Origin of the sequence: Streptomyces sp. NPDC048644, from assembly GCF_043199105.1 — a bacterium.
Classification (GTDB): domain Bacteria; phylum Actinomycetota; class Actinomycetes; order Streptomycetales; family Streptomycetaceae; genus Streptomyces.
On the sequence record NZ_JBICVO010000014.1, the window covers coordinates 114,433 to 209,895 of the forward strand.

Annotated in this window: 82 protein-coding genes and 3 pseudogenes (1 of these 85 only partly in view); 41 read left to right on the plus strand and 44 right to left on the minus strand. The window is 72.4% G+C overall.

What is annotated here, in order from left to right; genetic code table 11:
* The 8 genes from ACGFNI_RS27305 to ACGFNI_RS27340 form a co-directional block, all read left to right on the plus strand.
* Positions 1–353, plus strand: partial view of a carbohydrate ABC transporter permease gene (locus ACGFNI_RS27305; protein WP_393687310.1) — the final stretch only. It extends 568 nt beyond the left edge of the window; 353 of the gene's 921 nt are visible here — the last part of the coding sequence; its start codon lies off the left edge, out of view; it ends in the stop codon at positions 351–353.
* Positions 353–1,312 carry a carbohydrate ABC transporter permease gene (locus tag ACGFNI_RS27310; protein ID WP_393687311.1) on the plus strand — a complete coding sequence of 320 codons (960 nt, stop codon included), beginning with the start codon at positions 353–355 and terminating at the stop codon, positions 1,310–1,312. The genes ACGFNI_RS27305 and ACGFNI_RS27310 overlap by 1 nt, the downstream gene beginning before the upstream one ends.
* Positions 1,313–1,567: 255 nt before the next feature.
* Positions 1,568–2,767 carry an ROK family protein gene (locus ACGFNI_RS27315; protein WP_393687312.1) on the plus strand — a complete coding sequence of 400 codons (1,200 nt, stop codon included), beginning with the start codon at positions 1,568–1,570 and terminating at the stop codon, positions 2,765–2,767.
* Between the two features lie 140 nt (positions 2,768–2,907).
* Complete coding sequence (locus tag ACGFNI_RS27320) at positions 2,908–4,002, plus strand: substrate-binding domain-containing protein (RefSeq protein WP_393687313.1); 1,095 nt, start codon at positions 2,908–2,910, stop codon at positions 4,000–4,002.
* Positions 4,003–4,139: 137 nt separating this feature from the next.
* On the plus strand, positions 4,140–4,940 hold the full coding sequence (locus ACGFNI_RS27325; RefSeq protein WP_393687314.1) for an ATP-binding cassette domain-containing protein: 801 nt from the start codon (positions 4,140–4,142) through the stop codon (positions 4,938–4,940).
* A gap of 43 nt (positions 4,941–4,983) precedes the next feature.
* Complete coding sequence (locus tag ACGFNI_RS27330) at positions 4,984–6,282, plus strand: sugar ABC transporter permease (RefSeq protein ID WP_393687315.1); 1,299 nt, start codon at positions 4,984–4,986, stop codon at positions 6,280–6,282.
* Positions 6,283–6,623: 341 nt separating this feature from the next.
* The gene (dxs, locus tag ACGFNI_RS27335; protein WP_393687316.1) at positions 6,624–8,630 is read left to right on the plus strand and encodes a 1-deoxy-D-xylulose-5-phosphate synthase; all 2,007 of its coding nucleotides are present in this window, start codon (positions 6,624–6,626) and stop codon (positions 8,628–8,630) included.
* 196 nt (positions 8,631–8,826) lie between these two features.
* Complete coding sequence (locus tag ACGFNI_RS27340; protein ID WP_393687317.1) at positions 8,827–10,353, plus strand: amino acid permease; 1,527 nt, start codon at positions 8,827–8,829, stop codon at positions 10,351–10,353.
* Positions 10,354–10,396: 43 nt separating this feature from the next.
* Here the strand turns inward: ACGFNI_RS27340 and ACGFNI_RS27345 are convergent, their stop codons facing one another.
* From ACGFNI_RS27345 to ACGFNI_RS27355, 3 genes are all read right to left on the minus strand, one after another.
* Positions 10,397–10,789, minus strand: a complete 393-nt coding sequence (locus ACGFNI_RS27345; RefSeq protein WP_393687318.1) for an NTP pyrophosphohydrolase — start codon at positions 10,787–10,789, stop codon at positions 10,397–10,399.
* A gap of 115 nt (positions 10,790–10,904) precedes the next feature.
* Complete coding sequence (locus tag ACGFNI_RS27350; RefSeq protein WP_393687319.1) at positions 10,905–13,034, minus strand: 3-hydroxyacyl-CoA dehydrogenase NAD-binding domain-containing protein; 2,130 nt, start codon at positions 13,032–13,034, stop codon at positions 10,905–10,907.
* A complete protein-coding gene (locus ACGFNI_RS27355; RefSeq protein ID WP_393687320.1) occupies positions 13,031–14,248 on the minus strand; it encodes a thiolase family protein in 1,218 nt (405 codons plus the stop codon). The genes ACGFNI_RS27350 and ACGFNI_RS27355 overlap by 4 nt, the downstream gene beginning before the upstream one ends.
* A 186-nt stretch (positions 14,249–14,434) precedes the next feature.
* Here ACGFNI_RS27355 and ACGFNI_RS27360 point away from each other — a divergent pair, with 186 nt between their 5' ends.
* Positions 14,435–15,166: a PepSY domain-containing protein gene (locus ACGFNI_RS27360; protein WP_393687321.1), complete on the plus strand. Its 732-nt coding sequence runs from the start codon at positions 14,435–14,437 to the stop codon at positions 15,164–15,166.
* A gap of 79 nt (positions 15,167–15,245) precedes the next feature.
* Here the strand turns inward: ACGFNI_RS27360 and ACGFNI_RS27365 are convergent, their stop codons facing one another.
* The 3 genes from ACGFNI_RS27365 to ACGFNI_RS27375 all read right to left on the minus strand — a co-directional run bounded on the left by ACGFNI_RS27365 (position 15,246) and on the right by ACGFNI_RS27375 (position 18,176).
* Positions 15,246–16,520: a ribonuclease D gene (locus ACGFNI_RS27365; RefSeq protein WP_393687322.1), complete on the minus strand. Its 1,275-nt coding sequence runs from the start codon at positions 16,518–16,520 to the stop codon at positions 15,246–15,248.
* A 77-nt stretch (positions 16,521–16,597) separates the two neighbouring features.
* Entirely contained in the window at positions 16,598–17,260 is a 663-nt protein-coding gene (locus ACGFNI_RS27370) for a response regulator transcription factor (protein ID WP_030279967.1), read from the minus strand.
* 259 nt (positions 17,261–17,519) lie between these two features.
* The gene (locus tag ACGFNI_RS27375; RefSeq protein ID WP_393687323.1) at positions 17,520–18,176 is read right to left on the minus strand and encodes a DUF3000 domain-containing protein; all 657 of its coding nucleotides are present in this window, start codon (positions 18,174–18,176) and stop codon (positions 17,520–17,522) included.
* A gap of 102 nt (positions 18,177–18,278) precedes the next feature.
* Here ACGFNI_RS27375 and hemE point away from each other — a divergent pair, with 102 nt between their 5' ends.
* A complete protein-coding gene (hemE, locus tag ACGFNI_RS27380) occupies positions 18,279–19,346 on the plus strand; it encodes a uroporphyrinogen decarboxylase (RefSeq protein ID WP_393687324.1) in 1,068 nt (355 codons plus the stop codon).
* 4 nt (positions 19,347–19,350) lie between these two features.
* On the opposite strand, the gene ACGFNI_RS27385 is transcribed toward hemE, so the two are convergent.
* Both ACGFNI_RS27385 and ACGFNI_RS27390 read right to left on the minus strand, forming a co-directional pair.
* The gene (locus ACGFNI_RS27385; RefSeq protein ID WP_393687325.1) at positions 19,351–20,733 is read right to left on the minus strand and encodes an FAD-dependent oxidoreductase; all 1,383 of its coding nucleotides are present in this window, start codon (positions 20,731–20,733) and stop codon (positions 19,351–19,353) included.
* 169 nt (positions 20,734–20,902) lie between these two features.
* Positions 20,903–22,099, minus strand: a complete 1,197-nt coding sequence (locus tag ACGFNI_RS27390) for a thiolase family protein (protein ID WP_393687326.1) — start codon at positions 22,097–22,099, stop codon at positions 20,903–20,905.
* 285 nt (positions 22,100–22,384) lie between these two features.
* On the opposite strand from ACGFNI_RS27390, the gene hemG reads away from it, so the two are divergent.
* Together hemG and hemQ are read left to right on the plus strand one after the other, a co-directional pair.
* Positions 22,385–23,839: a protoporphyrinogen oxidase gene (gene hemG / locus ACGFNI_RS27395; protein ID WP_393687327.1), complete on the plus strand. Its 1,455-nt coding sequence runs from the start codon at positions 22,385–22,387 to the stop codon at positions 23,837–23,839.
* Positions 23,840–23,850: 11 nt separating this feature from the next.
* Positions 23,851–24,588: a hydrogen peroxide-dependent heme synthase gene (hemQ, locus tag ACGFNI_RS27400; protein ID WP_393687328.1), complete on the plus strand. Its 738-nt coding sequence runs from the start codon at positions 23,851–23,853 to the stop codon at positions 24,586–24,588.
* A 66-nt stretch (positions 24,589–24,654) separates the two neighbouring features.
* Here hemQ and ACGFNI_RS27405 read toward each other — a convergent pair whose 3' ends face one another.
* The 7 genes and pseudogenes from ACGFNI_RS27405 to ACGFNI_RS27435 all read right to left on the minus strand — a co-directional run bounded on the left by ACGFNI_RS27405 (position 24,655) and on the right by ACGFNI_RS27435 (position 33,361).
* Positions 24,655–26,391, minus strand: coding sequence for an alpha/beta hydrolase (locus ACGFNI_RS27405; protein ID WP_393687329.1), 1,737 nt, complete (start codon positions 26,389–26,391; stop codon positions 24,655–24,657).
* 128 nt (positions 26,392–26,519) lie between these two features.
* A complete protein-coding gene (locus tag ACGFNI_RS27410) occupies positions 26,520–27,308 on the minus strand; it encodes a TIGR04222 domain-containing membrane protein (RefSeq protein WP_393687330.1) in 789 nt (262 codons plus the stop codon).
* A gap of 159 nt (positions 27,309–27,467) precedes the next feature.
* A complete protein-coding gene (locus ACGFNI_RS27415) occupies positions 27,468–28,523 on the minus strand; it encodes a TIGR04222 domain-containing membrane protein (RefSeq protein WP_393687331.1) in 1,056 nt (351 codons plus the stop codon).
* Between the two features lie 5 nt (positions 28,524–28,528).
* Positions 28,529–29,873 (minus strand): annotated as a pseudogene (locus ACGFNI_RS27420) (DUF692 domain-containing protein).
* A gap of 156 nt (positions 29,874–30,029) precedes the next feature.
* Positions 30,030–30,737 (minus strand): LysE family translocator, encoded by a 708-nt coding sequence (locus ACGFNI_RS27425; RefSeq protein ID WP_393687332.1) that lies wholly within the window; start codon positions 30,735–30,737, stop codon positions 30,030–30,032.
* Positions 30,738–31,170: 433 nt separating this feature from the next.
* Positions 31,171–32,271, minus strand: coding sequence for a serine hydrolase domain-containing protein (locus tag ACGFNI_RS27430; protein ID WP_393687333.1), 1,101 nt, complete (start codon positions 32,269–32,271; stop codon positions 31,171–31,173).
* A 319-nt stretch (positions 32,272–32,590) separates the two neighbouring features.
* Positions 32,591–33,361 carry an aminoacyl-tRNA hydrolase gene (locus ACGFNI_RS27435; RefSeq protein ID WP_393687334.1) on the minus strand — a complete coding sequence of 257 codons (771 nt, stop codon included), beginning with the start codon at positions 33,359–33,361 and terminating at the stop codon, positions 32,591–32,593.
* Positions 33,362–33,508: 147 nt separating this feature from the next.
* On the opposite strand from ACGFNI_RS27435, the gene ACGFNI_RS27440 reads away from it, so the two are divergent.
* The 3 genes from ACGFNI_RS27440 to ACGFNI_RS27450 are packed head-to-tail and all read left to right on the plus strand — an operon-like array spanning position 33,509 to position 35,451.
* Positions 33,509–34,489: an ATP-binding cassette domain-containing protein gene (locus ACGFNI_RS27440; protein ID WP_393687335.1), complete on the plus strand. Its 981-nt coding sequence runs from the start codon at positions 33,509–33,511 to the stop codon at positions 34,487–34,489.
* Positions 34,486–35,154, plus strand: coding sequence for an ABC transporter (locus ACGFNI_RS27445; RefSeq protein WP_393687336.1), 669 nt, complete (start codon positions 34,486–34,488; stop codon positions 35,152–35,154). Before ACGFNI_RS27440 ends, ACGFNI_RS27445 begins: the two co-directional genes overlap by 4 nt.
* A 42-nt stretch (positions 35,155–35,196) precedes the next feature.
* Positions 35,197–35,451 carry a hypothetical protein gene (locus ACGFNI_RS27450; RefSeq protein WP_393687337.1) on the plus strand — a complete coding sequence of 85 codons (255 nt, stop codon included), beginning with the start codon at positions 35,197–35,199 and terminating at the stop codon, positions 35,449–35,451.
* Between the two features lie 49 nt (positions 35,452–35,500).
* Here the strand turns inward: ACGFNI_RS27450 and ACGFNI_RS27455 are convergent, their stop codons facing one another.
* Positions 35,501–36,877, minus strand: a complete 1,377-nt coding sequence (locus ACGFNI_RS27455) for an alkaline phosphatase PhoX (RefSeq protein WP_393687338.1) — start codon at positions 36,875–36,877, stop codon at positions 35,501–35,503.
* Between the two features lie 123 nt (positions 36,878–37,000).
* Positions 37,001–38,077 carry a cell division protein ZapE gene (zapE, locus tag ACGFNI_RS27460; RefSeq protein WP_393687391.1) on the minus strand — a complete coding sequence of 359 codons (1,077 nt, stop codon included), beginning with the start codon at positions 38,075–38,077 and terminating at the stop codon, positions 37,001–37,003.
* A gap of 119 nt (positions 38,078–38,196) precedes the next feature.
* On the opposite strand from zapE, the gene ACGFNI_RS27465 reads away from it, so the two are divergent.
* Positions 38,197–38,997: a dihydrofolate reductase family protein gene (locus ACGFNI_RS27465; RefSeq protein ID WP_393687339.1), complete on the plus strand. Its 801-nt coding sequence runs from the start codon at positions 38,197–38,199 to the stop codon at positions 38,995–38,997.
* 160 nt (positions 38,998–39,157) lie between these two features.
* The gene (locus ACGFNI_RS27470) at positions 39,158–39,634 is read left to right on the plus strand and encodes an indole-3-glycerol phosphate synthase (RefSeq protein ID WP_393687340.1); all 477 of its coding nucleotides are present in this window, start codon (positions 39,158–39,160) and stop codon (positions 39,632–39,634) included.
* A gap of 26 nt (positions 39,635–39,660) precedes the next feature.
* On the opposite strand, the gene ACGFNI_RS27475 is transcribed toward ACGFNI_RS27470, so the two are convergent.
* Both ACGFNI_RS27475 and ACGFNI_RS27480 read right to left on the minus strand, forming a co-directional pair.
* Positions 39,661–40,332, minus strand: coding sequence for an ABC transporter ATP-binding protein (locus tag ACGFNI_RS27475; RefSeq protein WP_393687341.1), 672 nt, complete (start codon positions 40,330–40,332; stop codon positions 39,661–39,663).
* Positions 40,329–41,399, minus strand: coding sequence for an ABC transporter permease (locus ACGFNI_RS27480; protein WP_393687342.1), 1,071 nt, complete (start codon positions 41,397–41,399; stop codon positions 40,329–40,331). Before ACGFNI_RS27480 ends, ACGFNI_RS27475 begins: the two co-directional genes overlap by 4 nt.
* Before the next feature lie 240 nt (positions 41,400–41,639).
* Here ACGFNI_RS27480 and ACGFNI_RS27485 point away from each other — a divergent pair, with 240 nt between their 5' ends.
* The 4 genes from ACGFNI_RS27485 (at position 41,640) to msrB (ending at position 45,346) form a co-directional block, all read left to right on the plus strand.
* Positions 41,640–42,827, plus strand: a complete 1,188-nt coding sequence (locus ACGFNI_RS27485; protein ID WP_393687392.1) for a sensor histidine kinase — start codon at positions 41,640–41,642, stop codon at positions 42,825–42,827.
* Positions 42,824–43,462 (plus strand): response regulator, encoded by a 639-nt coding sequence (locus tag ACGFNI_RS27490; protein ID WP_393687343.1) that lies wholly within the window; start codon positions 42,824–42,826, stop codon positions 43,460–43,462. Before ACGFNI_RS27485 ends, ACGFNI_RS27490 begins: the two co-directional genes overlap by 4 nt.
* 62 nt (positions 43,463–43,524) lie before the next feature.
* Positions 43,525–44,922 carry a UDP-N-acetylmuramate--L-alanine ligase gene (gene murC / locus ACGFNI_RS27495; RefSeq protein ID WP_393687344.1) on the plus strand — a complete coding sequence of 466 codons (1,398 nt, stop codon included), beginning with the start codon at positions 43,525–43,527 and terminating at the stop codon, positions 44,920–44,922.
* Between the two features lie 16 nt (positions 44,923–44,938).
* Complete coding sequence (gene msrB, locus ACGFNI_RS27500) at positions 44,939–45,346, plus strand: peptide-methionine (R)-S-oxide reductase MsrB (RefSeq protein ID WP_393687345.1); 408 nt, start codon at positions 44,939–44,941, stop codon at positions 45,344–45,346.
* 76 nt (positions 45,347–45,422) lie between these two features.
* Here msrB and ACGFNI_RS27505 read toward each other — a convergent pair whose 3' ends face one another.
* Positions 45,423–46,082, minus strand: coding sequence for a 4'-phosphopantetheinyl transferase (locus ACGFNI_RS27505; RefSeq protein ID WP_393687346.1), 660 nt, complete (start codon positions 46,080–46,082; stop codon positions 45,423–45,425).
* Positions 46,079–46,999, minus strand: coding sequence for a metallophosphoesterase family protein (locus ACGFNI_RS27510; RefSeq protein ID WP_393687347.1), 921 nt, complete (start codon positions 46,997–46,999; stop codon positions 46,079–46,081). Before ACGFNI_RS27510 ends, ACGFNI_RS27505 begins: the two co-directional genes overlap by 4 nt.
* A gap of 405 nt (positions 47,000–47,404) precedes the next feature.
* Between ACGFNI_RS27510 and ACGFNI_RS27515 the strand changes: the two genes are divergently transcribed.
* A complete protein-coding gene (locus tag ACGFNI_RS27515) occupies positions 47,405–47,770 on the plus strand; it encodes a hypothetical protein (RefSeq protein WP_393687348.1) in 366 nt (121 codons plus the stop codon).
* 56 nt (positions 47,771–47,826) lie between these two features.
* Here the strand turns inward: ACGFNI_RS27515 and ACGFNI_RS27520 are convergent, their stop codons facing one another.
* Entirely contained in the window at positions 47,827–49,395 is a 1,569-nt protein-coding gene (locus ACGFNI_RS27520; RefSeq protein WP_393687349.1) for a PucR family transcriptional regulator, read from the minus strand.
* A gap of 175 nt (positions 49,396–49,570) precedes the next feature.
* Between ACGFNI_RS27520 and ACGFNI_RS27525 the strand changes: the two genes are divergently transcribed.
* The gene (locus ACGFNI_RS27525) at positions 49,571–50,116 is read left to right on the plus strand and encodes an FHA domain-containing protein (RefSeq protein ID WP_393687350.1); all 546 of its coding nucleotides are present in this window, start codon (positions 49,571–49,573) and stop codon (positions 50,114–50,116) included.
* Between the two features lie 35 nt (positions 50,117–50,151).
* Here ACGFNI_RS27525 and otr(A) read toward each other — a convergent pair whose 3' ends face one another.
* Both otr(A) and glgX read right to left on the minus strand, forming a co-directional pair.
* Positions 50,152–52,161: a tetracycline resistance ribosomal protection protein Otr(A) gene (otr(A), locus tag ACGFNI_RS27530; protein ID WP_393687351.1), complete on the minus strand. Its 2,010-nt coding sequence runs from the start codon at positions 52,159–52,161 to the stop codon at positions 50,152–50,154.
* Between the two features lie 324 nt (positions 52,162–52,485).
* On the minus strand, positions 52,486–54,675 hold the full coding sequence (gene glgX, locus ACGFNI_RS27535) for a glycogen debranching protein GlgX (RefSeq protein ID WP_393687352.1): 2,190 nt from the start codon (positions 54,673–54,675) through the stop codon (positions 52,486–52,488).
* 622 nt (positions 54,676–55,297) lie between these two features.
* Here glgX and ACGFNI_RS27540 point away from each other — a divergent pair.
* The 3 genes from ACGFNI_RS27540 (at position 55,298) to ACGFNI_RS27550 (ending at position 57,932) form a co-directional block, all read left to right on the plus strand.
* Entirely contained in the window at positions 55,298–56,551 is a 1,254-nt protein-coding gene (locus ACGFNI_RS27540) for an SAV2148 family HEPN domain-containing protein (protein ID WP_393687353.1), read from the plus strand.
* Positions 56,552–56,652: 101 nt separating this feature from the next.
* Positions 56,653–57,375 carry an exonuclease domain-containing protein gene (locus tag ACGFNI_RS27545; protein WP_393687354.1) on the plus strand — a complete coding sequence of 241 codons (723 nt, stop codon included), beginning with the start codon at positions 56,653–56,655 and terminating at the stop codon, positions 57,373–57,375.
* A gap of 98 nt (positions 57,376–57,473) precedes the next feature.
* Positions 57,474–57,932: an NUDIX domain-containing protein gene (locus tag ACGFNI_RS27550; protein ID WP_393687355.1), complete on the plus strand. Its 459-nt coding sequence runs from the start codon at positions 57,474–57,476 to the stop codon at positions 57,930–57,932.
* A 54-nt stretch (positions 57,933–57,986) separates the two neighbouring features.
* Here the strand turns inward: ACGFNI_RS27550 and ACGFNI_RS27555 are convergent, their stop codons facing one another.
* Positions 57,987–58,877 (minus strand): aminoglycoside phosphotransferase family protein, encoded by an 891-nt coding sequence (locus ACGFNI_RS27555; protein ID WP_393687356.1) that lies wholly within the window; start codon positions 58,875–58,877, stop codon positions 57,987–57,989.
* A 401-nt stretch (positions 58,878–59,278) separates the two neighbouring features.
* Between ACGFNI_RS27555 and ACGFNI_RS27560 the strand changes: the two genes are divergently transcribed.
* The 5 genes from ACGFNI_RS27560 to ACGFNI_RS27580 all read left to right on the plus strand — a co-directional run bounded on the left by ACGFNI_RS27560 (position 59,279) and on the right by ACGFNI_RS27580 (position 65,447).
* The gene (locus ACGFNI_RS27560) at positions 59,279–60,220 is read left to right on the plus strand and encodes a carbohydrate ABC transporter permease (protein WP_393687357.1); all 942 of its coding nucleotides are present in this window, start codon (positions 59,279–59,281) and stop codon (positions 60,218–60,220) included.
* On the plus strand, positions 60,217–61,107 hold the full coding sequence (locus ACGFNI_RS27565; RefSeq protein ID WP_393687358.1) for a carbohydrate ABC transporter permease: 891 nt from the start codon (positions 60,217–60,219) through the stop codon (positions 61,105–61,107). The genes ACGFNI_RS27560 and ACGFNI_RS27565 overlap by 4 nt, the downstream gene beginning before the upstream one ends.
* Positions 61,107–62,441 carry an ABC transporter substrate-binding protein gene (locus ACGFNI_RS27570; protein ID WP_393687359.1) on the plus strand — a complete coding sequence of 445 codons (1,335 nt, stop codon included), beginning with the start codon at positions 61,107–61,109 and terminating at the stop codon, positions 62,439–62,441. Before ACGFNI_RS27565 ends, ACGFNI_RS27570 begins: the two co-directional genes overlap by 1 nt.
* A gap of 404 nt (positions 62,442–62,845) precedes the next feature.
* Complete coding sequence (locus tag ACGFNI_RS27575; RefSeq protein WP_393687360.1) at positions 62,846–64,066, plus strand: S8 family peptidase; 1,221 nt, start codon at positions 62,846–62,848, stop codon at positions 64,064–64,066.
* A 271-nt stretch (positions 64,067–64,337) separates the two neighbouring features.
* Entirely contained in the window at positions 64,338–65,447 is a 1,110-nt protein-coding gene (locus ACGFNI_RS27580) for a glycosyltransferase family 2 protein (RefSeq protein ID WP_393687361.1), read from the plus strand.
* A gap of 86 nt (positions 65,448–65,533) precedes the next feature.
* On the opposite strand, the gene ACGFNI_RS27585 is transcribed toward ACGFNI_RS27580, so the two are convergent.
* The 14 genes from ACGFNI_RS27585 to ACGFNI_RS27650 all read right to left on the minus strand — a co-directional run bounded on the left by ACGFNI_RS27585 (position 65,534) and on the right by ACGFNI_RS27650 (position 78,389).
* Complete coding sequence (locus ACGFNI_RS27585; RefSeq protein WP_393687362.1) at positions 65,534–66,307, minus strand: sirohydrochlorin chelatase; 774 nt, start codon at positions 66,305–66,307, stop codon at positions 65,534–65,536.
* A 3-nt stretch (positions 66,308–66,310) separates the two neighbouring features.
* Complete coding sequence (locus tag ACGFNI_RS27590; RefSeq protein WP_393687363.1) at positions 66,311–67,312, minus strand: ABC transporter permease; 1,002 nt, start codon at positions 67,310–67,312, stop codon at positions 66,311–66,313.
* On the minus strand, positions 67,299–68,129 hold the full coding sequence (locus tag ACGFNI_RS27595) for an ABC transporter ATP-binding protein (protein WP_393687364.1): 831 nt from the start codon (positions 68,127–68,129) through the stop codon (positions 67,299–67,301). Before ACGFNI_RS27595 ends, ACGFNI_RS27590 begins: the two co-directional genes overlap by 14 nt.
* 40 nt (positions 68,130–68,169) lie before the next feature.
* On the minus strand, positions 68,170–69,279 hold the full coding sequence (locus ACGFNI_RS27600) for an aliphatic sulfonate ABC transporter substrate-binding protein (protein ID WP_393687365.1): 1,110 nt from the start codon (positions 69,277–69,279) through the stop codon (positions 68,170–68,172).
* Between the two features lie 211 nt (positions 69,280–69,490).
* The gene (locus ACGFNI_RS27605; RefSeq protein ID WP_393687366.1) at positions 69,491–70,834 is read right to left on the minus strand and encodes a sulfate adenylyltransferase subunit 1; all 1,344 of its coding nucleotides are present in this window, start codon (positions 70,832–70,834) and stop codon (positions 69,491–69,493) included.
* A 2-nt stretch (positions 70,835–70,836) separates the two neighbouring features.
* Positions 70,837–71,787, minus strand: coding sequence for a sulfate adenylyltransferase subunit CysD (cysD, locus tag ACGFNI_RS27610; protein WP_393687367.1), 951 nt, complete (start codon positions 71,785–71,787; stop codon positions 70,837–70,839).
* An 88-nt stretch (positions 71,788–71,875) separates the two neighbouring features.
* Positions 71,876–72,409, minus strand: a complete 534-nt coding sequence (gene cysC / locus ACGFNI_RS27615) for an adenylyl-sulfate kinase (protein ID WP_393687368.1) — start codon at positions 72,407–72,409, stop codon at positions 71,876–71,878.
* A gap of 50 nt (positions 72,410–72,459) precedes the next feature.
* Positions 72,460–73,149 (minus strand): phosphoadenylyl-sulfate reductase, encoded by a 690-nt coding sequence (locus ACGFNI_RS27620; RefSeq protein WP_393687369.1) that lies wholly within the window; start codon positions 73,147–73,149, stop codon positions 72,460–72,462.
* Positions 73,146–73,346 (minus strand): hypothetical protein, encoded by a 201-nt coding sequence (locus tag ACGFNI_RS27625; protein WP_393687370.1) that lies wholly within the window; start codon positions 73,344–73,346, stop codon positions 73,146–73,148. The genes ACGFNI_RS27620 and ACGFNI_RS27625 overlap by 4 nt, the downstream gene beginning before the upstream one ends.
* Complete coding sequence (locus ACGFNI_RS27630) at positions 73,343–75,040, minus strand: nitrite/sulfite reductase (protein ID WP_393687371.1); 1,698 nt, start codon at positions 75,038–75,040, stop codon at positions 73,343–73,345. The genes ACGFNI_RS27625 and ACGFNI_RS27630 overlap by 4 nt, the downstream gene beginning before the upstream one ends.
* 215 nt (positions 75,041–75,255) lie before the next feature.
* Positions 75,256–75,339, minus strand: a complete 84-nt coding sequence (locus ACGFNI_RS27635) for a putative leader peptide (protein ID WP_393687393.1) — start codon at positions 75,337–75,339, stop codon at positions 75,256–75,258.
* Positions 75,340–75,437: 98 nt separating this feature from the next.
* A complete protein-coding gene (locus tag ACGFNI_RS27640; RefSeq protein ID WP_393687372.1) occupies positions 75,438–76,079 on the minus strand; it encodes a GNAT family N-acetyltransferase in 642 nt (213 codons plus the stop codon).
* A gap of 12 nt (positions 76,080–76,091) precedes the next feature.
* Positions 76,092–76,823, minus strand: a complete 732-nt coding sequence (locus ACGFNI_RS27645) for a class F sortase (RefSeq protein ID WP_393687373.1) — start codon at positions 76,821–76,823, stop codon at positions 76,092–76,094.
* Between the two features lie 291 nt (positions 76,824–77,114).
* Positions 77,115–78,389, minus strand: coding sequence for a GAF domain-containing protein (locus ACGFNI_RS27650; RefSeq protein ID WP_393687374.1), 1,275 nt, complete (start codon positions 78,387–78,389; stop codon positions 77,115–77,117).
* Between the two features lie 289 nt (positions 78,390–78,678).
* Between ACGFNI_RS27650 and ACGFNI_RS27655 the strand changes: the two genes are divergently transcribed.
* A complete protein-coding gene (locus tag ACGFNI_RS27655; protein WP_393687375.1) occupies positions 78,679–79,095 on the plus strand; it encodes a hypothetical protein in 417 nt (138 codons plus the stop codon).
* A gap of 185 nt (positions 79,096–79,280) precedes the next feature.
* Here the strand turns inward: ACGFNI_RS27655 and ACGFNI_RS27660 are convergent, their stop codons facing one another.
* On the minus strand, positions 79,281–80,924 hold the full coding sequence (locus ACGFNI_RS27660; protein WP_393687376.1) for an acyl-CoA dehydrogenase family protein: 1,644 nt from the start codon (positions 80,922–80,924) through the stop codon (positions 79,281–79,283).
* 18 nt (positions 80,925–80,942) lie between these two features.
* Here ACGFNI_RS27660 and ACGFNI_RS27665 point away from each other — a divergent pair, with 18 nt between their 5' ends.
* The gene (locus ACGFNI_RS27665) at positions 80,943–82,100 is read left to right on the plus strand and encodes a YihY/virulence factor BrkB family protein (RefSeq protein WP_393687377.1); all 1,158 of its coding nucleotides are present in this window, start codon (positions 80,943–80,945) and stop codon (positions 82,098–82,100) included.
* Between the two features lie 76 nt (positions 82,101–82,176).
* On the opposite strand, the gene ACGFNI_RS27670 is transcribed toward ACGFNI_RS27665, so the two are convergent.
* Positions 82,177–83,193: a PP2C family protein-serine/threonine phosphatase gene (locus tag ACGFNI_RS27670; protein WP_393687394.1), complete on the minus strand. Its 1,017-nt coding sequence runs from the start codon at positions 83,191–83,193 to the stop codon at positions 82,177–82,179.
* 317 nt (positions 83,194–83,510) lie between these two features.
* The gene (locus ACGFNI_RS27675; protein WP_393687378.1) at positions 83,511–84,329 is read right to left on the minus strand and encodes a lipase family protein; all 819 of its coding nucleotides are present in this window, start codon (positions 84,327–84,329) and stop codon (positions 83,511–83,513) included.
* Between the two features lie 322 nt (positions 84,330–84,651).
* Between ACGFNI_RS27675 and ACGFNI_RS27680 the strand changes: the two genes are divergently transcribed.
* The 7 genes from ACGFNI_RS27680 to hutC all read left to right on the plus strand — a co-directional run bounded on the left by ACGFNI_RS27680 (position 84,652) and on the right by hutC (position 92,816).
* Positions 84,652–84,990, plus strand: coding sequence for a hypothetical protein (locus tag ACGFNI_RS27680; protein ID WP_393687395.1), 339 nt, complete (start codon positions 84,652–84,654; stop codon positions 84,988–84,990).
* A 113-nt stretch (positions 84,991–85,103) separates the two neighbouring features.
* Positions 85,104–85,724, plus strand: coding sequence for a 2Fe-2S iron-sulfur cluster-binding protein (locus tag ACGFNI_RS27685; RefSeq protein WP_393687379.1), 621 nt, complete (start codon positions 85,104–85,106; stop codon positions 85,722–85,724).
* Positions 85,721–86,710 (plus strand): FAD binding domain-containing protein, encoded by a 990-nt coding sequence (locus ACGFNI_RS27690; protein WP_393687380.1) that lies wholly within the window; start codon positions 85,721–85,723, stop codon positions 86,708–86,710. Before ACGFNI_RS27685 ends, ACGFNI_RS27690 begins: the two co-directional genes overlap by 4 nt.
* A 105-nt stretch (positions 86,711–86,815) precedes the next feature.
* Positions 86,816–88,939, plus strand: a complete 2,124-nt coding sequence (locus tag ACGFNI_RS27695; protein WP_393687381.1) for a xanthine dehydrogenase family protein molybdopterin-binding subunit — start codon at positions 86,816–86,818, stop codon at positions 88,937–88,939.
* A gap of 137 nt (positions 88,940–89,076) precedes the next feature.
* Positions 89,077–89,601 (plus strand): ATP-binding protein, encoded by a 525-nt coding sequence (locus tag ACGFNI_RS27700; RefSeq protein ID WP_393687382.1) that lies wholly within the window; start codon positions 89,077–89,079, stop codon positions 89,599–89,601.
* A gap of 220 nt (positions 89,602–89,821) precedes the next feature.
* Entirely contained in the window at positions 89,822–91,873 is a 2,052-nt protein-coding gene (locus ACGFNI_RS27705) for a phosphocholine-specific phospholipase C (protein ID WP_393687383.1), read from the plus strand.
* 151 nt (positions 91,874–92,024) lie between these two features.
* Positions 92,025–92,816, plus strand: a complete 792-nt coding sequence (gene hutC / locus ACGFNI_RS27710) for a histidine utilization repressor (protein ID WP_393687384.1) — start codon at positions 92,025–92,027, stop codon at positions 92,814–92,816.
* A 192-nt stretch (positions 92,817–93,008) separates the two neighbouring features.
* Here hutC and ACGFNI_RS27715 read toward each other — a convergent pair.
* Positions 93,009–93,137: pseudogene (locus ACGFNI_RS27715) on the minus strand (hypothetical protein); the annotation flags it as partial.
* A gap of 151 nt (positions 93,138–93,288) precedes the next feature.
* Between ACGFNI_RS27715 and ACGFNI_RS27720 the strand changes: the two are divergent.
* Entirely contained in the window at positions 93,289–94,707 is a 1,419-nt protein-coding gene (locus ACGFNI_RS27720; RefSeq protein WP_393687385.1) for an amino acid permease, read from the plus strand.
* A gap of 166 nt (positions 94,708–94,873) precedes the next feature.
* Here ACGFNI_RS27720 and ACGFNI_RS27725 read toward each other — a convergent pair.
* Positions 94,874–95,463, minus strand: a pseudogene (locus ACGFNI_RS27725) (urocanate hydratase); the annotation flags it as partial.

Genomic DNA, 95,463 nt, shown 5'->3' on the forward strand with positions numbered 1-95,463 from the left:
GTTCCATTCCGAAGGACTTCTACGAAGCGGCGCTGCTGGACGGCGCCAACCGCATCAATACGTTCTTCCGTATCACCCTGCCGCTGCTGTGGGACACCGTGCAGACCGGCTGGATCTATATGGGCATTCTCGCTCTGGACGTCTCGGCCTTCGCTTTCGTGCAGATCATGAGCGTCGGTCCCGGCGGCCCCGACTATTCGACCGAGGTCCTGCCGCTGTACGTGTACCAGAAGACCTTCCGCGACGGTCAGGCCGGATATGCGACGGCCATCGGCGTTTCCCTGCTGATCGTGACCCTCATCTTCTCGGCCATCGTCATGCGGCTGGGACGACGCGAGCGACTGGAGTTCTGATGAGTGCGCAGACCGACCCCACGGGCCTTCCGGGCGCGGCGAACCCGGGTGTGACGAAGGGGAAGACGGCGGACGCGGGAGCGCCGGGACCGTCGAAGGGGGTGGCGGGCCGGCCGGACGGGAAGGGCCGCGAAAGCGGTGTGCTGAACGTCTTCTCGCACGGAGTCCTGGTGATCTGGGGCCTGTTGGTGGCCATGCCGCTGCTGTGGGCCGTGGTGAGTTCCTTCAAGGACGACACCGAGATCTTCGGCTCGCCCTGGGGACTGCCGTCCGTCCTGCATTTCGACAACTGGTCGCGCGCCTGGGATAAGGCGAACATGGGCCAGTACTTCCTCAACTCGCTGATCGTGGTGGGCGGTTCACTGATCGGTACGATGCTGCTGGGGGCGATGGCGGCGTATGTGCTGGCCCGCTTCGACTTCCCGGGGAACCGTTTCCTCTATTTCCTCTTCGTCGGCGGCATGGGCTTCCCGGTCATCCTGGCGCTGGTTCCGCTGTTCTTCGTCATGAAGAACATGGCCCTGCTGGACACTTACCATGGCCTGATCCTCGTCTACATCGCGTATTCGCTGCCGTTCACCGTCTTCTTCCTCAGCGGATTCTTCAAAACGCTGCCGACCTCGGTGGCCGAGGCCGCCCTCATCGACGGCGCCTCGCACACCCGCACCTTCTTCCAGGTCATGCTGCCGATGGCCAAGCCGGGCCTGATCAGCGTCGGCATCTTCAATTTCCTCGGGCAGTGGAACCAGTACCTGCTGCCGACGGTGCTCAACGTCGGCGATCCGCACAAGAAGATGCTCACCCAGGGTCTTGTGGCCCTCGCCGTCAGCCAGGGCTACAAGGGCGACTGGTCGGGCCTCTTCGCGGGGCTGACCATCGCGATGCTGCCGGTGCTCGCCGCGTACATCATCTTCCAGCGGCAGGTGGTCGCGGGGCTCACCGCCGGCGCGCTCAAGTAGTTCGTGCAGCCGGCCCGGCGTCCCGTGCACCCGGGCCGGCACCGCGGGCACGGCCCGCCCGGCCATGGCTCCCGCCGCTCCTGTGGCGGGAGCCGCGTTCGGGCGGGCCGTAGCCGCTCAAGGACTTGACGGGAGGTGGCCGAGGCGCGTCAGCTTAGATTCACATGTTGGAGACAAGCTGGGACCACACTGTTGTGGCCCGGCCCGGCGGGCGGTCGTCGTGCCACCCGCCCCAAGGCGGGAGTGGATGAGTCGATGGAGACTCCGGGGTCGCAGTCCTCGCTGCACCGGGCCAATCTGGAGCGGGTCGTACGCGCGGTGCGCATGGCGGGCTCACTCACGCAGGCGGAGATCGCCCGGAGCACGGGGCTGTCCGCGGCCACCGTCTCCAATATCGTTCGTGAGTTGAAGGACGGCGGGACCGTCGAGGTGACCCCCACTTCCGCGGGCGGACGCAGAGCGCGCAGCGTGTCCCTGTCCGGCGACGCCGGCATCGTCGTCGGCGTCGACTTCGGCCACTCCCATCTGCGGGTCGCCGTCGGGAACCTCGCCCATCAGGTCCTGGCCGAGCAGGCCGAGCCGATCGATGTGGACGCCTCCGCGGCGGAGGGCTTCGACAGGGCGGAACGGCTGGTCAGCAGGCTGGTCGAGGCGACGGGCATCGAGGCGGGCAAGGTCATCGGCGTCGGCCTCGGCGTGCCGGGCCCGATCGACGTGGAGTCGGGCACGCTCGGCTCCACCGCGATCCTGCCCGGCTGGTCGGGCACCAACCCGGCCGACGAGCTGACCGGCCGCCTGGGGGTGCCCGTCTACGTCGACAACGACGCCAACCTCGGCGCGCTGGGCGAGCTGGTGTGGGGCAGCGGCCGGGGCGCCGCCGACCTCGCGTACATCAAGGTGGCCAGCGGCGTCGGCGCCGGCCTGGTGATCAGCGGGCAGATCTACCGCGGGCCGGGCGGCACGGCGGGCGAGATCGGGCACATCACGCTGGACGAGGCAGGTCCCGTCTGCCGCTGCGGCAACCGCGGCTGCCTGGAGACGTTCACCGCGGCCCGCTACGTGCTGCCGCTGCTCCAGCCGAGCCACGGCCCGGATCTCACCATGGCGCGTGTCGTACAGCTGGCCCGCGAGGGCGATCCGGGCTGCCGGCGGGTCATCGCGGATGTAGGACGCCATATCGGCAGTGGTGTGGCAAACCTGTGCAATCTGCTCAATCCGAGCCGGGTGGTGCTCGGCGGGGACCTGGCCGAGGCCGGCGAGCTGGTGCTCGGGCCGATCAGGGAATCCGTGTCGCGGTACGCGATCCCCAGTGCGGCACGGCAGTTGGGCCTGGTCCCCGGCACGCTCGGCGGTCGGGCCGAGGTGCTCGGCGCGCTCGCGCTGGTGCTCAGCGAGATGGGCGATTCGACCCTCCTCGACGGCGCGCAGGGTGTCGAGAGCGCCGCCATCGCCTGAGGCAGCTGACTTCAGGCACCTAACGCATGGCACCGTTGTCATCTCGTTAAGGATTTACTCCTTGACGGTGCGCTGGCGGCCGAGTTGACTTCCAGCCACCTCGGCCGCAACGACGCGGCCACGTCAGGGAGGCAAGCTCAATGAATGTCTGGACGCGTCGCGCCGTCATAGGTACCGCAGCCGTATCGCTGGCCCTCTCGGTGGCCGCCTGCGGCAAGGCCGGTGACGGCGGAAAGGCCGCAGGCGGGGACGGCAAGACCATCGGCCTGCTGCTGCCGGAGAACAAGACCACCCGTTACGAGACCTTCGACCGGCCCCTCATGGAGGCGAAGATCCATGAGCTGTGCAGCGACTGCAAGGTCAAGTACAACAACGCGGCGCAGGAGACCGAGACCCAGAAGAAGCAGTTCGACGCGCTGATCACCCAGGGCGTCAAGGTGATCATCCTGGACTCGGTCGACTACAAGGCCACCAAGTCGTGGGTCAACCAGGCCGCCAAGAAGGGCGTCAAGGTCGTCGCGTACGACCGGCTGGCCGAGGGCGACATCTCCGCCTACGTGTCCTACGACAACGAGAAGATCGGCCGCCTCCAGGGGCAGGCGCTGGTCAAGGCGCTCGGCAGCGACGCCAAGGACAGCAACGTTGTCATGATCAACGGCTCGCCGACCGACCCCAACGCACCGCTCTTCAAGAAGGGCGCCCACACCGTCCTCGACAAGCAGGTCAAGAAGATCGCCTACGAGCAGGACATCCCCGACTGGTCGTCGGACGAGGCCAACAAGAAGATGAGCGCGGCCATCGACTCGCTCGGCAAGGACGGCTTCCAGGGCGTCTACGCCGCCAACGACGGCGAGGCGGGCGGCGTCATCACCGCGCTCAAGCAGCAGGGCGTCAAGGTCCCGGTCGGCGGCCAGGACTCCGAACTGGCGGGCCTGCAGCGGGTACTCAAGGGCGACCAGGCGTTCACGATCTACAAGCAGATCAAGCCGCAGGCCGACGCGACCGCCGAGATCGCGGTCAAGCTGCTCAAGGGCGAGAAGATCGGTTCCCTGGCGCCCACCAAGGTCGACAGCCTCAGCGGCGACGTCAAGGGCATCCCGGCCAAGCTGTTCGACGCGCAGGTCGTGACCAAGGACAACGTCGCGGACACGATCATCAAGGACAAGGTCTACAAGGCGAGCCAGATCTGCACCGCTGACGTGAAGGCGGCCTGCGAGGCGGCCGGCATCAAGTAGCCCGCCGGGCCCGGCCGCCGCATCCCCCGCGGCGGCCCCGCCCCGCCGGCCCGCCCGCGCGCCGGGCCCGGCCGTACCTCGCGAAGCCCCGTGCTCCCTGCACCACCATCCCCGCCGGTGTGAAGGCGGCGAAGGAGATGATTCACGTGTCCGCTACGCCTGTGCTGGCGTTGCGCAAGATCTCCAAGCGGTTCGGCGCCGTCCAGGCGCTCACGGACGTCACGCTGGAGATCCACCCCGGTGAGGTGGTCGCCCTGGTCGGCGACAACGGCGCCGGCAAGTCCACCCTGGTCAAGACCATTTCGGGTGTCCACCCGGTCGACGAAGGCACCATCGAGTGGGAGGGCAGGCCGGTCCGCGTCACGAAGCCGCACGACGCCCAGGAGTTGGGCGTCGCCACCGTGTACCAGGACCTCGCGCTCTGCGACAACCTCGACGTGGTCGCCAACCTCTACCTCGGCAGCGAGATCCGCACCGCCGGAGTCCTGGACGAGATCGCGATGGAGAGGCGCGCCAAGGAACTGCTGGACACCCTGTCCATCCGGATCCCCAGCGTCCGGATCCCCGTCGCTTCGCTCTCCGGCGGTCAGCGTCAAGTCGTCGCCATCGCCCGTGCGTTGATCGGCGACCCGAAGGTCGTCATCCTCGACGAGCCGACCGCGGCACTCGGCGTCGAGCAGACCGCCCAGGTCCTCGACCTCGTCGAGCGGCTGCGCGAACGGAACCTCGGCACCATCCTCATCAGCCACAACATGGCCGATGTCCAGGCCGTCGCGGACCGCGTCGCGGTCCTGCGACTGGGCCGCAACAACGGTGTCTTCGACGTCGAAAGCACCTCCCACGAAGAGATCATCGCGGCCATCACCGGCGCGTCGGACAACGCCGTCACCCGCCGCAAGGCACGCACGGACCAGGTGAAGAAGGAGGACGTGCGGTGAGTGAGCGAACCGTCAAGAGGCGCACGCGAAGCGAGGCCGGCGCATGAGCGACCTGACCAAGCGGCCGGCCGAGGAGAAGGACCGGACCGCGGAAAGCGCGCCGCAGGCCACGGCCGCCGCCGTCGATCCCCGCCTGCTCGTCCGCGAGCAGGGCTTCGCCGGCTACGTGAGCGACTTCAAACGCCGAATACGCGGCGGCGAGCTGGGCTCCCTCCCGGTCGTCATCGGCCTGATCGTCATCGCCGTCGTCTTCCAGCTCAAGAACAGCAGCTTCCTGTCCGCCGACAGCCTCGCCAACATCGGCGTCTACACCTCCGGCCTCGGCATCATGGCCGTCGGCATCGTCTTCGTCCTGCTGCTCGGCGAGATCGACCTCTCCGTCGGCTCGGTGGCCGGCGTCGGCGCGGCCGTCTGGGCCGTGCTGAGCGTCACCCACGGCGTCAACGACGTGCTCGCCGTCCTCATCGCCGTCGCCGCGGGCGCCGTCATCGGCACGCTCCACGGCTTCTTCTTCGCCAAGGTCGGCGTCCCGGCGTTCGTCGTCACCCTCGCCGGCTTCCTCGGCTGGAGCGGCCTGCAGATCTGGATGATGGGCAAGGAAGGCTCCATCAACACCCCCAGCGGCAGCATCGTCGAGAACCTCACCGGCTACTACTTCGAGGACAAGGCCGCCGCCTACGGGCTCGCCCTGATCGCGGTACTCGCCTACGCGGGCTCGCTCCTCCTGGACGCCAAGCGCCGCAAGGCGGCGGCCCTGCCGTCCCGGCCGCTGAGCGAGATCCTGCTGCGCACCGCCGTGGTCGCGGTACTCGCCGTCGCCGTCGCCTTCGTCCTCAACGAGCCGGCCGGCGCCCGCGGCCTCCCGCTGGCCCTGGTCCTCTTCCTCGCCGTGCTGGTCATCGCCGACTTCGTGGTGCGCCGTACGACCTACGGGCGGCAGATCTTCGCGGTCGGCGGCAACGCGGAGGCGGCCCGCAGGGCGGGCATCAACGTCAACAAGATCCGCATCACGGTGTTCGCCATCTCCGGCATGCTGGCCGCCTTCGGCGGACTGTTCATCGCCAGCCTCTCCGGCGGCGCCACGAAGAACCTCGGCTCCGGCAACACCCTGATGAACGTCATCGCCGCCGCGGTCATCGGCGGCACCAGCCTCTTCGGCGGTCGCGGCAAGATCTGGTCCGCGCTGCTGGGCATGCTCGTCATCCAGTCGATCCAGCAGGGCCTGAACCTGCTCGGCATGGCCAGCGAGATCCAGTACATGATCACCGGCGCGGTGCTGCTCGCCGCCGTCGTCATCGACTCGGTGTCGCGGCGGACCCAGAAGACCGCGGGGCGCACATAGGGCGCGGGTGGTCTTTCGTCCGTCGCTGCGCGTCCGGCGCACATAGGGCGCGGGTGGTCTTTCGTCCGTCGCTGCGCGTCCGGCGCACATAGGGCGCGGGTGGTCCTTCGTCTTCTCTGCGCGTCCGGCGCACATAATGCGCGGTCAGCCGTCCGCCCGTCCCGGCCCCCACCAGGCACGTTCCGGTGGGGGCCGGTCCGCGTGCGGGGGCCTGGCCGGATCCGGCCGGTCACCCGAGTGACATACATCGCAAGGCCCGGGGACCGCCGTAGCCGACGGAACATTAGACTCGGCTGATCGGCAACCTCGACCAGTTCGAAGCTCGACAGCAAGGAGGCACAGTGCAGAAGGTGCCGCGCGAAGCGCGCCAGGCCGGGTCGGTCGCTGGAGACGGGCGGGAGTTGCTGACCCGTATCGAAGGGCCACGCGACCTGGACCGGCTCACCTCGGAACAGCTCGTACAGCTCGCGGGTGAGGTCCGCGGCTTCCTCGTCGACGCGGTCTCCAAGACCGGTGGACACCTCGGGCCGAACCTGGGTGTGGTCGAGCTGACCATCGCCCTGCACCGCGTCTTCCACTCCCCGAAGGACCGGGTCCTCTTCGACACCGGCCACCAGTCCTACGTCCACAAGCTGCTCACCGGACGCCAGGACTTCGCGGGACTGCGCACCAAGGGCGGCCTGTCCGGCTACCCCTCGCGGGCCGAGTCCGAGCACGACGTCATCGAGAACAGCCACGCGTCGACGGTGCTGGGCTGGGCCGACGGCCTCGCCAAGGCGAACCAGGTGCGCGGCAAGGACGACCACGTCGTCGCGGTGATCGGCGACGGCGCGCTGACCGGCGGCATGGCCTGGGAGGCGCTGAACAACATCGCCGTGGCCAAGGACCGCCCGCTCGTCATCGTCGTCAACGACAACGAGCGCTCCTACGCGCCCACCATCGGCGGCCTCGCCGACCACCTCGCCACCCTGCGCACCACCGACGGCTACGAGCGCTTCCTGGCCCGAGGCAAGGACCTCCTGGAGCGCACCCCGGTACTCGGCAAGCCGCTCTACGAGACGCTGCACGGCGCCAAGAAGGGCCTGAAGGACTTCATCGCGCCGCAGGGCATGTTCGAGGACCTCGGCCTGAAGTACGTCGGCCCGATCGACGGCCACGACCTGGAGGCCCTGGAGTCCGCGCTGCAGCGCGCCAAGCGCTTCGGCGGCCCGGTCATCGTGCACTGCCTGACGGAGAAGGGCCGCGGCTACAAGCCCGCCGAGCAGGACGAGGCGGACCGCTTCCACGGCATCGGCGTCATCCACCCCGACACCGGCCTCCCGGTCGCCGCGTCCGGCGCCGACTGGACCTCCGTCTTCGGCGAGGAAATGGTCAAGCTCGGCCGCGAGCGCGGGGACATCGTGGCGATCACCGCCGCCATGCTCCAGCCGGTCGGCCTCCAGAAGTTCGCCAAGGCGTTCCCCGACCGGGTCTACGACGTCGGCATCGCCGAGCAGCACGGCGCGGTCTCCGCCGCCGGCCTGGCCACCGGCGGGCTGCACCCCGTCTTCGCGCTGTACGCGACGTTCCTCAACCGCGCCTTCGACCAGGTCCTGATGGACGTCGCCCTGCACAAGTGCGGGGTCACCTTCGTCCTGGACCGCTCGGGCGTCACCGGCACCGACGGCGCCTCGCACAACGGCATGTGGGACATGTCGCTCCTCCAGGTCGTGCCCGGCCTGCGGATCGCCGCGCCGCGCGACGCCGACCAGGTCCGCGCCCAGCTGCGCGAAGCCGTCGAGGTGGATGACGCCCCGACCGTCGTGCGGTACTCCAAGGGCGCGGTCGGCCCGGCCGTCGAGGCGGTCGGACGGGTCGGCGGCATGGACGTGCTGCGCGAGCCCGCCGCCTCGGTCAAGCGTCCCGACGTCCTGCTGGTGTCGGTGGGCGCGCTGGCCCCCATGTGCCTGGAGATCGCCGGCCTCCTCGACAAGCAGGGCATCTCGACGACCGTGGTCGACCCGCGCTGGGTCAAGCCGGTCGACGCCGCGCTGCCCGGCCTCGCAGCCAAGCACCGCGTCGTCGTCACCGTCGAGGACAACATCCGCACCGGCGGCGTCGGCTCGGCCGTCGCGCAGGCGCTGCGGGACGCCGGGGTGGACATCCCGCTGCGCGACTTCGGCATCCCCGAGCGCTTCCTCGACCACGCCTCGCGCAAGGAGGTCATGGCCGAGATCGGGCTCACAGCTCCGGACATCGCACGCCAGGTCACCGGCCTCGTCGCCAGGATCGACGGCCGTTACGAGGACGCCGGCGCGGCGGAGGAGACCGCGGGCGCCCCGCGCCCGGCCGAGGTCTCCGGCGACTGACCTCATAGCCGCAGCCCATGGGCCGACCGGACACCCGTGCGGGTGCTTCGGTCGGCCCATGGGCATGTCCGCCGACGCGTTCCATCGGGTGAATCCCCGCTGCCCGGAGGCCCGCCGCCCCTGACGGCCGCTCAGCATTTCGGAGACTCGGTCAGTTCAGGAGAGTGTCGACGGTCGTCCAGGCGGAGGTTCGCCCATGAGCAGGCAGCAGGGCCCAGGCAGCGACACACGCCGCGACCGCGGCATGTTCCGCACGAAAACGGTCGAACAGTCCATTCAGGACACCGAAGAGCCGGAACACGCGCTCAAGAAATCCCTGTCGGCGCTCGATCTGACCGTCTTCGGCGTCGGTGTCGTCATCGGCACCGGCATTTTCGTTCTCACCGGCAAGATCGCCAAGGAGCAGGCGGGCCCCGCCGTCGCCCTGTCCTTCGTCCTGGCCGGCGTGGTCTGCGCGCTGGCGGCCCTGTGCTACGCGGAGTTCGCCTCCACGGTGCCGGTCGCCGGCTCCGCCTACACCTTCTCCTACGCCTCGCTCGGCGAGCTGCCCGCCTGGATCATCGGCTGGGACCTCATCCTCGAACTGGCGCTTGGCTGCGCGGTGGTCGCCGTCGGCTGGTCGGGCTACCTGCGGTCGCTGCTCGACACCGCGGGCTGGCACCTGCCCGCCGGGCTCTCCGGCACCCACGAAGGCACCTTCGGATTCGACCTGCTCGCCTGCGTCCTCGTCCTGGTCCTGACCGCCGTCCTCGTCCTCGGCATGAAGCTCTCCTCGCGGGTGACCTCGGTGATCGTCGGCATCAAGGTGACCATCGTCCTGCTCGTCGTCATCGCCGGCTCCTTCCTCGTCAGCGGCGCCAACTACCGGCCGTTCCTGCCGCCCAGCCGGCCCACCGAGGGCGCCGGCGGCTACGCCGCCCCGCTCTCCCAGCTGATCTTCGGCTTCACCCCGTCCGACTTCGGCGTGATGGGCGTCTTCGCCGCGGCTGCCGTCGTCTTCTTCGCCTTCATCGGCTTCGACATCGTCGCCACCGCCGCCGAGGAGACCCGCAGCCCGCAGCGCGACGTGCCGCGCGGCATCCTCGGCTCGCTCGCCATCTGCACCGTCCTCTACGTCGCGGTGTCCATCGTCGTCACCGGCATGCAGAAGTACAGCCAACTGTCGACCGACGCCCCCCTCGCCGACGCCTTCAAAGCCGTCGGCTACCCCTTCTACGCCGGCGTCATCAGCTTCGGCGCCGCCGTCGGCCTCACCTCGGTCTGCATGATCCTGCTGCTCGGCCAGAGCCGGGTGTTCTTCGCGATGAGCCGCGACGGACTGCTGCCGCAGTTCTTCTCCCGCGTGCACCCGCGCTTCGGCACGCCCTACCGGTCGACCGTCCTGCTGGGCGTCGTCGTCGCCGTCGTCGCCGGATTCACCTCGATCGACGAACTCGCCGAACTGGTCAACATCGGCACGCTGTTCGCCTTCGTCGTGGTCGCCATCGGCGTCGTCCTCCTCCGCCGCTCCCGCCCTGACCTGCCGCGGGCCTTCCGCACGCCGCTCGTCCCGCTGGTCCCCACCCTGTCCGTGCTCTCCTCGCTGTGGCTGATGCTCAACCTGCCGGCCGAGACCTGGCTGCGATTCGCGGTGTGGATGGCGATCGGCTTCGTCGTCTACTTCGTGTACGGGCGCGGACACAGCCGACTGGGACTGCGCAACAAGGCCACCGGCAAGGGGTGAGCGCCGCCGTCGCGGCCCGCAGCGGTGGCACCACGGGACGTCCCTACGCGCTCCCGCCCCGTGCGCCGCGGACCGCGCGAGGGCCCGCCACCCGGGCGCCCAGCGCCTCGACGCGGGCCCGCAGCTCCCGGTCCGCGGTCACCACCAGACAGTCCCGCCCCACACCCTCATCGGCCACCAGCTCCACCATCCGGTCGTCCCCGCTGCCCGGCGCGGACTCCACCCGCACCCCGTCGACCGACGCCACCGCCCGCGCCGCGCCCTCCACCACCAGCACGATCTCCAAGGGCGGCTCGACGAACCCCGGCACCCCGCCCGCCGCGTAGCCGGCCAGCGCGTCCCGCAGCCGCTCCGCCGCGCCACGCCGGTCCCGCCACCAGCCGTCCGGTACCGAACCGACGACATTCGCGGCATCGACGATCACCAAGGAATCCATGGCCCCAGCGTGCCACGGGGGAGGGGAGAGGAAGCCCCGCCCGCAGGAACACCCCACACGCACCGCGGACCGGCTCCGAAGAGCCGGTCCGCGCTGTACCTCAGGAGCCGCTTGCCTACGCGGGCACGCTCGCCACACCCGGAGCCAGGAACTTCTTGCCCGTCACCCGCTCGGAGACACCCTCGCGGTCCAGGTACGGCGTGATGCCGCCCAGGTGGAAGGGCCAGCCGGCGCCGGTGATCAGGCACAGGTCGATGTCCTGCGCCTCGGCGACGACACCCTCGTCCAGCATCAGGCCGATCTCCTGCGCGACGGCGTCCAGGACGCGGTCACGCACCTGCTCATCGGTCAGGACGGCATCGCCCTGCTCCAGGAGCGCGACGACCTCCGGGTCCAGCTCCGGCTTGCCGGAGTCGTAGACGTAGAAGCCGCGCTTGCCTGCCTTGACCACGGCGGCGAGGTTCGGCGAGACCTTGAAGCGGTCGGGGAAGGCGCCGTTCAGCGTCTCCGAGACGTGCAGACCGATCGCCGGGCCGACCAGCTCCAGCAGCACCAGCGGCGACATCGGCAGACCGAGCGGCTCGACGGCCTTCTCGGCGACGGCGATCGGGGTGCCCTCGTCGATGACGTTCTGGATCTCGCCCATGAAGCGGGTCAGGATGCGGTTGACGACGAACGCCGGGGCGTCCTTCACCAGCACGGCCGTCTTCTTCAGCGACTTGGCGACGGAGAAGGCGGTGGCCAGCGACGCGTCGTCGGTCTGCTCCGCCCGCACGATCTCCAAAAGCGGCAGGATCGCGACCGGGTTGAAGAAGTGGAAGCCCACGACCCGCTCGGGGTTCTTCAGCTTCGACGCCATCTCGGTGACCGACAGAGAGGAGGTGTTGGTGGCGAGGATGGCGTGCTCCGGCACGACCGCCTCGACCTCCGCGAACACCTTCTGCTTGACACCCATCTCCTCGAAGACGGCCTCGATGACGAAGTCCGCGTCGCCGAACGCCGCCGCCTTGTCGAGGTCACCGGAGACCAGGCCCTTGAGGCGGTTCGCCTTGTCCTGGTTGACCCGGCCCTTGAGCAGCAGCTTGTCGATCTCGCCGTGGACGTACTCGACGCCCTTGTCGACCCGGGCCTGGTCGATGTCGGTGAGGACGACCGGCACCTCCAGGCGACGGGCGAAGAGCAGCGCCAGCTGCGAGGCCATCAGACCGGCACCGACCACACCCACCTTGGTGACCGGGCGGGCCAGCTTCTTGTCCGGCGCACCGGCCGGACGCTTGGCGCGCTTCTGCACGAGGTTGAACGCGTAGATGCCGGACCGGAGTTCGCCACCCATGATCAGGTCGGCGAGTGCCTGGTCCTCGGCGTCGAAGCCCTGCTGGCGGTCGCCGCTCTTGGCGGCGGCGATGATCTCCAGCGCGCGGTAGGCGGCGGGAGCCGCGCCGTGCACCTTGCCGTCGGCGATGGCCTTGCCGCGCGCCACGGCCTCGTCCCAGGCCGCACCGCGGTCGATCTCGGCCCGTACGACCTCGGTGTCGCCCTTCAGCACCGAAGCGGTCCAGATCAGCGACTGCTCCAGGAAGTCCGCGCCCTCGAAGAGCGCGTCCGCGATCCCGAGTTCGAAGACCTGCTTGCCCTTGAGCTGCTTGTTCTGGTTGAGCGAGTTCTCGATGACGACGGAGACCGCGCGGTCCGCACCGATGAGGTTCGGCAGCAGCACACAGCCGCCCCACCCGGGGACGAGGCCGAGGAAGACCTCGGGCAGCGAGAACGCCGGCAGCGCCTTGGAGACGGTGCGGTAGGTGCAGTGCAGCCCGACCTCGACGCCACCGCCCATCGCCGCGCCGTTGTAGTACGCGAAGGTCGGCACGGCCAGGCCCGAAAGACGCTTGAAGACGTCGTGGCCGCCCTTGCCGATGGCCAGCGCGTCCTCGTGCCGCTTCAGCAGCTCGACGCCCTTGAGGTCGGCGCCGACCGCGAAGATGAACGGCTTGCCGGTGATGCCGACACCGACGATGTCACCGGCCGCGGCCTCCTTCTCCACCTGGTCGACGGCGGTGTTGAGGTTCGCCAGCGACTGGGGCCCGAAGGTGGTCGGCTTGGTGTGGTCCAGGCCGTTGTCCAGCGTGATGAGCGCGAACTTCCCCGCGCCCAGGGGCAGGTCGATGTGGCGTACGTGCGCCGCGGTCACGACCTCGTCGGGGAACAGCTCTGCCGCACCCTTCAACAGCTCAGCGGTAGTACTCACTTGTTCCCCTCGAAGTGCGGGTTCTCCCAGATGACCGTTCCACCCATGCCGAAGCCCACGCACATGGTGGTGATGCCGTAGCGGACCTGCGGCTGCTCCTCGAACTGCCGGGCCAGCTGCGTCATCAGGCGCACGCCGGACGAGGCGAGCGGGTGGCCGAACGCGATGGCGCCGCCGTACTGGTTGACGCGCGGGTCGTCGTCCGCGATGCCGTAGTGGTCCAGCAGCGAGAGCACCTGCACCGCGAAGGCTTCGTTGATCTCGAACAGGCCGATGTCATCGATCGTCAGACCGGCCTTGGCCAGCGCCTTTTCGGTCGCCGGGACCGGGCCGATGCCCATGACCTCGGGCTCCACACCGGCGAACGCGAAGTCCACCAGACGCATCTTGACCGGCAGGTCCAGCTCGCGCGCCACGTCCTCGGCGGCGATCAGCGAAGCGGTCGCGCCGTCGTTGAGCCCGGCGGCGTTGCCCGCGGTCACCCGGCCGTGCGGACGGAACGGGGTCTTGAGCCCGGCGAGGTTCTCCAGGGTCGTCCCCGGGCGCATCGGCTCGTCGGCGGTGGCCAGGCCCCAACCGGTCTCCCCGGCCTCCGCGTTGGTGCGCCGCACGGAGACCGGCACCAGGTCGGCCTGGATCTGCCCGTTGGCGTACGCCTTCGCGGCCTTCTCCTGGCTGCGCACCGCGTACTCGTCGGCGCGCTGCTTGGTCAGGTGCGGCAGCCGGTCGTGCAGGTTCTCCGCCGTCATGCCCATGAACAGGGCGGACTGGTCGACCAGCTTCTCCGACACGAAGCGCGGGTTGGGGTCGACACCCTCACCCATGGGGTGGCGTCCCATGTGCTCGACGCCGCCGGCCACCGCGATGTCGTACGCGCCGAAGGAGACGCCGCCCGCGATGCTCGTCACGGCGGTCATCGCGCCGGCGCACATGCGGTCGATCGAGAAGCCGGGCACGGACTGCGGCAGGCCCGCCAGGATGCCGGCCGTACGGCCCAGGGTCAGGCCCTGGTCGCCGATCTGGGTGGTCGCCGCGAGGGCGACCTCGTCGATCCTGGCCGGATCGAGATCCGGGTTGCGGCGCAGCAGCTCCCGGATGCACTTGACGACCATGTCGTCGGCGCGGGTCTCGTGATAAATGCCCTTCGGGCCCGCCTTGCCGAACGGGGTGCGGACGCCGTCGACGAAGACGACGTCCCTAGCGGTACGAGGCACGTTGGCTCTCCTCCAGGTGCGGGATGGCACTGCTGCGGGGCGCCCCGGGGGACGCGTCACACCCCTCATGCTACTTACGGGTAACCAAGCTGCACAGCCCCCTCGCCCGGAGCGGTGAACGTCACACCCGGCGGATGCCGTCCGGGTGGAGGTGTGATCCGCCCCCGGCCCGCTTAAAGTGCCCTCATGGACACGAAGAGCAAGTGTGTGGTGACACACAGTATGCATTCGACGGGGCCTCGTGCGATCGGCCTCGTGTGCGCCGTCGCCGCCGCGGGCGCGCTGCTCGCGGGCTGCGGAAGCGGGACGGACAAGGGCGCGGGCAACGTGAGGAGCGGTCCCGGCAGCCCGGCGGCGGCTTCCGGGGCGGCCGATCCGGCAGCCGCCACACCGAGCGGTTCGCCCAGCGGTTCGCCGAGCGGTTCGTTCACCGAGGACCAGGCCCAGCGCAAGGCCCTGATCCCGAAGGCCAAGGTCAGCTACGACAAGGCGCTGGACACCGCGCTCGCCGCCGTACCGAAGTCGAAGGCGGTGGCCGTCGAACTCGACGGCAACGACGGCGGCCGGCCCACCTGGGACACGGAGGTGGCCACCGCCGACGGGACCGTCCACACCGTCCGCGTCGACGCGGCCTCCGGGAAGGCGGACAAGCCGAGCGTCAAGGAGGACCAGGACAAGGACGACAAGACCCAGCTGGCCGACCAGCTGCGCAAGGCCACCGTCACGGCGCAGCAGGCCGCGCAGACGGCGACCGGCAAGACGAAGGGCACCGTCAGCTCCGTCGAGCTGGACGACACGGACAACGGCACGCCCAAGTGGTCGGTGGACGTCGTGACGACGTCCGACTGGAACAAGACGACCTTCGACGTCGACGCCACGAACCGCAAGATCCTGCGCGAGCACGTCGACAAGGACTGAACACGTCGACAAGGACTGAGGACGCCCCACGCACGCACCCCGGCGCCCCGTGAGGGGACCGCCGGGGTGCTGTCGCGTGTCAGCCGCCGTTCGCCTCCAGCGCCGCCGTGAGGACCGGCGCGACCTGCTCGATCTGCCAGGCGCGGGCGCCGTGGCCCGCGAGGACGGCGGCGACCGCCTCCTCGGTGGGCTCGGCGGGCGGCTCCCAGCACAGCCGACGCACCGTGTCGGGCGTGATGAGGTTCTCCTGAGGGAGATTCAGCGAATCGGCCAGCGCGGTCACGGCGGTACGGGCCGCCGAGAGCCGGGCCGCGGCCACCGGGTCCTTGTCGGCCCAGGAGCGGGGCGGCGGCGGCCCGTTGAGCGGCGCCCCCGGCTGCGGCAGCTCGCTGTCGGGCAGCGCCCTGGCGCGGTCGACGGCGGCCTGCCACTGCTCCAGCTGACGGCGGCCCATGCGGTGCCCGAAGCCGGGCAGCGCGGCCAGCGCGTGCGTGTTCGGCGGCAGATTCAGCGCCGCCTCCACGATCGCGCCGTCGCCGAGCACCTTGCCCGGCGACACGTCGCGCTTCTGGGCGACCTGGTCGCGCGCCGTCCACAGTTCCCGTACGACGGCCATCTGGCGGCGTCTGCGCACCTTGTGCATGCCGGAGGTGCGGCGCCAGGGGTCCTTGCGGGGCGGCGCGGGCGGCGCCGCGGCGATGGCCGCGAACTCCTGCCTGGCCCACTCCAGCTTGCCCTGTTCCGCCAGTTCCTCCTCCAGGGCGTCCCGCAGGTCCACCAGCAGCTCGACGTCGAGCGCGGCGTAGCGGAGCCAGGGGTCGGGCAGCGGGCGGGTGGACCAGTCGACGGCCGAGTGCCCCTTCTCCAGCGCGTATCCGAGGACGTTCTCGACCATCGCGCCCAGGCCGACCCGGGCGAAACCGGCCAGCCGTCCGGCCAGCTCGGTGTCGAACAGCCGGGCCGGGACCATCCCTATGTCGCGCAGACAGGGCAGGTCCTGGGTGGCGGCGTGCAGGACCCATTCGGCGTCGGCGATGGCCTCGCCCAGGGCCGAGAGGTCGGGACAGCCGACCGGGTCGATCAGTACGCTGCCGGCGCCTTCGCGGCGCAGTTGGACGAGGTAGGCGCGCTGGCCGTAGCGGTAGCCGGAGGCGCGTTCGGCGTCCACGGCCACGGGGCCGCGGCCGGCCGCGAAGGCGGCGACGACCTCGGCGAGCGCTTCGTCGGTCTCGGTCACCGGAGGGATGCCCTCGCGGGGCTCCAACAGGGGTTCCGGCGCCGGTCGGGAATCCGGAGGCGAGTCTCCGGCTGCTCGCAGTGTCGTGTCTGCTGCGGTCTTTTGGGCGTCGGTCACCAGTCAAGGGTATCTGTGTATGCGCATCGCCCGTCGAGGGAACGTTCCCTCGACGGGCGATGCGGTCGTGTGACGGGTCAGTGGATGATGCCGGTGCGCAGGGCGACGGCCACCATTCCCGCCCGGTCGCCGGTGCCGAGCTTGCGGGCGATGCGGGCGAGGTGACTCTTGACGGTCAGTGCGGACAGGCCCATCGAGACGCCGATGGCCTTGTTGGACTGGCCCTCCGCCACCAGCCGCAGCACCTCGACCTCGCGGCCCGACAGTTCGCGGTAGCCGCCGGGGTGGCCCGGGGCACCAGGTGGGCGGCGCTGCATGCGGGCGGCATGGGCGCCGATGGGCGCGGCGCCGGGGCGTCCCGGCAGTCCGAGGTTGGTGCGGGTGCCGGTGACGACGTAGCCCTTGACGCCGCCGGCGAGTGCGTTGCGTACCGCGCCGATGTCGTCGGCCGCCGACAGCGCCAAGCCGTTGGGCCAGCCGGCGGCCCGGGTCTCGGACAGCAGGGTCAGGCCGGAGCCGTCGGGAAGATGGACGTCGGCAACGCAGATGTCGCGCGGGTTACCGACGCGGGGACGGGCCTCCGCGATGGACGACGCCTCGATCACGTCACGCACGCCGAGCGCCCACAGATGGCGGGTGACGGTGGAGCGGACGCGAGGGTCGGCCACGACGACCATGGCCGTCGGCTTGTTCGGGCGGTAGGCGACCAGGCTCGAAGGTTGCTCGAGGAGAACAGACACCGGGCCTCCTGGGGGAGTGGCGAGGGGGGAAGAAATCCGGCTACAGGGGGCGAGCCGGAATGTTCCGTGATTGAAGGGTCACTGACCTCTTCGGCAGCAATACGGCGGGACTTTAGACTTTGATCACGATTTAGTTGGGTGCAATTCGGGCAAATCGGATACGTGATCGATCATACGTGAGCATCGACATGATCAGAGGCGTACGCATGACGAAAGGGCGCCGCACCGGTTCGGTGCGACGCCCTCGTGGTCCGTGTACTCAGCGCGGCTGCGGGCCGCGGCGCTGCGGCAGCGGGACCACCCCACCGCGCGGCGCCGCGTCGAGCGGGACCGGCGGCAGCCCGGCGACCTGGCACAGCAGGTCGCACCACGCCGCCAGGTGCGCCGCCAGATCCGGCACGCCGCCCGGCCCCTCCGCCGGCGTCCAGGAGGCGCGGATCTCGATCTGGGTGGCGGGTTCACGTGCCGCGAGCCCGCCGAAGTAGTGCGAACCGGCCCGCGTCACCGTGCCGCTGGGCTCGCCGTACCGCACCGCGCGGGCGTCGAGCGCGCCCGTCAGCCACGACCAGGAGACCTCGGGCAGCAGCGGATCGGTGCCCATCTCCGGCTCCAGTTCGGCGCGTGCCAGGGTCACCACCCGGAAGGTGCCGGCCCATGCCTCCTGGCCTGCCGGGTTGTACAGCAGCACCAGTCTGCCGTCCGCCAGGTCGGTGTCCTCCCCGTCGGCACCCGAGCCCCGTTCGACGACCGCAGCCTCCAGCGCGTACGCGAACGGGGCGAGCCGTTTCGGCGCGGGTGTCGGGTCGATCTCCATCTCGGGCCGCAGTCGTGCCGCGCGGAGCGACTCGACCGCCTGACGGAAGGGGATCGGGGTCTCGTCCGCGCTGTCCGCGAGGTGTTCGTGAGCCGCAGCCATGCCCGGAAGGTTAGGCGGAACCCGGCCCGCATATGGGGAGGACACCCGGTGCGCGCGTCGCCCATTCGGAGGTGTCGTTGCCTGCATGCGAAGATTTGGGGCGTGAGCGCCAACCACAGCCCCGCGGGCCAGCAGCAGACCGGTACGTACGACTCGGCTTTCCTCAAGGCGTGCAGGCGCGAACCGGTGCCGCACACGCCCGTGTGGTTCATGCGCCAGGCGGGGCGCTCGCTCCCCGAGTACCACAAGGTCCGCAAGGGCATCGCGATGCTCGACTCCTGCACGCGGCCCGAGCTCGTCACCGAGATCACCCTCCAGCCGGTCCGCCGGCACGGCGTCGACGCCGCCATCTACTTCAGCGACATCGTGGTCCCGCTCAAGGCCATCGGCATCGACCTCGACATCAAGCCCGGCGTCGGCCCGGTCGTCGAGAAGCCGATCCGCAGCCGCGCCGACCTGGAGCGGCTGCGTCCGCTGGAGCCCGACGACGTCGCGTACGTCACCGAGGCCGTCCGGGCGCTCGTCGGCGAACTGGGCGCCACGCCGCTCATCGGCTTCGCCGGTGCGCCGTTCACGCTCGCCAGCTACCTCATCGAGGGCGGTCCTTCCCGCAACCACGAGCACACCAAGGCGCTCATGTACGGCGACCCGCAGCTGTGGGCCGACCTGCTCGACCGCCTCGCCGACATCACCTCCGCCTTCCTCACGGTGCAGATCGAGGCCGGGGCGAGCGCCGTCCAGCTCTTCGACTCCTGGGCCGGCGCGCTGTCCCCCGCCGACTACCGCAGCTCGGTCATGCCCGCGTCCGCCAAGGTCTTCGACGCGGTCGCGCACCACGGCGTGCCGCGCATCCACTTCGGCGTGGGCACCGGCGAACTCCTCGGCCTGATGGGCGAGGCGGGCGCGGATGTCGTCGGCGTCGACTGGCGGGTGCCGATGGACGAGGCGGCCCGCCGGGTCGGTCCCGGCAAGGCGCTCCAGGGCAACATCGACCCGGCCGTGCTGTTCGCGCCGCGCGAGGCGGTCGAGGCCAAGGCCCGCGAGGTTCTGGACGCGGCGGCGGGCCTGGAGGGGCACATCTTCAACCTCGGCCACGGCGTGCTGCCCGACACCGATCCGGAGGCGCTGACCCGCCTCGTCGAGTACGTCCACACGCAGACCGCGCGCTGACCCGTCAGACCCCGGCGGCCCGTACCGCCGCCGTGGCCTTCCGGGCCGCCACCAGCACCGGATCCCAGACCGGTGAGAACGGCGGCGCGTAGCCGAGATCGAGTGCGGTCATCTGCTCCACCGTCATCCCCGCGGTCAGTGCGACGGCCGCGATGTCCACCCGCTTGCCCGCGCCCTCGTGGCCGACGATCTGCACGCCGAGCAGCCGCCCCGTGCGGCGTTCGGCGAGCATCTTCACGTGCATCGGGCGGGCGCCCGGGTAGTAGCCGGCCTTGTCGGTCGACTCGATCGTCGCGGTGACGAACCGGAGCCCGGCCGCCTGCGCCTGGTGCTCCAGCAGTCCGGTGCGGGCGATCTCCAGATCGCAGACCTTGCTGACGGCGGTGCCCACGACACCGGGGAAGGTGGCATAGCCGCCGCCCACGTTGGCGCCGATGATCTGGCCGTGCTTGTTGGCGTGGGTGCCGAGCGCGATGTGGCGGGTGCGGCCCGACACCAGGTCCCAGACCTCGACGCAGTCGCCGCCCGCCCAGATGTGCTCCTGGCCGCGTACCCGCATCGACAGGTCGGTGAGCAGCCCGCCGGAGTCGCCGAGCGGCAGTCCCGCAGCGGCGGCCAGCGACGTCTCGGGCCGCACGCCCATGCCCAGCACGACCACGTCCGCCGGGTACTCGGCGTCCTCGGTGGCCACCGCGCGGGCCCGCCCCTCCGTGTCCGTCAGCACCTCGGTGACGTGCGCGCCGCGCACCGTCTCGATGCCCATCGCGCACATCGCCGAGTGCACCAGCGCGCCCATGTCGGGGTCGAGGGTGGACATCGGCTGCTCGCCGCGGTCCAGGACCGTCACCTCGTATCCGCGGCGGATCAGCGCCTCGGCCATCTCGACGCCGATGTAACCGGCGCCGACGACCACGGCGCGCCGGCCGGTGGCGGAGGTGAGCGTGTCCAGCAGCGCCCGGCCGTCGTCCAGGGTCTGGACGCCGTGCACGCCCCGCGCGTCGATGCCGGGCAGGGCGGGGCGCAGCGGCCTGGCGCCGGTGGCGAGCACCAGTTTGTCGAAGCCGGTCCAGGACTCGCCGCCGCCGTCCAGCGTGCGGGTGCGCACCCGGCCGCGGTCCAGGTCGAGTTCGGTGACCTCGGTGCGCATCCGCAGGTCGATGGCGCGGGCCCGGTGCTCCTCGGGCGTACGGGCGATCAGGCCGGCGGGACCGTCGACCTCGCCGCCCACCCAGTACGGGATGCCGCAGGCCGAGTACGAGGTGAAATGGCCGCGCTCGAAGGCGGTGATGGCCAGTTCGCCGGGTTCCCGCAGGCGCCGGGCCTGCGAGGCGGCTGCCATTCCGGCCGCGTCACCGCCGACCACCACCAGTCGCTCCGCAGCCGCCATGTCCTGTGCCCTTTCGCCGGGTTCGCCTGTTCCGCGGTGTCCGCCGGCCGTCCGGGACGGGCCCAGGCGCCGGGTCAGGACCGCACCGCGCCGCCAGGCTACGGTGCGCGGCCGGCCGGCGCGGAGTGCGCAACGGGTACGCGGGCCGTGCCGGTACGACCGCCGCCCCCTACCGTTCCAGTACGAGCGCCAGCCCCTGCCCCACGCCGATGCACAGCGCCGCCAGGCCCGTTCCCGAGCCCAGCGCGGCGAGTTGGTGGGCGACCGAGCCGGCCAGCCGGGCGCCGGACGCGCCCAGCGGGTGGCCGATCGCGAGGGCGCCGCCGCGCGGATTGACCACCGAAGGGTCCAGATCGGGCCACTGCCCGATGCAGCCCAGCGCCTGTGCCGCGAACGCCTCGTTCAGCTCGAACGCCGCCACCTCGCCGAAGCCGCGCCCCGACCGGTCGAGCGCCCGGCGCACCGCCTCCACCGGGCCGAGCCCGAACAGCTGCGGCTCCACACCCGTCACCGCGCTGGCCCGGATCCGGGCCAGCGGCTCCCGGCCGGTGGCCCGCAGGCCCTCCTCGTCGGCCAGCAGCAGGGCGGCGGCGCCGTCGCTGAGGGGCGAGGAGTTCCCCGCGGTGACCGTGCCGCCCGCCGTGCGGAACACCGGCTTCAGCTTGGACAGCGACTCCAGGGATGAGCCCTCGCGGATCGGCTCGTCCCGTGCGAGCGCCACCTCGGGCAGCGCCACCACCTCCGCGTCGTAGGCGCCGTCCCGCCAGGCGCGCACCGCCTTCTGGTGGCTGGCCAGCGCGAACACGTCCTGCTGTTCGCGGGTGATGCCGTGCAGGTCGGCGATCAGTTCGGCGCCCTCGCCGAGCGAGACCGTCCACTCGGGCCGCATCCGCGGATTGACCATCCGCCAGCCCAGGGTCGTGGAGGACAGCTCCTGATGGCCCGCAGGGTAGGCGCTCTCGGACTTGCGCAGGACGTACGGTGCGCGGCTCATCGACTCGACGCCGCCCGCCACCGCGAGGTGCGCGTCGCCGAGCGCGAGGGCACGGGCCATCTGGACGACCGCCTCCAGGCCCGAGCCGCACAGCCGGTTGACGGTCACGCCTGGCACCGTGACCGGCAGCCCGGCCAGCAGCACGGCCATCCGCGCGACATTGCGGTTGTCCTCGCCCGCGCCGTTCGCGTCGCCGAAACACACGTCGTCGATCCGCGCCGGATCCAGCGCGGGGGTGCGGTCCACCAGCGCCCTGAGCACCTTCGCGGCGAGGTCGTCGGGCCGGAGCCCGGCCAGTGCCCCGCCGTACTTGCCGACGGGGGTCCGCACGGCGTCGACGATGTAGACATCCCGTACGCGGTGGTCGGTCATCAGGCGGCGTCCTCGCTGTCCTCGCGCGGTGCGCGCGCTCCCGGCCCGGCGGTGGGCGGACGGCACGAAGATCGTCGCCGTCCGCACCGAGTCTTCGCCCGGTGCAGCCCGGTGTCAACGGGGCCGTCGGCCACCTTCCGGGGGCCGGAAGCGCCGGGCGGGACGGCGCCAAGTGGCCTGCGGGGACTGCCCGTTGCACGGCATCGCGGCGGTACGGGAACGGTGGCGGCGGGCTCAGGAGCGGCCCCGGCGAGGGCGCCGTAAGGACTCTGAGAGAGTGGGGGCATGAGCGCAGCGCACACCAGGACGGGCCGGGCGGCCGGCGGCACCGGTCACGTCATCGTCATCGGAGGCGGCATCTCCGGACTCGCCGCGGCGCACCGCCTGCTCGAAGGCGGTGCCAAGGTCACCGTCCTGGAGGCGTCGGGCCGGCTCGGCGGCAAGCTGCGCGCCGGGGAGATCGCCGGTGTCCCGGTCGACCTGGGTGCCGAATCGATGCTGGCCAGGCGGCCGGAAGCGGTGGCGCTCGCCCGCGCGGTGGGGCTCGGCGACCGGCTCCAGCCGCCCACCACCGCGTCGGCCTCCCTGTGGACCCGCGGCGCGCTCCGCCCGATGCCCAAGGGACACGTCATGGGCGTCCCCGGTGACCTCGGCCCACTGGCGGCCTCCGGGGTGCTCTCCCCGGAAGGGCTCGACCGCATCGGCCGGGACGCGACGCTGGAGCGCACCGAAGCGGGCGAGGACGTCGCGGTCGGCGCGTACGTCGCCGCCAGGCTCGGCCGCGAGGTTGTCGACCGGCTGGTGGAACCGCTGCTCGGCGGGGTCTACGCCGGTGACGCCTACCGCATCTCGATGCGCGCCGCGGTACCCCAGCTCTTCGACGCCGCCCGCTCCCAGCGGTCCCTGCTCGACGGCGTCCGCGCGCTCCAGGCCCGCACCGCCGCCGCGGCGCAGCCCGGCGGCCCGGTCTTCATGGGCATCGACGGCGGCATCGGGACGCTGCCGGGCGCCGTCGCCGACGCGGTCCGCGCGTCCGGCGGGGAGATCCTGCTCCACACCCGCGTCCAGGACCTGCGGTGGCGGGGCGAGAGCGGCTGGGAGGTGCGGGTCGGTGACCGTGCCCTGGCGGCCGACGCGGTCGTCATGGCCGCGCCCGCCGGCGAAGCCGCCCGCCTCGTCGGGCAGGACTGCCCGGCCGCTGCCACCGAACTGGCCGCCGTCGACTACGCGTCGATGGCCCTGATCACCATGGCCTTCCGCCGCGCCGACCTGGACCGGGTGCCCGCGGGCAGTGGCTTCCTCGTCCCGCCGGTCGACGGCCACCGGATCAAGGCGTCGACGTTCGCCAGCCACAAGTGGGGCTGGATCGCGGACGCCGACCCCGAACTGTTCGTGCTGCGCACCTCCGTCGGGCGGTTCGGTGACGACGCCGACCTCAAGCGCGAGGACGCCGAGCTGGTGGACCTCTCGCTCGGCGATCTCGGCGAGGCGGTGGGCCTCGCCGCGCGGCCGGTGGCGTCCACCGTCACCCGCTGGGACGGCGGCCTGCCGCAGTACGCCGTCGGCCATCTGGAGCGGGTCGCGCGGATCCGGGCGGCGGTCGGCGCGCTGCCCGGGGCCCTGCGGGTGTGCGGCGCGGTCTACGACGGTGTGGGCGTCCCGGCCTGTGTCGGCTCGGCCCACAGGGCCGCCGACGAGGTACTCGGCACCCTGGCGCCGGGTTCATCCGGTGACGAGTGAGAATGGTCGGTATGACTGACGCTTCCGCCCCTGAACAGACCAGCCCGGAGAAGGCCCCGAACGCCGGCAAGAAGGCGAAGGACCTCAACGAGACCATCCGCTACACCCTGTGGTCGGTCTTCCGGCTGCGCGAGATCCTCCCCGAGGACCGCAGCGGCTTCGCCGACGAGGTGGAGGAGCTGTTCGAGCAGCTCGCCGCCAAGGACGTCGTGGTGCGCGGCACCTACGACGTGTCCGGCCTGCGCGCCGACGCCGACGTCATGATCTGGTGGCACTCGGAGAGCTCCGACGCGCTCCAGGAGGCGTTCAACCTCTTCCGCCGTACCCGGCTCGGCCGCGCCCTCGACCCGGTGTGGTCGAACATGGCGCTGCACCGCCCCGCCGAGTTCAACAAGTCGCACATCCCGGCGTTCCTCGCCGACGAGAAGGCCCGCGACTACGTGAGCGTCTACCCGTTCGTGCGCTCCTACGACTGGTACCTGCTCCCCGACGAGGACCGCCGCAAGATGCTCGCCGACCACGGCAAGATGGCGCGCGGCTTCCCGGACGTCCGCGCCAACACCGTGCCGTCGTTCTCGCTCGGCGACTACGAGTGGATCCTCGCGTTCGAGGCCGACGAGCTGTACCGCATCGTCGACCTGATGCGTCACCTGCGCGGCTCCGAGGCGCGCCGCCACGTCCGCGAGGAGGTCCCGTTCTACACGGGCCGCCGCAAGCCGGTCGCCGAGCTGGTCGCCGGCCTGGCCTGACCCGGACAGCACAGCGGGCCGCCCGGGGAAGGGCGGCCCGCAGCCGCGTCCGGAGTGCCGTTCCGCTTACGGGTGGACCGCCACGTGCGGCTTCAGCGCCCGCAGGGACCTCTCGGACTGTGCGTCGGGGCGCGGCTCGGCCCGCGGGCCGCAGTAGGCCCGGTGCGCGGGCATCTTCCCGTCCAGCAGGTACGCCTCGGTGTACTTGTTCACGCAGGCGTTGTCGCCGAGCGCGATGCCGTGCGTGCCGGACCCCTGCTCGGTGACCAACGAGGAGCCGGGCAGCCTGCGTTGCAGCTCCAGCGCGCCCGGATACGGCGTCGCCCCGTCCCGCTCGGCCGCCAGCAGCAGCACCGGCGGCAGCGCGCCGGGCGCCGTACGGATGTCGACCGGGCCGTGCCGCCGGTGCAGCGCGCCGTCCGCCTCGGTGGCCGCCACCTGGCGCGCGGCCTCGGCGATGGCGTCCCCGCCCGGTGCCGGTGCGCCGCCGCGCGCATCCTTGGACGGGCCGCCCGCCGCCTTGCCGACCGCCGCCGTCAGGCCGTCGGCCGCCGAGTCCGCCGGCTGGGGCCAGAACGCGCACGGCAGGTTCATCCAGGCGTTGTCCCAGGTCGCGAACGGTGCCACCCGTGCGACGTCGGTGTTGTCCCGGTCCCAGGTGCGCAGATCGCGCGGCCAGGAGGCGTCGTTGCACTCGACGGCGGTGTACACGGCGTTGCTGTTCTCCGCGTCGGCCGCGTCCTCCCGGTGCGATGCCGCCTGGGTGGTCAGCGGCTTCGGGTTGCCCCGCACGTACTCGGCCAGCGCCTTGGCGCGCAGCGGCCAATAGGCGTCGTTGTAGCCGACGTTGAGGAACGACGCCTGCAACTGGGCGGGCCCGACCTTGCCGCCCGCCGGATGCTTGCGTACCTGCTGGAGCACCGTGTCGTAGGCGCGCTGGACGGCCTGCGCTGACGTGCCGAGGTGGTAGACGTCGTGGTGCTTGGCGACCCAGCGGCGCCAGTCGTTCCAGCGGCCCTCGAAGGAGACGTTCTGGTCGAGGTTGTTGCGGTACCAGATCTGCCGGGGGTCGGGGTCGACGATGCTGTCGAAGATCATCCGGCGGACGTGGCCGGGGAAGAGCGTGGCGTAGACGGCCCCGAAGTAGGTGCCGTACGACGCGCCCATGAACGTCAGCTTCCGCTCGCCGAGGCCGGCCCGCAGCATGTCCAGGTCGCGGGCGTTGTTCACGGAGTTGTAGAAGGGCAGGTCGCCGCCCGCACGCCGGGCGCAGCCCTGCGCGTACGCCTTGGCCTGCGCGGTCTTGTGCCGTTTGAACGCCTCGGTGGGATGCGCCTGGCTGTCCGACGGCGCCTTCGCGAACTTCTCCGGGTCCTGGCAGGACAGCGGCGCCGACCGGCCGACGCCGCGCGGCGCGTAGCCGACGAAGTCGTAGGCGCGGGCGGTCCTGCGCCACTCGGGCAGCGACCCGTAGAGCGGGAATTCCATGCTGGAGCCGCCGGGCCCGCCGGGGTTGAAGATCAGCGCGCCCTGCCGTTCCTTGGGCGCGGTGGCGCGGATCCGGCTGACCGTGAGGTTGATCTTCTTGCCTCCGGGGCGCGCGTAGTCGAGGGGGACGGTGAGGGTGCCGCATTCCACGGTCGACGGCAGATGCTCCACGGGCGCGCAGCGGCCGAAGGAGATGGGGTGCACAACGGGCGCGGGCGGCGCGGCCGATGCCCCTGTGGCGCCGTCCGCGGGTGCGGTGGCGAGGGCGCTCAAAACCAGCGACCCGATGGTCCCGTACAACGCGAGTGCTCTCACGAGCCGTCCCTTCGTATGGTGTGTGGCGCACGGCGCGACCCTCCTCGTTCGGCCGCACTGCGTGCATACAAAAGGGATAGTTCGGGTGGGGGTTGTCGAAGTAAAGCACCGGGCACCGGTGTCGGGCGCTATGCCCCGGAAGAGTGGAGCGCGGCCCGCAGCGTGGGGTCGGCGAGGGTGCGGGGGCCGTGCAGGGCGAGCGCGGTGAGGGGGTCGCGGCCCCCCGCGCGGTGCCCGCCGCCGTCGGGTGTGACGCGCGCGGCGGCCCGGCGCAGCAGGTGTTCGCCCGCGGTGGTCGCCCAGCGCACGGAGGGGCGGGCCTCGATGCGTGCCATCGCCCAGGTGCCCGTCGTCAGGACCAGGGGCAGCGCGAACCACGCGAGCAGCAGCCCGGTGCCGAGGCCCTGCGGGCCCGACCACACGGCAGCGGCGGCGGCCAGCAGGATCAGCAGGGTGGCGGCACGGACCTGGCGGACCGCGGCGTCGACACCGCTGCGGCCGGTCGCCGACGGGGTGAGGCCCGTGGCGACCAGACCGTCCGCCAGGGAGCGGAGCGTCGCGGTCCTGGCGAGCCCCTCGCGCACCGCCGGTATCCGGTGCTGCCCGCCGGGACCGATGGCGGCGAGCACGGCGCACTCGACGGCGTCCCGGCCGACCGGGTCGACGACGGTGGCCCAGCCGGTGTGGGCGAGCAGCAGCCGGCGCTGCCTGGCCATCGACACCAGCGTGACATCGGCGACCCGGTCGGGACCGCCGGCCAGGAACGCCGTCTCGTACAGGGTCGCCCCGTCCGGCTCGCGGGGGCCGGGCGGGTGTGACGCGGCGTCACCGGGCAGGGGGACGGCCGCCGCACGGCACACCCGGACGCAGGAGATGACGGCGGCGGCCACGGCGACCGCGAGGAAGAGGAGCCACATGGCGGTGGTTCTACGGGAACGGCGCCCGTGCCGCCACGCCATTTCTCAGTATGCGGAAACCCTCCCGACAGGGCGGGCCGGGTCGCTGGTGGGGGAGGGGGCGCGCCCGCGGGGACGGGGTGCGCGCCGGCGGGCGGGTGTGCGCCCTCTCGTGGTGGCTCAACTGCCGCAGCTGGAGCCGCAGCTGGAGCTGCTGCCACCGCCGCACGAGGATCCGCCACCGCACGACGAGTGGCTTCCGCACGACGAATGACTTCCGCATGACGAGTGGCTTCCGTCCCCGGAGTGACTGCCTCCGGAGTGGCCGCCTCCGCCGCCGCAGCTCGAACCCCCGCATCCCGAACCGCCGTCGGAGCCGGCGCACCAGGCGGTGCCCGGCACGTCGCCCGGCGAAGTCCAGCCGCTGTCACCCGGTGAGGACCCGGTGGAGCCGCCGGGCGCGGCCGTGGCCATCGCGAGCTGAGCATCCGTCAGATGCTGGCGGAGCATCTCGTCGCCGAGCAGGGCCGCGCCGCCCACCGCCACCAGGAGCGCAGCGGGCAGCATCTCCCCGCTGATGGACCGAGCACCGTAGGTGGCCTGCGCGGCGCGCAGGGCGAGGGCGCCGGGCGCGGTGAGCCGCCGGGGCGAGGACCCGCAGAACGCGCCGATGAGAATCCCGACGATCGCCGCGGGGATGATGGCGACGACGGTGGGAACCCCGTGATCGTTGTCCCCGAAGTCGCCGGTCAGCGTCAGCAGCACGGTGACCAGGAACAGCACCGCGCACGCGGCGATCTGGAGCCGGGCCCACAGCCGCCAGCCCCGGCCGCGTTTCGGGTGCCGCAGCAGCCCGCGGTCCGCCAGCCGGTCGCCGATCTCCTGGACGGCGGGGCTCGCCATCGCCCGTGCCCGTACGGCGACCAGCGAGCCGCCTGGGGTTTTGGCGATCACGTCCAGCACGGCCGCCTCGACGGCGTCCCTGGCCGTCGCCTCGCGTACGGTCACCACGCCGGGCCCGCCGACCGCCAGCCTGCCGTCCTCGTGCAGGGCGGCGACGGCGGCGTCCACCACGCGTGCCGGACCGCCGTTGAGGAACGCGATCTCCGCCACGTCGTGGGTCGGCGCGTCGACGAGCCGGATCTTCTGTTTCGGCCGGCGCGCGACGAGCGTGCCGACGACGAGTACCAGCGAGGAAAGGCCCGTCGCCAGATACACCCAGGCTGGGTAGGACACCGCGGTCACCTCCGCTGCAAGGCGAGCCGTACGGCCCGCACGAATCGGGACATCGGGCCGGAGCGGGGCGGCCTCGGCCCCGCGCGGTCCTGCCACCACCGGGTCAGCCGCTGCCGAGCCGCGGGGTCGGACGGCCGCTCCTGGGCCAGCAGATGGGCGGCGAAGTCGAGTGCGTCCTGCCGGTGGCCGCCGGTCAGCGGGCGGCCCTGCGCGTACGCGAGGAACGCGGGCCGGTAGCCGGCGCCGAGGATGCCGGGCAGCTCGGGTGCGACCTTCGCGACCACCGACGCCCGCTTGGCCGACAGCGCCCGGCTCTGCACCCGCAGCCGCTCGTGGTCGAAGCCGTCCGGGACCGGCGCCCCGGCCACCAGGGCCGACAGCAGCGCCGTCTGCGCGAGCGCGAGCCGCTGCCTGGCGGCGTCGGCGCCGGATATCTCTGTGATGCCCGTCGTCGCGGGGGGATCCGGTGCCGTCCCGTCCTGCCCCGCGCCGGGCCCGTTCGCCGTCTCAGGCCGCTTCGGCACCACGGGCCTCCTCCACGACGGCGCGTATCGCCCCGAGTTCGCCGGCCAGCTCCCCGGCCCCGGGGAAGTCCTCGTCGCGCTCCAGCAGCACACCGGGCGGCGTGGTCCTGGCGCAGAGCGCGGCCAGTACGTCGAGCACCGGCCGGGTCACCGGGTGCGCGTGACTGTCGTGCCACACCCCGTCGCGCTCCACCCCGCCCGCGACGTGCACATACGCGAGGGCGTCCAGCGGCATCCCGTCCAGCGCCACCGCCGGGTCCTCGCCCCGGTTGACGTGGTTGGTGTGCAGGTTGGCGACGTCGATCAGCAGGCGCACGCCGGTGCGTTCGACGAGCCCGGTGAGGAACTGGCCCTCCGTCATCTCCTCGCCCGGCCAGTTGACCAGCGCCGCGATGTTCTCCAGGGCCAGCGGCACGGGCAGTGCGTCCTGGGCGATCCGGACGTTCTCGCACAGCACGTCGAGGGCGTCCCGGGTGCGGGGGACCGGCAGCAGGTGTCCCGCCTCCAGCGGCGGCGAGCCGGTGGGCAGCCCGCCCGCGCGGACGAACGCGATGTGCTCGGTGACCAGCGGCGCGTCCAGGGCCACCGCGCGCTCGGCGAGCGCCGACAGGCGGCCGGGGTCGGGGCGTTCGGCGCCGCCGAGCCCCAGCGAGACACCGTGCGGCACGACCGTCATGCCCCGGCCGCGCAACTCCTCAAGGGCGGGCGGCAGATGACCGGGACAGAGGTTCTCGGCCACCACCTCCACCCAGTCCACCCCGGACAGCCCCGCGATGTCCGCGGCGATTTCCGGCCGCCATCCGATACCCGTACCGAGGCGCTCCATACGTCCCCCTCCCCGCTCCGTGCGGTGCGGTATTCCTCGCCCCGGTACGCCCCGCCGAATCCTGTGGACGCGGGTTTCAGAGCTGAATTTGAGCTTCTACGTGCGGCGATGCCGCGCAGCGAGGGGCCGGGTCACCGGCGCCCCGTGGCCGCAGGCTCAGCGTGCGGCTTCCCACCCGACGGCCGCCCCCAGCGCGAGCAGCACACCACCGGTGGCCTGATCCAGCCGCTGCCGCACTCGGGGACGCTGGAGAACGGCGCGCGCCCGGTGGACGGCCAGCGCGACGGCGCCCAGCCACAGGACACCCAGCGCCGCGTGCACGGCCACCAGCAGCAGGGTCGTCGTCACGACCGGGGCGCCGTGCGGGATGAACTGCGGCAGCAGCGACATGTAGACCACCCCGACCTTGGGGTTGAGCACATTGGTGAGCAGCCCGGTACGGAACGCGCGCCGCGGCGTCTCCGGAGGCCCGGCCGCGCCGTCCCGCTCCGCTCCCTGGCCGTCGTCCCCATGGGCCGCCGCCGTGCCGGGCCGCCCGGTACCGGCGGTCCGCTGCGCCGCCCCCGGGGCCCGCCGTATCCGCCGGGCGCCGCGCAGCGCCCGGAAGCCCAGCCACATCAGGTACAGCGCACCGGCCGCCCGCAGGACGTCGTACGCCAGCTGGGACGCGGACAGCATCGCCGTCAGGCCGACCGCACCGGCAAGGCCCCAGACGAAGCAGCCGGCGGCGATGCCCAGCGCGCTGCACAGCGCGGCGCGCCGCCCGGAGCCGAGCGCCGTCCGCAGCACCACGGCGAAGTCGGGGCCGGGCGAGATCGTCAGCAGTCCGGCCACCACCGTGAAGCCGAGGAGAGAGGTCAGCATGAGCCGTACGGTACGGGCCGGGCGCCGCGGCCTTTCCGCGGGCCCCATGTCCGCCCGCACCTGCGTCCGCTCCGTCCGGTGACAACGGAGAGAACGAACGGCATGAAAGAAGCCTCGGCCCTTGCCCTCTCGGTGATTCTTTTCGCATGGCTGCCGTGGAACCTGCGGAACCTTTTCCGCCTCGCCACCGGCCTGCGGAACGGAGCATGGCGACGCCCTTTGTGGTGGACGCGCCTGTGCTCCGTCTCGCTCTTCACCGGTCTCGCATGCGGGATCAGGGGAGCGTTCGCCGGAGCTCTCAACGTCCGTAAAACGTGCCTGTTCACCCACCATGAGCGCTACGACGAGACGTACCGGGACGCGCATGCCGGGGAATCCCGGAAACTCTTGGAAAGGCAAAGGAGAAGCCGGTGTGAAGCCGGCCGGGCGTGGTTCAGCGGCACAGGGCCGTGTCCACGACCTTCCCGACGTGCTCCATGGCGGCCTCGTCGATCGGCTGGAGGGTCACCGCGACGTTGGCGGCGCGGCCGTCGTCGGTGACGCCGCCCCGGGTCTCGTATCCCGGGATGCTGCCGCCGTGACCCCAGGAGACACCGCCGCACGACAGCGGCATGCTCACGAGGCCCAGTCCGTAGCGGGCGCCGGGGCCGAAGGTCCCTTCGGCGGGGACGGTGGTGCGCATCTGGTCGAGCTGGGCCGCCGGGAGGAGACGGCCGGCCAGCAGCGCGGTGAAGAACCTGTTGAGGTCGGAGTTGGTGGAGATCAGCTGGCCTGCCGCCCAGGCCCAGGAGGGGTCCATTTCCGTGACGTCGCGCAGCGGCGCGGTTGCGGAATCTTGGGTGTAGCCCTTGGGGTGGGGCTCTCGGACGGACGCGTCACCGGGGGCGGGGAAGTAGGTGTGGCGCAGCCCGATGCGCTGGATGATGCGCCGGTCCATCTCCTCGGCGACGGGGCGGCCGGTGACCTTCTGGACGATCAGCCCGGCCAGCACGTAATTCGTGTTGCTGTACTCCCACTTCGTCCCGGGGGCGAAGTGCGCCTTGTGCCGGAGAGCGATGTCGAGGAGCTCGCGGGGCTCGTAGTGCCGGAGCTGAAGGTCGTAGTCGGTGTAGTTGGGAAGTCCGCTGGTGTGCTGGAGGAGCTGACGGACGGTGATGCGGCGTCCGTCGATGCCCTCCCCGCGGACGAGGCCCGGCAGGTAGGTGTCGACCGGGGCGTCGAGGCGGATCTTCCCCTCACCGACCAGTTGCAGTACGACCACCGCGGTGAACGTCTTGGTGTTGCTGCCGATCCGCACCTGCCCGTCGTCGGGCACCTTCGCTCCGGTGGCCAGGTCGCCGACCCCCGCGGTGTAGGTGCGGGTGTGGCCTTCGCGGTCCTTGACGCTCGCCAGCGCGGCGGGCAGGCCGTCGGTGCGCACCAGCGCGTTCAGGCCCTGCTGGACGGTGTCGGGCCCGGCGGCGGCGAACGCTGTGGGCGGCGCCAGGGCGCCCATCATCAGGACGCCGACGGCCACCGCAGCCACGGCCGGCACGGCTGCGCACCGGCCGTTCCGCTGCTGCCGCCTGGAAGAACGAAGCCTCTGCCATGCCTGCTCACGCACGTGCCAACTCCTGTGGAATCGTTGGGAAACCAGCGGTATATGCCGGACCCAGCTTTTCCGGATGTGGCCGCCCGGAGCGATCCCGCTACCCTCCCGCTCCAGGTAGGGCTACCCCCCCCGCCGGAGAGAACCGGGACCAACGGGCCGCCCCTCCACGGCAATCGACGGCCGCGCCACGACAGAGGCCGGCCCGGGGCGATCCCACCCACTCCTGTGGAAGCTCATGCACGGAGATCGCGGGCGGTGCCGGTCACCGTGTGCGAAGGGCGGGGTGATCCGCGACGACCGTGGCCGAGCCCGGTCGGATCTCGGTGAATCCGGCGTCCCGGACCATCGGCAGCCCGCTGCGGGTCAGCTCTTCCCAGGCGTCAGGCGACGCGGTCCGCACGGCCAGGGGGAAACCGGCCGCGCGCCAGGCGGCGCGCTCCGGCTCGGACAGCTCCCACCAGGCCAGCTGCGCGCCGTGCCCGGTCTGGGCCATGGTCTTGCCCGCCGACATCTCCAGCTCAGGATTGCACCACAGCACCGGCACCCCGTCGGCCGGCGCGGCAGGCGGCTCCGGGTCGTCCAGGTCGGTGCCCGAGACCTGGAGGCGGGCCAGGTCCTTCGGCCAGCCGTCCAGCGGCACCGGAGGGTAGACCCGCACTTCGGCGCGCTCCCCGGTGACGGTGATGCCGGGCAGCGCCTGCGCGCGACGCCACTCCGCGCCGCGTGCCCGCCGCACCACCTTGCGGATCCTGGCGTCCTGCCAGTCCCGTACCGCCGCGGCCCAGTCGCCATCACCGGTGGCCCGCTCGTCGGTCAGCAGCACCAGTACCGCCCGCGCGGCCGTCACCAACGCGTCCGTACGCGCCGGGGGTCCGGCCCGCTCGATGTGGACGACGAGCGGCAGGACGAACTGCGGCGCGGCGTCCCGGTCGGTCTCCTCGTGGTGGAACGGGCTGCTGCCCGGGGAGCCGCCCGGCGCGGTGGATCCGGTGGGCTCGGCGGGGTCGGGTCCTGTGGTCTCGGTGCTGGTCACCCGCCCAGTCTGCCAGCCACCTGAACCGGGGCCCGCGGGCCGGTGCGACGGGCCGGCACGGAAACGGAAACGGGGCGAGGCCGACGGGAACCCAGCCGCGGCGGCCCGCGTTGACAGGTGCGGGAGACGGGATGTCGGGGGGATCTCATGAGGCTGGACGGAGTCGGCAGGCGGTACGGCGTACGCGGCCCCTGGGTGCTGCGGGACGTACGGCTCGACCTTCCCGGGCAGGCGCTGTTGCGGGTCGAAGGCACCAACGGCAGCGGGAAGTCCACCCTGTTGCGTCTGTGCGCGGGCATCGACCGGCCCACCACCGGGCGGATCACCGGCCGCCCGCGCACCGCGTACGTGCCCGAACGCTTCCCGGCCGCGATGCCGTTCACCGCCGCAGGCTACCTCACCCACCTCGGCCGGATACACGGCCTGAGCGGACCGGCAGCCGCCCGCGGCGCCGCCGAGTGGCTGGAGCGGTTCGGCGCCGCCGGGCACGCGAAGACGCCGCTCGCCGACCTGTCGAAAGGCACCAGCCAGAAGGTCGCGGTCGCCCAGGCGCTGCTCGCCGCCCCCGGACTGCTGGTGCTCGACGAGGCGTGGACGGGCCTGGACGCCGCTGCCCGCGAGGTCCTCGACCGCGCCGTCGCCGAGCGCGTGGCCGACGGCGGCACGGTCCTCTTCGTCGATCACGACCCGCGCCGCCTGGCGGGCGCCGCCGACGCCCGCTACCGCGTGGTGGACGGAGTACTGCGGGCCGAGGCGGAAGGGCCCGCGCCGGACGGCGGGCCCGCGACGGGACCGCAGGTGACCATCGAGGCCGACGGAGGTCCGGCGCGGCCCGCGGGACCGCCCGGCATCCTCGGTGCGGAACTGCCCGGCAGACCCCGTACCGCGACGGGCCCGGACGGCACGGTCCGGCTGACCGTCGCCGCCGCCCACTCCGACGCCCTGCTGCGGGCGCTGCTCACCGCGCGCCCGCCCTGGCACATCCGCTCGGTCACGGCCGCCGCCCACCCCGCAGACGCTCCGCCGGCCGACCACCCTGCAAGCTCCCCGCCGCCTTGCGACAGTCTCCGAAGCGGTCCGCCGGGCAGCGCCGGGAGCGTCCACTCCGAGGAAGCACCCCTGCCATGACCGCACTCCTGCGCTACCAGGCGGCCCTGCTGACCGGCTCGCACCGCTGGCTGCCGCCGGCCATCTGCTACGCCGCGTTCCTGGCCATCGGCGTGCAGACCGGCGGCCCGATCCTCGACGCCTACGGCTGGGCCGCGGCCCCGCTGCTGCCCCTCACGGTCTGGCTGACCCGGATCTGCCTCACCGACGAACCGCCCGCCGCCCGGCACTGCGCCGCCGCGGCGGCCGGGCCGGGCCGGGTGCACCTCGCCGCCGTACTGACCGCCACTTTCGCGTCCTGGCTGTTCGCCCTGGCCGGCACGGCGTTCGTCGCCCTGCTCTCCGACCCGCACTCATCCGACCACCGGGTGGCCGTGCCCGTCCTGCCCGCAACCCTCGCCGGGTTGCTGACGGCCCTGTCCTGCGTGCTGCTGGGCACGGCCGCCGGCGTGCTGTGCAACCGGCCGGTGCTGCGCGGTACCGCATCCGCGATACCGGCCGGACTGACCGCCGCGCTGCTGCTGCTCGTCCTGGGCGCGTCCCCCGCCAACGCCGCCGTGAGCGGCCTGGTCACCGGCTCCGCGCACGGCACGATCACCGTCCCGTGGCTGCCGCTGGCCGCCACCTTCCTGATAGCTGCCGCCGCCGTCACGGCCACCTGCGCCCTCAGTGCACGCCGCGGCTGACGCCGGACCAGGGCCCGCACCCAGGGGCGTAGGCTCGGCCGTATGGACGAGCGGGAGCGGCGGACGGACGGCGCGGCACCGATGAGCACGGAAGCGGGCGCCGCCGGTACGGGACGCACCGGCGGGCCCGGGACGGACGGCGCCCCGGGCCCCGCGCAGGAGACGCCCGCCCCGGCGCCGCCCGCCGCCTGCGTCCTGTGCGGCGAGCCCACCGAGTACCCCGAGACCTGCCCCGGCTTCGTGCTCTGCCCGGTCTGCGCATGGCAGGAGGCGGAGCGCTCGGCCTGCTCCGGCTAGCTCGCTTCTTCGGGCCGGCGCCCGTCCGGCCCGGCAGCCGGCCGCCGGGTCAGTGCGACCAGGGTCCGGTGACCGCGAAGGTGGTGCCTGGCGTGTAGCAATTCACGTACATGCTGCGGAAGTCGGGGGAGAAGGTGATGCCGGCGAACTCGCCCCACTCCGGCTTCTGCGGGGTGCCGATGTTCTGCCGGCCGCGGGCCATGGCGTACACCCGGCCGCGCCGGGTCAGCCCGAAGACGTGCTGGGCGCCGCCGCCGTCCTCGCACACCATCAGGCCGCCGCTCGGCGCGAGGCAGATGTTGTCGGGGGACTCACCGGGGAGCTGGAGGTCGCTGTCAGGACCGAAGACGACGACCAGCGTGAGCCGACGCCGCTTCGGGTCGTACTTCCACACCTGGCCGTAGTGGTCGGCGGCCGAGCCCTCCGCGCTGTGCGCGAAGCTGGAGACGAAGTAGACGCAACTGCCGCCCCAGTAGCAGCCCTCCAGCTTCTGGGCGTGGGTGATGCCGCCGGGCCCGAAGTCCTGGAAGCGGACGGGGGTGTGGCGGGCCAGCGGGTCGGGGACGTCCACCCAGGTCAGGTGGTCGAGGACGGTGCCGGGCTGCTGGACGGTGGACAGGTCGGGGACGCCGGGTACCCGCAGCGCCTGGAGCCGGCCGCCGGCCCGCAGCGAACCGCGTCCGCCGCGCGGCTTGTGGGGCAGGAAGCGGTAGAAGAGCCCGAACGGCTTCTCGAAGGCGTCCTCGGTCTCGTAGACCGTGCCCGTGCCCGGATCCACCGCGATCGCCTCGTGCTGGAAGCGGCCCATCGCGGTCAGCGGCACGGCTCCGGTGCGGCGCGGATCGTAGGGATCGACCTCGAAGATGAAGCCGTGGTCCCTGGTGTAGTTCTCCTCACCGGCCAGATGCTCGGTCTCTTCGCAGGTCAGCCAGGTGTTCCACGGGGTGTGGCCGCCCGCGCAGTTGGTGGACGTACCGGCGATGGCGACCCGTTCGGAGCGTACGGAGTTGTCCGCGTCCAGTTCCAGCGCGGTACAGCCGCCCTCGGCTCCCGGGTCGTACGTCAGGCCGGGGACGGTCGGCACCGGGGAGCGGGAGCCGGTGCGGTTCTCGTGGTTGCGCACCAGGTGGGTGCGCCCGCGGGCGGCGGGGAGGCCGGGGAACGCCGCCATGCCGTCGCAGTTGCTCGGCACCTTGCCCTCGCCGGAGACCAGTGGGTCGCCCTCGCGTGAGAGCACCCGGTAGCGGAAGCCTTCGGGCAGGTCGAGCAGGCCGTCGGGGTCGGGGACCAGCGGCCCGTAGCCGCGCTGTCCCATGCCGCGGGCGGTCGCGGTTCCGGCGAAGAGTTCCGAGAAGCTCCCGGTGAAGGCGATGCCGGCGCCCAGCGCACCGGTTCTGGAGAGGATCTGACGTCGTGTCGCGGACATGGGCAACTCCCTGCTGGCGGACAGGTGACGTGATGCGCATGTGTGTACCACGCCCTCCGGCCGCCGGGAACCAGCCGGGCCGGACGCCGCCTCCGGGTGCCCGAAGCGGTGGCCGGCCGTCCGCTACGGGGTGACCAGCGGGCCCGCGTCGCGCGCCAGCGCCGTCAGCCGGGAGATCGCGCGGAAGTACTTCTTGCGGTACCCGCCGCGCAGCATCTCGTCGCTGAACAGCTCGTCGAACGCCTTGCCCGAGGTCAGGACGGGTACCTCACGGTCGTAGAGCCGGTCGGCGAGTACCACCAGGCGCAGTGCGGTGGACTGGTCGGGCACGGCCTGGACGTCGGTGAGGCAGACCGCCCGGATGCCGTCGCACATCGCGCCGTAGCGGCTGGGGTGCACCTGGGACAGGTGGTCGAGCAGGGAGGGGAAGTCGTCGAGCGAGGCGCCCGGGGTGCGGTGGGCGGTGCGCGTGACGGTCTCGTCGTCGTACGGGGCGGGGGCCTGGGGCAGACCGCGGTGGCGGTAGTCGTCGCCGTCGATGCGCAGCGGCCGGAAGTGCGCGCTCAGGCCCTGGATCTCGCGCAGGAAGTCGGCGGCGGCGAACCGGCCCTCGCCGAGCTTGCCCGGCAGCGTGTTGGAGGTGGCGGCGAGCGCCACACCGGCTTCCACCAGCCGGGACAGCAGGCTGGAGACCAGCACCGTGTCGCCCGGGTCGTCCAGCTCGAACTCGTCGATGCACAGCAGGCGGTGCTCGCCGAGGGTACGGACGGTCTGCTGGAAGCCGAGCGCGCCGACGAGGTTGGTCAGCTCGACGAAGGTGCCGAACGCCTTGCGCTCGGGCGGCGCGTCGGTGGCGTGCCACAGGGAGGCGAGCAGGTGCGTCTTGCCGACGCCGTAGCCGCCGTCGAGGTAGACACCGCGGGGGCCCTTCGGCGCGGCCGGCTTCTTGGCGAACCAGCGGCGCTTGGCTGCGCCGGCGTCCGCTGAGCCGCCGATGCCCGCCGCGAACGTGCCGAGCACCTGGACGGCCTCGGCCTGGCTCGGCTGCTCGGTGTCGGGGATGTACGTGTCGAAGCGGGCGCCCTGGAAGCGCGGCGGCGGCACCATCTCGGCGACGAGCCGGTCCGCGGGGACGTGCGGGGCGCGGGAACTCAGCGCGACGGGGGCGCCCGCACTCCCGCTGCCCGGCGGCCCGGCTATCGGAGCGGACGGTGCGGAGGAGGACGACGACGAGTGCTGGGAAGACGACACAACGCTCCAGCTTAGTCGCTGAGCGGTGTGGCCAGGTGCGCAGGGCGAGGCATGTCACACTGCCGCCTATGCGACGCCTGTACCCGCTTCCCGACCCGGCCGTTCCGCCCGGGGACGCCGTGACCGCCGACCGCGAGTGGACGCTCGACGAACTGGCGGACTCCTACGCGTATCCGGCGGCCGACGATCCGGTGCGGGCCGGACGTGCCGGGTGGCTGCGCGCGAACATGGTGGCGTCGCTGGACGGCGCGGCTCATCACGACGGCCGTTCGCAGCCGCTGTCCGGGGCCGCCGACATGCGGATCTTCGGCGTGCTGCGGGGGCTGGCGGATGCTGTCGTGGTCGGCGCGGAAACGGTTCGTCAGGAGGGGTACAGGCCGGCCCGCGCCCGGGAGGCGTTCGCCGCGCGGCGGGCGGCTGCGGGGCAGGCTCAGGCCCCCGCCATCGTGATCGTGAGCGCCGGGCTCGGCCTGGACTTCACCCTGCCGCTGTTCACCGCGCCGCTGGTGCCGACGGTCGTGCTGACCGGGGCCGGGGCGCCCGCCGGCAAGGTGGCGGCGGCACAGGAGGCCGGGGCCGATGTGCTGTTCGCCGGCGAGGGGCTCGGCGTCGACCCCGCCCGGGTGGCAGGTGTGCTGAGCGGGAGGGGGTACCGTCGGCTGCTCACCGAGGGTGGCCCCGCCCTGCTGGGGCAGTTCGCCGCGGCCGGGGCGCTGGACGAGATGTGTCTCTCGCTGGCGCCGGTCGTGGCGGTGGGAGACGCGCCCCGGATCATGCGCGGCCCCGCCGTCCCGGTGCCCGAGCGATTCGGTCTGGTGTCCGTACTGGAAGAGGCCGGGTTCTTGTTCACCCACTACCGTCGAAGCTGACAATCAGCGGAATTACCCGTTCCGCTTCGCTTCCTTTGGGCAAACTGGATGTCAACAGGCCCCGGTGGCGACGGGGCAGGATGGTTTCTGTGGGGTGCCGTGCCATGCGGCGACCCGGAAGAAGAGAAGAAGGGCGCCCGTCGTGATCACGAGCGTATTGATGATCGAGAAGCCTCTGACGCCCGCCGATGTGGACTTCGTGACCACCCTGCACGGCGACGATCAGGTCTCCTTCGTCGTCCTCATGCAGCCGCGCGGAGCGCAGGACATCCTGCTGCGGGCGATCGACGACGTCGCACTCGGCGAGTTCGACGACGCCGTACGCGAGGGGGAGGAGCCGGAAGGCAGCCGTGCGGAGGCGTCGGCCGAGCAGGCGCTGGCCCACACTCTCGCCGCGCTGCGGGACGCCGGGGCCGAGGCCACCGGCAAGCTCGTCGAGCACCACCCGCTGGATCTGCTGCGGTCCATGGTCGAGGAGACGGGTGCGGACGAGGTGATCGTGCTGACCACCCCGCACTTCGTGGAGGAGTTCTTCCACCGCGACTGGGCCTCGCGGGCCCGGCACAAGGTGGGCGTACCGGTGCTCAAGCTGTTCTCCCACGCACCCGACGACCCGGCCCAGGCCACGGAGGGCTGAGCCGGGGTCTGCCGTGCGGCTCGGCCCTACGCCCCGGTGAGCCGCCCGTCGGTCACCTCCGCGACCGCGTCCACCGCGTCCAGGTGCGAGCGGTCGTGGGTGACCAGCACCGTCGCCGTGGCGCGCCGGTGGGTGAGCGTGGTCAGCAGGTCGAGGACCGCGGCGCCGCGCTCGTGGTCCAGGGCGCTGGTCGGCTCGTCCACCAGCAGCACCGCGGGGTCGTTCATCAGCGCCCGCGCGATGTTGATCCGCTGCCGCTGGCCGCCGGACAACTGGTGCGGACGCTTGCCCGCCTGATCGGCCAGGCCGACGGAGGCCAGCAGCTCCAGCGCCCGCGCCCTGGCCTTACGGGGTGAGCGGCCGTCCAGATGTGCCATCACCTGGAGCTGCTCGGCCGCGGTCAGCGAGGGCAGCAGGTTCGGCTGCTGGAAGACGGTCCCGATGGTGGTGCGGCGCAGCGCCGTCAGGCCGCCGCGGTCGAGCCCCGCGGTGTCCCGGCCCGCGATCTCCACCCGGCCGCTGTCCGGCGTGATCAGCGTCGCCGCCACCGCCAGCAGACTGGACTTGCCGGAACCCGACGGGCCGATCACGGCCGTCAGCGTGCCGGCCGGCACCGTGAGCGACACCTTGTCCAGGGCGGTCAGCCGCGCGCCGCCGTCGGGATAGGTGAGGGTGACGTCGGTCAGTTCGAGGCTCATCGGACACTTCCCAGGGCGGTCAGCGGGTCAACGGACGTGATGCGGCGGATGGACAGCGCGGCGCCCACGGCACCGAGCGCGATCATGATCAGCGCGGGGACCAGCACGGTCGACGGATCCAGGACGAACGGCACGGTCCCGCCGACCGCGGCGCCGAGTCCGGCCGCGAGCGCGGTGCCGACGCCGGTGCCGAGCACCAGCAGGACCACGGCCTGGCCGAGCGCGTCCTTCAGGAGATAGCCGGTCGAGGCGCCCAGCGCCTTGAGCACCGCCACGTCGCCGCTGCGCTGAATCGTCCAGACGGTGAAGAACGCCCCGATGACCAGCGCCGATATCGCGAACAGGAAGCCGCGCATCAGCTGGAGCGAGCCGTTCTCCGCGGTGTAGGAACCGATGCCGTCCAGCGCGGCGGCTGCGGTGACGGTACGGGTGCCGAGCTTCTCGTCGGCGGCGGCCAGGTCGGGCGACCCGGAGGTGGTCAGGGCCAGCACGGTCGCGCCGCCGGAGCCGCCGGGCAGCGCACGCCAGTCACCGAGCGACGTCCAGATCACCGGCGTGTGGCTGTACATCGCCGCGCCGGATACCGCCGCCACCCGCACCGTCCGGCCGCCCAGGGTGATCGCATCGCCGGCCCGCGCCCCCAGGTCGTCGGCGGCCTGCTGAGACAGCACCGCCCGGCCGTCGGCGATCTTGCCCGCCTCCGGTGCGAGCCGCGAGCCGGACCGGACGGCGAACGCCGACAGGGCGGCCGTCCTGCTGCCCGCCTCCGCCTTGGCGGTGGCGATGCCCAGCGGCTCGGCGCTCTCCACACCCGGCACCTGCGACCAGCCCCGCACGCTCTTGCCGGGCAGCCGGGAATCGGCGAAGGACACCGTGCCGCCGTCGGCCGGGGCGGAGAACACCAGGTGATCGGCGGGCAGCGAGGTGATCGCCGAGGTGTTCTCCCGGCCCAGGCCCGCGGTCAGCCCCGACAGCAGGCCGACCAGCACCGTGATCAGCACGATGACGGTGCCCATCAGGGCGAACCGGCCCCTGGCGAATCTCAGGTCTTTCCAGGCGACGAACACAGGTCCGGCCTTCCTTCCTCGCGGCGTCCGGACCCGGTGCCCGGCGACTGGCTCCACCGTCGCGCCCGGCAGGGGGCGCGGGCATCGCGCCGGGGAGTGCTTCACCGGAGTCGAAAGGGGGCTTGGGCGCTCCACCTTTCGATTGATGCCGCCCCCGGAGGCGGCCCTTAATCTGGAGGGGCCGTGACCGACCTTTCCCTCACCCCCGTCCTGCGCGTGCTGCGCGGCTGCCTCCACCTGATGGTGGCCGCACTGCTGGCGCTCGCCGCGGCCCGCGCGGTGGCGGAGCACGCCCCGCACGCCGCCGCCGTCACCGTCACGGCCGTCGTGCTGTTCGCCTGCTACGCCGCAGGGCCCGCGCTGCTCCGCGTCCGTCCGTCATCCGGCGCCGCCGCGCTGTGGCTGGGTGTCGTGGCCGTCGTGTGGATGGTGCTGCTGGCCCTCACCCAGGACGGCATCTGGCTGGCCTTCCCGTTCTTCTTCGTGCAGCTGCACCTGCTGCCGACGCGCTGGGCGCTGCCCGCCGTCGCCGGGACGACCGCGGTCGCCATCGCCGGATTCGCCCGGCACACCCACACCCTCAACGTCGGCACGGTCATCGGCCCGGTGCTCGGCGCGGCCGTCGCGGTCGCCGTCGTCCTCGGCTACCAGGCCCTCTACCGGGAGAGCGAGCAGCGCCGCCGGCTCATCGAGGAGCTGACCGCGGCCCGCAGCGACCTGGCCGCCGCCGAACACGCCGCCGGAGTGCTCGCCGAGCGCGAGCGGCTGGCCAGGGAGATCCACGACACCCTCGCGCAGGGCCTGTCCAGCATCCAGCTGCTGCTGCGGGCCGCCGAACGCGCCCTGCCCCAGCGGGCCGACACCGCCCTGGGACACGTCAGGCACGCCCGTACGACCGCCGTCGACAACCTCGCCGAGGCGCGCAGGTTCGTCCGCGAGCTGAGCCCGCCCGACCTGGAGGCGGGGTCGCTGCCCGCGGCGCTGGAGCGGCTGTGCGCCACCACCGCGCGCGCCTCGGGGCTCGCCGTGCACTGCCAGGTCTCCGGCGTGCCCACCGAGCTGCCGATCCCGCACGAGGTCGCCCTGCTGCGCATCGCGCAGTCGGCGCTCGCCAACACCGTCCGGCACGCCGGGGCCGGCCGCGCCGAGCTGACGCTGAGCTACATGGAGACCGAGGTGGCCCTGGACGTCGTCGACGACGGCACCGGATTCGCCCCGGGCGACGTCCCGCCGGCCGGCTCCGCCGCGGCCACCGGCGCCGGTTTCGGCCTCGCCGCGATGCGCGCCCGCGCCCGCGCGCTGCACGGCACCCTCGCCGTCGAGTCCGCCCCCGGCGAGGGCACCGCCGTCGCCGTCACCCTGCCGGTGCCGGGGCGGACCGGCGCACCGGCGCACACCGGGACGAGGGAGAGCGAGGCCACCCCGTGAAGGACGGCACCCCGATCCGGCTGCTGCTCGCCGACGACCACCCCGTCGTACGGGCCGGGCTGCGCGCCGTGCTGGAGACCGAGCCAGGCTTCGAGGTCGTCGCCGACGTCCCCACCGCCGAACAGGCCGTCACCCTCGCGGAGCGGTCCGGCGTCGACGTGGTCCTGATGGACCTCCAGTTCGGCGGCGAGATGCGCGGCTCCCAGGCCACCGCCGCCATCACCGCCCGCGAGGGCGCGCCCCGCGTCCTGGTCCTGACCACGTACGACACCGACGCGGACATCCTCGCGGCGATCGAGGCAGGAGCGACCGGCTACCTCCTCAAGGACGCGCCGCCCGAGGAACTGGCGGCTGCCGTCCGCACCGCGGCGGCGGGCAAATCGGCGCTGGCGCCGACCATCGCTCTGCGGCTGATGGACCGGATGCGGGCGCCCGCCACCGCGCTGACCCGCCGCGAGACGGAGGTCCTGCAACTCGTCGCCGACGGCCTGTCCAACGCGCAGCTCAGCAAAAAGCTCTTCCTCAGCCAGGCCACCGTCAAGTCCCACCTCGTGCACATCTACGCCAAGCTCGGTGTCGACTCCCGTACCTCGGCGGTCGCGGCGGGCACCGCGCAAGGTCTGATCCGGCGCTGACAGTGCGGGGTGCGAGAATCAACGGCAGCACGACCGCTCGCGACGATCAGGGAGACCCAGCCATGGCATCCGCCATCCCAGCCTCGATGGACCGGCCGCACTTCATCGGCATCGGCGGAGCCGGCATGTCGGGCATCGCCAAGATCCTCGCGCAGCGCGGCGCCGCGGTGGCGGGCAGCGACGCCAAGGAGTCCGCGACCGCCCAGGCCCTGCGCGAGCTGGGCGCCACGGTGCACATCGGCCACGCCGCAGGGCATCTGGCCGACGACGCCACCAGCGTCGTCGTCTCCTCCGCGATCCGCGACGACAACCCCGAGCTGGCCGCCGCCCGCGAACGCGGCATCCCGGTGGTGCACCGTTCCGACGCGCTCGCCTCCCTGATGGACGGCCGCCGCCCGATCGCCGTCGCCGGCACCCACGGCAAGACGACGACCACGTCCATGCTCGCCGTCTCGCTGACCTCGCTCGGCCTCAAGCCGTCGTACGCCATCGGCGGCGACCTCGACGCACCCGGCTCCAACGCCGAGCACGGCAGCGGCGAGATCTTCGTGGCCGAGGCCGACGAGAGCGACCGCAGCTTCCACAAGTACGCCCCCGAGGTCGCCATCGTCCTCAACGTCGAGCTCGACCACCACGCCAACTACGCCTCGATGGACGAGATCTACGAGTCGTTCGAGACCTTCATCGGCCGGGTGCGGCCCGGCGGCACCCTCGTCGTCTGCGCCGACCAGCCAGGCGCCCGCGAGCTGACCGAGAAGATCGCCGGCAGGTACGACATCGAGGTCGTCACCTACGGCGAGTCGCCGGACGCCGACGTCCGCATCCTCAAGATCAACCCGCGCGGTCTGACCAGCGACGTCAGCGTCTCCCTCGCCACCGGCCGGATCCTGACCTTCACCGTCTCCGTCCCCGGCAGGCACTACGCGCTCAACGCCGTCGCCGCGCTGGCCGCCGGCATCGCCCTGGGCCTGCCGCCGCACAACCTCGCCTCCGCGCTCGGCACCTACACCGGCGTCAAGCGCCGCCTCCAGCTCAAGGGCGAGGCGGCCGGCGTCCAGGTCATCGACTCTTACGCGCACCACCCCACGGAGATGACCGCCGACCTGGAGGCCATCCGCGGCGCCACCGACGACAGCCGCGTCCTGGTCGTCTTCCAGCCCCACCTCTTCTCCCGCACCCAGGAGCTGGGCACGGAAATGGGCCAGGCCCTCGCCCTCGCCGACGCCTGCGTGGTCCTGGACATCTACCCGGCGCGCGAGGACCCGATCCCCGGGATCACCAGCGCCCTGATCATCGAAGCGGCCCGCGCGGCGGGCGCCGACGTCACCGCCGAGAGCGACCGCGCCGCCGTCCCGGACGTGATCGCAGGAATGGCCAAGCCCGGTGACCTTGTTCTCACCATGGGCGCGGGCGATGTGACCGACCTCGGCCCCGCCATCCTGTCCCGCCTGGGCAGCTGAGCTGAGGAGACCCCAGATGCCGTACGAGATCGACAAGCCCGACGAGCAGTGGCGCGCGGAGCTGAGCCCCGCGGAGTACCAGGTGCTCCGCCAGGCCGGCACCGAGCCCGCCTTCGTCGGTGAGTACACCGACACCGAGACCGCCGGTGTCTACTCCTGCCGCGCCTGCGGCGCCGAACTCTTCCGCTCCGACACCAAGTTCGCGAGCCACTGCGGCTGGCCGTCCTTCTACGACCCGAAGGACACCGACGCCGTGGAGCTCATCGAGGACCGCTCGCACGGCATGCTGCGCACCGAGGTCCGCTGCGCCCGCTGCGGCTCCCACCTCGGCCATGTCTTCGCGGGCGAGGGCTACGCCACCCCCACCGACCAGCGGTACTGCATCAACTCCATCTCGCTGCGGCTGGCGGCCGACGAGGGCTGAGCCCCGCGGCCCGCGCGAGCGTACGGGTGCCGGCGGACCACTCCGCCGGCACCCGTACGCACACCCGCAAGGACCGTCAGCGCGGCACCGTGATCGCCGTGACCACCAGGCCCGACGCCACCAGCCAGCGGCCCTGGAAGGCGCTGATCCGGACGCCGTCGACCACGGGCCCCTCCACCAGAAGGCGGGCGGTGAAGGTGGCGTCCGTCGGGTCGAGGGTGAGATGGGCCTCCTCGAAGTCCAGCCAGCGGCCGGTGAGCGGGTACCACGCCTTGTAGACGCTCTCCTTGGCGCTGAAGATCAGCCGGTCCCAGTGGACGTCCGGCTGCGCGGCACGCAGCCGGGACAGCTGCTCGCGTTCCTCAGGGAGCGTGACGAGGTCGACCACCCCGGCGTCCCTGACCGGATGGTGGGGCTCCGCGTCCAGGCCGACGGAGGCGAAGTCCGAGGTGCGGGCGACCGCGGCGGCACGGTAGCCGGTGCAGTGGGTCATCGCGCCGACCAGCCCATCCGGCCAGCGCGGTGCCCGGTCGGGGCCAGGCAGCAGGGGCGCGGGCGCGATGCCGAACTCGGCGAGGGCGGCGCGGGCACAGGCGCGTACGGTGCCGAACTCGCGCTGACGGGCGGGGACCGCGCGGGCCACCGCCGCACGTTCCTCCGGGAACATGTCGGACAGCGGACGGTCGTCGAACGCCTCGGACACCACGATGGGCCGGGGCAGCAGCTTGTCGATCACGCCGTCGCTCCCACGGTCACCGGCGGCAGGATCTGCACCGGGCGGCCGGGTTCCTTCGCCCGCCCGCGCCATTCCCGCGGGTAGCCCAGCGACACTTCCTGGTGCGGGACACCGTCGCAGGTCAGCAGCCGCGGAATGTGCAGATGCCCGTAGACGACGGTCGCGGCACGGAAGCGGCGCGGCCAGTCGGCGGTCGCCTCGCTGCCGCACCACAGGGAGAACTCCGGGTACCGCAGCGGTCGCAGCGGCTCGCGTACCAGCGGGAAGTGGTTGACGAGGATGGTGGGCAGCTCATCGGGGATCTCGGCGAGCCGGGCCTCGGTGGCCGCCAGCCGCGCCCGGCACCAGGCGTCGCGGGTGGGGTACGGGTCAGGGTGCAGGAAGTACTCGTCGGTGCAGACCACTCCGGCCTCGTGGGCGACGGCGAGCGCCGCCTCCTTGGTGTCCGTGCCCGGGGGCCGGAACGAGTAGTCGTAGAGGACGAAGAGCGGCGCGATGACCGCGGGCCCGCCCTCGCCCTCCCACACCGGGTACGGGTCTTCGGGGGTCACCACACCCAACTCGCGGCAGATCTCCACCAGGTGCTCGTAGCGGGCCACGCCGCGCAGCTGCACCGGATCGTTGTTCGGCGTCCACAGTTCGTGGTTGCCGGGAACCCAGACGACCTTGGCGAAGCGTTCGCTGAGCCGGGTGAGCGCCCAGCGGATGTCGTCGACGTGTTCGCCGACGTCCCCGGCGACCAGTAGCCAGTCCTCGTCCGACTCCGGGGCCAGCCGTTCGACGATGTCGCGGTTGTCGGTGTACCTGACGTGCAGGTCGCTGACGGCGACCAGTTTGCCGCCCCGGGCGGCAGGGGAGGGCCGGGGCCGGTCGGTGGCGGTGGGCAGCGGGCCGGTCGCTCGGGTCTCGTAAGTCACATTCGCAGTAAAGACGGTGGGGGAGGGGCGACGAAAGGGGCGGGCGGGGTGACGGGGGTGATCGTACGGCCGGGTGATGGTGTCATGCGGGCCGCCGGGTTCGCCTGCCGGGGCGCCCCGGCAGGCACGCGGGAGCAACGGCCGCGTGCCCTCCGTGCCGATCGCGCGGGCCCGCGTACCGCGGCGCCGGCCCCTTCCCGGGCCAGGAGTCGATTCCCCGTTCGCCGAGGGAACTCCCATCGCGCCGATGCCGGAGGCGGGCTGCGGGGTTACGGGACAGAGGGTAATCCTTTCGAGTGGCGGGGGATCGATTCCGCTTGCGCTGAACGGGTGACACGCCGGGTCGGTGCGGATCCCGGGGGCATGCACAACTCCCAGCACCATCACGGCACTTGGAAGGTCGAGATGAGACGTCTTCGTATCCCGGTCCTGCTGTCCGTCGCGGTTCTGGCCGCAGGCGTGGCCACGGCGGCCGTGGCACACGACAGCGGCGCGGACCAGCAGACCCCGAAGCGCAATGCGGCACCGAAGGCCGCCCACCCACAGGTCTTCGGAGCCCCGGTGACCATCCCGTCAGGGGACAACCTCCTGGCCTCCGTAGCCTGTCCGGCCGGCACGGTGCCCACCGGGGGAGGTGGCGTGACCCAGGGCTTCAGAGTGTTCCTCACCGACTCGTTCGTCGCCAGCACGGGTCAGTGGAGTGTCCGGGGCACGAACACCGACCCCAACCCTCAGTTCCTGAGAGCCTTCGCGATCTGCACCACTCCCTAGGTACAGCGCCCTCTCCGCACCTGTACGGGCCCGGTCCTGGCGGTACAGGTGCGGCGTCATCGCGAGGCGTCGGTGACGGCGCCGCCCGCGGGTGGGGTGCCGCCGCGACGGATGCGGGTGGCGAGCCACAGGTCGAAGCGGTCGTCGGCGTCGTCGAGCCGCCGCCCGGTGAGGGCCATCACCTTGTCCAGACGGTTGCGGACGGTGTGCCGGTGGACACCGAGCCGCCGGCTGGTGGCGTCCCAGGCGCCGCCGGTCTCCAGCCAGGCCGCCAGGGTGGCCAGCAACTCCCCGCCGTTGTCCGCCAGATCGAGCGGTCCCAGCACGCTGTCCGCGTAGCCGAGCAGGGTGTGCCGGTCGCCCAGATCGAGCAGCAGCCGGCTGGTCTCGCTCTGCCGGGCCTCGGCCGGCTCGCCCGCCGCCCGGCTCACGCCGAGCAGCCCCGCGGCCTGCCGCAGCGACACCCGGACCGACTCGGGCGCCGTGGCGGGGCCGATACCGGCCGGGCGGTGCGGCGCGAACCTGCCGAGCACCTCACGGATGCCCGATTCCTCGCCCGCCACCGCCTCGATCGTCCCGCCCGCCACCCGGACCAGGCCGCCGGGCAGCGCCAGCGCCAGCGCCGCGGCCATCTCCTGCGCCGCCGCCTCCCGCGCCCCGTCGTTGGGACCGCCAGGCGCCTCGACCACGACACCCCGCACCCGGTCGGCGGCGAGCCCCGCCGACGCCAGCAGGTCACGGGCCCGCTCGGCGCCGGGACCTTCACCGGCCAGGAGTTCGGACAGCAGCGCCGACCTGCGGCGCCGTTCCGGCTCGTCGTGCAGATGACGGCGCTCCAGCTCCAGCGAGAGCAGCGAGACCAGGCCGGGTACCACCGAACGGGCCGCGGCGTCCGGGCGGCCGGTGAGCAGCAGCAGTCCGCGCAGCGTGCGGGCGCCGAGCGGCTGGACCTCCAGCTGCCGCCCGGCGACGGTGCTGGCGGCGCTGCCGCGGAGCCCGCGGGCGGCGACCCGCTCGATCAGGTCGCGGGCCTCGTCCGGCGGCGCCCCGTCCGTCCCCGTGCCGGGGTCGCCGCCCGCGGCGAGCAGCCGGCCCAGCGGGTCGAGCACCGCGGCCCCCACGCCGGTCGCTTCCGTCCACTCCTGGAGCATCGGCCGCAGCCCGTCGCCCGCCGCCGCCGCGGTCAGCCGGCGCTGGGTGGCGAACGCCCGCGCCAGTACCTCGCGCTGCTCGTGGGCCCGCGCGTCGAAGACCGCTTTGGTGACCGCGATGAACGGCACCTCGTCCGGCACGGTCAGCAGCGGCAGCCCGGCCACGCGCGCGGCGTCCACCAGCGGGCCGGGCGCCTCCTGGTACGGCAGTCCCTGCCCGAGCCCCAGCGCCAGGCAGGCCGCGCCGCCGTCGGCGACGTCCTGGACGTACGCCCGGCAGGCGGCGGGCTCCATCGGCAGCAACAGGCCGACGAACATCAGCAGTTCGCCGCCCTGCAGCCACTTGCCGGGTTGCAGCAGATCCGAGACGGTCGCCGCATCGACCGGCCGCGCGCGCAGTGGCTCCGGGACGTCGTAGGCGACCGACAGGGCGAGATCGGGCCTGGCCAGCAGGTCGGAGATACGCAGGGGCATGGACGTAGTGTCCACCACGGGGGCGCCGGGTGGACGGCCGGGCGAGCGGGGGAGCGGCGGTGCCGAGGCGGCTGCGGCAGACGGGCGCGGGCGCGGCGCCTGGACGGCAGCGCACCCGTGCGGGCAGGGGTACATCGCCTGGACAGCGGCTCGCGCGCCCCGGAGAATCACCGGCATGACTTCGCTCGAGTTCCCCGCGCGGCCGGCGCGCCCGTCGGACGCGGACCGGGAACGTGCGCTGCACCTGTTGCGGGAGGGCGCGGCGGAGGGGCGGCTTTCCCAGGACACCTTTCTGCGGCGGCTCGAACTGGTCCTCACCGCCCAGGAGTGTTCCGAACTCTCCCTGGCGACGGCCGACTTGGAGAGTCGCGGCAAGGTCCAGGGTGCGGTGCTGCGGATGGTGGGCCGGGCGTCGGCCTTCCACCTCAGGGTCCGCCGGGCGTGGCGCACGGAGCGGCTGCCCAAGCTGATGCTCCCGCCGCCTGGCCCCATCCCGCTGACGATCGGCCGGGCGCCAGGCGTCGGCCTGCGGCTCAACCACGAGACGGTGTCGCGGTCCCACGCCGAGCTGCGCAGCGAGGGCAAGGGCTGGATGCTCCGCGATCTCGGTTCGACCAACGGCACCTGCGTCAACGGCCGCCGGGTGGTGGGCGAGGTGCCCGTGGGGCCCGGCGACCACATCATGTTCGGACATGTGGATTACGTCCTGACGGAGCGCTGAGCGGGCCGCCCACGGCACCTCTGGGACGGCCCCGCTCAGCCGCCCGTGAACCCGCCCGGCAGGGACACCCCGGCCGGCAGCGGCCGGTCCCCCGACGGGTGCGAGGTCCACCGCCCCTCACCCCGGGTCAGCCCCGGCAGCAGTTCCTCGCAGGCGCGGACCCGGCGGGCCGGAAGGACCCCGGACACCAGCCAGCGGTCCCGGCCGCCGGACGTCTCGCGGATGTCCGCGCCCTGCGCCGCCAGCCGCGCGCAGACCGCCGCGAGCGCATCGGGCGGCACCTCCGCGTCGAACGCGTGATACGGCTCGTGGACGCGGGTGCCCGCCCGCCGCAGCGCGCTGCGCAGCACCTGCGCGGTGGCCGTACGGAAGTCTCCTGCGCAGCTCAGCGGGCCGACGAACCCCGAACGTGTCAGCACCACCCGGCAGTCGGTCACCGCCCAGCCGTGCGGCCCGCGGCGCAGGCCGTCCAGCACGCTGTCCTCGACGGCCTGGTGGAAGGCGTGCGGCAGGGCGCCCAGTTCGGTCTCGTAGGCGAAGACGGGGCCGGAGCCGGGGGCGCCGGGCTCGACCCGCAGGCCGACGGTGGCCCAGGGGCCGTCGTGGTCGCGCCGGGCGATCTCGTGGCAGGACTCGCCGGTCCCGGTGGGGCGTTCGGTGCACACCACCCGGCTCGGCGTGAAGTCGGCGGCGATGCCGTGCTCGTCGTGGAGCGTGGCGGCGATGATCTCCTTCTGCACCTCGCCGTGCAGCAGCAGCGAGGTCGCCCCGCCGTCGGCGGCGCGGATCTGGAGCAGCGGGTTCTGGTCGGCCAGCGCCAGCAGCGCGCCGCGCAGCGCCGCGGCGTCGGCCGGGCGGCGGGCCCTGACCAGGGTCTCCAGCGTCGGGGCGGGGAACAGCCGCCCCCCGTCGGCTCGTTGACCTCCGGTATCGGGTGCGTCAGCGGGGCCCAGCACATCGCCGGTACGGATCCCGGGCAGGCCGCGCAGCACCGCGATGTTGCCCGGGGTGAGCGGGCCGCGTGCGCCGGGCGGTGCGCCGACGACGTCGAGGGCGGTGATCCGGCCGGTCAGGGTGGTGCGGGTGCCGTCCGGGCCGGTGCGGTGCAGGGCGATCCGCTGGCGGGGCCGCAACTCGCCGTCGTAGAGCCGCACATGGGCGGTCCGTTCGCCGTGCGGCGGCTGCGTGACGGCGAACACCGTGCCGTGCGGCAGGCCCGTGCCGCCCACCGGGGCCGGCGGGATCAGCCTGGCCATGCCGTCGATGAGCGCGCCGACGCCCTGGCCGCCGAGCGCCGAACCGAAGTACACCGGGTGCACCGTGCCGTCGGCGGTCCTGGCGGCCAGCGCCGCCCGCACCTCCCGGACACCGGGCGGCGGGCCGTCGACGACCCGTGCCAGCAGCCCGTCGTCGGCCTCCGCGACCGTCTCGGCGAGGCGTTCGCATGCCGCCGGATCGTCCGGGCCGCAGGCCGTCACCCGGGCCCGCGGCGTCCCGGCACCCTCGACGGCGGCCATCGGGACCGGGACAGGGACGAGGGCGCGGCGGATGTCGGTGAGCAGCTCCGCGTCGCGCGCGCCCGCCCGGTCGATCTTGTTGACGAAGAGCAGGGTCGGCAGCCGCAGCCGCCGCAGGGTCCGCATCAGGACGCGGGTGCCGGCCTGTACGCCCTCGACGGCGGACAGCACCAGGACGGCGCCGTCGAGCACGCCGAGGGCGCGTTCGACCTCGGCGATGAAATCGGAGTGCCCCGGGGTGTCGATGAGGTTGATCCGGACGTCGCCGACGGTGAAGGAGGCGACGGCCGCGCGGATGGTGATGCCGCGCCGCCGCTCCAGCTCGCCGGTGTCGGTACGGGTGTCACCCGCGTCGACGCTGCCGAGGCGTGTCAGGACGCCGGTGTCGAAGAGCAGCCGCTCGGTGAGGCTGGTCTTGCCCGCGTCGACGTGCGCCAGAATCCCGATGTTCAGGGTGTGGCGGACGGGGCCGGAGGGGCCTGCGAGCGTGGTGTCACCGGAGCACGGGGTGGTCTTCCTGAGGTGCATGAGTGGTCGGGTCCTCGAAAACTGTCGTCAGGTCAGGGCGCTGAGAAGCTCCGAGGAATCCGCGCATGACGATGCTCCCGAGGTGTGACGAGACGACAGGTACCCGCGATGTTCGCCTGACGGCAGCGGTCGGCGCAACCGGATTTCCGCCGCCCGGCGCGCACCGCAACCCCCGCCTCCCGCTGACGACTTGTCGCTTCCTCCGACGCGGGGTGCCACCGGGCCGTCCGCCTTCGTACGTCCCGCCGCTGGGGCCCGGCGGCGGGGGACCGGAGGCCGGCCGACGCGGACCGGTCCCGTCCGTGAGCGGCGGCCGGCCGTGCGTCAGGTGGGGCGCTGCAACACCAGCAGGCTCCGGCCGCTGAGCGCCAGACGGTCGCCCGCCTTGACCCGGGCGCCCGAACCGTCGGCGACCGTCCTGGGCCTGGCGGTGTCGACCACGATCCGCCACTGCCGCCCGTGGTGCACGGGGACCGTGAACTCCTTCTCGTGCGCGTGGGCGTTGAACATCAGCAGGAACGAGTCGTCCACGATCTGCTCGCCCCGGGGTCCTGGCTCCGAGACCGAGCTGCCGTTGAGGAACACCGTCAGGGACTTGGCGTGCGCCGACTGCCAGTCGCGCGGTCCCATCTCCGCGCCGCTCGCGGTGAACCAGGCGATGTCGGACAGCGCGTCACGAGTGCCCTCCACCGGGCGCCCCTGGAAGAACCGCCGGCGCCGGAAGACGGGGTGGTCGCGGCGCAGCCGCACCAACTGCTGGACGAACGCCGCCAACTCCCGCTTCCCGTCGTCCTCCCCGTCACCCGCCGCATCGCAGGAACCGCCGGCATCCGACGCCTCCCCGCCCTCCCGCGTCCCTCCGTCACCACCGGGCCAGTGCACCCACGACACGTCGTTGTCCTGGCAGTACGCGTTGTTGTTGCCGCGCTGGGTGCGCCCGAACTCGTCGCCGTGGCTGAGCATCGGCACGCCCTGCGACAGCATCAGGGTGGCGATGAAGTTCCGCGTCTGGCGGGCCCGCAGCGCGCGGATGCCGGGATCGTCGGTCGGGCCCTCGGCGCCGCAGTTCCAGGACCTGTTGAAGCGTTCGCCGTCCCGGCTTTCCTCGCCGTTGTCCTCGTTGTGCTTGTCGTTGTACGCCACCAGGTCGTGCAGCGTGAACCCGTCGTGGCAGGTCACGAAGTTCACCGAGGCGATGGGCCGCCGGCCGTCGCCCTGGTAGAGGTCGGAGGAGCCGGTCAGCCGGGAGGCGAACTCGGCCAGCGTGCGCGGCTCGCCCCGCCACAGGTCCCGCACGGTGTCCCGGTACTTGCCGTTCCACTCCGTCCACAACGGAGGGAAGTTGCCCACCTGGTAGCCGCCCTCGCCGACGTCCCACGGCTCCGCGATCAGCTTCACCTGGCTGACGACCGGATCCTGCTGCACCAGGTCGAAGAAGGACGACAGCCGGTCCACCTCGTGGAACTGCCGGGCCAGCGTCGCCGCCAGGTCGAACCGGAAGCCGTCGACGTGCATCTCCTGCACCCAGTAGCGCAGCGAGTCCATCACCAGCTGGAGGACGTGCGGGCTGCGCATCAGCAGGGAGTTCCCGGTGCCCGTGGTGTCCGTGTAGTGGCGCCGGTCATCCGCGAGACGGTAGTACGAGGCGTTGTCAAGACCCCGGAAGCACAGCGTCGGGCCCAGGTGGTTGCCCTCCGCCGTGTGGTTGTAGACGACGTCGAGGATCACCTCGATCCCGGCGCGGTGCAGCGCCCGCACCGCCGTCTTGAACTCCAGCACCTGCTGCCCGCGGTCCCCCGATGAGGCGTAGGTGTTGTGCGGGGCGAAGAACCCGATGGTGTTGTAGCCCCAGTAATTGGTGAGCCCGGCGTCCACCAGCCGGTGGTCCTGGACGAACTGGTGCACCGGCATCAGCTCCAGGGCCGTGATCCCCAGCTCCGTCAGGTGGCCGATGACCGCGGGGTGCGCCAGCGCCGCGTAGGTGCCGCGCAGCTCGTCCGGGAGATCGGGGTGGCGCATCGTCAGGCCCTTGACGTGCGCCTCGTACAGCACCGTCTCGTGATACGCGGTGCGCGGCGGCCGGTCGTCGCCCCAGTCGAAGTACGGGTTGACGACCACGGATGCCATGGTGTGCGGCGCCGAGTCCAGGTCGTTGCGGGTATCGGGCTGCCCGAAGTGGTAGCCGTAGACCGCTTCGTCCCAGTCGGTCCGGCCGCTCATCGCCCGCGCGTACGGGTCCAGGAGCAGCTTCGCGGGGTTGCAGCGGTGCCCGCGGGACGGCTCGTAGGGGCCGTGCACCCGGAAGCCGTAGCGCGCTCCCGGCATCACCCCGGGAAGGTAGGCGTGCCGCACGAAGGCGTCGGTCTCCCGCAGTTCGACGGCGGTCTCCGAACCGTCGTCGTGCAGCAGACACAGCTCGATGCGCTGCGCGGCTTCGGAGAACACCGCGAAGTTGGTGCCGGCGCCGTCATAGGTGGCGCCCAGCGGATACGTCTGTCCCGGCCAGACCTGCATGCGTAGTCTCTTCCACCTTCGTCGGGGACTTCGGCCACTCCACGACACGCGTCCGCGGAACGCATCGGCATCCTTCCCCACCGTGCTGCTCGAAGGCGGCATGTCGCACAATCTTCGCCGAAAGGTGGGCAAACGCGGCGTCATATGGGGCCGTAGTCCGCGGCGTACCGGCCGTTTCGTGGAGGGTGCGTGCGTCTCCTGTGACGGATGTGGAACCGCATACCGCGTACGGGGGCATTCCACCAGTACCTCTCCGGCCAATCACAGACCGACGCACGGCCGACCGTGTCCCCTGGCCGGGTCAACGCCAGGCCGCGAAACCACTCCATCGCGTGGGCCGGACACGCACTCCCGGCACCTCGCGCACGGCGCCGACCAGCGGCGCTGCCGGACGGCGGCGCGGCTCCCGGCCTGGCGTCACACGGAGTCGCCGGGGCGGCGCCACGGCGTCATCGGGGTGAAACCGATATGAATCCGCTCACGCCCGCCGTGCCCGCCGGGTACAAGAGGCAGTCAGAATAAGGGGAGTTGGTGGACGACTCGACCCATCCTGCTGCACCGCCCCCCGTGCCGCAGTAGTCTGCCTTGATCGTTGGCACGGAGGTTCGGAAGGCGGTGGCAGGTGAGCGGCGGGCTGGAGTTGCCCCCTGGTGACGAGGGTCACGAGGGCCATGAGGGCGGCTCCGTCGACGTACCGCCCGGCACGGTGTCCCTGGCGCGGCCCCTGGAGATCGGCGCGGAACTGGACTGGGGCGCCGACGCCTGGACCGAGGTGCGCACCCGCGCCCGGCGGGCCGGTCGCGCCTACATCTGGCTGAATCTCGTCGAGCAGCGACTGCGAGCCGTCGTCGCTGCGGTGCTGCGCCCCATCTACGAGCCGGTGCACGGCGACGAGTGGGTGATCGCCGCGGCCGGGCCCGCAGGCCAGGAATGGGTCCAGCGCGCGGTGGCGGTCCGTGAGGTCAGCCGCCGCAAGGGCTATCTCCTCGACCCGGCCGACGACAACATCGTCAGCTTCCTGACCCTCCCGCAGCTGCGTGAGCTGATGGTGCAGCACTGGCCCTGCTTCGAGCCGTACTTCGACGACCGCCGCGAGGTCGAGCTGGCGCTGGACGAGTTGGAGGTCGCCCGCAACATCGTCTCCCGCAACCGCGCGCTCTCCGAGACCGTCCTCGCCCAGGCGGAGCGCGCGTCCGCCCGGCTGCTGGACATACTCGGCTCCGGAATCGGCACCCGCAGTTCGGGCCGGCTGCCCATCGACGCCGTCGAAGACCTGGTGGGCGACCGCTACGCCGACGTCGTCGGGGTGCACGCCGACCGGGTGCGGCTCCAGCGCCAGCTGCCCGCCGAGGACCTCTTCGGGGGCGCCCGCCGGCTCGACGCGGTGGGGATAGGTCTGAACCTCCTCGTCCAGAACTACTCGGGCCGGCGCCTGGTCAGGCTCGCCGAGTCGGGCTGCCGCATCCGCCTGCTCTTCCTCAACCCCGCCAGCAGCGCCGTCCGCCGCCGCGAGCGCGAAATAGGGCTGAAGAAGGGCGAGATGAGCCGCTCCATCGAGATGAACATCCTGCACATGCGGCGGGTACGGGCCCGCCTGCGCGACCCGGGCGCCTTCGAGATCCAGGTCTTCGACGAGACCCCGCGCTTCACCGCCTACCTGGTCGACGGCGACGGGCCCGACGGCCTGGCCGTCGTCCAGACCTACCTCCGCAGGAGCCGCGGCATGGAGTCCCCGGTCCTCGTGCTGCGCGGCGGCGGGCGCGAGGTGGTCAGGCAGGCCGCGGCCAGGGAGGGCGGCGACGGCGAGGCCGGGCTGTTCGAGACCTACCGCGAGGAATTCGAGAGCGAGTGGGCGGACTCCCGGCCGGTCTCCTGACCGGCGGCGCCGGCCCGTGGGCGGCGGGCGCCGGGCCGGTTGTCAGTGCCGCATGCGAGAGTGTGCGAGCAACGGGGGACGCACCACCGAAGGAGGCCGCCATGAGCTGGCATCAGGACGTATTGGTCAGTTTCGATCTGGAGACCACAGGCACCGACGTCGAGCGGGACCGCATCGTCACGGCGGCGCTCATCCGGCTGGAGGGCGACGGACGGGCGGCGGCCCAGCAGACCTGGCTGCTCGACCCCGGTGTGCCGGTACCGGACGAGGCGGCGGCCATTCACGGCATGTCGACCGCCTACGTCCAAGAGCACGGCGCACCTCCGGCGACGGCCATAGAGGAGATCACCGAATCCCTCGCGGACGCGCTGCGCGCCGGCATCCCGCTGGTGGTGATGAACGCCAGATACGACCTCTCGCTGCTGGACCGCGAATGCCGCCGGCACGGCCTGCGCACCCTGACCGAACGCCTCGGGCACACCCCCGCGCCGGTGATCGACCCGCTGATCCTCGACAAGCACGTCGACCGCTTCCGCAAGGGCAAGCGCGCCCTCCAGGCACTCTGCGGCCACTACGGCGTCCCGTTGAACGCCGCACACGAAGCGGGCGCGGACGCCGCGGCGGCGGCCGGAGTCGCGCGCCGGATCGGCGAGAAGTACCCCGCCGTCGCGGGCCCCTCGCCCCGCGCGCTGCACTCCCTCCAGGAGACCGCCGCCGCCGAACAGGCCGCCGACTTCCAGGCGTATCTGCGGCGCTCCGGCAATCCCGGGGCGATAGTCGAGGCGGCCTGGCCGCTGATTCCCTACCAGAGGACGCACGGCTGAACCGGCCCCAGGGGAGCGGAGGTACGGCCGTGGGCCGGATCCCTCCCGGCCGGCGTCCCGCCCCTCCCCGCAGGGCGTCGGTGACGGAAAATGCCGGGATGACCCGTCCCAGAATCCGTGTCGCCGCCTACGTGATCCGGCAGCGCGCCGTCCCCGCCCTTCTCGTGTTCGACCACGTCGGCATGCCGGAGGCCGGTACCCAGGTCCCCGCGGGGGGCGTCGCACCGGGCGAGGAGCAGGCGCAGGCCGTCCTGCGGGAGGTCGCCGAGGAGACGGGGCTGCTGACCGCCAGGGTGATCCGGCAGCTCGCCGTGGAGGACAAGCCGCACCCCGGCACGGGACAGCCGCGCAGGACCGCATTCTTCTTCCTGCAAGTGCCGGTCGATGCCCCCGATGCCTGGGAACACCGGGTCGGCGGCGAAGGAGACGATGCCGGGATGACGTTCGCCTGCCGCTTCAGGCCGCTCCCCCTGGAACAGCCGCTGGCCGACGCCCAGGGCGCCTGGCTGGGCCGCATCGACCCGCTCTGGACCACCGCCACCGGCGGCAACCGGTAGCCGGGCGCCGGGCGTTCACCACTGCCCGCCGTCGCGGCGCCGCCGCGCGCCGGATCAGAAGGGGTACCACCGCACGGTCGCGTCCTTCTCCCGCAGGGAGGCGATGCGGCGGGTGAACTCCTTACGGGCGGCCGGGTTGCCCGGCGCGTGCTGGGAGACCCAGGCACAACTCGCCGTCTCCCGGGAGCCGCGCAGCACCGCGCAGCCCTCCCAGTCCCGCACGTCCCAGCCGTAGACCGAGACGAAGGTGTCGTACGCATCGGCCGCCAGACCGTAGCGGTCGCGGCTCAGCGCCATCACGACGAGGTCGTGCTCCCGAAGGTCGGACGAGAAGGTTTCCAGGTCGACCAGGACCGGCCCGTCGGGGCCGACGTGGACGTTACGGGTCAGCGCGTCGCCGTGGATGGGGCCGCGGGGCAGGTGCGGCTCCAGCGCACTGGCGGCCGTGGCGAACGCGTCCCTGCGGCCCCGCAGATATTCCGCGTCCTGCGGGGAGACCGCGTCGCCCGCCAGCCGGAGCCAGCGCTCGACGCCGCCCAGGAGTTCGCGGCGCGGCAGCGGGAACGGCGGTTCCGGCAGGGCGTGCACCGCCCGCAACAGGGCGGCCAGATCGCCGGTGGCCGCGGGCCTGACGGCATCGGGCAGCCGCCGCCAGTACGTCACGGGATGCCCGTCGGACAGCTGCGCCACCGGCTCGGCGGCCCGGACGGCGGGTACCCCGGCGTCCTCCAGCCAGTGGGCCACGGCGAGTTCACGTTCGGCGCGCTCCAGGAGTTCGGCGCTGCGGCCCACCCGGATGACGGGGCCGCTGTCGCCGAGCGCGAAGACGGCGTTCTCGCCGAGCGAGAGCAGCCGGGCGTCCGCCGCGGCTTCCGGCCGCCCGGCGGCGGCCAGGACGGCACGGGCGCGCGCCTCGGTGAAGGCGCCGGGGCTCGGTTCGGTCATCGTGCTGCCTCCTGCGGTGCGTGATCGTGACCAGTCTCGCAGGTCCGGGCATCCACCCAGGTGGGGAGATCCTTCACGGAATCCGGCCGGACGCTTGACTGCGGGTGCGCCCCTCACGACGATGACGGCGGCTGCCTGCCCCCGAATCCCTTCCGTACGGCCGCGCCGCCGAAGGGAGACGCGGTACGCAGGACCGCACCGGGACTCCCGGTACGCGAGCGAGCAGCACACGGGCAGGGGCGCCGCCGCGCGAACGGGCAGGCGGCGGCCACCGGGGGAACGGGAGGGGGAGCCGTGACGGCAGCAGCGCTGACGGCCCGAAGGACCCGCGCGGCGGGCCCGGGGCGGCGCCCGGCGTCCCCGTGGCACCGGACCGCGACGCGTACCGAAGAGGCCCCGCCGTGACCTTCGTGACCGCGCCACGGCGGTCCACCGTAAGGGGCGCAGGCCGCAGCGGCGCGCGGCGCGCGGACCACGGCGCGTGGTTCCTCGTGCTGCCCGCGCTGCTCCCCATCCTGGTGCTGAGCGTCGGCCCGCTGCTCTACGGCATCGGGCTGGCGTTCACCGACGCGCAGTCGGGCCGTACCCGCTCCGCCCGGTGGACCGGGCTGCTCAACTTCTCCGACCTCCTCCACGACACGCTGTTCTGGGAGTCGTTCCGCATCGGGCTGCTGTGGGCCGTCGGCGTCACCGTCCCGCAGTTCTTCCTGGCGCTCGGCCTCGCGCTGCTGCTCAACCTCGAACTGCGGATGCGCTGGCTGGCCCGCGCGCTGGCGATCATCCCGTGGGCGATGCCCGAGGTGGTCGTGGGCATCGTGTGGCGGCTGGTGTACCACCCGGACGCCGGGATCCTCAACGAAACGCTGCGCAGTCTCGGGCTCTTGGGCGCCACCGGCGGCCGGGACTGGCTGAGCGGGCTGGCCACCGCGCTGCCCGCGGTCATCGTCGTCGGCGTCTGGGCCGGGATGCCGACGACCACGGTCTCCCTGCTGGCCGGGCTGCAGAACGTCCCCCAGGAACTGCACGAGGCCGCCGCGATGGACGGCGCGGGCGCCTGGCGCCGGTTCCGCACGGTCACCTGGCCCGCCCTGCGCCCCGTCGCGCTCGCGGTCACCGCCCTCAACTTCATCTGGAACTTCAACTCCTTCGCGCTGGTCTACGTCCTGACCGACGGCGGTCCCGGCGGCCGTACCCGGCTGCCGATGCTGTTCGCCTACGAAGAGGCGTTCCGCTACGGCCAGTTCGGGTACGCCGCGGCGATGGGGCTCGCGATGGTCGCGGTGATCTCGGTCCTGCTGGCCGTCTATCTGGCGGGCCGGCTCAAGGGGGAGGACGCGGCATGAGCCGGACGGCGGGAGCGCGTGACGCGGCCAGGGGCCGCCCTCGGCGCGCGACGAGCCGGGCCGTCCGGGGCGCTCGGGCCGCCCAGTACACAGCGCTCCTGGGCTACCTCCTCTTCCTGGCCTTCCCGTTCCTGTGGCTGGTCTCCACCGCCTTCAAGCCGCCGCGCGAGCTGGCCCGCGCCCATCCCGCCTGGATCCCGGACGCGCCCACTCTGGAGAACTTCCGGCGGGCTTTCGACGAGCAGCCGCTGCTGCCCGCAGCCGCCAACAGCCTGCTCGCCGCCGCGGTTTCGGCGGTGGTCGCGATCGTGCTCGCGACTCCGATGGCGTACGTGCTCGCGCGCTACCGCAACCGCTTCTCCCGGGCGGCCACAGGGTGGGTGGTGATCAGCCAGGCGTTCCCGCTGGTGCTGGTGATCATCCCGTTGTTCCTGATCCTCAAGTACCTCCAACTGGTGGACTCCCTGGGCGGTTTGATCCTGGTCTACGTCGTGTGGTCGCTGCCGTTCGCCCTGTGGATGCTCACCGGATACGTCCGGGCGGTGCCACCCGAACTGGAGGAGGCGGCGGCCGTGGACGGCGCGGGCCGGCTCCGTACGCTGGTGTCGGTCACCGCGCCGCTGCTCATCCCCGGCATCGTCGCCACGGCGCTGTTCGCCTTCGTCACCGCGTGGAACGAGTTCTTCTTCGCGCTGGTCCTGCTCAAATCCCCCGGGAAACAGACCCTCCCCGTGGTGCTCACCCACTTCATCGGGGCCGAGGGCGTCGCCGACCTCGGCCCGCTCGCCGCCGCCGCGCTCCTCGCCACCCTCCCCGGTCCGGTCCTCTTCGCCGCCATCCAGCGGCGGATCACCGGCGGGATGCTCGCCGGGGCGGTGAAGAGCTGATGCGCGGACAGCTTCCCGCCGTGGCCGCCGCACCCCGGCCCGGCATCGGCCGCAGAGGGCTGCTCACGGCCGCCGCCGCGCTGCCCGCCGCGGCCCTGACGGCCGGCTGTTCCGGTGGGGCGCCACCCGCGCGGGGCGGCCGGATCACCCTGCGCTTCCAGTCGCTCGCCTGGCAGCAGGACTCGGTCAGGACGAACAAGAAGCTGGTCGCGGACTGGAACGCCCGGCACCCCGACGTCCGCGTGGAGTACGTCCAGGGCTCCTGGCCGACCGTCCACGACCAGTTGCTGACCTCCTTCGAGGGCGGCGAGGCGCCGGACATCATCCACGACGCGTCCGACGACCTCGCGGACTTCGCCTACGGCGGCGACCTCGCCGACCTCACACCGCTGCTGCCCGACCGTCTCCGGCGTGACATCCCGCGGCACAGCTGGGCCGCCGGCACCTTCGACGGGCGGGTGTACGGCGTCCCGTTCCTCCAGGAGCCGCGGGTGCTGCTCGCCAACCGCGCCCTGCTGCGGCGCTCCGGGGTGCGCCTTCCCGACGCCCGACACCCCTGGACCTGGGACGAGTTCGCGGCGGCGGCCGGGCGGCTGACCCGAGGTGACACGTACGGCGTGGCCTGGCCGCTGAAGGAACCGGTCTCCGTGACCCTCAATCTCGCGCTGTCCACCGGGGGCCGGGTCTTCCACCGCCACCCCGGCGGCAAGGTGGAGATCCGGTTCGACGCCACCGACCGGGTGGTGCCCCGGCTCATCCACGACCAGCTGAACGTCGACTGCAGCGCGTCCCGTTCCACTCTGGGGATGGGCGGCGCGGACACCCTGCCCGGCTTCTTCGCGGGCCGTTACGCGATGGTGCCGCTCGGCTTCTCGTTCCGTCAGCAGATCGCCCAGCAGGCGCCGGGCGGCTTCGAGTGGACGGTCCTGCCCGCGCCCAGGGGCAGCACGACGGACCAGGGCGTCAGCCCGCAGACTCTGTCGGTGGCCGAGCGCTGTCCGCACAAGGAGGAGGCGATGGCCTTCATCGACTTCCTCCTCAGGCCGTCGAACACGGTGCGGCTGGCCCTGGGGGACTGGCTGCTGCCGACGGGGCGGAAGGCCCTCGCGGACCCGGCGCTGCGGGTCTCCCGTCACGACTGGGCGACCGGCACCGCGCTCGCCGGCTCGCTGCGCCCCGCCCCCGCGCAGTCCGTCCGCGGCTACCCGGAGTGGAAGGACAAGCTCGCGACGCCGGGCCTCCAGGAGTACTTCAGCGGCGGGATCGACGAGGACACCCTGTGGGGGCGGCTGGTCGATGACGGGAACCGGGTGCTGGCGCGCTATCAGCGGTGAACGCGGGCCCGGCGGGCGGCGGATGAACGGCGCCCGGTCCGTGCAGGTGTGACGGGGCGACGGCCCGGGGAATGCTTTCCATACGAACGGCACACATCTTGCAGTGCGCGAGCTTGTCACACCAACAGAGGCCAGAGGGAGGGGATTCCCGTTCCGTTGCCTTGTATTGCCGCAACGTAAACGGAGTTGAGCACTGAACATTCAACTACCCGCGCCTTATTGACCACTTCAGACCGTTTTCGCCTTTATGCAGGGTTGTTGCTTATCTCACACGGCCCGGCTGGCCTTGAATTGAACTCGTCAATCCGACATGGTTTCGAACCAGCCCGGTGCGGATGTTCCTGTCGAACCGGGCTGTTGCGCAACGCTTTCCCCCCACACCACGAACGAGGAGAACCCTCGCAATGGCTCACAAGCGTTCCAGCAAGAAGCGGCTCGTCACGGCAATAACCGCCGCGGTCGCCGCCACTGGTATCGCCGCCGTCACCGCGGTCACCGCCGGTGCCTCGCCCGCCGCCGAAGGCAAGATCTACGGCGCCGAGGCCAAGGGCGCCGTGAACGGCAGCTACATCGTCATGCTCAAGAAGTCGGTCAGCAGCGCCTCGGTCGGCGCCGCTGAGCACAAGGACCTCGCCTCCAAGTACGGCGGCAAGGTCAAGCGGAACTACACCGCGGCCCTCGACGGCTTCTCGGCGACCGGCCTGAGCGCCGACGAGGCCAAGCGCCTCGCCGCCGACCCGGCCGTCGACAAGGTCGTGCAGAACAAGAAGTTCCACATCGATGCCACCCAGGACAACCCCCCGTCGTGGGGCCTGGACCGCATCGACCAGGCGGACACCGAGGGCGACAAGAAGTACACCTACCCGGACAGCGCGGGTGAGGGTGCCACCGCCTACGTCATCGACACCGGCGTGCGCACCACCCACAAGGACTTCGAGGGCCGCGCCTCCTCCGGCTTCGATGCGGTGGACAACGACGACGACGCCACCGACGGCAACGGCCACGGCACGCACGTCGCCGGGACCATCGCCGGCAAGGCCCACGGCGTCGCCAAGAAGGCCAAGATCGTGGCCGTCCGCGTGCTGGACGACCAGGGTTCCGGCACCACCGAGCAGGTCGTCGCCGGTATTGACTGGGTGACCAAGAACCACAAGGGCCCCTCGGTGGCGAACATGTCGCTCGGCGGCGGCGCCGACGAGGCGCTCGACGCGGCCGTGCAGAAGGCCATCGCCTCCGGCGTGACCTTCGCCGTCGCGGCGGGCAACGAGTCGTCCGACGCCTCGCAGGGCTCGCCGGCGCGGGTGAAGGAGGCCATCACGGTCGCCTCCAGCACCAACAAGGACGAGCAGTCGGACTTCTCCAACTTCGGCAGCATCGTGGACCTTTACGCGCCCGGCTCCGACATCACGTCGGACTGGAACACCGACGACAACGCGACCAATACCATCTCCGGTACGTCCATGGCCACCCCGCACGTCGTGGGTGCCGCCGCGGTCTACCTGGGTGCCCACAAGGACGCCAAGCCGGACGAGGTCGCCAAGGCCCTGACCGACGGCGCCACGCCCGACAAGATCTCGAACCCGAGTGAGGGCACGCCCAACAAGCTGCTGAAGGTCGTCGAGTAATCGGCTCCACCCCCTCAGCGCCACACGCCGGCCGCCGCGCTCGCCCCCACGGGGCGCGGCGGCCGGCGCCGTGCTGTGCCACGACGATCCGCTGCCGCACCGGAGTTATCCACAGGAGGGTTCCTCCGGAAACGGCCAACGCGCAATCCGGCTACGGTCGGTGACATGCACGGAGGACTGCCGTTCATCGGCATCAGCACCATCGTCTACGGCCTGATCGGTCTGGCCACGCTCGTGGCCGGCTCGGTCCGCAGCACAGGGGGAGTTCGGCATGCACACCATCACCGTCATCGTTCCCGCTCACAACGAGGAGGAGGGACTGCCGGCCACGCTGGAATCGCTGGCCGGGCAAACCGTCCCGCCTGACCGCGTCCTCGTGGTGGACGACGCGTCCACGGACCGCACGGGAGAGGTGGCCGCGTCACACGGTGTCACCGTCCTGCGCCCGCCGCGGAATCTCGGCAGCAAGGCCAAGGCGCAGAACTTCGCGCTGCCGCACTGCACCACGGACCTCGTCCTGGCCGTCGACGCGGACACCGTCCTCGCGCCGGACTACATCGAGACCGTCGTACCCGCCTTCGACGACCCGGCCGTCGCCATCGCCGCCGGCACCGTCCGCACCCGCCACACCCGCACGATCTGGGAACGCGGCCGGTCCACCGAGTATCTCTTCGGCTTCCACTGGCACCGACCCATCCAGGCACGCGCCAACAGCCCCATGGTGTGCTCGGGTTGCTGCTCCGTCTTCCGCCGCGACGACCTCGCCGCGTTCGGCGGCTTCCCCGAACGCACCATCGTCGAGGACATGGATTTCACGTGGTCCCAGCAGATCGCGGGACGCAAGGCGGTCTACGTCGCCGACGCGGTGGCGCTGGCCGCCGACCCCGAGGATCTGACCTATCTGCGCAAGCAGGTCTGGCGCTGGATGGCCGGGTTCTGCCAGAACGTACGGCTGCATTTCGGCGGGCTCGTCCGGCACAAGCCGCTGCTGGCGGTCTGGGTGCTGCTCGCCCTGCTGGAGATCGTCACCGCCCCGCTGTGGTGGGCGGCGCCGTTCGTCGCCGCGGCGACGACGGACCGGCCGCTCGCCGTCACCTTCGGCTGGTGGGTGGGAGCGGACCTCCTTCTGACCGCGCCACCGCTCGTCTACGCCGCCCGCCGCCGCGAACTCCCGCTGTCCGGCGTGCTGGTGAACATCCCCTGCGTCTACGCGACGAAGGCCGTCAACCTCGTCTACGCCTGGAAGGCTCTGCTCGTGGAACTGCTGCTGGTCCCGCTCCATCTGGCCCGTGGCCTGACCGTCTACGAAAAGGGCAGGGCCGATACGCCGATGGCCGCCGCACGGGGCGGGGCCGCGGCCCTGGCGGGGGCGGCCGGGTGACGCGGATGCCGGGGAGCGAACGGCCGCCGAGCGGGAACGGCGGTTGTGCCGCGTCGGTACGGACCGGGAGGACGCCCCCGTGCGGTTCAGGCGATGAGCGCGGGCAGCCGCAGCAGGGCGTCTGGGGCGGGTGCCGCCTCGTCGTAACGGCGGAGCAGGAGCCTGGCCAGTTCGGGGGCCGGGCCGAGCACCGGCGCCAGGACGTCGGCACCTGCCTCCCGGGCACCGTGGGCGATGCGGTCGGGGAGGCGGCCGGGGGCGATGACGTACGGCGCGACGGCGACGCGGGCGGCGCCTTCGGCCCGCAGGGCCCGCACGGCGTCCGCCGTGCGGGGCAGAGATGCGGAGGCGAACGCAGGTCGCACGGCACACCAACCAGAGGTGCGCCGCCACTCCCGCGCGGTTTCAGCGATCACTGCGATCGCCTCCGGGTCACTGGAGCCCGCCGCGGCCAGGACGACCCCGGTCGAGCGGCGGTCGCCGGGCCGCAGCCCGGCTTCCTCCAACCGCCGCTCCAGCGCGGCGGTCAGGAGGACGGAAGGGCCGAGCACGTCGGCCTGGTGCACGGTCAGCTGCGGCAGCCGTGAGGTGGCCTCCCGCAACACCGCAGGGATATCGGACTTCGCGTGGAAGGCGCGGGTGAGGAGGAGAGGCAGCGCCACGACGTCCCGCACACCCTCGGCCGACAGCCGCTCCAGCACCCGGGGCACGGTGGGCGCGTTGAAGTCGAGGTAGCCGACCTCGACCCGCAGCCCGGGGCGCAGCGCCCGTACCCGCGCGCAGAGCGCGGAGACGGTCGCCGCGTGCCGCGGGTCGCGGCTGCCGTGGGCGATGACGAGGAGCGTGGGCGATGCGTCCATGGGTCAGCCCTTCACGAGGAGCCCGCGGCTGCGCAGCACCCGCCGCTCGATCGGGGCGAAGATCAGCAATTCGATGCCGATACCGACGATGAGGATCAGCAGGATCGCCGCCAGCACCCAGGACATGTCCTGGAACTCGCGTCCCTGCTCCAGGAGTTGGCCGAGTCCGGTGCCGAGATCGGGCGCGTTGACGATGAGTTCGGCGGCCATCAGGGAACGCCAGGAGAACGCCCAGCCCTGCTTCAGACCGGCGAGGTAGCCGGGCAGCGAGGCGGGCAGCAGAACGTGCCGTACCCCCGCGAGACCCGTCGCACCGAGGGTGCGGCCCGCCCGCAGGTAGAGAGGAGAGATCTGGTCGACTCCGGCCACCAGGCCGTTGGCGATGGACGGGACGGCGCCGAGCAGCACCACCGCGTAGATGGTGGCGTCGCTCAGCCCGAACCAGATGATCGCGGCCGGCACCCAGGCCACCGACGGCAGCGACTGCAGTCCGCTGAGGATCGGGCCGATGGCGGCGCGAACCGCCCTGACCCGGGCGACGACCAGGCCGAGTGCGGTGCCGATGACGACCGATGCCAGGAAGCCGAGCGCGCCGCGCGAGACGCTGGTCCACACGAAGCTCAGCAGGGTGCCCTCGAGCCACTTCTCCTGGAGGGACCGACCGACGTCGACCGGGCTCGGCAGCAGGTAGTGCGGCTTGAGTTCGAAGTGGTAGGCGAGCTGCCACAGCCCCAGCACGATGACGATCGCGATGAGCGGAGGGAAGGCTTTCGATGCGAGGGAACGCAGCCACGGCTGCCGGTCGACGACCGTGGATTCGAGGGCGTCGAGCCCGGCCTCAAGACCGGCGAGGTCTGCCGAGGTGTCCTTGCCCTGCCCGTCGGCGGGCGGGGCCGGGGCAGCCGCGGTCCCGGCGTCCGTGGCGGGCCCGGACGCCGCGGCCCCGGGAGCGCCGTCGGTGGGTGTGCCGTCGGCGGACTGGGCCCTGGTTTCAGTGCTGGCCATGGCGGCGGATCTCCCCACGCAGCTGTTCGGTGATCTCGACGGAAAGGTCCGCGACGGCGGAGTCCTCGATGCGGCGCGGCTGCGGGATGTCGACCTGCCATTCGCGGGCGACCCGGCCGGGGCGCGAGGACAGCAGCACCACCCGCTCGGCGAGCCGTACCGCCTCGCGGACGTTGTGGGTGACGAAGAGGACGGACAGGCCGCCGGTGGTGGAGCCGCCCTCGTTCGACACCCGCCAGATCCGGGTCAGTTCGTCGTGCAGCACGTCACGGGTGATGGCGTCCAGCGCGGCGAACGGCTCGTCCATCAGCAGCAGCCGGCTGTCCTGGGCGAGCGCGCGGGCCATCGCGACCCGCTGGCGCATGCCGCCCGAGAGTTCGTGGATCCGCTTGCCGTACGCGCCCTTGAGCCGGACGAGTTCGAGCAGCCGCTCGGCCTCGTCCCGGCGGTCCGCGCGCGGCACCCCGCGCAGCCGCAGCGCCAGTTCGATGTTGCGGCCTGCCGTCAGCCAGGGGAACAGGGCGTGTTCCTGGAACATCAGCGCCGGCCGGCCGCCCGGCGTCTCGATCGAACCGGCCGAGGGCGCGTCCAGCCCTGCCACGAGATTGAGCAGGGTCGACTTGCCGCAGCCGGACGCCCCCAGGAGGCAGACGAAGGCGCCCGGCGCGACATCGATGCTGATGTCGTCCAGTACGTGCTGTTGCGCGCCGGGACGGCCGAACGACTTCGAGACATGGTCGATGCGAGCGGCGTACGAAGCCGTGGGGCCCGCATCCGGCGCCGCCTGGTGCTGCTTGGTGAGGGTGGTGGTCGTCATCGGTGTCACCTCCTGGGGGTCTGCGGTGCTGGAGCGGGGGCTACTTGCTGCCGAGGCCGGCGTCGTCGACGGCCGGCTTGCCCTCGGCCTTGAGGACCTTGTTCAGCAGCCGCAGGTCGTAGATGCCCTTGAGGTCGGGCTTCTCCAGCAGGCCGGCCTTGACGGCGTGATCCGCCTCCTGCTGGAGCGTGGCGGCCAGCGGGTCATCGGTGACGTCGGTGTTCTTGAACGCCGGGTCGATGATGTCGGCGGGCAGTGCCTTGCCCGAGATCTGCGGGTCGGAGAGCTTGTCGTTCAGCGCCTGCCGCGCCTCGTCCGGGTGCGCGTGGATCCAGGTGTTGGTCTTGACGGAGGCCCGCAGCACGGCCTCCACCGCCTTGGGGTGCTCCTTGAGGAACTTCTGCGAGACGATCATGTTCGTGATGACGAACTTGCCGTCCTTCCACAGCTTCTTCTCGTCCAGCAGCGTCTTGCCCCCGACGCTGACGAGCTTGGCGGCGGTCGGCTCGGGCACCCACGCGGCGTCGATGCTGCCCTGCTGGAACGCGGTCGGCGTCACCTTGTTCTCGGTGCGCTGGACGGTGACGTCGCCCTTGCCGGTGGTGGGGTCGACCCGATAGCCCTTCTCGGCCAGGTAGTTGAGCAGCGCCACGTCCTGGGTGTTGCCCAGCTGCGGGGTCGCGATCGTCTTGCCCTTGAGATCGGCCAGGCTCTTGATCTTCTTGGGGTCGACGACCAGCGAGACGCCGCCGGACGCCGAACCGCCGATGATCTTCAGGCTCTTGCCGTGCGACTTGGTGTACCCGTTGATCGCGGGGGAGGGGCCGATCCAGCCGATGTCGATGGCGCCGGAGTTGAGCGCCTCGATCTCGGCGGGGCCCGCGTTGAAGACGGACGACTGCACCTTCGTGCCGCCCAACTCCTTCTGGAATATCCCCTTTTGCAGGCCGACCAGCGGAGTGGCGTGGGTGGTGTTGCCGAAGAAGCCGATCTTCACATCGTCGAGACCGTCGGTCTTCGGACCCTTGGCGGTCACATCGGCCGCGGAGTCCTTCTTGGCCTCGGAGCCGTAGCCGCAGGCGCTCAGCGCCCCGAGCAGCAGCGGGACGGTGGCGGCGGTCGCCAGAAGGCGGTGTCGGACGGCAGGCACGGGAGGTGTTCCTCTCGTAGGGCCGGGTCAGTACGCGCCCCTTCAGGGCACGCCCGGCGGAGATCTTCGGAAGGGCGGGTTCGGGCACATGAGGTGATGCATCGTCAGCGCACACATCGGCCGACTCCGCCCTGCCCGCTGCCGAGGGCGCCGCTGCCGATGCGGCCCCCCTCCTTCGCGAAGGTCGAGAACACGTCCTGGTGGGTCATCGTCAGAAGTCCCAGCTCTCGTCGTCGGTCGCCGCGGCGGGCGCGGTCTCCGCCGCCGCGTCGGCGAAGGCGGTGCCCGCCATCCCGGCGGTCAGCGTCGTGCCGTCGGAGGGGTCGATGAGCAGGAAGGAGCCGGTGCGGCGGGAGTCGGCGTAGGCGTCCAGGGCCAGCGGCTCGGCGGTGCGCACGACGATCCGGCCGATGTCGTTGGCGGCGAGTTCGCCGGGGGCCGGGTGCTGGGACAGGTCGTCGAGGGTCAGCCGCGACGGGATGTCCTTGACGAGCGCCTTCACGGTGCGGGTGGTGTGCTTGAGCAGCACCCGCTGGCCCACCTTCAGGGGGCGGTCGGCGACGTGGCAGATCGTCGCTTCGATGTCCTGCGAGGTGACCGGTGCGGAGGCGCTGGGGGTGATCAGGTCGCCGCGTGAGATGTCGAGGTCGTCGGTGAGCTGGACGGTCACGGACTGCGGTGCCCAGGCCGCGTCCACGGCCCGGCCGAGCACGTCGAGGGCCTCGATGGTGCTGGTGCGGCCGGAAGGGAGGACGGTGACCCGGTCGCCGACGCGCAGGATGCCGGAGGCGATCTGGCCCGCGTAGCCGCGGTAGTCGGGGTGGGTGGCGGTCTGCGGGCGGATGACGTACTGGACGGGGAAGCGGCCGGGGTCGTGCGAGGGGTCGGTGTGCACCGGCACGGTTTCCAGGTGCTCCAGCACGGTCGGGCCGCCGTACCAGTCCATGTGGGCGGAGGGGGTGACGACGTTGTCGCCGGCCAGCGCCGAGATCGGGATCGCGGTGATCTCCGGCACGCCCAGGGACGCCGCGTAGGAGGTGAACTCCTCGGCGATGGCGGCGAAGGCGGGTTCGGCGTAGTCGACGAGGTCCATTTTGTTGACGGCGAGGACGACGTGCGGGACGCGCAGGAGGGCGGCGACGGCGGCGTGGCGGCGGGTCTGTTCGACGACGCCGTTGCGGGCGTCGACGAGGACGACGGCGAGTTCGGCGGTGGAGGCGCCGGTGACCATGTTGCGGGTGTACTGCACGTGGCCGGGGGTGTCGGCGAGGATGAAGCGGCGGCGGGGGGTGGCGAAGTAGCGGTAGGCGACGTCGATGGTGATGCCCTGCTCGCGTTCGGCGCGCAGGCCGTCGGTGAGCAGTGCCAGGTCGGGCGTTTCCTGGCCGCGGCCGAGTGAGGCGCGCTCCACGGCTTCCAACTGGTCGGTCAGGACCGACTTCGAGTCGTGCAGCAGGCGGCCGACCAGCGTCGATTTGCCGTCGTCGACGGAGCCGGCGGTGGCGAAGCGCAGCAGGGAGGTGGCGGCGGTGTCCAGGGTGGTGGTGTTGCTCATGGTTAGAAGTACCCCTCGCGCTTGCGGTCTTCCATGGCGGCTTCGGACATCTTGTCGTCGGCTCGGGTGGCGCCGCGTTCGGTGAGGCGGGAGGCGGCGATCTCGGTGATGACGGCGTCGATGGTGTCGGCGTCGGAGTCGACGGCGCCGGTGCAGGACATGTCGCCGACGGTGCGGTAGCGGACCTTGCGCCGCTCCAGGGATTCACCGTCCTTGAGGCCGCCCCAGTCGCCGGGGGTGAGCCACATGCCGTTGCGGGAGAAGACCTCGCGCTCGTGGGCGTAGTAGATGGCGGGCAGTTCGATCTTCTCGCGGGCGATGTACTGCCAGACGTCGAGTTCGGTCCAGTTGGAGAGGGGGAAGACGCGGACGTGTTCGCCGGGGGAGTGGCGGCCGTTGTAGAGCTGCCAGAGTTCGGGGCGCTGGCGGCGGGGATCCCAGCCGCCGAATTCGTCGCGCAGGGAGAAGACGCGTTCCTTGGCGCGGGCTTTCTCCTCGTCGCGGCGGCCACCGCCGAAGACCGCGTCGAAGCGGCCCTGCTCGATGCCGTCGAGCAGCGGGACGGTCTGGAGCGGATTGCGCAGGCCGTCGGGGCGTTCGCGCAGTTCGCCGCGGTCGATGAAGTCCTGTACGGCGGCGACGTGCAGCCGCAGTCCGTGCTCGGCGACGACGCGGTCGCGGTAGTCGAGTACTTCGGGGAAGTTGTGGCCGGTGTCGACGTGCAGCAGGGCGAAGGGCACCGGCGCGGGCGCGAACGCCTTCAGCGCCAGGTGCAGCATCAGGATGGAGTCCTTGCCGCCGGAGAAGAGGATCACCGGCCGTTCGAACTCACCCGCCACCTCGCGGAAGATGTGCACCGCCTCGGACTCCAGGGCATCCAGGTGCGACAGCGCGTACGGGCTGCCCTCCCCGGAGCCGCCGCCGGTCTCGTTCAGAACGGTCGCGGTGGTCACGCTGCGCCCCTTTCGTTTGCTTCTGTGCCGGTGCGGCGCACGGCCGCGGTCAGCGCCGCGCTCCGCACGGCGGTCGCAGGTGACTGGCTCACAGCAGTCCCCTCTCGCGGAGCAGCCCGTACAGCGCGGCGGCGGACTCCTGCACGGTCTGGGTGTGCGACTCGATGCGCAGGTCCGGCGATTCGGGCTGCTCGTACGGGTCGTCGACGCCGGTCAGGCCGGAGATCTCGCCCGCCGCCTGCTTCGCGTAGAGGCCCTTGACGTCCCGCTCGGAGCACACCTCGACCGGCGTGGCCACGTGTACCTCCAGGTACGCGCTGCCCTCGGCCTGGTGGCGCTTGCGGACCGCCTCACGCGAGTCCGCGTACGGCGCGATCACCGGCACCAGGGCGGTGACGCCGTGCCGGGCCAGCAGTTCGGAGACGAAGCCGATGCGCTGGACGTTGGTGTGCCGGTCGGCCCGGCTGAAACCGAGGCCGGCCGACAGGAACGTACGGATCTCGTCGCCGTCCAGGACCTCGACCCGCCGGCCCTCGCCGCGCAGCAGCTCGGCCAGGGCGTAGGCGATGGTGGTCTTGCCGGCGCTCGGCAGTCCCGTCAGCCACACGGTGGCGCCGGTCATCGGTATCTCCTGAACATCCGCTGCGTTCCCCGCAGTTGGTCGGTCGGTCATCAGTGCAGCCCGCACTCGGTCTTGTTGCTGCCGGCCCAGCGTCCGGCCCGCGCGTCCTCGCCCGCCAGGACCCGGCGGGTGCAGGGGGCGCAGCCGACGGAGGCGTAGCCGTCCAGCAGCAGGGGATTGGTGAGCACGCCGTGCTCGGCGACGTAGGCGTCCACGTCGGCCTGCGTCCAGCGGGCGATCGGCGAGATCTTCACCTTCTGCCGCTTGGCGTCCCAGCCGACGACCGGGGTGCCCGCCCGGGTCGGTGACTCGTCGCGGCGCAGTCCGGTCGCCCAGGCGTCGTAGCCGGTCAGGCCCTCTTCGAGCGGCTTGACCTTGCGCAGCGCGCAGCACAGGTCCGGGTCGCGGTCGTGCAGCTTCGGCCCGTACTCGGCGTCCTGTTCGGCCACCGTCTGCCGCGGGGTGAGGGTGCGGACGCGGACGTCCATCACCGCGGCGACCGCGTCCCGCGTCCCGATGGTCTCGGGGAAGTGGTAGCCGGTGTCGAGGAACACCACGTCCACGCCGGGAGCGGCCCGCGAGGCGAGGTGCGCGACGACCGCGTCCTCCATGGAGGAGGTGACGCAGAAGCGCGGGCCGAAGGTCTCGGCCGCCCAGCGCAGGATGTCGAGCGGAGCAGCCTCTTCCAGTTCGCGGCCCGCGCGCTCGGCGAGCTGCGGGAGATCGGTCGTGACGCTCACGAGGTACCTCCGTCGGACGGGGATGGCGCGGCGGACAGGCCCTGGGACAGCAGGCCGAGAAACTTCAGCCGGAAGGCGCGGTTGCAGGAGCGGCACTCCCACGCGGCGCCCGTACCGCGCTCCGACGCCACCTCGGAGGGGCGCAGGTCCTCGTCGCCGCAGTACGGGCAGTGGAACGGGGCGGCGCGCTCGGTCACTTGAGCGCACCCTCTTCGGCGCGGGCCACCCACTGGGCGAACCGCTCGCCGTCGCCGCGCTGCTCCTGGAAGGCGGTCAGCAGGCGCTCGACGTAGTCGGGGAGCTCGTCGGCGGTGACCTTCAGGCCGCGCACCTTGCGGCCGAACCCGGCCTCCAGGCCCAGGGCGCCGCCCAGGTGGACCTGGTAGCCCTCGACCTGGTTGCCGTCCTTGTCCAGCACCAGCTGCCCCTTGAGACCGATGTCCGCGACCTGGATACGGGCGCAGGCGTTGGGGCAGCCGTTGAGGTTGATGGTGAGCGGCTCGTCGAACTCCGGCAGCCGGCGCTCCAGTTCGTCGATGAGCGAGGAGCCGCGGCCCTTGGTCTCGACGATCGCCAGCTTGCAGAACTCGATGCCGGTGCAGGCCATCGTGCCGCGCCGGAACGGGGACGGGGTGACCCGCAGGTCCAGCGCTTCGAGACCGGAGACCAGCGAGTCGACCTGCGCCTCCTCGACATCCAGCACGATCATCTTCTGCTCGGTGGTGGTGCGCACCCGGCCCGAGCCGTGGCCTGCGGCCAGTTCGGCGATCTTGGTGAGGGTCGCGCCGTCCACCCGGCCGACGCGGGGGGCGAAGCCGACGTAGTAGCGGCCGTCGTTCTGCCGGTGCACGCCGACGTGGTCGCGCCACTGCTGCTCGGGCTGCGCCGGGGCGGGACCGTCGGCCAGCTTGCGCTTGAGGTACTCGTCCTCCAGCACCTGCCGGAACTTCTCCGGGCCCCAGTCGGCGACCAGGAACTTCAGCCGGGCGCGGGTGCGCAGCCGCCGGTAACCGTAGTCGCGGAAGATCGAGATGACGCCTTCGTGGACGTCGGCGGCGTCCTCGGCGCTGACCCAGGCGCCCAGCCGCACCCCGAGCTTCGGGTTGGTGGAGAGCCCGCCGCCGACCCAGATGTCGAAGCCGGGGCCCAGCTCCGGGTGCACCACGCCGACCAGCGAGATGTCGTTGATCTCGTGCGCGACGTCCAGCAGCGGCGAGCCGGAGACCGCGGTCTTGAACTTGCGCGGGAGGTTGGAGAAGGCGGGGTTGCCGACGATCCGGCGGTGGATCTCCTCGATGACCGGGGTGCCGTCGATGATCTCGTCTTCGGCGATGCCGGCGACCGGCGAGCCGAGGATGGCGCGCGGGGTGTCGCCGCATGCCTCGGTGGTGGACAGGCCCACCGCTTCCAGGCGCTGCCAGATCACCGGCATGTCCTCGATGCGGATCCAGTGGAACTGGACGTTCTGCCGGTCGGTGATGTCGGCGGTGCCGCGCGCGAACTCCTGGGAGATCTCGCCGATCACCCGCAGCTGATCGGTGGTCAGCCGGCCGCCGTCGATGCGCACCCGCAGCATGAAGAACTCGTCGTCCAGCTCCTCCGGCTCCAGGACGGCGGTCTTGCCGCCGTCGATCCCGGGCTTGCGCTGGGTGTACAGACCCCACCAACGCATCCGGCCACGCAGGTCGTTGGGGTCGATCGAGTCGAATCCCCGCTGCGCGTAGATCGTCTCAATGCGTGTCCGCACATTGAGACCGTCGTCGTCCTTCTTGAACTGCTCGTTGCCGTTGAGCGGCGTGAAGTGACCAACGGCCCACTGGCCCTCGCCGCGGTGGCGTCCGGCCTTGCGGCGGGTCGTGGCAGCTGCGGGTCGATCCGGGGTGGCGGCCATGGGAGTACGTCCTTCTGGGCGGCTCAGGGTGTGCGGGCTTGACGGGATGCACCCGCTGACGACCTGTGCAGGCACACCGAAGGGCGGCGCGTGGCGACGCGTCGTGGGTGAGGTGCGAGGTCAGGGGTGTCGGCGCGTCCGCGGCGATGGGGACGGCGTGGGATGCGGTGGTGCCGGCGGTGCTGCCGGGGCTTCGGCCCCAGGTCAGTGCAGCGTCAGCGCGCCGAACAGATGGCGCTGGACAGGCGGCCGAGGTCGACGTGCCGCCGGCTCACCAAGGCAATTCCAGCTCGAGACATGACGGAAGCGTGTCACGCCGTTCTTGGGGCAGTCCACCATTATCCATTATGTGGACATCATGGTCCCGTATTGCGAGACGATGTGGTGCCGGTCACGTTTACGTCTGTGTTGTCGCCCCCGTGGTCTGCGGGGCCGGTACGGCCTTCGGTCCCTGGCCGGGCGCGGTGTCGCCGGCTCCCGGCCACGGACCGGGGGTGGCCGCCGCCGGCTCCTCGCTCACCTCGGTGTCGTACAGCCGGAAACCGCGCCGCTCGTAGTTGCTCATCGCGTACCGGCCGTCCTTGCTGCACGTGTGCAGCCACACCCGCCGCACCGGCTCCCAGCCCGAACGCCGGTCCGCCAGGTCCCACGCGCGCGCCGTCCCGTACGAGAGGAGGTGGCCGCCGATCCCGCGCCCCCGGAAGGCCGGGATCAACCCGAAATAGGCGATCTCCGTGACGCCGTCGGGTCGCCCCTCCAACTCGATGAAACCGGCCGGCGTCCCGTCCTCGTACGCCACCCACGTCTCCACACCGGGCCGCGCCAGGTACTCCGTCCACTGCGCGTACGACCACCCCAGCCGGTCGGTCCACAGGATGTCGCCGCCCACGGCCGAATAGAGGAACCGGCTGAATTCGGGCGACGGCCGTGCGGCGCGCACCATGCGGACACCCTGTCCGGCCGGTGGACACGCGGCGGGTATCAGATCGGTGGGCGCGGTCTGTTCGAGGTACCAGGTGGTGACGGTGACGGTGCTCATGGCGGCAGCCAATCACGCGCCCCGGAGCGCCGGAAGGGCAGCCCGGTCCCGCTCGCCCTCGTCGCCCGGTACGTCCTGGACGGTCTTGGCCAGCCGCGCGAAGACGACGACGTTGCCCGTGTACCCGGCGCCGGCGGAGTAGCCGCCGCCGCAGGTCAGCACCCGTAGCTCCGGCCGGCCCCGGCTCCCGTACACCGTCGCGGCGGGGAAGTCCTTCTTGTCGAAGACCTGCACGCCGTAGACCTCGAAGACCGCGGTCCTGCCGTCCTTGCGGGCCACCCGGACGGTGCTCCCCTTCTTCAGGGAGCCGAGGCGGTAGAAGACCGCGGGGCCGCTGAAGTCGTCGACGTGACCGACGACGACGGCGGTGCCCCGCTCGCCCGGCGTCGGCGCGTCCCGGTACCAGCCGGTGAGACCGGGGCTGCCGGGCGGCGGCGCCTCGATCCAGCCGTCCGCGTCGAGCCCGAGCGGCACGACCGGCGCGGACACTCTCAGATCGGGGATGACCACCCGCGACGGGGCGGAGCGCGGCAGCGGCCCCGCGCCACCGGGCGGACGGTCCGCGGGGGACAGGGACGTGGCGGCGGAGCCCGGCTGCGGAGGGCCGTCCGCCAGTCCGCCGCGCAGCATGGCGATGCCGGTGAGCCCGATCAGCGCGATCACGCCCCACCGGGGGCGGCGCACGGGCGGCGGGTCGGGGCGCGGTGCCTCCGGGCGGCCCAGGGGATGTCCTGGCGGGCTCATCGCTCTCCTCCCGCGGGGCGCGCACGGCCCGCAGTCGGCACGCTAGGCATGCCGGCCGGCCGCGGCGAGACCTGCGGGCCGATCGGGTGGCGCGCCGTCGCACGGGCCGCGAGGCGACCGTCCCGGTCGGCGCTGAGCGGCGTCAGCGCCCCGGCGGGTACGGGCAAGTGGCGGGCAACGGGCGGGAGTTGACGGGAGCCCGGGGTCCGGGACGGACCGCCCCTTCACCGGCCACCACATCCCGGGACGATTGTCCACGTACTGATACGGCACGCCGCCTGCCCTTCCCCCTCACCCCCGCCGGGCCGCCGCCACCGCCGGTGCCGAGGAATGGGGCAGCAGATGCACGGACAGCGGCGGTGTCCGCAGCTCCAGTTCGACGCCGTCCGCGAAGCGGTACGGGCGGTGCGCCAGCACCCCGGGGAGGTGGCGGCGCAGCCGGGACAGCTCGGCGCGGACGGTGACCGTACGGCCGCCGTCGCCGAACAGGTCCTGGGCCAGTTCGGCGGCGCTGCGCCCTTCGGGGTGCGCGGCCAGCAGGAACAGCAGCTCGGCGTGGCGCGGGCTCAGCGCGTGCGTCCAGGCGCCGGCCGGCCCGCTGACCGTGATCGCGGCGCCGTCGCGGCCACTGACGTCGAGCAGCACCCGGCTCGGCTCCGGGGCCTGCTCCTTGCCGACGCGGATCAGCCAGCCGCCCGGCAGCGGCTCCAGCGTGCAGTTGCCGTACCGGGGCAGCCACAGCGGCCCGGCCTGCGGGGACTTGGGCAGCGCCACCCGGTCGGGCGGCGGCATTCCGACGGCCCCCGCGGTCCAGCCGTGCGGGTCGACGGCGAGGGCCAGGCCGCCGATCCGGGCGAGGACGGGAGCCGCGCTCGACCGCAGCCGTTCGACCGCCGCGTGGTGCCGGGAGCGCAGCTCGCCCTCGGCGAGCCCGGCCACGGCGGAGACCAGCGACAGAGTCGTGGGGTGGAAGGTGTGGGCGGGGCCGCTGACGTCGACGGTGCCAAGGAGTCGCCCGTCGCGCGGGTCGTGCAGCGGGGCGGCGGCGCAGGTCCACTGGTGGTGGGAGCGGACGAAGTGTTCGGCGCTGTGCACCAGGATCGGGCGCCTGGCCACCAGCGCGGTGCCGATCGCGTTGGTGCCGACGACGTCCTCCGTCCAGGCGGCGCCCTTGTCGAAGCCGTGCCGGTCGGCCATCCGGCGGATCGGCGCGCAGCCCTCCCGCCACAGGACCAGTCCTTCGGCGTCGGTGACCACCATGATCTGCTGCGCCGCGTCGGCGGCGGGCAGCAGCGCGTCGTTGAGCACCGGAAGCACCGCCGCCAGCCGGGATTCCTGTCTGCGCTGCTCCAACTCGCCTACCGAGAGCGGGCGTTCGCGGCGGTCGTGATCCGGGTCGACGCCGGAGCCGAGCACCCGGCGCCAGGAGTCGCCGATGACGGCCCGGGGCGCCTCGGGTGCCGCGCCGCCCGAAAGCGCGGCCTCGCGGGCCGAGGCGAGGCGGTGTGCGGTGGCGCGGATGTCCTGGGCCGACCTTATGGCGCTGCCGATCGGGCTGTCGTTCAAGCTGCTCTCCGTTGTGCCGTCTCCCCGGGTCCGGCCATGGTGCCGTCACCCGGCCCGGACGGATGCACCATTGCACCGCCCGACTGCAACGAAGTGCAACCGTTGTGGCCCATGACGTGCACGGGGAACGTGTTCCGGGCGGCCGTCGACGCCCCGCCCCCCCCGGGGAACCCGGGCCGGTCGCCGCCGGGAACACCGGCGGTCCTGAGCGGTACGGCGCGCCCCCTGACGTCCCGGTGATCACAACCGCCGGATGCCCCATCCGCACGGTGCGGGAGGAGAGTTCACCATGGTGGCCACGGCTCCGCGTGTCGTGGTGATCGCAGCGGACGACGGGCAGCGCGCCGCGCGGGCCGTCCGGATCGCGGCGCACTACGGAGTACCGAGGCTCACCGCGGCCGACGTCCTGGCCGATCACCGGCGGCTGCCCGACGAAGGCTACGTATTCGACGGCGCACCGCAGTTGCTCGACCGGGTGGCAGGCGCAGGCCCGCTGCTCCCGGTGTTCGCCCGCGCGGATCTCGTCGTGTACCTGCGGGTGCGGGACGGCGGCGGTACGGACGACGCCTACCGGGTCATCCGCTACTACGAGGCGCGCGGGGTGCTGGCCGGCTTCCGGCCGGACGCCCCGGACGACGACGTCGTCGTGGCGGTCGAGGCGGCGCTGCGCGCACGTCCCGACGAGGGGCCGCCGCGGCTGCCCTGACAGCCCGTGTCCGAACTCCAGGTCGCCCGGCCGGAGCTCGGGCACCGGCCCCTGAGACCGGGAGCGGTGCCGGGTCGGCGCGGCACCGCTCCTGAACGGCGCGGCGGCGGCCCCGTCCCGTCCGTGCCGTCGGACGGCCGGAAGGGACGGGAGCCGCCGCGCCGGTGATCCGCCCCGGCCCGCCGTCAGTCCGCGGCGACCGGACGGGCCCGGTCCACGATCGCGGCCGTCCCGAGCGTGTGCGGCAGCGTCCCGAACGCCGCGCCCGCGTCGCCGCCGAGCCGGGTGGCGCAGAACGCGTCGGCGACCTCGGGCGGCGCGTACCGCACCAGCAGCGAGCCCTGCAACACCAACGCCATCCGCTCCGTCAGCCGCCGCGCCCGCGCCTCGATGGCCTCCAGATCGGCCAGTTCGGTGAGCAGGCCGTGGACCGCGCGGTCGAGCCGGTGATCGGCGCCGCGGGTCGTGCCGATCTCCGTCAGGAAGGCGTCCAGGGCCGCGGGCCCGGCGCGCAGCGCCCGCAGCACGTCCAGCGCCTGGATGTTGCCCGAGCCCTCCCAGATCGAGTGCAGCGGCGCCTCGCGCAGCAGCCTGGGCATGCCCGAATCCTCGACGTAGCCGTTGCCGCCCAGGCACTCCAGCGCCTCGACCGCCACCGGCGTGCACCGCTTGGTCACCCAGTACTTGGCGGCCGGCACCGCGAGCCGCAGGAAGTCGCGGTCCGCAGCGCCGCCGCCGTCGTACGCGGCGGCCAGCCGCAGCGCCAGCGTCGTCGCCGCCTCCGACTCCAGCGCCAGATCGGCCAGGACGTTGCGCATCAGCGGCGCATCGGCCAACGGGCCGCCGAACGCCGCCCGGTGGGTCGCGTGGTGCACCGCCTGCGCCACCGCCTGACGCATCAGGGAAGCCGCTCCGGTGACGCAGTCCAGCCGGGTCGCCGCCACCATCTCCAGGATCGTCGCGAGGCCGCGGCCCTCGTCGCCGACCCGCTGCGCCCAGGTCGTCCCGTCGAACTCGACCTCCGCCGAGGCATTGGAGCGGTTGCCGAGCTTGTCCTTGAGCCGCTGGATGCGGAAGGCGTTGCGGCTGCCGTCCGGCAGCACCCGCGGGAGCAGGAAGCAGGTGAGCCCGCCAGGCGCCCGCGCCAGCACCAGGAACGCGTCCGACATCGGCGCCGAACAGAACCACTTGTGGCCGGTCAGGACGTACGCGCCCGGCGCGGCCAGCGGTTCGGCGCGGGTGGTGCACGACCGTACGTCGCTGCCGCCCTGCTTCTCCGTCATCGCCATCCCGGCGAGCGCGCCCGGCTTCTCCGCGACGGGCCGCAGCTCAGGGTCGTACACCCGGGAGGTCAGCAGCGGCTCCCAGACCGCCGCGAGGGCGGGGTCGGTGCGCAGGGCGGGCACCGCGGCGTGGGTCATCGACAGCGGGCAGCCGTGGCCGGCGTCGGTCTGGCTCCAGACGAGGAAGCCCGCGGTGCGCCGGACGTGCCCGTCGGGGCGTGACCAGGCGTCGGTGAGCCCGGCGGTGACGGCGTGGCCGAGCAGTCGGTGCCAGGCCGGGTGGAAGTCGACCTCGTCGATGCGGTGGCCGTAGCGGTCGTGGGTGCGCAGGGTGGGCGGCGAGGCGTTGGCCTGCTCGCCCCAGCGCTGGGCCTGGGCGGACCCCGCGGCCGTTCCCAGGGTGGTCAGCTCCTGACGCACCTCGTCGATACGGGCGGGGGAGACGTACCGCTCGACGCCTTCGGTGAGGGCCTGGTCCGCGCCGAATACGTCGTACCCGGTCAGCGGCGGGGGCTGGTTGGTGACCGTGTGAGTCGTTGCTGCCATGCCGGATACGGTAAGGAGGTGCAGCCGGAGAACGAACCGACCGAGCGGCCCGCGGGCCGTCTGACCAGGGCCAGGGTCCTCTATCGCAACGTCTCCAAACGCCGGCTCGGCTGGCTGCTCGTCAAGGACATCGTGCACTCCTGCATGGAGTACCGGGTCACCGGTCTGGCCGCCGAGGCCGCGTTCTTCTGCCTGCTGTCGCTGCCGCCGCTGCTGCTCGGACTCATCGGGCTGCTCGGCTACATGGAGCCCTGGATAGGCCACGACACCATCGTCAGCATCCGGGACAACATCCTCACCGCGTCCGGCACGGTGCTCTCCGGGCAGGGTGTGGACGAGATCGCCCGCCCGCTCCTCGACGACGTGTTCACCGGCCGCCGCCCCGACGTCATCTCGCTCGGCTTCGCCATCGCCCTGTGGTCGGGCTCCCGCGCGCTGAACGTCTTCGTCGACACCATCACGATCATGTACGGCCTCGACGGCAGGCGCGGCATCGTCAGGACCAGGCTGCTGGCGTTCGCGCTCTACCTGGCCGCGCTGGTCGTCGGCGCCGTCGCGCTGCCGCTGATGGTGGTGGGGCCCGACACCCTGGTGAGCTGGCTGCCGGCCGGTGCGGACGTCATCAGGGCGCTGTACTGGCCGGTGGTGCTGATCCTGTCGGTCGCCTTCCTCACCACGCTCTACCACGCGTCGGTGCCGGTGCGTTCGCCCTGGCCCGAGGACATTCCGGGCGCGGTGGTCGCCCTCGCGATGTGGGTGCTCGGCAGTCTGCTGCTGCGGATCTACCTGACCGCGACGGTGGAGGGGCCCACCATCTACGGGTCGCTGGCCGCGCCGGTCGCGGTCCTCCTGTGGATCGGGGTGTCCGCGTTCGCGGTGCTCGTCGGCGCCGCGATGAACGCCGCGCTGGACCGGGTGTGGCCGTCGGTGGCGACGGCGGCGGCACGGGCGGAGAAGGAGCGGCTGGCGGCGCAGGCCGCAGCACCGGCCGATGCGGACGGCGCCGCGGACACCGATGGCGGGACCGCCGACGACGACGGTGACGACGATGAGGACGACGGCGCCGATGACGACGAAGGGCCGCCGCCCGCGGAGTACCCCGAGCGCTGGGCCCGCTTCCTGCCGCCGGATGACGTGCACGCAAGGCTCCGCCGCCGGCGCGGGCACCGGCGCTGACCGACGGCCCGTCCCGCTGCCCGTCCCCGCGGGCGGGTACCCCACGGCGGCACACCGGCCGCCCGGGAAGCGAGCCTCAGCGCTCCTCGCCGTGCGGCTCCCGGAAGCGGACCAGCAGCATCGCCGCGTCGTCGTGCAGCGGTCCCTCGGCATGCTCGACGACGTCCTCGCGCACCGCCTGCAACGCGGCCTCCGGATCGGGGTCCTTGAGCAGATCGGCGCGTTCGTCGAGCGGATAGAAGCGGCCGGCGCCGTCCCGCGCCTCGGTGACCCCGTCGGTGTAGAAGAGCAGCTGGTCGCCGGCGGCGAACGGCACCTCGTACGGCTGCGGCGCGTCGGCGCCGTGCAGGGACAGGCCGAGCGGCAGGGCACGCTCGGGCGGCTCGGCGTAGCCGACCGAGCCGGTGGGGCGGACCACCAGCGGCGCCGGATGCCCGAAGTTCAGCAGCGTCGCGCGCGGCCCTTCGCCGATCTCGGCGAGCACCGCGGTCACGAACCGCTCGCCGCTCAGGTGCCGGTTCAACGCCCGCTCCACCCGCTCGCCGACGGCCATCAGATCCGCCTCGTCGTACGCCGCCTCGCGGAACGCGCCCAGCACCACCGCCGCGCTCTCCACCGCCTCAAGTCCCTTGCCCTGCACGTCCCCGACGATGACCCGCACCCCGCCCGGCGCGTTCACCACCTCGTACAGGTCGCCGCCGATCCGGGCCTCCGCCACCGCCGATGTGTACGACACCGCGATCCGCAGCGGCCCCGCCCCGCGCGGCACCGGCCGCAGCAGCACCCGCTGGGCGACCTCGGCGATCGACCGGACGCTGGCCAGCTCCGCCTCGCGGCGCTGGCGCATCACCGCGGCGACCAGCCCGGCGGCCGTGACCCCCGCGACCGAGAGCAGTGCGGTCAGCCCGCGCCTGTTGTCGAAGAGACCGTCGTACATTCCCAGGCCGAGACAGAGCACGAGCGCGGTCAGGCCCACCACGGCGGTCCGCCGCCAGCCGCCGACCAGCCCGGCGAACGCGGGCCCGAGCGACACCAGCGGCAGGAAGCCGACACCGGAACCCGCGGTCACGTCCACCGTGGTGACCACGGCCATGACCGCGTAGGGGAGAGCGCACAGCACACGGGAACTGATGCGCTGCCTCCTGTTCTCCACGGCCAAGGTGTACTCCGTCGTTCGGGTGGCTGATGCGGGCGGGCGCGGGCCGTCGGCGCTGCCCGGAAGCGGCCCGGCGGCCTGAGCATATGCAACATTTCTGTGGGGGAATTACCTCGAATGCGCCCCCGTTACCGAATCGCAGCAGGCCACGGCCCGGGTCTGGTCCGGCCGGGGCACCGGTGGCCGACGGGGCACACGGGAAGTGTTCGCGCCCGGCCGGTGGCGGGGGCGCACCGGCCGGGCGCCCGCGCGGTTCAGTTCCGGTTCTTCTCCAGCGCCTCGATGTAGCGGTCCATCAGGTGATCGCGCACGCCGTCGGACGCCGGTGCGAACGCGTCGGCTGTGAGGCCACGGGCGCGGTCGAGGAGGCCGCCGAGCGCCGGCACGGTGTCGCGCAGCGTGCCGTCGGAGTCGATGTAGCGCAGCGCCTTGACGTGGTGGAACACCGGCTCGGGTGGCAGCTGGGGGACGATGTCGTTGTTGTTCACGAAGCGGTACATGCGCCGGGTGAAGACCTTGTCGAACGCTCCGGCCAGCAACCGGTCGCAGGTCCGCGGCTGGCCGAAGGTGTAGACGCCGTCGGCCGTCAGGCGCGGCTCCTCGAAGTGCAGCCGTGCCCCCGCGAGCATCGCCAGCGCCCCGCCGAGACTGTGCCCCGTGAACCACACCGTCTGCGCGTGGTCACGGAACTCCTGGACGGCGCCCAGGATGTGGGACCACGCCGCGTCCAGCGCCTCGGCGAAGCCGTAGTGCGAGAACCCCGTGCCGCCGGGGCCCGGCCGCGGCGGGGTGGTCGCGTCGGACAGCCAGTCGCGCAGCTGGACCGGTTCGGTGCCCCGGAAGGCAGTGACGATCATGTCGTCGTCGGCCATGGTGTACGCCTGGGTGTCCGTCAGGGGGAACGGCGGCTGAAAGGCCGTCACATGGTGGCGGACCCGGTCGAACCCCCAGTCGCGTGCGGTGGATTCGATGGTGCTCTCGTCCTGGTAGGCGAGCTGGGCCGCGCGGGCCAGGCACAGCGCGCGGTCGACGCTGTACTCGGCGCTGCGGCGGTCGGTGATGAAGGTGGTCACGTGGGTCTCTCCTGACGGCGTGGGGGTGGGGCGAAGCGCTACCGTGTGATTACGCAGCGCTTGCTGTGACTACACAGAGTAACAATAGTGTGGTGTGCGGCCCGCCGGGCAGCCGTCAAACCACTCGTACGTGCCACGCGGACCGATCCGGGCCTCCGGTCGCACGCGCCCGTCGGCCGGGTGAGCCTGGACCTGTCGGCTCCTAGAGGAAGGCCCCACAGTGAACAGCGCGCAGCACGCGAACCAGCCGGGACAGCCCGGACCGGTCAGGGGGAAGGAACAGGCGACGCCGCCCGAACCGGCGTACCACCCGGAGGCCGAGGTGGTCGTCGAGCTCACCGAATGTGCGACGGAGGACGCCCACAGCGTCTTCAGCGCGCTGCGCACCACCTTCGTGTGCGACCGTGCGCCCGACGACGTGCCCAAGCCCGTGGCCGGAGCCGGGCCGACCGTGTGGACCGCGACCTTCGACGTGACCGACCTGCGGGGCACGGCCGAGCCGCGACGGCTGACCGAGCCCGTGACCGTCAGCCTCCAGGGCGGCTACTGGGCGGTGGCCAGGCTCCGCGAGAGCCTGACACCGGCCTTCGCCGTCCGGGTGGTCGGCACCGCGGCGGGCGACCAGGAGCAGGAGGTCCAGCTCCTGCTGGAGAACCGCTGAAACGGTCCAGGCAACCCGCCCGGGTGCCCCCGCGATGCGCCGTCCGCCGACGAGCGCGGGCCGCGGACTCCTGGTAGGCAGGAGGCAACTTCCCTGTCCCGAAAGGCGAGCGCGTGGAGCCCACCGCACCTCCCCAGGACGCCGCAGGACCGCCGCCGGGCGACGGGGCCTCCGCCCTGGTCCTGCACGTCAACGGCACAGCGCACCGGATGACCCTGGATCACCGCACCACGGTCCTCGACGCGCTCCGCGAACAGCTCGGCCTCACCGGCGCCAAGAAGGGCTGCGACCACGGCCAGTGCGGCGCCTGCACCGTGCTCGTCGACGGCCGGCGCGCCAACAGCTGCCTCCTCCTGGCCGTGGCCCAGACCGGCCGGGCCCTCACCACCGTCGAAGGTCTCGCCGACGGCGACCTGCTGCACCCGCTCCAGGAGAGCTTCCTGGACCGCGACGCCCTGCAGTGCGGCTACTGCACCCCGGGCCAGATCTGCTCGGCCGCCGGCGTACTCGGCGAGGCGGCGGACGGCTTCCCCTCGCACGTCACGCCGTACACGGCCGTATCGGGCGCCCCGGTGGAGCTGACCGCCGACGAGATCCGGGAGCGGATGAGCGGCAACCTGTGCCGGTGCGGTGCCTACCCCCGGATCGTCGAGGCGGTCGGGGACGTGGCAGCCCACGACGGGCGGGCCGCCGCAGGACCCGTCGCCCCCGCCGGCCAGGAGGTGGCCTCATGAAACCGTTCGGCTATCTGCGGCCGGCCACCGTCGCCGAGGCCGTCCAGGCCAGGGCCGCGCACCCCGGCGCCCAGTTCCTCGGCGGCGGCACCAACATCATTGACCTCATGAAGCTCGGCGTGACCGCCCCCGACCTGCTCATCGACGTCAGCCGGCTGCCGCTCGACCGGATCGAGGAACTGCCCGACGGCGGCCTGCGCATCGGCGCCGCCGTCCGCAACAGCGACCTCGCCGCCGCCCCCATCGTCCGCGACCGCTACCCGGTGCTCTCCCAGGCCCTGCTGGCCGGCGCATCGGGGCAGCTGCGCAACACCGCGACCACCGGCGGCAACCTGCTGCAGCGGACCCGCTGCGGCTACTTCCAGGACACCTCGAAACCCTGCAACAAGCGGGAGCCCGGCACCGGTTGCCCGGCCCGCGAGGGCGCCCACCGCGACCTGGCGGTACTCGGGTACTCCGCACACTGCGTCGCCACCCACCCGTCCGACATGGCCGTGGCGCTCGCCGCCCTCGACGCCACCGTCGATCTGCAAGGCCCTGACGGCGAACGGACCGTCCCGGCCGCCGCCTTCCACCGGCTGCCGGACGAGAACCCCGAACGGGACACCGTCATCGCACCCGGCGAAATGATCACAGCGGTGCAGCTGCCACCGCCACCGGCCGAGGCGCACTCCCTCTACCGCAAGGCCCGCGACCGCGCCTCGTTCGCCTTCGCGCTGGTCTCCGTCGCCGCCCAACTCGACGTCCGCGACGGCATGGTGCGGCACGCGGCGCTGGCCTACGGCGGCCTCGCGCACCGGCCCTGGCGCGCCACCGCGGCCGAAGAGGTGCTGCGCGGCGCCCCGGCCACCGCCGACACCTTCCGGCGCGCGGCGGACGCCGAACTCGCCGCCGCCAGGCCGCTGCGCGACAACGGCTTCAAGGTCACCCTGGCCCGCCGGCTCACCGTCTCCGTCCTGGGCGAACTCGCCGTACGCCGCCGATGACCCGCCGCCCGCCGGACACCCGGCGACGGCACGCCCCGCCGCCCCGCGCAGCGCACCCGCGGCGGACCACCACCACGACGCAAGGACCACGTGAGGACGCGCGCCATGAGTCACGATCCGCACCCCGCCCCGCCGCGTGCACCCGGCCACGTACTCGGCGCGCCCGTCGTACGCCGCGAAGGCCGCGAGAAGGTCACCGGCAGCGCGCGCTACGCGTTCGAACAGGCCCCGCAGGACTGCGCGTACGCCTGGCCGGTGCCCGCCACCATCGCCCGCGGCCACGTCACCGCGGTGCACACCGCTGACGCCCTCGCGCTCCCCGGAGTGCTGGCCGTGCTGACGTACGAGAACGCGCCGCGGCTCGAACCGCCCGACGACCCGACCCTCGCGGTCCTCCAGGACACCGCGGTCCCGCACCGGGGCTGGTTCGTGGCGCTGGCCGTCGCCGAGACCATCGAAGGCGCCCGCGCCGCGGCCGATGCCGTCCGCGTCGGCTACGAGACGCTCGACCACGACGTCGTGCTGACCGCGGACCACCCGGGGCTCTACATCCCGAAGGAGGCCAACGGCGGGCACGCCGGGGCCCGCGAGCGCGGCGACTTCGACACGGCGTACGCGGGTGCGCTGATCACCGTCGACGCGACCTACCGCCTGACCCCGCTGCACAACCACCCCATGGAGCCGCACGCCTCCACCGCCTGGTGGACCGAAGGACGGCTGACCGTCCGCGACTCCAGCCAGGGCTCCACCCCGGTACGCAACGATCTCGCCGCCGCGTTCGGCCTGCCGCGGCACGCGGTCACCGTCATCTCCGAGCACGTCGGCGGCGGCTTCGGGTCCAAGGGCACCGCGCGGCCCCAGGTGGTGCTCGCTGCGATGGCCGCCCGGCACACCGGCCGCCCCGTCAAACTGGCCCTGCCCCGGCGCCAGATGGCCGCCGTCGTCGGCCACCGCGCGCCGACCATCCAGCGGGTGCGGCTGGGCGCCGGCGCCGACGGCGTCATCACCGCCCTCGCGCACGAGGTGACGACCTCCACCTCCACCATCAAGGAGTTCGTCGAGCAGGCCGCCGTACCCGCCCGCACCATGTACACCTCGCCCAACAGCCGCACCGTGCACCACGTCGTGGCCCTGGACGTGCCCAGCCCCTCCTGGATGCGCGCACCGGGCGAGGCCCCCGGCATGTACGCGCTGGAGTCGGCGATCGACGAACTCGCCGTCCTCCTGGACATCGACCCGGTGGACCTGCGGCTGCGCAACGAACCCGGCACCGAGCCCGACACCGGCCGCCCGTTCAGCAGCCGCGGCCTGGCCCGCTGCCTGCGGGAGGGCGCCGACCGCTTCGGCTGGCGCCCCCGCGACCCGCGCCCCGGAGTCAGACACGAGGGCGACCTGCTCATCGGCACCGGCGTCGCCGCGGCCACCTACCCCGTGCTGATCATGCCGTCCAGCGCACAGGCGCACGCCGCGGCCGACGGCAGCTTCCACATCCGCCTCAACGCCACCGACATCGGCACCGGCGCCCGCACCGTGCTCGCCCAGATCGCCGCCGCGGCACTCGACGTGCCCGAGGAACGGGTGCACCTCGCGATCGGCCGCAGCGACCTGCCGGACGCCTCCCTGGCCGGCGGCTCGTCGGGCACCGCGTCCTGGGGCTGGGCGGTCCACAAGGCGTGCGCGGCGCTGGGGGAGCGGCTGCGGGAGCACGAAGGGCCGCTGCCCGCAGAGGGGCTGACCGCCGACGCCGACACCGGCGACGAGGTCGCCGCCGGATCGCCCTACGCACGCCACGCGTTCGGCGCGCAGTTCGCCGAGGTGCAGGTCGACACCGTCACCGGCGAGGTACGCGTCCGCCGGATGCTGGGCATGTACGCGGCCGGCCGGATCCTCAACTCCCGTACCGCACGCAGCCAGTTCATCGGCGGCATGACGATGGGCATCGGCATGGCGCTGACCGAAGCCAGCACCGTCGACCCGGTCTTCGGCGACTTCGCCGAGTGCGACCTGGCCTCCTACCACGTACCGTCCTGCGCCGACGTCCGCGCGATCGAGGCGCACTGGCTCGACGAGGAGGACCGGCACCTCAACCCCATGGGCAGCAAGGGCATCGGCGAGATCGGCATCGTCGGCGCCGCCGCGGCCATCGCCAACGCGGTACGGCACGCCACCGGCGTGCGGCTGCGCGACCTGCCGCTCACACCGGACGCGCTCCTGCCGCACCTGCCCTGACACCGGATCTGTTGCGCGTGCCGCCCGGTGGGGTGACGATGGTTTTCACTCGTAAGTGACCACTGCTCACTCTTCGTGTCGGTCGTCGGGGAACAACGCGGTGCAGCGGGTGAGCCTCGCGGTGAGGAGCCACGACCATGACCCTGTCCAGCAACCGGCGCTATACGGTCGAACTGCCCGCTTCGGCGGAGCGGGTGCCGCAGATCCGGCGCATCGTGGCCGCGCATCTGCGCCACTGGCACCTGGAGGCGCAGGTCCCGGCCGTCTGCCGCGGGGTGGCGGAGCTGCTGACCAACGTCCACCGGCATGTCGGCCCCGACGCCGTCTGCGTGGTCGAGGTCCGCTGGAGCGGCCGGCACCTGACCGTCTCGGTCACCGACCGCGGCCCCCGGATGCCGCGGCTGCGCGGCGTGGGCGACGGTGGCCTCGCCATGGTCGCCGCCCTCAGTGACAGCTGGGGCACCTGCGGCACCGCCGACGGCAAGGTCGTGTGGTTCACCCGCCGGGTGGCCGCGGCCCGCCGGACGCGGCTGTCCGCACGGCCGCCGCTGCGCAGCGTGCCGGACGCGAAGCCGCGGCCGGGCGCCGAGGTGCCGGAGCCCGGATCCCGGCCCGGTGACAGCGGGTCAGGGGCCAGGCCCGACGAGGCGTTGCTGGTCTGACACCGGCCACCACGGAGCAAGCGAGGCGCCCGCCCCGACGGCGGGCGCCTCGCCGTCGTCCGCGCCGTCCCGGCTGTTCCCGGCGCGGCCCCGCACCGGTCACTCCCGCGCCACCACCCCTTCCCCGGCACTCGGTCCTCTTGGAAGACTCTGCTGACTCCTGTCCCCGACCCGCACGTCCATGTCAGCTCACCCCCCACCCCAAGAGGTTCCCGGACTCATGCCTGAACTCAACCGGCGCCGCTTTCTCCAGATCGCCGGCGCCACCGCGGGCTTCGCCGCCCTGTCGCAGAGCATCGCCCGCGCCGCTGCCATCCCCGCCACCCGCAACTCCGGCTCCATCAAGGACGTCGAGCACATCGTCGTGCTGATGCAGGAAAACCGCTCGTTCGACCACTACTTCGGCTCCCTCAAGGGCGTACGCGGCTTCGGTGACCCGCGCCCGATGGCGCCCTCGGGCAAGCCGGTCTGGCAGCAGTCCGACGGCACCAAGGACGTACTGCCCTACCACCCCGACGCAGAGAACCTCGGCATGCAGTTCATCGAGGGCCTCAACCACGACTGGGCCGGCGGCCACCAGGCATGGCACGACGGCAAATACGACCAGTGGATACCCGCCAAGTCCGCCGGGACGATGGCCTACCTGACCCGCCAGGACATCCCGTTCCACTACGCGCTCGCGGACGCCTTCACCGTCTGCGACGCCTACCACTGCTCGATGATCGGGGCCACCGACCCCAACCGCTACTACCTCTGGTCGGGCCACGCGGGCAACGACGGCAAGGGCGGCGGCCCGGTACTCGGCAACGACGAGGCCGGCTACGACTGGACCACCTACCCCGAACGGCTGGAGCAGGCAGGCGTCTCCTGGAAGATCTACCAGGACACCGGCGACGGCCTGGACGAGCCGGGCGGCTGGGGCTGGATCGACGACGCCTACCGCGGCAACTACGGCGACAACTCCCTGCTCTACTTCAACAAGTACCGCAACGCCAAGGCCGGCGACCCGCTGTACGACAAGGCCCGCACCGGCACCGACGCCAAGAACGGCGACGGCTACTTCGACCACCTCAAGGCCGACGTCAAGGCCGGCAAGCTCCCGCAGATCTCCTGGATCGCCGCCCCCGAAGCGTTCTGCGAACACCCCAACTGGCCTGCCAACTACGGCGCCTGGTACGTCTCCCAGGTCCTGGACGCCCTCACCGCCAACCCCGAGGTGTGGAGCAAGACCGCGCTCTTCCTCACCTACGACGAGAACGACGGCTACTTCGACCACCTCGTCCCGCCCTACCCGCCGGCCTCCGCCGACCGCGGCGCCTCCACCGTCGACACCGCCCTCGACTCCTTCCCCGGCGACGTCCGCTACGCCGCGGGCCCCTACGGCCTCGGGCAGCGCGTGCCGATGCTCGTCGTCTCGCCCTGGAGCACCGGCGGCTACGTCTGCTCCGAGGTCTTCGACCACACCTCCGTCATCCGCTTCATGGAGCGCCGCTTCGGCGTGGCCGAGCCGAACATCTCGCCCTGGCGCCGCGCCATCTGCGGCGACCTCACCTCCGCCTTCGACTTCGGCCTCAAGGACACCGAACCGGCCGCGCTGCCCGACACCGCCGCCTACGAGCCGCCGGACCGCGACCGGCACCCGAGCTATGTGCCCAAGCCGCCCGCACAGCCCGTGCTCCCCAAGCAGGAAGCGGGCTCCCGCCCGGCCCGCCCGCTGCCGTACGCGCCGCTGACGGACGCCTCCCTGACCCCGTCGACCGGGAAGATCACCCTCGCCTTCGGCGGCGGCGATGCGGCGGGCGTCTGCTTCCTGGTCACCGCGGCTGACCGCACGGACGGCCCGTGGACGTACACCACCGAGGCCGGCAAGCAGCTGTCCGACACCTGGAACACCGCCTATTCCAAGGACGGTTACGACCTCACGGTGCACGGCCCGAACGGATTCCTGCGCACTTTCCGCGGCCCGGGGAAGACCGCGGGGCCCGAGGTGACGGCCCGCCACGACGCGGCAGGCGCCGTCGAGCTGACCCTCACCAACGCCGGCGCCGCCGACTGCGTACTGACCGTCGCCGAGAGCTACCGCGGCACCAGCGAGCAGGTCACGGTGCCGGCCGCCGGCCGGGTCACGCACCGGGTGGCGCTGGGCGACGGCGCGCGCTGGTACGACCTGAGCGTCACCGGCGAGGGCGACGGCACGTACCTGCGGCGCTTCGCGGGCCACGTCGAGAACGGCAGCCCCGGGGTCAGCGACCCGGCGATCATCACCGGCTGACGGCAGCGGCGACGGGCGGCGGCCTTCCCGCTCGCCGCCACCGTGGTGCCGGGCGCCTTCGTAGTGCCCGGCACCACACCGGACCAGGGACGGCGTCCGGATCGCCCGGGTCCGGGACGCCATAGAATCGCGGTGCACGCGGCGTGGGCCCGTGGTGCGCGACCACGAGGCGAGGGCGGTGAACGGCGTGGTGGTGGAGGCTGCGGATCTCGCGCGGCGGTATGCGCAGGGCGCGTCGGGCTCGGCCCCCGCGTACCAGCGGGTGAAGGACCTGGTGACCGAGCAGATCATGAGCGGCCGGTGGCGCGAGGGCGACGCACTGCCCTCGGAGAGCCGGTTCGTGGAGGCGCTCGGCCTGTCCCGGATGACGATCAACCGCGCGCTGCGCGAGCTGGCCGCCCAGGGCCTGATCCGCCGGGTGATGGGCGTCGGCAGCTTCGTGGCCCTGCACAAGGGCAGCTCCGCGCTGGTGGAGGTGCACAACATCGCCGACGAGGTGCGCGGGCGCGGGCACCGGTACCATGCCCAGGTGCTGTTCGTCCGCGAGGAGGCGGCGGAGCAGGAGACCGGCGAACGCTTCGGTCTGGGGGAGTGGGCCCGGGTCTTCCACTCCCAGGTGGTGCACTTCGAGGACGAGGTGGCCATCCAGCTGGAGGACCGCTACGTCCATCCGGACTTCGCGCCCGGCTACCTGGAGCAGGACTTCACCCGGCGCACGCCGTTCACGTTCCTGTCCGAAGTGGCGCCGCTGGGCAAGGGCGAGCACGTCGTCGAGGCGGTGCTGCCCTCGTCCGAGGAGTGCGGCATCCTCGGGGTGGCCCCTTCGGAGCCCTGCCTGCTGATCCAGCGGCGTACCTGGTCGGGCGACGCGCTGGTCAGCATCGCGCGGCTGCTGCACCCGGGGTCGCGCTACCGGCTGAAGGGCACGTTCGATTCCCGCTGAACCACCGCGCCGCCGCCGTCGGCCATGGGGCGGTGCAAGGGGGCGCGCGAGCCGTTCGAGCGGCTCGTGACGGAGGTGGGCGGTGCCGATCTCGAAGGCGGCGACGCCGAGGCCGTACGCCTGCTCCTGGGGGAGATACACGACAAAACCGCGATCGATGAGGATCGCCAGGATGCGGTAGGCGGACGAACGTGGGAATCCGAGGTCGCGGGCGAGTGCCGGGGCCCGTACCGGACCGGTGCGGGCGGCGAGGTGCAGGAGAGTGTCCAGCGCCCGCCCGGCGGCGGGTGAGGCACTGGACGCCGGCTCGCGTTCACGCACTGGATCACCTCTTGACGTGCCTGTCTATACAGGAATGTACAGACGCTCTTCCGGTCACGCGAGGGGTGTTACCGACCGGCTCGGCCAGGCCGTCGTACATCCACGCCACACGTCAGGGACGGACGTGCTGTTCCCGAAGGAGGGGCATTCTTTGACCACCGACACAGCGACCTTGCGCAGGGGCCTGCGGTCGCGCCACATACGTTTCATCGCGCTGGGTTCCGCGATCGGCACCGGCCTCTTCTACGGATCGTCCGAGGCGATCCAGGCAGGCGGCCCCGCAGTCCTCCTCGCCTATCTGATCGGTGGAGCCGCCGTCTTCCTCGTCCTGCGCTCGCTCGGCGAAATGGCCGTGCACCACCCCTGCGCGGGTTCGTTCGGTGAATACGCGACGAAACACCTCGGATCGCTCGCCGGATTCACCACCGGCTGGACCTATGCGTTCGAAATGGTCATCGTCTGCATCGCGGACATCACCGCCCTCGGCGTCTACATGGGCTTCTGGTTTCCCGATGTGCCACGCTGGATCTGGCTGCTGGCCGCCATCGCCGTCATCGGCGCCATCAACCTGCTCCACGTCAAGGTATTCGGCGAGCTGGAATTCTGGCTCTCACTGGTGAAGATCGTCGCCATCATCGCGATGATCATCGCCGGTATCGCCATACTCGTCCTGGGCATCAAGGGCGGCGGCGCCCACGTCGGCATCTCCAACCTCTGGAACAACGGCGGCTTCTTCGCCCACGGTGCCCACGGATTCATCATCTCGTTCGCGGTGGTGATGTTCGCCTTCGGTGGCACCGAAATCATCGGAGTCACGGCGGGCGAGGCGGAGAACCCGGAGAAAACCATCCCGGGAGCCGTCAACTCCATTCCGCTGCGCATCGTGCTGTTCTACGTGCTGACGCTCGCCGTCATCATGTCCCTGGAGCCGTGGCAGCACGTCGGGTCCGACGGCAGCCCGTTCGTCCAGATCTTCGTCGGCCTCGGCATCAAATCCGCGGCTGCCGTCCTGAACATCGTCGTCGTGGTCGCCGCCCTGTCCGCGATCAACAGCGACATCTTCGCCGCCGGCCGGATCATGTACGGCATGGCCGAACGCCGCCAGGCACCGTCGATGATGCGCAGGCTCTCCCGCAACGGCGTCCCCACGATGACCGTCGCCATCATGATCGGCGCGCTGCTCCTCGGCGTCCTGCTGAATTACCTGATCCCCGACCGGATCTTCCTCATCATTTCCTCCATCGCCACCTTCGCCACCGTCTGGGTATGGCTGATGATCCTGCTGACGCAGATCAAGGCCCGCCGCGCGATGCCGGCCGAGGAATCCGCCGCACTCGCCTATCCCGCGCCCTTCTGGCCGTACGGACAGATCATCGCGGTGGCCTTCATGGTGGGAATCACGGCCTTGCTGGCATTCTCCGCGAGCACCCGGATCGCCCTGATCGTGGGCGCCGTCTGGCTCGCCCTGCTGGCCGTGGTGCACCTGATCTGGATCCGCCCGCGAAACGCCACCGCACCGGACCCCACAGGAAAATCACCGGCCGATACGGCACCGGCCCCCGCCGAATAGCCACACGAAAGAACTCCGGGCCCCGCGGTACGCATCAGGCGATGCATACCGCGGGGCTTTTGCGCGTCCGGGGAGATCCGCGCGCCGGACGGCCCGGCCGGTCCGGGACACCGCGGCCGTCGGATCACCACGGTTTCGACCACTCCGTACTACGCGGCCACCGGGGTCACACGGCCCCTTCTTCGCGCATGGGGATGCGGACGTGGCGTTCGGTGGCGACGTTCTCGGCGATGTCGTATCCGGCGTCCACGTGACGGATGACGCCCATGCCCGGGTCGTTGGTCAGCACCCGGCGGATCTTCTCGCCCGCCAGCGCCGTCCCGTCCGCCACACACACCTGACCCGCGTGAATCGACCGGCCCATCCCCACACCACCACCGTGATGCAACGACACCCACGACGCACCCGACGCCACATTCACCATCGCATTCAGCAACGGCCAGTCCGCAATCGCATCCGAACCATCCAGCATCGCCTCCGTCTCCCGGTACGGCGACGCCACCGAACCACAATCCAGATGATCCCGCCCGATCGCCAACGGCGCCTGCAACGCACCCGACGCCACCATCTCGTTGAACCGCTCCCCCGCCCGGTCCCGCTCCCCATAACCCAACCAGCAAATCCGCGCCGGCAACCCCTGAAAACGCACCCGCTCCCCCGCCATCCTCAACCACCGGTGCAACGACTCATTCTCAGGAAACAACTCCACAAGCGCCCGGTCCGTCGCCGCGATATCCGACGCCTCACCCGACAACG

What these genes read in the sequence shown, in the direction of transcription:
- ACGFNI_RS27310 (WP_393687311.1), top strand. Translation starts at nt 353, where the DNA reads ATGAGTGCGCAGACCGACCCCACGGGCCTTCCGGGCGCGGCGAACCCG.
- ACGFNI_RS27315 (WP_393687312.1), top strand. Translation starts at nt 1,568, where the DNA reads ATGGAGACTCCGGGGTCGCAGTCCTCGCTGCACCGGGCCAATCTGGAG.
- ACGFNI_RS27320 (WP_393687313.1), top strand. Translation starts at nt 2,908, where the DNA reads ATGAATGTCTGGACGCGTCGCGCCGTCATAGGTACCGCAGCCGTATCG.
- ACGFNI_RS27325 (WP_393687314.1), top strand. Translation starts at nt 4,140, where the DNA reads ATGATTCACGTGTCCGCTACGCCTGTGCTGGCGTTGCGCAAGATCTCC.
- ACGFNI_RS27330 (WP_393687315.1), top strand. Translation starts at nt 4,984, where the DNA reads ATGAGCGACCTGACCAAGCGGCCGGCCGAGGAGAAGGACCGGACCGCG.
- ACGFNI_RS27340 (WP_393687317.1), top strand. Translation starts at nt 8,827, where the DNA reads ATGAGCAGGCAGCAGGGCCCAGGCAGCGACACACGCCGCGACCGCGGC.
- ACGFNI_RS27345 (WP_393687318.1), bottom strand. Translation starts at nt 10,789, where the DNA reads ATGGATTCCTTGGTGATCGTCGATGCCGCGAATGTCGTCGGTTCGGTA.
- ACGFNI_RS27360 (WP_393687321.1), top strand. Translation starts at nt 14,435, where the DNA reads ATGGACACGAAGAGCAAGTGTGTGGTGACACACAGTATGCATTCGACG.
- ACGFNI_RS27375 (WP_393687323.1), bottom strand. Translation starts at nt 18,176, where the DNA reads ATGGCTGCGGCTCACGAACACCTCGCGGACAGCGCGGACGAGACCCCG.
- ACGFNI_RS27385 (WP_393687325.1), bottom strand. Translation starts at nt 20,733, where the DNA reads ATGGCGGCTGCGGAGCGACTGGTGGTGGTCGGCGGTGACGCGGCCGGA.
- ACGFNI_RS27390 (WP_393687326.1), bottom strand. Translation starts at nt 22,099, where the DNA reads ATGACCGACCACCGCGTACGGGATGTCTACATCGTCGACGCCGTGCGG.
- hemG (WP_393687327.1), top strand. Translation starts at nt 22,385, where the DNA reads ATGAGCGCAGCGCACACCAGGACGGGCCGGGCGGCCGGCGGCACCGGT.
- hemQ (WP_393687328.1), top strand. Translation starts at nt 23,851, where the DNA reads ATGACTGACGCTTCCGCCCCTGAACAGACCAGCCCGGAGAAGGCCCCG.
- ACGFNI_RS27410 (WP_393687330.1), bottom strand. Translation starts at nt 27,308, where the DNA reads ATGTGGCTCCTCTTCCTCGCGGTCGCCGTGGCCGCCGCCGTCATCTCC.
- ACGFNI_RS27425 (WP_393687332.1), bottom strand. Translation starts at nt 30,737, where the DNA reads ATGCTGACCTCTCTCCTCGGCTTCACGGTGGTGGCCGGACTGCTGACG.
- ACGFNI_RS27440 (WP_393687335.1), top strand. Translation starts at nt 33,509, where the DNA reads ATGAGGCTGGACGGAGTCGGCAGGCGGTACGGCGTACGCGGCCCCTGG.
- ACGFNI_RS27445 (WP_393687336.1), top strand. Translation starts at nt 34,486, where the DNA reads ATGACCGCACTCCTGCGCTACCAGGCGGCCCTGCTGACCGGCTCGCAC.
- ACGFNI_RS27450 (WP_393687337.1), top strand. Translation starts at nt 35,197, where the DNA reads ATGGACGAGCGGGAGCGGCGGACGGACGGCGCGGCACCGATGAGCACG.
- ACGFNI_RS27455 (WP_393687338.1), bottom strand. Translation starts at nt 36,877, where the DNA reads ATGTCCGCGACACGACGTCAGATCCTCTCCAGAACCGGTGCGCTGGGC.
- ACGFNI_RS27465 (WP_393687339.1), top strand. Translation starts at nt 38,197, where the DNA reads ATGCGACGCCTGTACCCGCTTCCCGACCCGGCCGTTCCGCCCGGGGAC.
- ACGFNI_RS27470 (WP_393687340.1), top strand. Translation starts at nt 39,158, where the DNA reads ATGATCGAGAAGCCTCTGACGCCCGCCGATGTGGACTTCGTGACCACC.
- ACGFNI_RS27475 (WP_393687341.1), bottom strand. Translation starts at nt 40,332, where the DNA reads ATGAGCCTCGAACTGACCGACGTCACCCTCACCTATCCCGACGGCGGC.
- ACGFNI_RS27485 (WP_393687392.1), top strand. Translation starts at nt 41,640, where the DNA reads ATGGTGGCCGCACTGCTGGCGCTCGCCGCGGCCCGCGCGGTGGCGGAG.
- murC (WP_393687344.1), top strand. Translation starts at nt 43,525, where the DNA reads ATGGCATCCGCCATCCCAGCCTCGATGGACCGGCCGCACTTCATCGGC.
- msrB (WP_393687345.1), top strand. Translation starts at nt 44,939, where the DNA reads ATGCCGTACGAGATCGACAAGCCCGACGAGCAGTGGCGCGCGGAGCTG.
- ACGFNI_RS27515 (WP_393687348.1), top strand. Translation starts at nt 47,405, where the DNA reads ATGAGACGTCTTCGTATCCCGGTCCTGCTGTCCGTCGCGGTTCTGGCC.
- ACGFNI_RS27520 (WP_393687349.1), bottom strand. Translation starts at nt 49,395, where the DNA reads ATGCCCCTGCGTATCTCCGACCTGCTGGCCAGGCCCGATCTCGCCCTG.
- ACGFNI_RS27525 (WP_393687350.1), top strand. Translation starts at nt 49,571, where the DNA reads ATGACTTCGCTCGAGTTCCCCGCGCGGCCGGCGCGCCCGTCGGACGCG.
- glgX (WP_393687352.1), bottom strand. Translation starts at nt 54,675, where the DNA reads ATGCAGGTCTGGCCGGGACAGACGTATCCGCTGGGCGCCACCTATGAC.
- ACGFNI_RS27545 (WP_393687354.1), top strand. Translation starts at nt 56,653, where the DNA reads ATGAGCTGGCATCAGGACGTATTGGTCAGTTTCGATCTGGAGACCACA.
- ACGFNI_RS27550 (WP_393687355.1), top strand. Translation starts at nt 57,474, where the DNA reads ATGACCCGTCCCAGAATCCGTGTCGCCGCCTACGTGATCCGGCAGCGC.
- ACGFNI_RS27555 (WP_393687356.1), bottom strand. Translation starts at nt 58,877, where the DNA reads ATGACCGAACCGAGCCCCGGCGCCTTCACCGAGGCGCGCGCCCGTGCC.
- ACGFNI_RS27565 (WP_393687358.1), top strand. Translation starts at nt 60,217, where the DNA reads ATGAGCCGGACGGCGGGAGCGCGTGACGCGGCCAGGGGCCGCCCTCGG.
- ACGFNI_RS27570 (WP_393687359.1), top strand. Translation starts at nt 61,107, where the DNA reads ATGCGCGGACAGCTTCCCGCCGTGGCCGCCGCACCCCGGCCCGGCATC.
- ACGFNI_RS27575 (WP_393687360.1), top strand. Translation starts at nt 62,846, where the DNA reads ATGGCTCACAAGCGTTCCAGCAAGAAGCGGCTCGTCACGGCAATAACC.
- ACGFNI_RS27580 (WP_393687361.1), top strand. Translation starts at nt 64,338, where the DNA reads ATGCACACCATCACCGTCATCGTTCCCGCTCACAACGAGGAGGAGGGA.
- ACGFNI_RS27585 (WP_393687362.1), bottom strand. Translation starts at nt 66,307, where the DNA reads ATGGACGCATCGCCCACGCTCCTCGTCATCGCCCACGGCAGCCGCGAC.
- ACGFNI_RS27590 (WP_393687363.1), bottom strand. Translation starts at nt 67,312, where the DNA reads ATGGCCAGCACTGAAACCAGGGCCCAGTCCGCCGACGGCACACCCACC.
- ACGFNI_RS27595 (WP_393687364.1), bottom strand. Translation starts at nt 68,129, where the DNA reads ATGACGACCACCACCCTCACCAAGCAGCACCAGGCGGCGCCGGATGCG.
- ACGFNI_RS27605 (WP_393687366.1), bottom strand. Translation starts at nt 70,834, where the DNA reads ATGAGCAACACCACCACCCTGGACACCGCCGCCACCTCCCTGCTGCGC.
- cysC (WP_393687368.1), bottom strand. Translation starts at nt 72,409, where the DNA reads ATGACCGGCGCCACCGTGTGGCTGACGGGACTGCCGAGCGCCGGCAAG.
- ACGFNI_RS27630 (WP_393687371.1), bottom strand. Translation starts at nt 75,040, where the DNA reads ATGGCCGCCACCCCGGATCGACCCGCAGCTGCCACGACCCGCCGCAAG.
- ACGFNI_RS27635 (WP_393687393.1), bottom strand. Translation starts at nt 75,339, where the DNA reads ATGTCTCGAGCTGGAATTGCCTTGGTGAGCCGGCGGCACGTCGACCTC.
- ACGFNI_RS27640 (WP_393687372.1), bottom strand. Translation starts at nt 76,079, where the DNA reads ATGAGCACCGTCACCGTCACCACCTGGTACCTCGAACAGACCGCGCCC.
- ACGFNI_RS27645 (WP_393687373.1), bottom strand. Translation starts at nt 76,823, where the DNA reads ATGAGCCCGCCAGGACATCCCCTGGGCCGCCCGGAGGCACCGCGCCCC.
- ACGFNI_RS27655 (WP_393687375.1), top strand. Translation starts at nt 78,679, where the DNA reads ATGGTGGCCACGGCTCCGCGTGTCGTGGTGATCGCAGCGGACGACGGG.
- ACGFNI_RS27660 (WP_393687376.1), bottom strand. Translation starts at nt 80,924, where the DNA reads ATGGCAGCAACGACTCACACGGTCACCAACCAGCCCCCGCCGCTGACC.
- ACGFNI_RS27670 (WP_393687394.1), bottom strand. Translation starts at nt 83,193, where the DNA reads ATGGCCGTGGTCACCACGGTGGACGTGACCGCGGGTTCCGGTGTCGGC.
- ACGFNI_RS27690 (WP_393687380.1), top strand. Translation starts at nt 85,721, where the DNA reads ATGAAACCGTTCGGCTATCTGCGGCCGGCCACCGTCGCCGAGGCCGTC.
- ACGFNI_RS27695 (WP_393687381.1), top strand. Translation starts at nt 86,816, where the DNA reads ATGAGTCACGATCCGCACCCCGCCCCGCCGCGTGCACCCGGCCACGTA.
- ACGFNI_RS27700 (WP_393687382.1), top strand. Translation starts at nt 89,077, where the DNA reads ATGACCCTGTCCAGCAACCGGCGCTATACGGTCGAACTGCCCGCTTCG.
- ACGFNI_RS27705 (WP_393687383.1), top strand. Translation starts at nt 89,822, where the DNA reads ATGCCTGAACTCAACCGGCGCCGCTTTCTCCAGATCGCCGGCGCCACC.